Origin of the sequence: Allorhizobium sonneratiae (assembly GCF_023700755.1) — a bacterium.
Taxonomy (GTDB): Bacteria; Pseudomonadota; Alphaproteobacteria; order Rhizobiales; family Rhizobiaceae; genus Allorhizobium; species Allorhizobium sonneratiae.
Genome location: NZ_JAMKOJ010000009.1, coordinates 57427 through 172769 on the forward strand (window position 1 = coordinate 57427; position 115343 = coordinate 172769).

101 protein-coding genes and 2 pseudogenes (2 of these 103 only partly in view) are annotated in these 115343 nt (G+C 59.9%); 44 read left to right on the top strand and 59 right to left on the bottom strand.

Translation table 11 applies throughout. From position 1 onward, the window contains the following. Positions 1 to 298, bottom strand: partial view of a DoxX family protein gene (locus NAC44_RS16120; RefSeq protein ID WP_250942450.1) — the 5' portion only. Its footprint begins 149 nt before the window's first position; the window shows 298 of its 447 coding nt (coding positions 1-298); the start codon lies at positions 296 to 298; its stop codon lies off the left edge, out of view. Between the two features lie 361 nt (positions 299 to 659). On the opposite strand from NAC44_RS16120, the gene NAC44_RS16125 reads away from it, so the two are divergent. After that, positions 660 to 1304 (top strand): TetR/AcrR family transcriptional regulator, encoded by a 645-nt coding sequence (locus tag NAC44_RS16125; protein WP_250942452.1) that lies wholly within the window; start codon positions 660 to 662, stop codon positions 1302 to 1304. 53 nt (positions 1305 to 1357) lie between these two features. On the opposite strand, the gene NAC44_RS16130 is transcribed toward NAC44_RS16125, so the two are convergent. Then, complete coding sequence (locus NAC44_RS16130) at positions 1358 to 2311, bottom strand: LysR substrate-binding domain-containing protein (protein WP_250942454.1); 954 nt, start codon at positions 2309 to 2311, stop codon at positions 1358 to 1360. Positions 2312 to 2600: 289 nt separating this feature from the next. Between NAC44_RS16130 and NAC44_RS16135 the strand changes: the two genes are divergently transcribed. Beyond that, positions 2601 to 2882 carry a YjiS-like domain-containing protein gene (locus NAC44_RS16135; protein WP_250942456.1) on the top strand — a complete coding sequence of 94 codons (282 nt, stop codon included), beginning with the start codon at positions 2601 to 2603 and terminating at the stop codon, positions 2880 to 2882. Between the two features lie 224 nt (positions 2883 to 3106). Here the strand turns inward: NAC44_RS16135 and NAC44_RS16140 are convergent, their stop codons facing one another. The 11 genes from NAC44_RS16140 to guaB form a co-directional block, all read right to left on the bottom strand. Further along, on the bottom strand, positions 3107 to 4027 hold the full coding sequence (locus NAC44_RS16140) for a DUF937 domain-containing protein (RefSeq protein ID WP_250942458.1): 921 nt from the start codon (positions 4025 to 4027) through the stop codon (positions 3107 to 3109). A gap of 196 nt (positions 4028 to 4223) precedes the next feature. Beyond that, positions 4224 to 5597, bottom strand: a complete 1374-nt coding sequence (locus NAC44_RS16145) for a glutamate--cysteine ligase (protein WP_250942460.1) — start codon at positions 5595 to 5597, stop codon at positions 4224 to 4226. 308 nt (positions 5598 to 5905) lie between these two features. Beyond that, complete coding sequence (locus NAC44_RS16150; RefSeq protein ID WP_250942462.1) at positions 5906 to 6643, bottom strand: 16S rRNA (uracil(1498)-N(3))-methyltransferase; 738 nt, start codon at positions 6641 to 6643, stop codon at positions 5906 to 5908. A gap of 510 nt (positions 6644 to 7153) precedes the next feature. Beyond that, positions 7154 to 7669: an NUDIX hydrolase gene (locus NAC44_RS16155; protein WP_250942464.1), complete on the bottom strand. Its 516-nt coding sequence runs from the start codon at positions 7667 to 7669 to the stop codon at positions 7154 to 7156. A 501-nt stretch (positions 7670 to 8170) separates the two neighbouring features. After that, a complete protein-coding gene (locus tag NAC44_RS16160; RefSeq protein WP_250942466.1) occupies positions 8171 to 8806 on the bottom strand; it encodes a nucleoside/nucleotide kinase family protein in 636 nt (211 codons plus the stop codon). 216 nt (positions 8807 to 9022) lie between these two features. After that, positions 9023 to 9805: a 3-hydroxybutyrate dehydrogenase gene (locus NAC44_RS16165; RefSeq protein WP_250942468.1), complete on the bottom strand. Its 783-nt coding sequence runs from the start codon at positions 9803 to 9805 to the stop codon at positions 9023 to 9025. Between the two features lie 15 nt (positions 9806 to 9820). Beyond that, the gene (locus NAC44_RS16170; RefSeq protein ID WP_250942469.1) at positions 9821 to 10561 is read right to left on the bottom strand and encodes an acetoacetate decarboxylase; all 741 of its coding nucleotides are present in this window, start codon (positions 10559 to 10561) and stop codon (positions 9821 to 9823) included. Positions 10562 to 10563: 2 nt separating this feature from the next. Then, positions 10564 to 11688, bottom strand: a complete 1125-nt coding sequence (locus NAC44_RS16175; protein ID WP_250942470.1) for a patatin-like phospholipase family protein — start codon at positions 11686 to 11688, stop codon at positions 10564 to 10566. Positions 11689 to 12306: 618 nt separating this feature from the next. After that, positions 12307 to 13332, bottom strand: a complete 1026-nt coding sequence (adhP, locus tag NAC44_RS16180; RefSeq protein WP_250942471.1) for an alcohol dehydrogenase AdhP — start codon at positions 13330 to 13332, stop codon at positions 12307 to 12309. A gap of 172 nt (positions 13333 to 13504) precedes the next feature. Beyond that, positions 13505 to 14383, bottom strand: coding sequence for a dienelactone hydrolase family protein (locus tag NAC44_RS16185; protein ID WP_250942472.1), 879 nt, complete (start codon positions 14381 to 14383; stop codon positions 13505 to 13507). Positions 14384 to 14477: 94 nt separating this feature from the next. Beyond that, positions 14478 to 15968 (bottom strand): IMP dehydrogenase, encoded by a 1491-nt coding sequence (gene guaB / locus NAC44_RS16190; protein ID WP_250942473.1) that lies wholly within the window; start codon positions 15966 to 15968, stop codon positions 14478 to 14480. A gap of 248 nt (positions 15969 to 16216) precedes the next feature. On the opposite strand from guaB, the gene NAC44_RS16195 reads away from it, so the two are divergent. Beyond that, positions 16217 to 17254 (top strand): LacI family DNA-binding transcriptional regulator, encoded by a 1038-nt coding sequence (locus NAC44_RS16195; RefSeq protein WP_250942474.1) that lies wholly within the window; start codon positions 16217 to 16219, stop codon positions 17252 to 17254. Positions 17255 to 17312: 58 nt separating this feature from the next. On the opposite strand, the gene pglB is transcribed toward NAC44_RS16195, so the two are convergent. Further along, positions 17313 to 18635 carry a polygalacturonase PglB gene (pglB, locus tag NAC44_RS16200; RefSeq protein WP_250942475.1) on the bottom strand — a complete coding sequence of 441 codons (1323 nt, stop codon included), beginning with the start codon at positions 18633 to 18635 and terminating at the stop codon, positions 17313 to 17315. A gap of 46 nt (positions 18636 to 18681) precedes the next feature. Here pglB and NAC44_RS16205 point away from each other — a divergent pair, with 46 nt between their 5' ends. From NAC44_RS16205 to NAC44_RS16250, 10 genes are all read left to right on the top strand, one after another. After that, complete coding sequence (locus NAC44_RS16205) at positions 18682 to 18864, top strand: hypothetical protein (protein ID WP_250942476.1); 183 nt, start codon at positions 18682 to 18684, stop codon at positions 18862 to 18864. 186 nt (positions 18865 to 19050) lie between these two features. Next, positions 19051 to 20208 (top strand): alpha-hydroxy acid oxidase, encoded by a 1158-nt coding sequence (locus tag NAC44_RS16210; RefSeq protein WP_420839966.1) that lies wholly within the window; start codon positions 19051 to 19053, stop codon positions 20206 to 20208. A gap of 354 nt (positions 20209 to 20562) precedes the next feature. Then, the gene (locus tag NAC44_RS16215; protein WP_250942477.1) at positions 20563 to 21894 is read left to right on the top strand and encodes an MFS transporter; all 1332 of its coding nucleotides are present in this window, start codon (positions 20563 to 20565) and stop codon (positions 21892 to 21894) included. Between the two features lie 46 nt (positions 21895 to 21940). Then, on the top strand, positions 21941 to 22588 hold the full coding sequence (locus tag NAC44_RS16220; protein ID WP_250942653.1) for a GntR family transcriptional regulator: 648 nt from the start codon (positions 21941 to 21943) through the stop codon (positions 22586 to 22588). A gap of 255 nt (positions 22589 to 22843) precedes the next feature. After that, positions 22844 to 24400, top strand: coding sequence for a phosphoric/sulfuric ester hydrolase PehA (pehA, locus tag NAC44_RS16225; protein ID WP_250942479.1), 1557 nt, complete (start codon positions 22844 to 22846; stop codon positions 24398 to 24400). A 3-nt stretch (positions 24401 to 24403) separates the two neighbouring features. Next, the gene (locus tag NAC44_RS16230) at positions 24404 to 26026 is read left to right on the top strand and encodes an ABC transporter substrate-binding protein (protein WP_250942481.1); all 1623 of its coding nucleotides are present in this window, start codon (positions 24404 to 24406) and stop codon (positions 26024 to 26026) included. Between the two features lie 3 nt (positions 26027 to 26029). After that, positions 26030 to 27106, top strand: coding sequence for an ABC transporter ATP-binding protein (locus NAC44_RS16235; protein WP_250942483.1), 1077 nt, complete (start codon positions 26030 to 26032; stop codon positions 27104 to 27106). Then, on the top strand, positions 27093 to 28076 hold the full coding sequence (locus NAC44_RS16240) for an oligopeptide/dipeptide ABC transporter ATP-binding protein (RefSeq protein WP_250942485.1): 984 nt from the start codon (positions 27093 to 27095) through the stop codon (positions 28074 to 28076). Before NAC44_RS16235 ends, NAC44_RS16240 begins: the two co-directional genes overlap by 14 nt. Next, positions 28076 to 28999 (top strand): ABC transporter permease, encoded by a 924-nt coding sequence (locus tag NAC44_RS16245; protein ID WP_250942486.1) that lies wholly within the window; start codon positions 28076 to 28078, stop codon positions 28997 to 28999. Before NAC44_RS16240 ends, NAC44_RS16245 begins: the two co-directional genes overlap by 1 nt. 44 nt (positions 29000 to 29043) lie before the next feature. Next, entirely contained in the window at positions 29044 to 29874 is an 831-nt protein-coding gene (locus NAC44_RS16250) for an ABC transporter permease (RefSeq protein ID WP_250942488.1), read from the top strand. A gap of 66 nt (positions 29875 to 29940) precedes the next feature. Here the strand turns inward: NAC44_RS16250 and NAC44_RS16255 are convergent, their stop codons facing one another. Continuing rightward, entirely contained in the window at positions 29941 to 30729 is a 789-nt protein-coding gene (locus NAC44_RS16255; protein WP_250942489.1) for an IclR family transcriptional regulator, read from the bottom strand. A gap of 134 nt (positions 30730 to 30863) precedes the next feature. On the opposite strand from NAC44_RS16255, the gene atzD reads away from it, so the two are divergent. The 6 genes from atzD (at position 30864) to NAC44_RS16285 (ending at position 37984) form a co-directional block, all read left to right on the top strand. After that, complete coding sequence (gene atzD / locus NAC44_RS16260; RefSeq protein ID WP_250942491.1) at positions 30864 to 31952, top strand: cyanuric acid amidohydrolase; 1089 nt, start codon at positions 30864 to 30866, stop codon at positions 31950 to 31952. A 145-nt stretch (positions 31953 to 32097) separates the two neighbouring features. Continuing rightward, positions 32098 to 33099: a BMP family protein gene (locus NAC44_RS16265; RefSeq protein ID WP_250942493.1), complete on the top strand. Its 1002-nt coding sequence runs from the start codon at positions 32098 to 32100 to the stop codon at positions 33097 to 33099. Positions 33100 to 33161: 62 nt separating this feature from the next. Next, the gene (locus tag NAC44_RS16270; RefSeq protein ID WP_250942495.1) at positions 33162 to 34649 is read left to right on the top strand and encodes an ABC transporter ATP-binding protein; all 1488 of its coding nucleotides are present in this window, start codon (positions 33162 to 33164) and stop codon (positions 34647 to 34649) included. Further along, a complete protein-coding gene (locus tag NAC44_RS16275; RefSeq protein ID WP_250942497.1) occupies positions 34646 to 35701 on the top strand; it encodes an ABC transporter permease in 1056 nt (351 codons plus the stop codon). Before NAC44_RS16270 ends, NAC44_RS16275 begins: the two co-directional genes overlap by 4 nt. After that, a complete protein-coding gene (locus NAC44_RS16280) occupies positions 35698 to 36600 on the top strand; it encodes an ABC transporter permease (protein WP_250942499.1) in 903 nt (300 codons plus the stop codon). Before NAC44_RS16275 ends, NAC44_RS16280 begins: the two co-directional genes overlap by 4 nt. A 4-nt stretch (positions 36601 to 36604) precedes the next feature. After that, entirely contained in the window at positions 36605 to 37984 is a 1380-nt protein-coding gene (locus tag NAC44_RS16285) for an amidase (RefSeq protein WP_250942501.1), read from the top strand. Positions 37985 to 38092: 108 nt separating this feature from the next. On the opposite strand, the gene NAC44_RS16290 is transcribed toward NAC44_RS16285, so the two are convergent. From NAC44_RS16290 to NAC44_RS16300, 3 genes are read right to left on the bottom strand one after another with little or no spacing between them, the layout of a single operon-like run. Beyond that, the gene (locus tag NAC44_RS16290; RefSeq protein ID WP_250942503.1) at positions 38093 to 39049 is read right to left on the bottom strand and encodes an FAD:protein FMN transferase; all 957 of its coding nucleotides are present in this window, start codon (positions 39047 to 39049) and stop codon (positions 38093 to 38095) included. After that, a complete protein-coding gene (locus NAC44_RS16295) occupies positions 39039 to 41219 on the bottom strand; it encodes a PepSY domain-containing protein (protein WP_250942506.1) in 2181 nt (726 codons plus the stop codon). The genes NAC44_RS16290 and NAC44_RS16295 overlap by 11 nt, the downstream gene beginning before the upstream one ends. Positions 41220 to 41231: 12 nt before the next feature. Next, positions 41232 to 41705 (bottom strand): DUF2271 domain-containing protein, encoded by a 474-nt coding sequence (locus NAC44_RS16300; protein WP_250942508.1) that lies wholly within the window; start codon positions 41703 to 41705, stop codon positions 41232 to 41234. 479 nt (positions 41706 to 42184) lie between these two features. Between NAC44_RS16300 and NAC44_RS16305 the strand changes: the two genes are divergently transcribed. Then, the gene (locus tag NAC44_RS16305) at positions 42185 to 43465 is read left to right on the top strand and encodes a 4-aminobutyrate--2-oxoglutarate transaminase (protein ID WP_250942510.1); all 1281 of its coding nucleotides are present in this window, start codon (positions 42185 to 42187) and stop codon (positions 43463 to 43465) included. Between the two features lie 3 nt (positions 43466 to 43468). Beyond that, on the top strand, positions 43469 to 44947 hold the full coding sequence (locus NAC44_RS16310; RefSeq protein ID WP_250942512.1) for an NAD-dependent succinate-semialdehyde dehydrogenase: 1479 nt from the start codon (positions 43469 to 43471) through the stop codon (positions 44945 to 44947). A 133-nt stretch (positions 44948 to 45080) separates the two neighbouring features. Here NAC44_RS16310 and NAC44_RS16315 read toward each other — a convergent pair whose 3' ends face one another. The 5 genes from NAC44_RS16315 to NAC44_RS16335 form a co-directional block, all read right to left on the bottom strand. Further along, on the bottom strand, positions 45081 to 45638 hold the full coding sequence (locus NAC44_RS16315; protein ID WP_250942514.1) for a cytochrome b: 558 nt from the start codon (positions 45636 to 45638) through the stop codon (positions 45081 to 45083). Between the two features lie 180 nt (positions 45639 to 45818). Continuing rightward, positions 45819 to 46445: an isochorismatase family protein gene (locus NAC44_RS16320; RefSeq protein WP_250942515.1), complete on the bottom strand. Its 627-nt coding sequence runs from the start codon at positions 46443 to 46445 to the stop codon at positions 45819 to 45821. 46 nt (positions 46446 to 46491) lie between these two features. Further along, on the bottom strand, positions 46492 to 48045 hold the full coding sequence (locus tag NAC44_RS16325) for an amidase (RefSeq protein WP_250942516.1): 1554 nt from the start codon (positions 48043 to 48045) through the stop codon (positions 46492 to 46494). A gap of 16 nt (positions 48046 to 48061) precedes the next feature. After that, complete coding sequence (gene rutA / locus NAC44_RS16330) at positions 48062 to 49144, bottom strand: pyrimidine utilization protein A (protein ID WP_250942517.1); 1083 nt, start codon at positions 49142 to 49144, stop codon at positions 48062 to 48064. A gap of 344 nt (positions 49145 to 49488) precedes the next feature. Continuing rightward, positions 49489 to 50253, bottom strand: a complete 765-nt coding sequence (locus NAC44_RS16335) for a GntR family transcriptional regulator (RefSeq protein ID WP_250942518.1) — start codon at positions 50251 to 50253, stop codon at positions 49489 to 49491. A 327-nt stretch (positions 50254 to 50580) separates the two neighbouring features. Between NAC44_RS16335 and NAC44_RS16340 the strand changes: the two genes are divergently transcribed. The 10 genes from NAC44_RS16340 to NAC44_RS16385 all read left to right on the top strand — a co-directional run bounded on the left by NAC44_RS16340 (position 50581) and on the right by NAC44_RS16385 (position 61284). Next, positions 50581 to 51807 carry an MFS transporter gene (locus tag NAC44_RS16340; RefSeq protein ID WP_250942519.1) on the top strand — a complete coding sequence of 409 codons (1227 nt, stop codon included), beginning with the start codon at positions 50581 to 50583 and terminating at the stop codon, positions 51805 to 51807. A 237-nt stretch (positions 51808 to 52044) separates the two neighbouring features. Beyond that, positions 52045 to 53154 (top strand): sugar ABC transporter substrate-binding protein, encoded by a 1110-nt coding sequence (locus NAC44_RS16345; RefSeq protein WP_250942520.1) that lies wholly within the window; start codon positions 52045 to 52047, stop codon positions 53152 to 53154. A gap of 51 nt (positions 53155 to 53205) precedes the next feature. Continuing rightward, entirely contained in the window at positions 53206 to 54753 is a 1548-nt protein-coding gene (locus tag NAC44_RS16350) for a sugar ABC transporter ATP-binding protein (protein WP_250942521.1), read from the top strand. Beyond that, the gene (locus NAC44_RS16355; RefSeq protein WP_250942522.1) at positions 54750 to 55760 is read left to right on the top strand and encodes an ABC transporter permease; all 1011 of its coding nucleotides are present in this window, start codon (positions 54750 to 54752) and stop codon (positions 55758 to 55760) included. Before NAC44_RS16350 ends, NAC44_RS16355 begins: the two co-directional genes overlap by 4 nt. Beyond that, positions 55760 to 55960: a hypothetical protein gene (locus tag NAC44_RS16360; protein WP_250942524.1), complete on the top strand. Its 201-nt coding sequence runs from the start codon at positions 55760 to 55762 to the stop codon at positions 55958 to 55960. Before NAC44_RS16355 ends, NAC44_RS16360 begins: the two co-directional genes overlap by 1 nt. After that, on the top strand, positions 55957 to 57393 hold the full coding sequence (locus NAC44_RS16365; RefSeq protein ID WP_250942526.1) for an amidase: 1437 nt from the start codon (positions 55957 to 55959) through the stop codon (positions 57391 to 57393). The genes NAC44_RS16360 and NAC44_RS16365 overlap by 4 nt, the downstream gene beginning before the upstream one ends. A gap of 26 nt (positions 57394 to 57419) precedes the next feature. Beyond that, positions 57420 to 57941, top strand: coding sequence for a flavin reductase (locus NAC44_RS16370; protein WP_250942656.1), 522 nt, complete (start codon positions 57420 to 57422; stop codon positions 57939 to 57941). A 556-nt stretch (positions 57942 to 58497) separates the two neighbouring features. Continuing rightward, positions 58498 to 59295: an alpha/beta hydrolase gene (locus NAC44_RS16375; protein ID WP_250942528.1), complete on the top strand. Its 798-nt coding sequence runs from the start codon at positions 58498 to 58500 to the stop codon at positions 59293 to 59295. A gap of 27 nt (positions 59296 to 59322) precedes the next feature. Next, positions 59323 to 60330 (top strand): cupin domain-containing protein, encoded by a 1008-nt coding sequence (locus NAC44_RS16380; RefSeq protein ID WP_250942530.1) that lies wholly within the window; start codon positions 59323 to 59325, stop codon positions 60328 to 60330. Positions 60331 to 60627: 297 nt separating this feature from the next. Next, the gene (locus tag NAC44_RS16385; protein ID WP_250942658.1) at positions 60628 to 61284 is read left to right on the top strand and encodes a helix-turn-helix domain-containing protein; all 657 of its coding nucleotides are present in this window, start codon (positions 60628 to 60630) and stop codon (positions 61282 to 61284) included. Positions 61285 to 61342: 58 nt separating this feature from the next. On the opposite strand, the gene NAC44_RS16390 is transcribed toward NAC44_RS16385, so the two are convergent. The 3 genes from NAC44_RS16390 to NAC44_RS16400 all read right to left on the bottom strand — a co-directional run bounded on the left by NAC44_RS16390 (position 61343) and on the right by NAC44_RS16400 (position 64593). Beyond that, entirely contained in the window at positions 61343 to 62860 is a 1518-nt protein-coding gene (locus tag NAC44_RS16390) for a tripartite tricarboxylate transporter permease (RefSeq protein ID WP_250942532.1), read from the bottom strand. A 16-nt stretch (positions 62861 to 62876) separates the two neighbouring features. After that, positions 62877 to 63353 carry a tripartite tricarboxylate transporter TctB family protein gene (locus NAC44_RS16395; RefSeq protein ID WP_250942534.1) on the bottom strand — a complete coding sequence of 159 codons (477 nt, stop codon included), beginning with the start codon at positions 63351 to 63353 and terminating at the stop codon, positions 62877 to 62879. A gap of 277 nt (positions 63354 to 63630) precedes the next feature. Further along, entirely contained in the window at positions 63631 to 64593 is a 963-nt protein-coding gene (locus NAC44_RS16400; RefSeq protein WP_250942536.1) for a Bug family tripartite tricarboxylate transporter substrate binding protein, read from the bottom strand. Between the two features lie 378 nt (positions 64594 to 64971). On the opposite strand from NAC44_RS16400, the gene NAC44_RS16405 reads away from it, so the two are divergent. Genes NAC44_RS16405 through NAC44_RS16415 form a run of 3 tightly spaced genes read left to right on the top strand, consistent with a single transcriptional unit; the run spans position 64972 to position 68115 of the window. After that, a complete protein-coding gene (locus NAC44_RS16405; RefSeq protein ID WP_250942538.1) occupies positions 64972 to 65649 on the top strand; it encodes a response regulator transcription factor in 678 nt (225 codons plus the stop codon). Continuing rightward, complete coding sequence (locus NAC44_RS16410; protein WP_250942539.1) at positions 65612 to 67027, top strand: sensor histidine kinase; 1416 nt, start codon at positions 65612 to 65614, stop codon at positions 67025 to 67027. Before NAC44_RS16405 ends, NAC44_RS16410 begins: the two co-directional genes overlap by 38 nt. After that, the gene (locus NAC44_RS16415) at positions 67024 to 68115 is read left to right on the top strand and encodes an ABC transporter substrate-binding protein (protein WP_250942540.1); all 1092 of its coding nucleotides are present in this window, start codon (positions 67024 to 67026) and stop codon (positions 68113 to 68115) included. Before NAC44_RS16410 ends, NAC44_RS16415 begins: the two co-directional genes overlap by 4 nt. A 14-nt stretch (positions 68116 to 68129) precedes the next feature. Here the strand turns inward: NAC44_RS16415 and NAC44_RS16420 are convergent, their stop codons facing one another. The 5 genes from NAC44_RS16420 to NAC44_RS16440 all read right to left on the bottom strand — a co-directional run bounded on the left by NAC44_RS16420 (position 68130) and on the right by NAC44_RS16440 (position 74034). After that, positions 68130 to 68837, bottom strand: coding sequence for an SDR family NAD(P)-dependent oxidoreductase (locus tag NAC44_RS16420; RefSeq protein WP_250942542.1), 708 nt, complete (start codon positions 68835 to 68837; stop codon positions 68130 to 68132). Between the two features lie 74 nt (positions 68838 to 68911). After that, positions 68912 to 69703 carry a hypothetical protein gene (locus NAC44_RS16425; protein WP_250942544.1) on the bottom strand — a complete coding sequence of 264 codons (792 nt, stop codon included), beginning with the start codon at positions 69701 to 69703 and terminating at the stop codon, positions 68912 to 68914. Beyond that, positions 69700 to 70890 (bottom strand): sialidase family protein, encoded by a 1191-nt coding sequence (locus tag NAC44_RS16430; RefSeq protein ID WP_250942546.1) that lies wholly within the window; start codon positions 70888 to 70890, stop codon positions 69700 to 69702. The genes NAC44_RS16425 and NAC44_RS16430 overlap by 4 nt, the downstream gene beginning before the upstream one ends. A gap of 56 nt (positions 70891 to 70946) precedes the next feature. Further along, a complete protein-coding gene (locus NAC44_RS16435; RefSeq protein WP_250942548.1) occupies positions 70947 to 72908 on the bottom strand; it encodes a TRAP transporter permease in 1962 nt (653 codons plus the stop codon). Between the two features lie 121 nt (positions 72909 to 73029). Further along, the gene (locus NAC44_RS16440) at positions 73030 to 74034 is read right to left on the bottom strand and encodes a TAXI family TRAP transporter solute-binding subunit (protein ID WP_250942550.1); all 1005 of its coding nucleotides are present in this window, start codon (positions 74032 to 74034) and stop codon (positions 73030 to 73032) included. Between the two features lie 481 nt (positions 74035 to 74515). On the opposite strand from NAC44_RS16440, the gene NAC44_RS16445 reads away from it, so the two are divergent. Beyond that, positions 74516 to 75352, top strand: coding sequence for an IclR family transcriptional regulator (locus NAC44_RS16445; RefSeq protein ID WP_250942552.1), 837 nt, complete (start codon positions 74516 to 74518; stop codon positions 75350 to 75352). Positions 75353 to 75422: 70 nt separating this feature from the next. On the opposite strand, the gene NAC44_RS16450 is transcribed toward NAC44_RS16445, so the two are convergent. After that, positions 75423 to 76568 (bottom strand): ROK family protein, encoded by a 1146-nt coding sequence (locus NAC44_RS16450; RefSeq protein ID WP_250942554.1) that lies wholly within the window; start codon positions 76566 to 76568, stop codon positions 75423 to 75425. A 314-nt stretch (positions 76569 to 76882) separates the two neighbouring features. Here NAC44_RS16450 and NAC44_RS16455 point away from each other — a divergent pair, with 314 nt between their 5' ends. Both NAC44_RS16455 and NAC44_RS16460 read left to right on the top strand, forming a co-directional pair. After that, a complete protein-coding gene (locus NAC44_RS16455) occupies positions 76883 to 77761 on the top strand; it encodes a glycerophosphodiester phosphodiesterase family protein (RefSeq protein ID WP_250942556.1) in 879 nt (292 codons plus the stop codon). Position 77762: 1 nt separating this feature from the next. Next, positions 77763 to 78494, top strand: a complete 732-nt coding sequence (locus tag NAC44_RS16460; RefSeq protein ID WP_250942557.1) for an inositol monophosphatase family protein — start codon at positions 77763 to 77765, stop codon at positions 78492 to 78494. Between the two features lie 79 nt (positions 78495 to 78573). Here NAC44_RS16460 and NAC44_RS16465 read toward each other — a convergent pair whose 3' ends face one another. From NAC44_RS16465 to paaN, 10 genes and pseudogenes are all read right to left on the bottom strand, one after another. Beyond that, positions 78574 to 79674, bottom strand: coding sequence for an extracellular solute-binding protein (locus tag NAC44_RS16465; RefSeq protein ID WP_250942558.1), 1101 nt, complete (start codon positions 79672 to 79674; stop codon positions 78574 to 78576). A 47-nt stretch (positions 79675 to 79721) separates the two neighbouring features. Further along, entirely contained in the window at positions 79722 to 80543 is an 822-nt protein-coding gene (locus NAC44_RS16470) for an ABC transporter permease (protein ID WP_250942559.1), read from the bottom strand. Beyond that, positions 80540 to 81442, bottom strand: a complete 903-nt coding sequence (locus NAC44_RS16475) for an ABC transporter permease (RefSeq protein WP_250942560.1) — start codon at positions 81440 to 81442, stop codon at positions 80540 to 80542. The genes NAC44_RS16470 and NAC44_RS16475 overlap by 4 nt, the downstream gene beginning before the upstream one ends. After that, entirely contained in the window at positions 81435 to 82457 is a 1023-nt protein-coding gene (locus NAC44_RS16480; protein WP_250942561.1) for an ABC transporter ATP-binding protein, read from the bottom strand. Before NAC44_RS16480 ends, NAC44_RS16475 begins: the two co-directional genes overlap by 8 nt. A 240-nt stretch (positions 82458 to 82697) precedes the next feature. Continuing rightward, on the bottom strand, positions 82698 to 84101 hold the full coding sequence (locus NAC44_RS16485; protein WP_250942562.1) for an aldehyde dehydrogenase family protein: 1404 nt from the start codon (positions 84099 to 84101) through the stop codon (positions 82698 to 82700). Between the two features lie 109 nt (positions 84102 to 84210). Then, the gene (locus NAC44_RS16490; protein WP_250942563.1) at positions 84211 to 85134 is read right to left on the bottom strand and encodes a helix-turn-helix domain-containing protein; all 924 of its coding nucleotides are present in this window, start codon (positions 85132 to 85134) and stop codon (positions 84211 to 84213) included. Positions 85135 to 85184: 50 nt separating this feature from the next. Further along, on the bottom strand, positions 85185 to 87257 hold the full coding sequence (locus NAC44_RS16495; protein ID WP_250942564.1) for a 3-hydroxyacyl-CoA dehydrogenase NAD-binding domain-containing protein: 2073 nt from the start codon (positions 87255 to 87257) through the stop codon (positions 85185 to 85187). Between the two features lie 3 nt (positions 87258 to 87260). Further along, positions 87261 to 87404, bottom strand: a pseudogene (locus NAC44_RS16500) (ABC transporter ATP-binding protein); the annotation flags it as partial. A gap of 10 nt (positions 87405 to 87414) precedes the next feature. Further along, positions 87415 to 87579: pseudogene (locus tag NAC44_RS16505) on the bottom strand (ABC transporter permease subunit); the annotation flags it as partial. Between the two features lie 138 nt (positions 87580 to 87717). Beyond that, entirely contained in the window at positions 87718 to 89379 is a 1662-nt protein-coding gene (paaN, locus tag NAC44_RS16510) for a phenylacetic acid degradation protein PaaN (protein WP_250942567.1), read from the bottom strand. Between the two features lie 95 nt (positions 89380 to 89474). Between paaN and paaG the strand changes: the two genes are divergently transcribed. The 4 genes from paaG to NAC44_RS16530 all read left to right on the top strand — a co-directional run bounded on the left by paaG (position 89475) and on the right by NAC44_RS16530 (position 92735). Next, complete coding sequence (paaG, locus tag NAC44_RS16515) at positions 89475 to 90263, top strand: 2-(1,2-epoxy-1,2-dihydrophenyl)acetyl-CoA isomerase PaaG (protein WP_250942569.1); 789 nt, start codon at positions 89475 to 89477, stop codon at positions 90261 to 90263. After that, positions 90260 to 90700: a hydroxyphenylacetyl-CoA thioesterase PaaI gene (gene paaI, locus NAC44_RS16520; protein WP_250942570.1), complete on the top strand. Its 441-nt coding sequence runs from the start codon at positions 90260 to 90262 to the stop codon at positions 90698 to 90700. Before paaG ends, paaI begins: the two co-directional genes overlap by 4 nt. Before the next feature lie 39 nt (positions 90701 to 90739). Further along, positions 90740 to 92050, top strand: a complete 1311-nt coding sequence (gene paaK / locus NAC44_RS16525) for a phenylacetate--CoA ligase PaaK (RefSeq protein WP_250942571.1) — start codon at positions 90740 to 90742, stop codon at positions 92048 to 92050. 88 nt (positions 92051 to 92138) lie between these two features. After that, the gene (locus tag NAC44_RS16530; RefSeq protein WP_250942572.1) at positions 92139 to 92735 is read left to right on the top strand and encodes a TetR/AcrR family transcriptional regulator; all 597 of its coding nucleotides are present in this window, start codon (positions 92139 to 92141) and stop codon (positions 92733 to 92735) included. Positions 92736 to 92837: 102 nt separating this feature from the next. Here NAC44_RS16530 and paaZ read toward each other — a convergent pair whose 3' ends face one another. Genes paaZ through pcaF form a run of 8 tightly spaced genes read right to left on the bottom strand, consistent with a single transcriptional unit; the run spans position 92838 to position 100643 of the window. Then, entirely contained in the window at positions 92838 to 94913 is a 2076-nt protein-coding gene (paaZ, locus tag NAC44_RS16535; protein ID WP_250942573.1) for a phenylacetic acid degradation bifunctional protein PaaZ, read from the bottom strand. Between the two features lie 11 nt (positions 94914 to 94924). Continuing rightward, positions 94925 to 95680, bottom strand: a complete 756-nt coding sequence (locus NAC44_RS16540; protein WP_250942574.1) for a Phenylacetic acid catabolic protein — start codon at positions 95678 to 95680, stop codon at positions 94925 to 94927. 14 nt (positions 95681 to 95694) lie between these two features. Continuing rightward, positions 95695 to 96771 (bottom strand): 1,2-phenylacetyl-CoA epoxidase subunit PaaE, encoded by a 1077-nt coding sequence (paaE, locus tag NAC44_RS16545; RefSeq protein WP_250942575.1) that lies wholly within the window; start codon positions 96769 to 96771, stop codon positions 95695 to 95697. A gap of 20 nt (positions 96772 to 96791) precedes the next feature. After that, a complete protein-coding gene (gene paaD / locus NAC44_RS16550; RefSeq protein ID WP_250942576.1) occupies positions 96792 to 97316 on the bottom strand; it encodes a 1,2-phenylacetyl-CoA epoxidase subunit PaaD in 525 nt (174 codons plus the stop codon). Positions 97317 to 97325: 9 nt separating this feature from the next. Continuing rightward, positions 97326 to 98108 carry a 1,2-phenylacetyl-CoA epoxidase subunit PaaC gene (paaC, locus tag NAC44_RS16555; protein WP_250942577.1) on the bottom strand — a complete coding sequence of 261 codons (783 nt, stop codon included), beginning with the start codon at positions 98106 to 98108 and terminating at the stop codon, positions 97326 to 97328. Beyond that, positions 98108 to 98392 (bottom strand): 1,2-phenylacetyl-CoA epoxidase subunit PaaB, encoded by a 285-nt coding sequence (gene paaB, locus NAC44_RS16560; protein ID WP_250942579.1) that lies wholly within the window; start codon positions 98390 to 98392, stop codon positions 98108 to 98110. The genes paaC and paaB overlap by 1 nt, the downstream gene beginning before the upstream one ends. Before the next feature lie 17 nt (positions 98393 to 98409). After that, on the bottom strand, positions 98410 to 99414 hold the full coding sequence (gene paaA, locus NAC44_RS16565) for a 1,2-phenylacetyl-CoA epoxidase subunit PaaA (protein ID WP_250942580.1): 1005 nt from the start codon (positions 99412 to 99414) through the stop codon (positions 98410 to 98412). Between the two features lie 23 nt (positions 99415 to 99437). Further along, a complete protein-coding gene (gene pcaF / locus NAC44_RS16570; RefSeq protein ID WP_250942581.1) occupies positions 99438 to 100643 on the bottom strand; it encodes a 3-oxoadipyl-CoA thiolase in 1206 nt (401 codons plus the stop codon). A gap of 235 nt (positions 100644 to 100878) precedes the next feature. On the opposite strand from pcaF, the gene NAC44_RS16575 reads away from it, so the two are divergent. After that, positions 100879 to 101760 (top strand): PaaX family transcriptional regulator C-terminal domain-containing protein, encoded by an 882-nt coding sequence (locus NAC44_RS16575; RefSeq protein WP_250942660.1) that lies wholly within the window; start codon positions 100879 to 100881, stop codon positions 101758 to 101760. A gap of 52 nt (positions 101761 to 101812) precedes the next feature. Here the strand turns inward: NAC44_RS16575 and NAC44_RS16580 are convergent, their stop codons facing one another. The 3 genes from NAC44_RS16580 to NAC44_RS16590 all read right to left on the bottom strand — a co-directional run bounded on the left by NAC44_RS16580 (position 101813) and on the right by NAC44_RS16590 (position 105489). After that, complete coding sequence (locus tag NAC44_RS16580) at positions 101813 to 103801, bottom strand: primary-amine oxidase (protein WP_250942582.1); 1989 nt, start codon at positions 103799 to 103801, stop codon at positions 101813 to 101815. A 66-nt stretch (positions 103802 to 103867) separates the two neighbouring features. Beyond that, positions 103868 to 104047, bottom strand: a complete 180-nt coding sequence (locus NAC44_RS16585; protein WP_250942583.1) for a hypothetical protein — start codon at positions 104045 to 104047, stop codon at positions 103868 to 103870. Continuing rightward, a complete protein-coding gene (locus NAC44_RS16590; RefSeq protein ID WP_250942584.1) occupies positions 104044 to 105489 on the bottom strand; it encodes an APC family permease in 1446 nt (481 codons plus the stop codon). The genes NAC44_RS16585 and NAC44_RS16590 overlap by 4 nt, the downstream gene beginning before the upstream one ends. A gap of 126 nt (positions 105490 to 105615) precedes the next feature. On the opposite strand from NAC44_RS16590, the gene NAC44_RS16595 reads away from it, so the two are divergent. After that, a complete protein-coding gene (locus NAC44_RS16595) occupies positions 105616 to 106620 on the top strand; it encodes an AraC family transcriptional regulator (RefSeq protein ID WP_250942585.1) in 1005 nt (334 codons plus the stop codon). A 277-nt stretch (positions 106621 to 106897) separates the two neighbouring features. Next, a complete protein-coding gene (locus NAC44_RS16600; protein WP_250942586.1) occupies positions 106898 to 108439 on the top strand; it encodes a GMC family oxidoreductase in 1542 nt (513 codons plus the stop codon). 104 nt (positions 108440 to 108543) lie between these two features. On the opposite strand, the gene NAC44_RS16605 is transcribed toward NAC44_RS16600, so the two are convergent. From NAC44_RS16605 to NAC44_RS16630, 6 genes are all read right to left on the bottom strand, one after another. After that, on the bottom strand, positions 108544 to 109950 hold the full coding sequence (locus NAC44_RS16605; protein WP_250942587.1) for an aldehyde dehydrogenase family protein: 1407 nt from the start codon (positions 109948 to 109950) through the stop codon (positions 108544 to 108546). A 191-nt stretch (positions 109951 to 110141) separates the two neighbouring features. Then, positions 110142 to 111044 (bottom strand): bifunctional methylenetetrahydrofolate dehydrogenase/methenyltetrahydrofolate cyclohydrolase FolD, encoded by a 903-nt coding sequence (folD, locus tag NAC44_RS16610; RefSeq protein WP_250942589.1) that lies wholly within the window; start codon positions 111042 to 111044, stop codon positions 110142 to 110144. Between the two features lie 3 nt (positions 111045 to 111047). Further along, positions 111048 to 111932: a formyltetrahydrofolate deformylase gene (purU, locus tag NAC44_RS16615; protein WP_250942591.1), complete on the bottom strand. Its 885-nt coding sequence runs from the start codon at positions 111930 to 111932 to the stop codon at positions 111048 to 111050. Between the two features lie 47 nt (positions 111933 to 111979). Continuing rightward, entirely contained in the window at positions 111980 to 112912 is a 933-nt protein-coding gene (locus NAC44_RS16620) for an electron transfer flavoprotein subunit alpha/FixB family protein (RefSeq protein WP_250942594.1), read from the bottom strand. Between the two features lie 22 nt (positions 112913 to 112934). Further along, positions 112935 to 113684 (bottom strand): electron transfer flavoprotein subunit beta/FixA family protein, encoded by a 750-nt coding sequence (locus NAC44_RS16625; protein WP_250942596.1) that lies wholly within the window; start codon positions 113682 to 113684, stop codon positions 112935 to 112937. A gap of 72 nt (positions 113685 to 113756) precedes the next feature. Next, a protein-coding gene (locus NAC44_RS16630) for a GcvT family protein (protein WP_250942598.1) crosses the window boundary here: on the bottom strand, positions 113757 to 115343 show its 3' portion. It continues 864 nt past the right edge of the window; 1587 of the gene's 2451 nt are visible here — the last part of the coding sequence; its start codon lies beyond the right edge, outside the window; it ends in the stop codon at positions 113757 to 113759.

Here is a 115343-nt window from a genome sequence, read left to right on the forward strand (position 1 = left end):
CGGGAAAGCCCGGAACGGAAATCGGATGCGCATGAAAGATCGCGCCGGTGACAAGGCAGAAAAGCGCCAGCGCCCAGCCGACCAGCCGCGTCTGAAAACCGGTGAGAACGCAAAGCCCGCTCACAAGCTCGAAAATACCAGCCAGATAGGCAAGAACAGAGGCCATCGGCAAACCGGCCTGAGAAATCATACTGGCGGTGCCTGCCGGATCCGTCAGTTTGCCAAAGCCGGACAGAATGAAGATGGCGGAAAGAAGAATGCGCGCGACCAGAATGATCGCATTATTGGCACTGGACATGGTCAGCTCCTATGATCTGGGCAAATTCACTGGCGCCAGATTAATGCAGACCGATTGTCAATGAAATATAGCAATAAATGCACAAAACGTTCATTTATAATGAACGATGTAAATCGCTCTGCTAAATCCTCAAAAGAACACTCATCATTTTAAAAACACGGTGCTGGCAAACACAGATAAATGCGCCGCAACCGGATCGAAACGGAACAGTTTCAGCCGCCAGCAGATGGTTAAACAATCAAAATTCAGTGCAAATTAACTCCTTTTCATTAATCAATTTTGAACGGCCTTCCTCTAAGCGATTATTTCATGTTTCACATGATGTGAGCAGAATCCTCCAATACAAGGGGCAGGAGCGGCGATGTCTTTGCCGAAGGAAGGATCGCGGATAGATCCGCGAAAACAACCGAAACAACAACGCAGTATACAGCGTTTCAAAAAGATACTCATGACAGCCGAACAACTATTGGCTGAACATGGTTTTATTCATCTGAAGATGACAGATATCGCGACCAATGCTGGCATACCTGTGGGTTCGCTCTATCAATTCTTTCCAGAAAAAGCGGCAATCATGAAGGCTCTTATTGAGCATCACCTAAATTTAATGATTGAATATATTAAAATCAGGTTACAGGCGATTCGAAATGCTGATGAGGCGCATCGCGAAGTTGCGTCCCTTATTGTTCAAGGAGCCGTGTTGCATCGTCGCAATCCCGTCTACCGGGAATTATGGATCGCCGCCTCCAGCGACCCGGAATTGCGGCACATTCGCCAGGATTATCAGGAAAAAATAAGCCAGACGGCCTTCAAATTTCTAGAGCCTTTTCTCGTTCAGGAAGAGGACGCGGCCAAGCATCGGCGCCTATGTCTCGTCACCATGCTGACAGGGTCCGTTTTTCGCAGTGTCTCCGACGCGGAAGACGACAGCCGGCTGATCGAAGACTGGAAAATCATTGCCTGTGACATGCTGTTTCGCGCAAGCCCGGCCCCTATCGGCCAATCATGATGATCGCCGACCGGCCTGATCAAGCTTATGCTCTCTGTCTCATTCTGCAGCCGTCACCAGCCTGGAATGATATGCCCTGCCCGCAAGCGGGGATAATAGCGGGCATGTCCCTTGATTTCCGTTTCGATGTCATCCTCAACCGCAGCCGGTGAGATGTTGTCGAGACAGGCCGAAATATGGTCGGTAATGGCATTGCTGAGAGACGATGACAGTCCCGGCCGTTTCATGATGCCGATCTGCACCGGCGGCAGGGGCGGAAAACCTTCAGCGGACGTCAGGATTTTCATGCCCGTTCTGAGCGCCGATTCCGGCAGCACAGAAACGGCCATTCCTGCAAGAACGGCCGCAGCGACCACGGTTGAAGACCAGCTGGTGAACAGGATCTGATAGCCGCGACCATCCGCATCCAGCGCCGAGCAGGCAAGCTGGCGCCAGTTACAATCGCGACGGCCAACGGCAAGCGGTACCGGCGCATCTTCCGGCAAGGGATGATTGGCCGACGCCACCCAGCATAACGGTTCCGTGCGCACAACATGCGAGGATCGCGCTGCCGGATTATGCGTGACCAGCGCAATATCAAGCTCGCCCCGGGTCATTTTTTCCGCCAGACTGGCCGAAGGCTCACAGACGATATAAAGCTCGACATTCGGGTGTGTCTTGGCAAAACGACCAATGATTTCCGGCATATAACGGTCGGCATAATCATCCGGCGTGCCAATTTTCAAGCTTCCTTCCAGACGATTATCATCAAAGGCAGCAATCGCCTCGCTGTTGAGGCGAATGATTCGCCGGGCATAATTCAACAGCTTCTCACCCTCAGCCGTCAGCCGGTTGCCGCGCCCGTCCTTGACGAAGAGCTGTTTTCCCACGCGCTCCTCAAGCCGGCGCATCTGCATGGACACCGCCGATTGCGTCTTGAACACACGATCCGCCGCTTTGGTAAAACTGCCCGTATCCACGATGGCGACAAAAGTTTGCAACTGGTCAATGTCAAGCGCCGCTGTCATGGTGTCACCTATCAGATGGATTGATGCATATCATTAGAAACATTCGTTGGTATGATCAATCAAAATCACACATAGTCTCCCCATCAAATCAGTTGAAAATCTTTCACAGCGCAAGACCATCGATACACTGCCACACGTCACGCATCATCCTTTGAGAGGGCGCGCGACAAGAGGCGGCTTGCGCTCAAAAACAGACAATAGGACGGCATTCTGTGTGGGCTGGATAGACTGCACAGGGCCGCAAGGCTTCGTTAGCGAGGCTTTCTTCATGCCGTAAGAGGAGCAGAGCATGACAACGATTGAGCAGAGCCTTTATCATCGCAAGAACCCATCAAGGACCATCCTGCGGATGCAGCCCTGGCTTAAGGCCGTGTCGATCCTGCGCAGCTACCTCAATCGCCGCGACATTATCCGTCTGCGCGATCTGGATGACTCTCTTCTGAATGATCTGGGTCTGACACGCGCGGAGCTGGAACATGACCTCGCCTGTGGATTTCTGAGCGATCCGTCACACCGTCTGAGCCTGCGTGTCGAACAGAAAAGCAAGCATTCCTCTCTCAGCCTTGGATAGGAAAGCAACGGGCTTTGCAGTTCAAGCTGTTGTTTTTACATATTAATCTCGCAAATCCGTCTCATGGTTTGCGAGCCATGCCGAAATCCCCGCAGGGCTACAGCCAATCGGCCCTGCTTTTGCCCGGTAAAGCCATAGCTTTGCCGGGCCTTTTTATCATCGCTTGCCGCCTTCTTCCGTCATTTTGAATCTGGCGGTTTATGAGATCGGCGAAAGCAACAATCTCAGTCGGCAGAACCTTTACCATTGCCGCGGCGCGAACCGGCTGTGGCTTCATGGCCGGCAACCTCACCAGAGCTGGCTTCCGCCTGTGCCGGACCTTTCATATAGGTCTCGAAAATCTTTTCCATGCTGGACTGGTAGGATTTCTGCATTTCAAGACCGCTGTCGAAGAGACCGCTGACAGCATCCACCATGGCCTGACGCGCCTCGGCCTGCGGCGTTGGCTTGGGCTTTTCCGGCTGGCGCGGCTGGCCGAGAGAGATCTGCATCATCTCCTGCCAGGCCTTGGCAATGGGATTGTCGAGAAAGGGATTGGCGGGCTGCTGTTCGGGCTTGGCGGCTTCCACACCCATCATCTCCCGCCATGCCGTGAAAAATGGATTATCAAACGGCAGCGAAGAGGTTCGCTGCGGCTTTGGGGCAAACCCCGCCGACTCAAGCCATTGCTGGATCATCGGCCCCATTGGCAGGGTGGAAAACACGGTCTGGGCATCCTGCATCTGCCGGAGGCTCTGCTTGAACAACCCGCCCATCAGCGTATCGGCCATCACCGGCATCATCTGCTTGAGAATGTCCTGCCCGACACCGGTAACCTGCGCCGCCTGGGCGGCAATGGCGCGCGACATCTCCTTGCTACCGAACAATTGCTGCAACACATGATTGCCGTCGGCAATCCCCTGCGGGGTAAACACCCTGCCCAGATCCTCAAAATACTGTGCATAATTGCCTTTGGAGAGCGAGGAAAACAAACCGGCCAGATCGGCCGGATTGTCCGCGGCGCGCTTCAGGCCAAAGGAAAAAGCCGGTGTCAGCGCTGCAACCGCCTGCGTAACCTGCTCCTGCGCCAGGCCGAATTGCCGCGCCATCATATCCATGGCGGCCCCGTCCTGGGCTTTGAGCATCATGTCGAACAAAGGCATCATCGGCGTTGCTTTCCAGCGAGAGGGGCATCCTTGCCATTATGGCATTTAAACGCACTATAACTGGAAAGTTGCATCAGGAAACGGATTTTTTCACAACATTCACAAGGGGCTTGCGCCAAAACCGGGCAATTTGCCGATCCGGCTCACTGTGGGACGGATACAGCCATGACGTTTGCTGTGAGAGAAGCCGATACGATCAGTAGCGATAATCCGTGAAAACCGGCTCGATCCTGCCGCCCCAGTCTCCGGCATAACGGGAAAGCATCGTTTCCGCCACGCTGATGCCTGTCGCGGCAATGGCCTCGATCGGCTCAAGATAACAGCTTTCGTCACGGCCCTGCGCATCAAGGCGGCCCCGGGAGACAAGACCGCTTCGGGAAATGGCGAGCACGTCACGGGCAATCTCGGCGGCACTGCGGCCTGCTATGCGCGCTTTCAGCCCTTCCACCGGAACGGCACTTCTGAAGGCCGAGACGGCAGCATAATCCCAATCCGCCGTCAGCCGGTCAGCCGCTTCCAGCGCAGCATCATCGTAAAGCAGCCCGACCCAGAAGGCGGAAAGCGCGGTGATATGGCTGATTGGACCGCAATCGGCACCGCGCATTTCCAGAAACCGCTTCATCCGCACATCAGGGAAAAGCGTGCCGAGATGATTGGTCCAGTCGCCCATCGTCGGCTGCCAGGCCTCGATCTCACCCTTCAGCGCCCCCTGCATAAACTGCCGGAAGGTGATATGGGTGCAATCATGGTAACGGCCATTGCGCATGACGAAATACATCGGCACGTCGAGCGCCCAGTCGACATAATCGGCAAAACCGAATTTTTTCCCGAACACAAAGGGCAGAAGACCGGCTCGCTGATTGTCGGTATCGCGCCAGATTTCGCCGCGCCAGGACAACAATCCGTTTGGCCGTCCCTCGGTAAAGGGCGAGGCGGCAAACAATGCCGTTGCCAAAGCCTGCAACCGCATCGATACGCGCAATTTCCGGCACATATCCTCTTCGGAGGAAAAATCCAGATTTACCTGAATGGTCGATGTCCGATACATCATGTCGAGGCCGGATGTACCGACTTTCGGCATATAGCGCGTCATGATCGCATAACGGGATTTTGGCATCACCGGCGTTTCCGCCAGGCTCCACAGCGGGCTTGCCCCCATGCCGAGAAAGCCGATGCCCATGGGCTGCGTGATCTCCGCCACAAGTTCCAGATGATGGCGGGTTTCCTCGGCGGTGTCGTGCAGGCTGGCAAATGCGGCGCCTGAAAGTTCGAACTGGCCGCCGGGTTCGATGGAGATCGCCCCTTCGCCGCTGCCGCCGGCAAGGCCGATGATATGGCCACCATCGATGATCGGTTCCCAGCCGAGACGGGCCTGCATGGCGCTCAAAATACTGCCAATGCCGGTTTCGCCCTCATAAGGCACCGGCGTCAGATCGTGCCGGTAAAAGCCGAATTTTTCATGCTCGGTCCCGATACGGAAGCTTTCTTTCGGCTTGCATCCGCCGGCGATATAATCGACCAGTTCCTGATGGGACGTCAGCGGCGTATCGTCAGTGGTATCACGAGCCATGGAGAGAACCCTGTTGCTTGCCTGCGATCCGTTCTAAATTCTGCCCACGCGGCTTTGGGCAGACAATGCTGGATAAAACAACAGCGGAAGGCGCTTTCGCAAAAACCGTCCGCTGGTTGTCTATCCCTTCAGACAGACCGCTTGCGTGATAGGGCTGAAGGCGGTCAAGGCGCAAGCAAATTTTGCGAAAGACCCGTTCAATCCTGTTGAACGATGCAGAGAAAAATCGCTTCCGTTACAGCGTTGTGCGCCATATATGGCGCACAAAACGCGCTGCAGGGGAGAGAGACGACCGGCAGGCCCCCTGGCTATCTCCAGTCTCCAATCATGGCCTGCACAACCGCAAGCGCGGCAACGGCGGCCGTATCGGCGCGCAAAATACGGGGGCCAAGAGGGATGGGCGTGACGAAGTCCAGAGCCCGCAGCAAACCGCGCTCATCCTCGGAAAACCCGCCTTCTGGCCCGACGAGCAACGCGATCTTTGTATCTTTGATGGCTCGCAACGCATCAACCGGATTGTTGGTGGCGCTGTCCTCGTCACAAAAGAGGATGCGGCGCTGATGATCCCACACCTCCAGCAGGTCCTTCAGCCTGAGGGGCGCAGCCACCGTCGGAACGGCAAGAATACCGCATTGCTCAGCCGCCTCCACGGCATTGGCCTGCAAACGCTCCAGACTGGTGATCTTGCCCTGAACATGCTGGGTGATGACCGGCTGAAGCAATCCGGCCCCCATTTCCACCGCCTTCTGGATCAGATAATCCATGCGCCCGACTTTGAGCGGGGCAAAAAGAAACACCAGATCGGGCAAGGCCGGTTGCGGTCGCGTCTGTTCCTGCGGCGTCATGCTCAGGCGCTTGCGTGTGGGAAAATGCAGGCTCGCCTTCCACTCACCATCGCGGCCATTGAACAGAAGAACCTCATCTGCCTCACCAAGACGCAGCACATTGGCAAGATAGTTATATTGTTCGGCAGTTGCCTGAATGGGCTCCGACACGGCAAGATCCGCTTCGACGAAAAGCCGTTGCATCCGGTAATTTGCCCGCATACGCAGTATCCCTTCTGGCATGGCGCTTTAAAGCATTGTCCTCAGATAAGCATGAAACGGTTATCCTGGAACTGCTCTAAAGCATCGACCGAAAAGGGGAAACCGGTTTTCGGAAAAATCCGATGCGTAAACAAAAACTGAGAGCATGTCGCGTTTACGGCATCATTCCTGAAATCGGGTGAGATTGAAGGTGAAAATGATGCAGCAGACGACACGTGTTACAGCGAGTTTTGTGCGCCATATTGGGCGCACGGCGCTCTATTGTCCTCAATAAAACGATAACGTTCATGCGGCTGAAACAGTCAGGTGCAGCTGAGAATGAAGGTCGTTGGGGGAGTAAAACTGCCCAAAACGGCGCTAATAAGCCATGTGCAACGCTTTTTAGCACTTTTCAATCACGGCAAGTTTGAGCAAACAGAATGCATCATAGTGATCGCACGATGCTCTAACTCCTTGTTTTTACGCAATTCCGGACGGAAAACCGTTTCACACTTTTCTCGGGACACTGCTCTAATCATCGGCGGAAATTGGCAGCTTCGGCGGGCGAATTTTCGGTGGATTGGCTGAGAGGTGCAAAAACAGCCGCTTCAGGTCTGGCTCCTGCACACGACGGGCTGCCTCGTCGCATGTCACCCAGGCGAGGCTGCGTGCTCCCTTTTCCGGATAATCTCCCAGCATGTCGTGAACCTGCAACAGAAAGACCTGCACTTCGCAGACAACACTGCTGCCATCCTTCAGGCGCTTGTCATACACATAGCTGCCAGTGGATTTCTTGGAAACATGACCTTTCGCGCCTGCCTCCTCATAAGCTTCACGCTGTGCAACGGCATGGGATTTCTTGTTGCCCATCGGCCAGCCCTTGGGAATAACCCAGCGACCGGTATCGCGGCTGGTGATCAGCAAGACCTCGACACCGTCTTTCCCGGTATCGCACGCTTTCCCGGTATCGCACGATCTGTAGCAGATGGCGCCAAATTGCTGTTGCGCGGCCTCTCTCGACGCCGTCTGCAGGTCAGCCTTTATCATGCGTGCAGCAGGCACTGGCAATACTCCATATCCGTCTGTCTCTTTACAGGTTCTGACTGAACCAGCGAGATCGTTTTCTTCTTGTGGCTTTCTTGCCAATGGAATCGTTTCCAACACAATATGTCAAATTTAATCTACCCTGGCGAGCGATCCTGCACTCATCACAGGACTGTGTGTTTTTTATTGAACCAACAGTGCCGTTATCTCTAGAACATCGGATGTTTCCGAAAACAGGCTCCCCCTTTTCGGCCGATGCTCTAACAATCACAAATGCATGATCACCGGTCATGGATATGAAACAGGACCAGATGGCAAAAATTCAATCTTAAAACTATGAGTCGAATTTAATCAATAATGAGGAACTCAAGTAGCAAATGTCAATTGAGGAAAAATGCATGGCTCCCATGATCTCGAGCGAGGCTCATGGCGCCATGCCAGGGCCGGAAGACCGGCGCATGTGGTAAGACAAAACAGATAAAAGCGCTCGCGACCCTCTCTCCGTCACATCACCTTCAGCCTTATATCCGGCTCTGCACTGCCTTCCATCACCGATATTCCATTGGGCAGATCGTTGTGATCGAGTTTGTGCACAACTGCTTCCTCGTCAAGCCCATAACCTTCCCAGCGATGGCGCAACCGGCGACGCAACTCCTCTTGATCGACATCCACCAGCACGGTGAGATCGAAGATCGGCTTGATCCTGTCCCATGGCGGTTGACGCATCAGCAGATAATTTCCCTCACAGACGATGATGCCCGTGCCCTGAGGGATCAATCGCCCGCCGGCGCGGGCAATTTCAATTGCCCGGTCAAAAACCGGCACGGCAACAACATCCTCGCGATTGTCTTTCAATCGTTGCAGACAATGGCGCAAGCCATGAACATCGAAAGTATCGATGGCGCCTTTATAGGGCAGACGCCCCAGTTGTCTGAGCACCGCATCGTCAAAATGAAATCCGTCCATGGGAAAAACAGCAGCCAGTTCGGGCTGCCCGGCATTCAGCATGTCGACAACAGCCTCGGCAAGGGTAGACTTTCCAGAGCCCGGAGCCCCGGCAACACCCAGCATGATCCGCCGGCCCGCATAGAGATCACGCGCCCTGTTGGCGACAATAGTGGCCATGGTTTCAAGTTCCATCGATATGCCTTCTCTGCCTGTCGATCCCGATCCTGCATCCTGCATAAAAAACAACAGCCTGTCGCGGTTCATTGAGCACAATGAAGCGCGACAGGCTGCGAATGCGATATTTTGGCTCTCTCAGATCACGAGACCATTGATCGCCCGCCTTGTTTTTCAGCAGCCTGTGACGTGTTTGTCTCAAAGACTACCGTGATGGCAATACCGCGACATGGTTTAATTCATGAACCAGCCATGGCTGACGATGATTGACTGGCCCGTCAGCGCATTGGTCTCGAAGCCGGCGAGGAAGAGCGCCACTTCGGCGACATCCTGCACGGTGGTGAATTCACCATCGACCGTATCGCCGAGCATGACCTTTTTCACCACCTCTTCTTCGGAAATCCCAAGAGTTGCCGCCTGTTCAGGGATCTGCTTGTCGACCAGCGGCGTGCGCACGAAGCCCGGGCAAATCACATTGCTGCGAATGCCATGCTGGCCGCCTTCCTTGGCCACGACCCGGGCAAGACCGAGCAGGCCGTGCTTGGCCGTGACATAGGCGGATTTCAACTGCGAGGCTTCATGCGAATGCACCGACCCCATATAGATGATGGCGCCGCCGCCCTGTTTCTTCATATGCGGCACGCAGGCCTTGGTGGTCAAAAATGCGCCGTCGAGATGAATGGCGAGCATTTTCTTCCAGTCGGCATAGGGGTAGTCCTCGATCTTGTGAACGATCTGGATACCGGCATTGGATACCAGCACATCGACACGGCCCCAGGTTTCGACAACCTTGGCAATGCCGCTGTTGACCGCATCCTCGCTGGTCACATCCATGGCGATGCCGATGGCTTCGCCCGGTCCCATCGCGGTCAGTTCACGTGCCTTTTCGCTGGCAGCATCTTCCTTGAGATCGGCAATGACGACTCTTGCACCTTCCTCGACGTATCGCTTGGCGATCTCGGCGCCGATCCCGCTGGCAGCTCCTGTGACAACACAGACTTTACCTTTGATTTTCATAGGACATTCTCCTTTTTAGCGAGCCAGATAATCATGAACAACTTCGCCGAGACCCAAGGTCAGATCGGTCAGAAGATGCACGGCGGACTTGACCTCCAGCACCGGCAGGTCCGCCACCGGCGCCAGAGCATGAGCATGTAGCTGCAAGGCACCCGGCCCTTCCCAGGCGCCCTTGATCGTCAGATCCGTGAGATAATACCGGACAAGCTCACAAATTCTCGGCGTGCAATCGACATGCGGAATGATCTTCAGCATGAAATTAGGCTCCTTGAGCCCTTTTTCCACTGTCGCGAGATCAAGTGCGCGATGTTTATAGCCCATAGTGCCGGTCGCGACCCTGACACCGGTATAATCCAGCGTGCCGATCAGCGTATCCTTGACCACCGAAAGGCTGGGATCGGCCAGCTTCTTCGGAAAGCCCCAGATTTCCCGGCCGCCGGCAATGGGGGCATCGTCGTTCAGATACATGGAATGCACATAGCCGCCCTTGACGCCATTGAAGCGCACGGGAATGACCTGCCCGGTCTCGGTATAATCGCCAAAGCCGGTGGAATCGGGCATGCGGATGAATTCATATTTCACCAGCGGCTCATCGATTTCCAACGGTTCCGGCACGACGCGGCGCAGTTTTTCCATGTCAGTGCGGTAGGTGATCACCAGAAATTCACGATTGACAAAGCGATAGGGCCCGGGCGGATAGGACGGGCTGGTCAGCGGCATGGCAAAGGCATTTTTGACAACATCATCGATTTTCATCTTCAAAATCTCCTTTTCAATCTCTGTTCGGCAAGATCGAAAATCTGGATCCCGTTTTCCGGGCGCTTGCGGTTGATAAAGGCCGGGTTCTGCAGAGTTTCCATCACATCGTCATAGCCGGTCTTCCAGTGCTCCTCGACGGAGCGACGGGAAAATTCATAATCCTTGGAATGGGTGTCATAGGCCGCCTGCCGCTGGATCAGATGCACCAGTGTCACAGCCGAATCATTGCCGATGCGCGCCAAAAGCTTCGCATCCGGGTCATCCTTCATATCGGGCGGCAGTTTCTCCGTCAGCCGCTTGGCGGCCATGCGCACCTTCTGCATTTCCCGGAACTGATCGGTGTTAAGACGTGTGCGGCTGGAATAGCGAATTTCCTTTTCGCGTGATTCCACATCGAACAGGTCTCTCGGCATCCGGCCACGGGCGCTGAACAGATCGACCTGATAAATGCACAGGTCCGAATCCATCTTGCGATCGTAAAGCACCGCCTGAAGCGGCGTATTGGAAACGAGGCCGCCATCCCAGTAATAATTGCCGTCGATCTCGACCGGGGCAAAGCCCGGCGGCAGCGCGCCGGAGGCTGCAACATGCTCCGCCTTCAACGCAATGTCGAGATTGTCGAAATAGGCGAAATTGCCGCTGATCACATCGACAGCGCCGAGGCTGAGGCGGGTTTTGCCGGCATTGATCAAATCGAAATCGATCAGTTCGTTCAGGGTCTTTTTCAAGGGCGCCGTATCATAAAGGCTGATGCGCGCCATCGGATCGAGAAAGAGCGAAAGCGGCTTGGAAGCGCGCGGGGTGAAAAAGCCCGGAACCCCCATGATCGCACCGGTCATGGCCGCCATTTCATTGGAAATCTTGCGCAGATAATCTTCATTGGCGCCCAAATTGCCCTGCAGGCCTGAGGATACGGTCTCCCAGAAGCGGCGCAGATTTTCGACCCGTTTGTCTTCCGGACTGCCAACGATGATGGCAGAATTGATCGCGCCGATCGAAATTCCTGCCAGCCAGTCCGGCCTGATGCCTGCCTCATGCAGGGCTTCATAAGCGCCAGCCTGATAAGCGCCAAGTGCTCCTCCGCCCTGAAAAACCAAAACGACTTTTTCATGCTGTTTCGCCACAGAACTGTCCTTCCATCATCACCAACCCGACGGCCTCCTGCATTTCATCGAACGCATACCAGATGCCGTAACACGCAAAAATTGCAAATCTATATCAAAGCGCGGCACATCAATCCGTCACCGCCCTTTCAAACTGCCGGAGATCCGGCCTTACCCAGTCAAAGCCATCATCGTCATCATGGCCCAAGGCAATCGGGCTGGATTGCGCAGGGTCACGGTCAAGGACGTTGTCATCGCATGATGTCAAAACAAGATGACGCAATGCAATAAATCCATCATAAAAGAGTCCAGTTTTTTGCCAAAATCGCAAACATGACTAAAATTTCATATTCGTGTAGTTTTATAGATATTTAAAAACAAAACCTTAAATCGCAGTCATATTGGCGTGATCGTCAGAATCGACACAAAAAAAGTCGCCAGAAAAAACCTGGCGACCTTATCACAATCCAGTGAGATGATTTAAACTTCAAGCCTTTACGGCCGGTATTACCGTGTCACTCGGCAGAAGGTTCATCTCTACCACTTTGTTTTTACGCTCTCCTTCTGATCAATCGCGGTACAAAATGCGTGTGCGAGCGTCAGTCCGGTGCCATTGCAAAGAATGCTGCATCGCAACATTCACGAAAGATCGAGCACGATGCGACCGTCGATCTTGCCTTCCTCCATGCGGTGGAAAATATCATTGATGTTTTCGATCTTGTCCCAGGAGAAATGGGTGGCAACCTTGCCTTCTCCGGCAAAGCCCAGCGCCTCTTCCAGATCCTGACGGGTGCCGACAATCGATCCGCGCACGGTGATGCGCTTCAAAACGGTGTCGAAGACCGGCAGAGAGATGAAGCCCGGCGGCAGACCAACCAGCGCCATCGTGCCTTTGGAGCGCAAGAACCCATAGGCCTGCTCCATGGCTTTCGGCGATACCGCTGTCACCAGCGCGCCATGCACGCCGCCGGTTGCCTTCTGCACCTGTTCCACCGCATCGGCGGCACGGCCATTGACGGTCACGTCGGCGCCGAGCTTTTTCGCCAGATCGAGCTTTTCATCGAAAATATCGGCGGCCACCACATGCATGCCCATGGCCTTGGCATATTGCACGGCCATATGGCCAAGACCGCCAATGCCGGAGATCACCACCCATTCGCCGGGGCGCACCTCGGTTTCCTTCAAACCCTTGTAGACAGTCACACCGGCGCAGAGCACCGGCGCTGCGGGACCAAACTCGAGATGATCAGGCAGACGGCCAACGAAATCGGGATCGGCAAGACCATATTGGGCAAAGGTGCCGTTGACGGAATAGCCGGTATTCTGCTGCGAACCGCAGAGCGTTTCCCAGCCCGTGCGGCAGGGCGAGCAACAGCCGCAGGCCGTGTGCAGCCACGGCACGCCAACCCGGTCGCCTTCCTTGATGCGGGAAACACCGGAACCCAGTTTCGCTACGTAACCGACGCCTTCATGACCCGGAATGAAAGGGGGATTGGGCTTGACCGGCCAATCGCCGTTGGCCGCATGGAGATCGGTGTGGCAGACGCCGCTTGCTTCGTATTTCACCAGAATCTGACCCGGGCCGGGCTCCGGGATCGGCACATCCTCGATCACCAGCGGCTTGCCGAATTCCCGCACCACGGCGGCTTTCATTGTCGATGCCATTGTTTCCTCCATGAAAGCGATTGTTTGAACATCAAACGGAATGCACCAGCCCTCAGGACCGGTCATGGGGAAACATTAGGCGCAAAGACGGCAGCTTCATTTGATTGACGTCAATGCCGGTGGCGTTTCCGCCACCGGTTGCATCACAATTGCGACGGTTGCGAGCGTCATGTCATCCGTCAAGATGGGTTTTCAAAAAGGCAATCGTCCGCGACCAGGCAAGGTCGGCGGCCTTCTTGTCATAACGGGCTTCGGATGTGTCGTTGTTGAAGGCGTGGTTGACGCCGTCATAGATGAAGATCTCGAAGCTCTTGCCGTTTTCTTCCAGCGCCTTGCGATAGGCGGGAATGCCCGCATCGATGCGCTCGTCCAGCCCGGCATAATGCAGCATCAGCGGCGCCTTGATCTTCGCCACCTGATCGGCCTTCGGCTGCATGCCATAATAGGCGACACCGGCGCCAAGCGTCGGTGAGGCAACCGCAAGCTGGTTGACCAGCCCGCCGCCCCAGCAGAAGCCGACCGCCCCCACCTTGCCATTGCCGCCCTTGTGCCCGGCAAGCCAGGTCTGGGCGGCAACGGCGTTTTGCACCGTCTCTGCCATATCGAGCGTGGTAAACATCTGCCGCGCCTTGTCCTCATCCTGCGGCGTGCCGCCAAGAGGGCTCAAGAAATCCGGGGCAAGCGCCATGAAGCCTTCCAGCGCCAGACGCCGGGTCACATCCTGAATATGCGGATTGAGCCCGCGATTTTCATGGATGACGATGACGCCGGGCAGAGGTCCGGCAGGGTTTTTCGGCTGGGCGAGATAGGCCTTGATCTCGCCTTTCGGCGCGGAAAATGTGACGGCCTGCGTCTGAAGCCGCGCGTCATTGTCCTCAGTCAGCGCCGCGCGCGCCTGACTGGCCGCCAGCATCGGCGCAATTGCCGCAGCCGCTGCTCCCGATCCGGCAAGCTTTGTCAGCTTTTCCATGAAACCGCGGCGATCGAGCGTCAGATGGGTATATTCATCATAGGCATCGATCATCGCCTGGGTGATTACCGGCTTTTCCATCCACATCCTCCCTTGTTTGGATGGATATAAAGATAGAAAGCCCGGACCGTCCTCCAAGAACGATCCGGGCTTTTATCGCGGGAAAGGCCAAATATTATGCAGCGCCCGGATAATTCGGGCTTTCGCGGGTAATGGTCACGCCATGCGGATGGCTTTCACGCAGGCCAGCTCCGGAAATACGCACGAAGGTCGCCTTCTCCTGAAAGTCCCTGATGTCCTTGCCGCCGACATAACCCATGGCGGCCTTCAGGCCACCGGCCAGCTGATGCAGAACCGCCGAGACCGGCCCCTTATAGGGCACCTGACCTTCAATGCCTTCCGGCACCAGCTTCAGCGTATCGCGCACTTCAGCCTGGAAATAGCGGTCGGCGGAGCCGCGCGCCATCGCCCCGACGGAGCCCATGCCGCGATAGGCCTTGAACGAGCGGCCCTGATAGAGATAGACCTCGCCGGGGCTTTCATCGGTTCCGGCCAGAAGCGAACCGACCATGACGGCGGACGCACCGGCGGCAATCGCCTTGGCCAGATCGCCGGAGAACTTGATGCCGCCATCGGCAATCACCGGCACGCCATGCTTGGCCGCTTCCTCGACCGAGGCCATGACGGCGGCCAGTTGCGGCACGCCAACGCCAGCCACGACGCGGGTGGTGCAGATCGAGCCCGGGCCGATACCGACCTTGATGCAGTCGGCGCCCGCATCGATCAGCGCGCGCGTGCCTGCACCCGTGGCGACATTGCCGGCAATGATGCGCACCGAATTCGACATTTTCTTCACGGCTGCGACCGCATCCAGAACCTTCTGCGAATGGCCATGCGCCGTATCGACGACGATGATATCGACACCGGCATCGATCAGGCGCTCGGCCCGTTCCTGACCGTCATTGCCGGTGGAAATGGCGGCAGCGACCCTGAGACGCCCCTGGGCATCCTTGGCGGCATTGGGGTTGAGCTGGGACTTCTCGATGTCCTTGACGGTGATCAGACCGATGCAGCGGCGCTCGCTATCCACCACCAGCAGCTTTTCGATGCGATGGGAGTGCAGCAGGCGCTTGGCCTCCTGCTGGTCCACGCTTTCATTGACGGTGACCAGATTGTCGCGGGTCATCAGTTCATGAATTTTCTGCGAGGGATCGGAGGCAAAACGAACGTCGCGGTTGGTGAGAATGCCGACCAGACGGCCGGGACGGCCACCCTGCTCCACCACCGGAATACCGGAAATGCCATGCGCCTTCATCAGCGACAGCGCCTCGGCCAGCGTGGCATCGGGATGAATGGTGACCGGATTGACCACCATGCCGCTTTCAAATTTTTTCACCTGCCGCACTTCCTCGGCCTGTTCGATCGGCGTCAGATTGCGGTGAATGACGCCAAGACCACCGGCCTGGGCCATGGCAATCGCAAGACGGCTTTCCGTGACCGTGTCCATGGCGGAGGAGATGATGGGCAGCGAAAGATCGATGTCCCTGGCGATCCGGGTTGCGATATTGGTCTCGCCCGGCATGATTTCGGAATGTCCCGGCTGCAAAAGGACATCATCGAAAGTAAGCGCTTCCGCGCCGGTTGCCGACATTACGATGCGTGCCATGCCAATTTCCTTCGTTTTAAAAAAGCAAGAGTTACGGAAAGAGGATCGTTTCCGTTGAGCACTTGCATGAAATGGAAGTTGGCGAGGGCTGGTAACACGTTCATGACAGGAAGGAAAGCGCAAAAGCATCATCGTTTCGTCATGAAACACCTTGCATCCACGCATGGCTTGAACGACAAAACGCTAGGACTATCGCAGGCATATCGGGAGCAGTGCTTTGCGGTGCGTCGTTGGGGGAGGAAAAGACCATGAAAATCGGATTGAAGGATGTGGCGAAAGAGGCAGGCGTCTCACTCAGCACAGCCTCGCATGCGCTGAACGGAACCGCACCCCTGACGCGGGACGTGCGCGAACGGGTGATCGCTGCCGCACAACGGCTGGGCTATCTGGAAATGCGCCGCAACAAGGCCTCGATCACGGCGCTGCGCTCCATCGTTGTGGCCATCACCGAGGAGGCGGCACGGCAGGACGATCTCAATCTGGTCAACTGGACATTGATGGGTGGATTGCGTGAGGAATGCGAAAAACGCGCCGTGCGCATCGTGCCCTGCGTCAGCCCCGGCAAGCTGGTCGATCCAGCGAGGGTGAAGCGCGTCTGCCAGGAGGAAAGACCGCAGGCGGTGGTGGTCATTCATGACGACCGGCCCGATCTGATCCGTCAGTTGTTGCAGCTGCCTGTTCCGGTGGTGCTGGTCAATGGCGAAGACCCGTCGATGCGCATCGACACCATCACCGTGCAGAACCGTTTCGGGGCAAGGCTTGCCACCGAATACCTCATGTCGCTTGGTCATCGCCGCATCCTGCATATGACATGGGCAGGCCGCACCACGATTCGCCGCCGCCATGACGGTTTCATCGATGCCTTTCTTCTCGCGGGCCTTGCGCCCCCGACGGATTTCATCATTGAAGCCGCAAGCTATGAACCTTCCGCAGGCGAGGCGGCCATGCGCAGCTTTCTGGAAACCTATCCGGATCGAAAAGGCGCAACCGCCATTTTCTGCGCTGCCGACAATCTGGCGCTGGGCTGCCTGAAAGCGCTGGAGAGCGCCGGGGTAAAGGTGCCCGGGCAGTTTTCGGTGTTCGGCTGCGACGATCTTCTGCCAGCCACCTTCAGCTCGCCGCCGCTTTCGACCGTGCATCTGCCCGGCGCACGCCTTGGGGCCGCCGCGCTCGACATGATCGAACAGCGCCTTGTTTCCAATGATCCGCTGCGTCCGGCGCAAAGGCTGGAGCTGGGCTGCAAGCTGGTGCTGCGCGACAGCTCTGCGCCCCCGGCAAAATCATGAGACCCTGCCGCACCGAGCATTTGTTCCAGCACGAGATTGCAGGGCGTGTGACGCCTGTTCAGTGCACAAGGATCGCCTCACGATTGAATCCTTCCGGAAGAATGGCAGGCCGGTCGATCCCGACCGCGTCCAGCACCAGCCCGTCGACACCGCTGGCGAAGACACCAGGCATTCCGCCGGGATAATCGATCAGACCGACAATGCGGCCATCGGCCCCGCGCGTCCAGGCATTGGCCCGGCCTTCCGCCTCCGGTTGCGGCGCAAGATCGGCCTCTGTCGGGCGAAGGTCGTAGCGAAGACCGGTGCCAAGCGCGCCCGGCTGCTGGGTGAGAGCGATCCGGCTGAGGCGAACACCGTGAAGACCCGCCGCAGAGGTCGAAACCAGAACGATGGCACCCTCCATCCGGCCGGAAATATCCTCAACCGTGACATCGCTGACGCGACCGGCAAGCTTGCCGCTGACCCGGTCCACCACCGTCACCGTCAGCGCCTCGCCCGAGCCCCAGAAGCCATCGGGTGTTTCATGGCACGCCACCGAAATGCGGGAAAACCGCACCCTCGAAATATGACCGCCATCGCGCGAGAAAATGCCAAGGGCGCGATTGCTATCGACAACCGTGCAATCCTCAAACACCACATCGCTGACATCGCCATGGCTTTCCGTGCCGATCTTCAGGGCGCAGCTCTGGCTCGACACCGTCGCGCGGCGCACCACCACATCCTCGCAGCGCCCGATCGGCTTGCCATCCGCCCCGGCGCTGGTCTTCAGGCAGATGCCGTCATCGGCGGTTTCGATCCGGCAATCCTCGATCAGCACATGGCGGCAGGCATCCAGCACCATGCCGTCGGTATTGGGCAGGCGGCGATTGTTGGTGACCGTCACATGGCGAATGCTGACATGGTCGCAACGAACGAAATGCAGCGTCCACATCGGTGAATTGTCCACGCAAAGCGCCTCAAGGCGCACATGGCGGCAATCCTCCAGCACCATGACGCGCGGGCGAAACTCCGCCGGAATGAAGGTGCCGACGAGATCATCATTGCCGATGATGAAATGGTCGCCGCCCGCCTCGATCCGTCCCGGTCCGGTGATGGCGATATGGTCGGCGCCATGGGCCACGATCATGCCCCGGTCGGATTTCTCGGCGATCACCGAAACCCGATTGTCGGCATAGGCCTGATAATCCGGCACAAGCCGCAGCACCGCCCCTTCGGCAAGATGCAGCTCTACATGCGATTTCAGTCTGAGCGCCCCGCAAAGATGCAGACCCGATGGCAGAACAACGCGCCCGCCACCTGCCGCCGATAGCTGATCGATTGCCGCCTGAATGGCCGCTTCACCGAGATTTGCCCCGCCTTCAACCACAATCTCCGCTGTCATCGCTTCCCTTGTCCTTTTTTACGTTTCAGGCGTGAGCAGGCGCACCATGCCATTCGTTGCAACCAGACCTGAACGGCACTTTGCCGCAGACCCGGATGCAGGAGAAATATTTTCACGAAGCCGCGTGAGAAAACCTGTCGCCTGCCAGCCTATTCATGATTTAAATTTGCTTATCTCCGCCCATATCCAGAATGCAATCCTGACAGATGAAATTAAAATATTTTCATGAATGTTGCGCTACCTTCGCCACATCCACCGCGTCAATACCCTGTGATAACCACTTGGCGAAACCGGTGTCATCGCGCTAAAACCTTGGGATTGCCACCGGACCGGAAAAGCGGGCGGCGACAGGATGAACAGGATGCGGCGCATGGCATCAGGCACAGGCCGCATGCTTCCCAGATGAGGAAACCAGATGATGCGGACTGCCTTGACGATTGAGGATCTGAAGCGCCAGGCGCGCCGTCGCGTGCCGAAAATGTTTTTCGACTATGCCGATAGCGGCTCGTGGACGGAATCCACCTACAAGGCGAATGAAAGCGATTTTTCCCGCATCAAGCTGCGCCAGCGTGTGCTGGTGGATATGACGAACCGCTCGCTGGCCGGCACCATGATCGGCGAACAGGTGACGATGCCGGTGGCACTGTCGCCGACCGGGCTGACGGGCATGCAGCATGCCGATGGGGAAATCCTGGCGGCAGAAGCGGCGGAAGCCTTTGGCGTTCCCTTTACGCTTTCGACCATGAGCATCTGCTCGATCGAGGATATCGCGCTGCATACGCGCAAGCCCTTCTGGTTCCAGCTTTACGTGATGAAGGACAGGGATTTCATCGAAAGGCTGATCGAGCGCGCCCGCGCCGCGCATTGCTCGGCTCTGGTGCTGACGCTCGATCTGCAAATTCTTGGCCAGCGCCACAAGGATATCCGCAACGGCCTGTCCGCACCGCCGAAATTCAACCTCAACACCCTGTTTCAGCTGGCAACCCGGCCGCAATGGTGCCTTGGCATGCTGAACACCCAGCGCCGCAGCTTCGGCAACATTATCGGCCATACGAAAAGCGTCTCCGATCTCTCCTCCCTCGCCTCCTGGACCGCCGAACAGTTCGATCCGCAACTGTCGTGGAAGGATGTCGCATGGATCAAGGAAAAATGGGGCGGCAAGCTGATCCTCAAGGGCATACTGGATGAGGAAGACGCCCGCATGGCCGCCGACAGTGGCGCAGACGCGTTGATCGTCTCCAATCACGGTGGACGACAGCTCGACGGCGCGCCTTCGACAATCTCGATGCTGCCGAAGATCGTCAAGGCTGTCGGCGACAGGATCGAAATCCACCTCGACAGCGGCATCCGCAGCGGGCAGGATGTGCTCAAGGCCATAGCGCTCGGCGCAAAGGGCACCTTTATCGGCCGCCCCTTCCTTTATGGCCTTGGCGCAGGCGGACGCGAGGGTGTGACGCGGGCGCTGGAGATCATCCGCAGCGAACTCGACACGACTCTGGCATTGTGTGGCAAACGGGTGCTGAGCGACATCGACGACAGCATCCTGATGGACAATCCCTTCGCCGTCGACTGACTTTTTCAGCAGCCTGTTAAAGCACGTTGCGGCTTATCAGCCTCAGGCAACGTGCTTTCAGCCTTTGTTGTGTCGCATTCCCGGACGGAAAACGGGTTCACACTTTTCTCGGGACAATGTTCTCGCGGCAGAGCGCGCCTTTGCCTCCGTCACGTTACAGCGCCGTGCGTTTTATCAAATGCACAAAGGACGCTGTAACCTGTTAAATCTGCTGCATCATTCCTTAAATCTCACCCGATTTCAGGAATGATGCAGTAAAAACCGCCTGAACACTCAAAACCTGTTTTTGTTTTCTCCTTGCAATCACCGCCAGAATGGGCAACGACAGAAAGAAACGCTTGGCGGAGGGGCAAGATGGCCGCAGAATTTGCAGAAAACAGTCGGTCGGCGACACTGGGCCGGGATGATTTCAAAATCCTCGGTCTTTCGGCGCTGGGCGGCGCGCTGGAATTTTACGATTTCATCATTTTCGTGTTTTTCGCCACCGCCATCGGCAAGCTGTTCTTTCCGCCGGACCTGCCCGATTACATGGTGACGGTGCAGACCTTTGCCATCTTTGCGACGGGCTATCTGATCCGCCCGGTCGGCGGCATCGTCATTGCCCATTTCGGCGATATGTTCGGACGCAAGCGGGTCTTTGCCTTTTCCATCTTCCTGATGGCGCTCTCCACACTGGGCATTGCCGCCCTGCCACCCTATGCCAGCATCGGCATTGCCGCGCCGCTGCTGCTGCTGTTGCTCAGGCTCCTGCAGGGGGCCGCCGTCGGCGGTGAAGTGCCCGGCGCCTGGACCTTCGTGACCGAACATGTGCCCTCCCGCCATGTCGGCTTTGCCTGCGGCTTTCTCTGCTCGGGGCTGACGCTCGGCATTCTGCTCGGGGCGCTGATCGCCGCCCTGCTGAATACGTTGCTGACACCGCAACAGATGCTGGCCTATGGCTGGCGCATTCCCTTTGTCATCGGCGGTGTTTTCGGTCTTTGCGCCGTTTATCTGAGGCAATGGCTGCGCGAAACCCCTGTCTTCATCCGCATGAGCCGGGAACGCTCGGCTGAGGTGAAACTGCCGGTCGCCGATGTGCTGCGCCGCCATCCGGCTGCCGTCATCCTCTCCATGGCCCTGACCTGGGTTCTGGCCGCAAGCCTGATCGTCACCACGCTGATGACCGCGACATTGCTGGAAAAAATCTATCATTATTCCGCTGCAACCGCGCTGATGGGCACCAGTGTCGGCACCATCTTCCTGATCATCGGCACCACAGGCGCAGGCGCGCTGATCGACAGGATGAGTTCGGGAAAATTCTTCATGCTGACCAGCCCGTTCTATGCGGTGGCCACCTTCGCCTTCTATCATTTTGCCGGTCAGTCGGAGATGGTGATGTTCGTGCTCTACGCCATCATGGGCCTTTCCGTCGGCATGGTCAGCGGCGTGCCCTATGTCATGGTGCGGGCCTTTCCGCCGCGGGTACGCTTTTCCGGCCTGTCCTTTTCCTATAATCTGTCCTATGCGATTTTCGGTGGCATGACACCGATCGCGGTTGCCTCGATGCTGAAATGGTCTCCCATGGCGCCGGCCTATTATCTGCTGTTCATCGCCGCCATGGCTTTCCTTCTGGGACTTTACCTGATGGCGAAAGGCCACAGGATTGAGTCCACTGCAGGCGTCGAGGAAGCCATATCCAGCGTTTGAGAACAGGCCCGTGACAGAGCAGACGACACATTCAGGCAGCAGGGCGATGATCCGGGCGGGAACGACCGTGGAGCAACTGGTTCGTTCGATTGCCGATCTGATCGTCACCGGTGAATTCATTCCCGGCGACAAGCTGGATGAAGTCTCGCTTGCCGCACGTTACGAGGTGTCGCGCACGCCGGTGCGCGAAGCCCTGCGCGAATTATGCGCCATGGGCCTGGTGGAGCGGGAGCCCAACCGCCGCGCTGTCGTGACCACCATCAACGATGCCGAGCTTCGCGCCCTGTTTGAAACCATGGCCGAACTGGAGGCGATCTGTGCAAGGTTGAGCGCCGAACGCATGACGCCGGAAGAAAAGGCCGAGCTTGAAGCCGCCCATCGCCAGTCGCATGCGCTGGTCAAGAGCAATGATCATGACGGCTATGCGGCCTTCAACCAGGATTTCCACACCCTGCTCTATCGCGGCGCGCATAATCAGCCCCTGCTTGATCTGAACGCCCAGACCCGCGCCCGGCTTGCCCCCTTTCGCCGGGCGCAGTTTCGTTTTCATGAGCGGATGGAACCGTCCTTTCTGGAACACGGGCAGATCGTCGCTGCCATTCTGGCCGGAGATGGGCGAACCGCCGCCGCCGTCACCTATGATCACATCCTGATGGCGCGGCAGGGCAGTGCCCGGCTCACGGAACGGAACTGATCCGGGACATATCTGTGCGGCCTGTGCAACGCGCAGAAATGTTTCAAGTGTTTGTTTTTTATCATATACTTTATCGCCTTCTTGATGAAGCCGAAACGCGACATGCTGCAATTGCAATGCCCGGCAGCGTCTAAACCGTGTCAAGAGACGGACACAGAAACTTCACCTTCGTGACAAATCGCTGTCAACCGACTGTCACCCAGCCTGCTCTAAATGGCCGTCGAAAACGCGGGCCTTCCGGAAAAAGAGCAGATCATGAACCATCCCAACGTCCTTCTCATCGTCGTGGACCAGTGGCGCGGCGATATCCTGCCCGCCTTGGGAACAGAACATCTCAAGACACCCAATATCGATCGGCTGTGCCGCGAGGGCGTGACCTTTCGCAATCATGTGACGACCACAGTTCCCTGCGGACCGGCCCGGGCAAGCCTTCTGACAGGGCTTTACCAGATGAACCACCGGGCCGTTCAGAACACGATCCCTCTGGATGCCCGCCATACCAATCTGGCCCATGCGCTGCGCGCGATCGGCTACGATGCGGCAATGATCGGTTATGCAACGTCGGTTCCGGACCCGCGCCGAACCTCTGCAAATGATCCGCGCTTTGCTCTTCTTGGCGACATGATGGACGGTTTCCGGCCCGTGGGCGCCTTCGAGCCGGAAAAGGAAGGCTATTTCGGCTGGCTGGCACATCACGGCTACAAGGTGCCGGAAAACCGCGATGACGTCTGGCTGCCGGAAGGGGAAGATGCCGTGCCCGGCGCGACCGATCGCCCGGCCCGCGTGCCAGCGGAACTGTCGGACACGGCCTATTTCACCGATGCGGCACTGCGCTATCTGAAAGGCGTGGGCAAGCGTCCGTTTTTCCTGCATCTCGGCTATTGGCGTCCGCATCCGCCTTTCGTTGCGTCTGCGCCCTATCATGCCATGTACCGGCCTGAGGACATGACGGCGCCGGTGCGCGCTGCAACGCCGGAAATCGAAGCCGGGCAGCACCCCTTGCTCGACTTCTACCTGCGCAAGACCGCCAATAAGGGCTTTTTCCAGGGTGCCGAAGGCTTTGTCCGGGAATTGAGCGAAGCCGACATCAAGCAGATGCGCGCCACCTATTTCGGCATGATGACCGAGATCGACGATTGCCTCGGCAAAGTGTTTGCCGAACTCGACGAGACCGGCAAATGGGATGAGACGCTGATCATCTTTACCTCCGATCACGGCGAACAGCTCGGCGACCATCATCTGCTCGGCAAGGTCGGATATTTCGACGAGAGCTTCCGCGTTCCCCTGATCATCAAGGACCCGAGACGCAAGGAGAGCGCCGGGCGCATCGAAGACGCCTTTAGCGAGAGCATCGACGTCATGCCGACCATCCTCGACTGGCTTGGCGGCGACATTCCCAGAGCCTGCGACGGTCGTTCGCTTCTTCCTCTTCTCGGCGGCGAAAAACCTGCCGACTGGCGCACCGAACTTCATTATGAATTCGATTTCCGCGATGTCTATTATTCCGAACCCGAGAAGGAACTGGGCGTCGGCATGGACGAGGCGAGCCTCTGCGTCATTCAGGACGAGTTCTACAAATATGTTCACTTCGCGACCCTGCCGCCGCTTTTCTTTGATCTGAAGGCCGATCCGCATCAATTCATCAATCTGGCGGAGGATCCGGCCTTTGCCGGCATCGTCAAAACCTATGCACAAAAGGCCCTGTCCTGGCGTCTCATCCACGCCGACCGGACATTGACGGCTTATCGCAGCACGCCGCGCGGTCTCGAAAATCGCGTGTCCAAGTCTTCCTCTCAAACGCTGAAGGACTGATTCATGCTCACGACCTCCCGACGTGGCTTTATCCTGCTGACCGGCAGTGCGCTCGCCATGCCCAATCTGGCCTTTTCGCAATCGGCATCCCGCCCCGAAATCACCATTGCGGTGCAAAAGCTTGCAACGTCGAACACGCTCGATCCGTTGACCGAACAGTCCAATGTCGGCGTGCGCATCATGAATTCCTATCTGGAAAGCCTGATTGCCACCAATCTTCTCGGCAAGCTGGAGCCAATCCCGTGCCTGGCAACCCGCTGGAAGCGCATTGACGACAAGACCGTCGAGCTGGAACTGCGCAAGGGTGTGAAATTTCACAACGGCGATGAAATGACCGCAGACGATGTGGTTTTCACCTTCGGTTCCGCACGCATGATGGGCGACACCACGCCCGCAGGCTGGGACAAGACCATGATGGTCGATCAAAACAACATCGTCCGTCGCAGCAAGGAATTGCCGGCGCAGGTGCCCGCCATTGCCCGTCGCCTCTGGCCGTCTCTGGTCAAGGTCGAGGCGCGCGACAAATACACCGTACGCTTTGTCAACGCCACGCCGGACGTGACGCTGGAAGGCCGCATCATGGCTTTCGGCTCGCAGATCATCAGCCGACGCGCTTTCGAAGAGGCGCCGAGCTGGCTCGATTTCGCGCGCAAGCCGATTGGCACTGGCCCTTACAAGGTGGCGAAATTCACCCCCGATGTCGAACTTGTCCTCGTCAGCCATGACGAATACTGGGGCGGCCTGCCACCGCTCCGGCAGATCCGTTTCGCCCAGGTTCCTGAAGCGGCGCAGCGCGTCAACGGCGTTCGTGCCGGCCAGTACGACATGGCCTGCGACCTGACCCCGGACCAGTTCGCCTCCGTCACCAGCGATCCCAGTCTCGAAGTCGTTGGCGGCATCATCAACAATATCCGCGTCACCACCTTCAACAAGTTCGACCCCACCTTGAAGGATGCGCGTGTCCGCCAGGCGATGCTGCATGCCATCGATCGGCAGATGATCGTCGATCAGCTCTGGATGGGCAAGACGATCGTGCCGAAGGGCGATCAGTTCGAATGGTATGGCGACATGTATCTGAGCAACTGGAGCGCGCCGCAATACGACCCGAAAAAGGCCCGGCAATTGCTCAAGGATGCTGGCTACAAGGGTGACCCGATCCCCTACCGTCTGCTCAACGACTATTACACGCTGCAGGTCAACAATGCGCAGGTCATGGTTGAAATGTGGAAACAGGTCGGCCTCAACGTCGAGATCGAAATGAAGGAAAACTGGAGCCAGATCTGGGATCCCGCGGGCAAGCGCGGCATCCACGACTGGTCGAGCGGCGGCGGCTTCCCTGACCCGGTCGCCACGCAGCCCAATCAGTGGGGCCCGCAAGGTCAGCAGGTTCAGGCCGGTGAATACAAGAACGATGACGTCAACACGCTGTGTGGCGTGCTGCAGACATCGACCGATCGCGCCGCACGCAAGAAGGCGTTCCAGCGGATGCTGGAAATTCTCGAGCGCGAAGATCCTGCTTATGGCGTGATCAACCAGAATGCGACCTTCACCGCCAAGAAAAAATCGGCCAAGTGGCAGGTCTCGCCCTCCTTCGCCATGGATTTTGCTCCGGGCAATTGGGGCTGAGCGATGACCACTCGATCCGCATCGCCTGCAAAGGGTGAAACTCCGCTTTTGCAGCTTGAGGATTTCAAGGTCGATTTCCCGCGCGGCGCTGCCGTGCGGGGGATCGATCTGACGATCAGGCGCGGCGAGGCGCTGGGCATTGTCGGGGAGTCCGGTTCCGGCAAATCCGTGACCTGGCTTGCCGCCCTTGGCCTTCTCGGAGAAAAAGCAAAGGTTTCAGGCCGGGCGGCATTCGATGGGCAGGATCTGCTCCAGATGAACCAGAGGGCGCTGGCGCGCCTGCGCGGTGGACGCGTCGCGCTGATTTTTCAGGACCCGATGAGCGCTCTGAACCCGGTCAAGCGGGTCGGTCAGCAGGTGGCCGAGGTGTTGCGCGTGCATCGCGGTTTTTCCAAAGCCGATGCGCGGGCCGAAACGATCCGCCTGTTCGACAGGGTCGGGATACCCAATGCACAAGGGCGGGTTGACCTCTTTCCCCATGAGCTTTCGGGCGGACAAAACCAGAGGGTGATGATCGCCATGGCGCTGGCCGGAGAGCCCGAGCTTCTGATTGCCGACGAGCCGACCACGGCCCTCGACGTGACGATCCAGGCGCAGATCCTCGATCTTCTGCACACGCTCCGGCGCGATCTCGGCATGGCCCTCGTTCTGATCAGCCATGACCTGAGCGTGGTCGGCGAAACCTGCGAGCGCATTGCCGTGGTTTACGGTGGCCGGATCGTCGAGAGCGGCTCGGTCGCATCCATTCTGCGCGAGCCAGCCCATCCCTATACGCAAGGCCTGATCAATGCCGCCCCCTCACTGGAGCGGCTGGGACAACGCCTCAAAGCAATCCCCGGTCATGTGCCTGAACCCTGGAACATGCCCGCCGGCTGCGCCTTCGCGCCGCGCTGCATGTTCGCCATGGCCGAATGCCAGGACACCGTGCCGGAACTTGAAGCGTGTCCGGGACAAGCGGAAACCGGTTTTTCCGAAAAGCAAACCGTGAACGGCGCGCATCTGGCAGCCTGTCCATTGGCGCGCGAGGTGAAGGCCCCGCGTCATGTCGTCGAACGGGAGATCGCCGATGGCGTTGCTTGAATTGCGCGGGATCGGCCGGGATTATACCGGTCGCGCCAGATTGTTCGGCAAATCTCTGTCGCTGCGCGCCGTTCTTGACGTCTCGCTGGAGCTGGAACGGGGCCGCATTCTCGGTCTGGTCGGCGAAAGCGGCTGCGGAAAATCCACCACCGGCCGCATCGCGCTTGGCCTCGACGCCCCGACACGAGGCGCGGTCTTTTTCAACGGCCAGCCAATGCCGCAGGCAGGAACGCCAGCATGGAAGGCCTTGCGCCGGCAGATGCAATATATTTTTCAAGACCCGCTCGGCGCGCTCGACAAGCGGATGAAAATAATCGACCAGATTGTCGAACCACTGCATATCCACGGCATCGGCGCGCCGGAAAGCCGCAGGGAAGTTGCCGCGCAATGCATGCGCGATGTCGGTCTGCAATCCCATCTGGGCGAAGCCTATCCGCTGCAATTGTCCGGTGGCCAGCGGCAACGCGCCGTCATTGCCCGCGCGCTTGTCACACAGCCCGAACTTCTCGTCTGTGACGAACCGGTTTCGGCGCTGGATGTTTCGATCCAGGCGCAGGTGATCGGCGTTCTGACCCATCTGCAAAAGAAGCTCGATCTGGCCATGGTGTTTATCAGCCATGATCTGAAGCTTGTCGCCACCATCGCCGATGAGGTCGCCGTCATGTATCTCGGACAGATCGTCGAACGGGGCAGCCCGCAACAGGTGTTTTCTGCCCCGGCGCATCCCTATACGCGGGTGCTGCTCGACTCCATTCCGCAGCCGTTGCGCACCACCTCCCGGCCGATCCTGCAGGGCGAACCGCCGGACCCTTCACAGCGCCCTGAAGGCTGCGCCTTTCATCCGCGCTGTCCGCTGGCCGTGGATGCCTGTCGCAGCACGGTGCCCGTTTTGCAGCCTCTCACGGACAGGCATCAGGCGGCGTGCCATCTGGTGAGCTCCCCTTCCCCTGTGATGAGGCAGTCGGCCTGATGTTGATTTTCTTCCTGCGACGCCTCGCCCGGGCATTCCTGACGATCCTGATCGTCGTCGTCTGCGCCTTTGTCGTGCTCAGAACCACCAGCGATCCCGCCGTGGTCATTCTCGGCCCCGATGCGCCGCCGCAGGCCGTGGCGGCGTTTCGCGCCGCCTGGGGCCTCGACAAGCCGCTGATCCAGCAATTTGCCTATTATCTGTGGGGCATTGCCCACGGCAATTTCGGCATCTCCATGCTCGACGGCCAGAAGGTTCTGCCCATGGTGCTGTCGCGCGTCCTCGTCACATTGGAAATCATGCTTCCAGCGCTGCTTTTGGGTGTCGTGGCGGGGATTTCTGCGGGCATTTATGCCGCACTCAACCGGGGTAAAACGCAGGACCGTATCATCATGCTGGCGGCGGTGTCCGGTTTCGCCGTGCCCGGCTTTGTCCTCGGCCTCGTTCTGGTGCTGATCTTTGCCGTGCAATTGCACTGGCTGCCATCCGGCGGCAACCACGACTGGACCGGCGCCATCCTGCCCATCATCACACTGGCCACGGGCTGGGCTGCCATCCTTGCCCGCTTCACCCGCTCGGCCATGATCGAAGTGCTTGATCAACCCTATATTCTGACCGGTTCCGCCAAGGGCCTTGTCTGGGCCGCCGTGGTGATACGCCACGCCATGCCCAACGCCGCCATCCCGGTCGTGACAATGATCGGCTTCATGGTCGGCGGTCTTCTGGCTGGCGCCGTCGTTACCGAAAGCGTGTTCAGCTGGCCCGGTCTCGGACAGCTCATCGTCACCTCCGTCTCCTCGCGCGATGTTTCGGTGGTGCAATGCGTCCTCGTTCTGGTGGCAACGACGATGGTGATCTCAAACATGGTGGTCGATCTGCTCTATGGCTGGCTCGACCCGCGCATCAGGGGAGCCTCGACATGACGGCGCAAAGTCAAACCAGGGCAATACCCAAAGGATTGCAGGCTATGCGTTCCTGGCGGTGGCCGAAAGTGTCTCTTATCGTCGGCTGTGCTTTCGTCTGGGTCATGCTGATGGTCCTGATTGCCCTGTTCTCCGACCAGCTCCGCCCCTATACGATCACGGCAATGGATCTTGGCGCGCGCATGAAGCCTCCTGTCTTTCTGGGCGGTGATTTTCACCACATTCTCGGCACGGATCAGCTTGGCCGTGACGTCTTTTCACGGCTGATCGTCTCCATCCGGGTCAGCCTGACCATTGCTGTTTCCGCCACGATCCTCGGCGTTCTGTTCGGCGCCACGATGGGAATTGCCGCAGCGCATTTCGGTGGCCTCATCGAGCAGGCCGTTCTCATCCTCATCGATGTGCAGGCGGCCCTGCCCTTCATCATTCTTGCCCTGTCGGCGCTTGCCTTTTTCGGAAACTCCCAGATCCTGCTGATCTGCCTGCTCGGCCTCTATGGCTGGGAGCGCCATGCGCGCATTACGCGGGGCTTGGCGCTTGCTGCCAAGGAGCAGGGCTATATGCTGGCGGTCAGGCAACTGGGTGCAGGCTCGGGCCGGCTTTATCTGCGCCATCTTCTGCCCAACATCGCCGCGACCATGGTGGTGTCGGCAACACTGGCCTTCCCGGAGGTCATTCTCGCAGGCAGCGGGCTTTCCTTTCTGGGACTGGGCATTCAGCCGCCCGATACCGACCTTGGCAATATGGTCGGCTACGGTCGTAGCTATCTGGAACAGGCCCCATGGATCCCGCTGGCGCCCTCGCTGATCATCATGCTGACGACACTGTCGATCAGCACCATCGGCGACTGGTTGCGCGACAGGCTCGACCCATAAACCGGGTGCGGCAACTTTGGCAGTTGCCTGACAGGGTGTAAAACTCAGGATTTCGCCCTCGGGATTTTACTGTTTTGGCGATCCGCCGAATTCCGCGGTGATGCTTCTGGCGCAAATTTCCACCAGTTCGCCCATGGCCTGCGTGCGTGCCTCGGTGATGCGGGACGCCGGTCCGGCAATGGAAACAGCGGCGTGAACGCTCCCGGTCTCGTCGTAGACCGGCGCTGCGATACAGCGCAAACCCAGCGAGAACTCTTCGTTATCGACAGAAAAGCCGCGCTGGCGGATCGTTGAGAGCTCCGTGATCAGGGCATCCAGCGTGGTGATCGTATGATCCGTATAGCGTGCCATTCCCTTGCGCGTGATGATGGCCTGAACATCCTCGTCATTCATATGCGCCAAAATCATTTTACCAGCCGCAGACCTGTGCATTTCAGCCCCGCCACCGGGCCGTGAGATGGCCCGCACCATCTGCTGGCTTTGCACCTGTGCCATGCAGACCACTTCCGATCCGTCGAGCATGAAGAAGTTCACCGTCTCACCGCTGGCCAGCATCAGACGCCGCATAAAGGGAACCGCGAGCGTCACCATGTCACGCGATCTGGCAAAGGCATTGCCGACGTGAAACGCCTGGACACCGACACTCCAGCACATGGTTGCCGGATCGAAGCGAACGAAACGCTGACGTTGCAAGGTTGTGAGGATGCGATGCGCACTGGAGGGTGGCAGCGATACTTTGGCTGCGACCTCCTTCAGGCTCAGGCCTTCATCGGCCTCTGCGAGGCGCTCCAGTATGGTGAGAGCACGATGGATGGACTGAACACTGCCACTTTCTTTAATGACCTGTTTTTGCATGATATTTTTCAGATCTCCCAGGCTCTCGCACCGTCGCCGATCTGCGCATCATTCCACATCGTGAAATTTATTCCAATCAACTTGCACAGGATTTAGCCTCGCATAAGATATAGGCAGATAGCAAGGAGCCGCAGATGCGCGTTGGTGTTCACAAGATCAGGATGGACAATCCCGGCGATGTTTCGGATCTCAGGCGGCAGATCGAGGCGGGCAGTATAAACCCGCATGAGATCGTCGCCATGATCGGCAAGACGGAAGGCAATGGCGGCGCAAACGATTTCACCCGTGGCTTTGCAACGCAGTCGCTTTCCCTGCTTCTTGCCCCCTATCTCGATCTGTCGCCTGAGGCCGTGACCAGCCGCATCGCCTTTGTCTGGTCAGGTGGCACGGAAGGCGTGTTGAGCCCGCACACAACGGTTTTCACCCGATCTGAAGCCGAACCCGCAGGCGCAAAGCGCCTGGCGATCGGGATTGCGATGACACGGGATCTTCTGCCGGAAGAGGTCGGGACCATGGTTGAAGTTCGCGAAGTGGCAAAGGCGGTGCGCAGCGCGCTTGACGAGGCCGGGATCGATGATCCCGGTGATGTGCATTACGTGCAGGTCAAGGGGCCGCTCCTTACCCCGGCATCCGTGGCCGATGCGCAACGGCGCGGCGTCAAGCTCGTGACTACGGACCCGAACGGATCGAAACCCTATGCCCGCGGCGCAACGGCGCTTGGCGTTGCGGTCGCTCTTGGCGAAGTGGATGAAGCCCACCTAAGCGACGACGCCATCGCCAGGCGGATGGACCTTTACTCATCTGTGGCCAATACCTCCGCAGGCGGGGAATTGCGCAATTGTGAAATTCTTCTCTTCGGCAATTCGGCAAAGGCAGGCGGTGATCTGCGGATCGGCCATGCGGTGTTGCGCGATGTTGTCGATCGTGACGCGGTGCTGACGGCCATTGCCAATGCGGCGGGCGAGAACGCCGCCGCTGATGGCGCTCTTGAGCGGGTCAAGGCGATTTTTGCCAAGGCCGAAGCGCCGGTTGGCGGCATGCTGCGCGGTTGCCGCACCACCATGCTGTCCGATGCCGATATCCATTACGAGCGTCATGCACGGGCTGCACTGGGTGCCGTCATCACCTCCGTCACAGGAGACGCCAAAATCTTCGTATCCGGCGGAACGGAGCATCAGTGCAAGCCGGGCGAGGCGCCCATCGCGGCCATTGTTCAGGTTTGATGCCTCAACAGCGCTTCCGCCAACCGGCGGCGGAAGCGTCTATGCCGATGCCGGATGCATGCAAAAAACAAGAACCAACAGAGGGTTTATCGCCATGACCAGAATGCCTTCACGTCGTCGGTTGCCGACGGCGAGCGCTATATGCATGCTCTCTACAGCTTTTGCCTGTGCCTTGGTCGCTGCGCCAGCCACTGCCGCAGACAAGCCGCAAGACAAGCCTCAAGACAAGGCCGCCATCCTGCTTCCGGGCAGCATCAACGACCAGAGCTGGAATGCCCTTGGCTATTCCATTATCAAAAGTCTGGAACCGCACGGCTTCAAGACGGCCTATAGCGAAAACGTCGCCGATGCGGATGAAGCCGAAGCCGTTCGCGATTATGCCAGCCAAGGCTATACCATCGTTCTCGGCCATTCCGGCCGCTTTGTCTCGGCCATGGAAGAGGTGGCGCCGGACTTTCCCAAAACCCAGTTCATAGCCGTCAGCGGCAATGAAGGTGCTGAACCCAACGTCATGTCCATCGATTACAACAACGCCCAGTTCGGCTGCCAGTTGGGCCTTTTGGCTGCAAGGATGAGCAAGACGCACAAGGTTGGCGGCATCTACGGTTTGCAGGGCGTGCCGAACATCACCGCACAGGCCGGGGCGTTCAGGCTGTGTGCCACGAAAGCGGGAGCCAAGGTTACCATTCTCTATATCAAGGATATGGAAGATGCTGCCCAGGCGAAGGAAGCCGCCTTCTCGCTGATCTCCAACGGCGCAGATGTTCTGACCGGCAAGCTGAATGCCGCCGAAGCCGGTCTGGTTGAGGCCGCCAAGGAAAAGAAGGTCTATGTCACCGGGCGCGGTTTTGACCAGACCGCCATTGCTCCCGATCTCGTGCTCACCAATATCGTGGAAGACTGGCCGTCCATGATCGGCAGCACCGCCGATCAGGTGAAGGCCGGCAAGCTCTTCGGAACATTTGTGCAATATGGCTATGACAGCGGCAAGACCACCGGTGCATCGCTGAAATACAGCGCAGACAAGGCGTTTGGACCCGCCGTTCCTGAGGCGGTTGCCAAAGATGTCGAGGCTATGGCCGCCGATTTCGCTTCCGGCAAGCTGAAGATCACCCCCACGGAAAACGACGCCCGCAGCGGCAGTTGATCGCCGAATGGAGGCGCGACCTTATCGCGTCTCCCCCCTCCTTTACGCAACCGAGGACTTCGATGGCGGCTCTTCTGGAAATGCGCGGCATGGTCAAGGTCTATGGCACCCTGCGGGCCAATGACGGTATCGATCTCGATCTCTTCGCGGGCGAGATCCTTGGCCTGCTGGGTGAAAACGGCTCTGGCAAGAGCACGCTGATGAAGGTGCTGTTCGGCATGGTCAAGGCAGACGGCGGCGGCATTGTGTTCCGGGGCCGTGAACTGTCCGGCCATCATCCCGGTGAGGCGATGGCTCTTGGTATTGCGATGATCCACCAGCATTTCATGCTGGTTGAAGCCATGACGGTTCTCGAAAACATCATGCTCGGCTGGCCGCAGGCGGGCAGGCTTTTGAAACGGCAGATGATCGCTGAAAAGATCCGTGACACCAGCCGCCGACTGGGCCTTGACCTCGATCCGGATGCACGCGTGGCGGATCTTTCTTTGGGAAAAAGGCAGCGTGTCGAGATTTTGAAAGCGGTGTTGCGCGATGCCGAACTTCTCATTCTCGACGAACCGACCTCCAACCTCGCACCGGCAGAGATCCATGATCTGCTCGTCATTCTCAAACGCCTGCGCAGCGAGGGCAAAGGCATTATTTTCATCACCCACAAGATGCCGGAGGTGATCGATGTCTGTGACAAGGTCGTGGTTCTGAGAGCAGGCAAGGTCTCTGGCAAGGCCGTGGTCGCACAAACCGACAGGGCGCAACTGGCCGAAATGATGGTCGGTCGCGATGTGACGACGCCTTATGCGATAAAATCCCCGGAAAAAGGCCCCGTCCGCCTTGCCGTGCATCAATTGGCGGCAAAAGGGATCGGGCCGCTCGATTTCGATGTGAAGGGCGGCGAGATTCTGGCCATTGCCGGGGTGGACGGAAACGGGCAGTTGGAGCTGGCCGAAACCCTTGCGGGGCTGCGGCGGGCGGATGACGGCCAGATCAGTCTCGACGGTCACGACATTACAGATACGACCCCCTCCAGCCGGACCAGAAACGGTCTGGCCTATATGCCGGCGGATCGCGCGATGACGGCGCTGGTCAAAAGCATGACGATCATGGAAAACCTCATGCTGCGCGATGTCGCGCGCCCGCCCTACAGCGCCTATGGCCTGTTGAACAGGGGCCCGGCGCGTAAAAGAGCGGAAGCCCTGATGCAGCAATTCGATATCCGCGCACCTTCGCCGCTCACCAGAGCCGGCAGCCTCTCCGGAGGCAATCAGCAGAAGATCGTGATCGCGCGCGAGCTTGCCCGTCAACCGGCCGTGCTCATCGCCCACCAGCCGACCTGGGGGCTCGATCCCGGCGCGACCCGCTTCGTTCTGGAGCGCATCCTCGCCTTGCGCGATGCCGGTTCCGCCGTGATCTATATTTCCTGTGAACTGGAGGAAGTGCTGGCGATTGGAGATCGCGTGGCGGTTCTTGCGGGCGGGCGGCTGGCCGGTGTCGTTCAACGTGAGGCGGTCGATATGCCACAGATTGGCCTTTGGATGTCGGAGCGCGCCGCATGAACGACAGCGCATTGACACAAGCCGGCGCATCCGGGCGTTTTTCCCTGAGGCTGAGAAAAGAGGGCCTTCTGCCACGTGTTCTTCTGGCGCTTTGCCTCTCTCTTGCGGTCGCTGCTCTTCTTGTTCTTCTGGCGCAGAAGAACCCGCTGGACGCCTTCGCCGCCATGCTGGCTGGCGCCTTCGGCTCCCCACACCAGATCGGCGTCGCACTCAATCGCGCCTCACCCTATCTTTTTGCCGGTGCAGGGCTGGCGCTATGTTTTCGCGCCGGTGTGATCAACATGGGGTCTGATGGCCAGATCGCCATGGGTGGGGTGGGCGCGACAGCGACAATTCTTGCCTGGCCGGGCACGCCGGGCGCTGTTGCCGCAATCGCAGCCCTTGTTGCTGCGGGCTTGGCAGGGGGGCTATGGGCCGGACTTGCCACAGCCATTCATCTTTATCGCCGGGTGCATGAGGTTCTGGCGACGCTGCTCATGAATTTCGTGGCGCTGCTGCTGGTTCAATTTCTGCTGTCCAGTGCGCTTGGCCAGCCGGGCGCAGGCTTCCTGCAATCGCCGCTGATGCCCCGCGCCGTCTGGCTGCCACGCATTCCATCTTTCGATTTTCATATCGGCATCATTCTCGCGACACTCTCGGCGGTTCTCGCTTCTTTTCTGCTGTGGAAGACACCTTTCGGGTTTGGCGTGCGCGTCGCCGGTCGCTCTAGACCGGCCGCAGCCTATGCCGGTTTCTCGATTGCGGCCATCACCTGGAATGTCATGCTCGGCGCCGGAGCCATGGCCGGTGTTGGCGGTGGTGTGGAAATTCTCGGGCTGCAACATCGGCTGATCGAAGGGTTTTCCAGCGGTTTCGGCTTCAAAGCCGTCACTGTCGCGCTGCTGGGCGCAGTCGAACCGGCGCTCACCATTCCTGCCGCCCTCTTTGTCGGCTTCCTCGAAACGGGCGCGCTTGCCATGCAGAGGCAGATCGGCGTGTCCTCATCGCTCGTCACGGTCATCGAAGCTGCGACGATGCTTTTCATACTAGCCGCAACGGTGCGCCGAACATGATCGATTTTCTTGCTGCCGCCATCCGTATCGCCACGCCGCTGATCTTTGCCGCCCTTGGTGGCATTCTCTCAGAGCGTGCCGGTGTCTTTGCCGTCGGGCTGGAGGGCATGATGCTGACGGGCGCCTTTGCCGCCGTCATCGGCACCTGGCTGACCGGTTTTTCTGCGGCAGGCATGGTCTTCGCCGCCCTTGGTGGCGGATTGATCGCAACCCTCGTTGCTATCGTGACCGTGCGCCACCGTGCAGACAATATGGTGACCGGCCTGACATGCAACATTCTGGCGCTCGGCCTGACGACCTATATCCTGCACATTCTCTCCGGCAATGGACGCCCGCTTGCCATCCATCTGGACCCTTTGGCGCCCTGGGTGATCCCCGGCCTGTCGCGCATTCCGGTTGTCGGGCCGCTGCTCTTCATCCAGCCGCCTCTGACCTATCTGGCGCTGTTCTTCTGCGCGATCTTGTCCCTTCTTCTGTCCCGCACCCAGATGGGCCTCATGCTCTGTGCGACGGGGGAAAATCCTGAAGCCGTGTTTGCCGCCGGAAGCGACCCGCTGAAGATCCGCTTTCTGGCCGTCATCGGCTGCGGTGCAATTGCCGGTCTCGGCGGTGCGGTCCTGTCGCTTCAGCAGGTCGGAACCTTCACCGATGGCATGACGGGGGGACGTGGCTATCTGGCTCTCGCTTCCTTGATCGTCGGACGCTGGAACCCCTGGGGAGCGGCGGCGGCCTGTCTCGTCTTTGGCGCAACGGAAGCGCTCGAGCTTCGGATGCAATTCATGAGTGTTCCCGTCAGTTCCTATATCATGCAGATGGCGCCTTATGTCATCGCGCTCACTGTGCTCGCGGGACTTGGACGCTCCAGCACATTGCCCGCCTCCATCGGCAAGCCCCTCTGATCAGATGAAAGGAACCCCCATGCCGGAGGATATCGCCGGATTGGGCCAGGCCTTGCGAAGCGGGGCTTTAACGGCTCAGGACCTTCTGCACCGCTACCTTGAACGTATCGAAAGACGGGACGGCAGCCTCAACAGCTTCGTCGCCATCGATTACGCAGGCGCCGAGCGTGCTGCCCGCGAAAGCGATGAAAGGCTGGCGCATGGCAAAGCACGCTCGCTGCTGGACGGCATTCCGCTCTCGATCAAGGACAATCTGTTCATGAAAGGCGTTCCCGCCACCTGGGGCAGTCGCGCCTTGAAGGATTTTGTGCCCCAGCATGATGAATTGCCGGTTGCGCGGCTCCGGCAGGCGGGCGCCGTTCTCCTGGGCAAGACCAATGTTCCGGAACTGACGCTCGAAGGCTATACGGCCAATGATCTGTTCGGCGTCACCCGTAATCCAGTCGACACACGGCTGACGCCGGGTGGCTCCTCGGGCGGCGCGGTGGCTGGCGTTGCCGCGGGCCTGGTGCCGGCAGCCATCGGCACGGATGGCGGCGGCTCGATCCGCCGACCGGCATGTCATACCGGGCTTGTCGGCTGGAAACCATCGACAGGGCGTATTGCGCGGGCAGATGGCTTTCCTGCCATCCTGCATGATTTCGAGGTGATCGGCACTGCAACGCGCACGGTCGATGACGCCATCCTTCTCGATGGCGTGCTCAAGGGCGCGCATCCTGCCGACCGCCGGTCCTGGTTTCGGCAGGCTCCACCTCGCAGCATGGAAAAGCCACGCATTCTCTACATCCCGCAATTCGGCGAAAGCCCGGTCGATCCGGAGATCAGCCGGGCCATGGACATGTTCGCCGAGCGGCTCGCACGGCAGGGGGCAGACGTTGAACTCGGCAAAATCCCGTTCAATCTTGATCTCGCCAATCAGATCTGGTGCATCGTTTCCCGTTCTGGTGTCGCCTATCTCATGCGGCACTATCCTGATCTTGCCGCTCTCGGCGGCGCATCCGTTCAGGCCATGGCGCAGGACGGGCGCACAATCAGCGGCGCGGATTATACTGAAGCGCTCGAAGGTATTGCAGCCTTGCGTGCCGACATGGCACGCCTCTTCACCCATTATGATCTGATCGTCACACCCAGCGCCGCAGCCCTTCCCTGGCGCGCGGAAGACGCTTATCCCGATCTGATCGATGCAAAACCTGCCGGGCCAAGAGACCATGCCGTATTTACCGGATGGGTCAATATTGCAGGCCTGCCAGCCATCAGCCTTCCTGTCGCAACATCCCGTGCGGGATGTCCGATCGGGGCACAGCTCGTCGCAGGCTACGCAGAAGATGATATCCTCTTGACATTCTCGAAGCAGCAAGAGCTTCACAAGACAAGCTTTCAGTGAAACATGAGAGCACCATTCCGAGAAAAGTGCATGGTGGTTTGCGTCCGGAAATGCGAAAAAACAAAGAGTCAGAGCAGCATGACTGAGGCTGTTAAGCCGCAACGTGCTTTAAAACCCGGCATGCTGTGACGTGCCGGGTGAAGCTGCCTTATCGGCGTCTTCATCGAGATTGGTGATTGTGTGACCATTTCTGTCAATCAACAGATAACGAAGCTGCAATGCCCTTGCCAGTTCTTCCGCCAGCGGCTGGCCTGAAATCAGCAGGGCTGTGGCCAGTGCATCGGCCACCGCTGTCGTCGGAGCCATGACCGAGGCCGAAACGATGCCGGAGGTGGAGGGCGCGCCGGTTTTCGGATCGATGGTATGGTGCACCATGGCGTCACCGATCCTGCGGCAATGACGATAGGTGCCGGAGGTGGCGATGGCCGCATCGCTGAGTTCGATGACACTTTCTGCCCGGCGCATCGAAGGGTCTGGCGCTTCCACGCCGATGGCCCAGCCGAAGCCGTCGGGCCGGGAGCCGAGCGCCCGCACCTCGCCATCAATGCTGAACAGCCCCGCCTCCACCTCCATCTCTCTCGCGCTTTCCAGAAGCCGATCGACGCCAAAACCCTTGGCGATGCCGGAAAGATCGAGCGAGACTGCCATATATTTGCGAACGGACCGGTTGATGCTGTCGAATTCCAGCACCGGCAGATCAAACTGGCGCGCGATCTCAACCGTCTCACCCGGCTTCCCGGCCGAGGCTCCAAAGCCCCAGCGCGCCACCTGACGCCCGACCGTGATGTCAAAGGCGCCCCTGGTGATGGCGTTCATCTCGACCGACAGTCTCAAAAGATCGAAAAGCTGCGGCGGCACCTCGACCCAGACACCGACAGGGGCTGCATTCAGCCGGTTCAGATCGGACTGGGGTTTCCAGGTGGACATTTCCGCATCGACCTGATCGACGGCGGCCTGCAAGCGAGCCGTCAGCATGGTCTGCGGCAGAGCATGTGGCGCATGGACAATGGCCGACCAGCGGGTGCCCATGGTGGCGCCATTGAGGATGTGGCGTTCAATAGACATCTTCGACATATCTCCCGGTGGATTTCAGTTGCTCCGTCGTCATCCCCAGCGGATGCAGAATACGGTCCAGCGTTTTCGCCACGGCCTGGGCCATGTCACGCCCGCCGCAGACAACGATCTGCGCTCCATTGTGCAGGAGATGGCGCAGATGATCGCTATCGTCCTCAATCCGGTCCTGAACATAGGCGGCGCCTGTCTGAACCCGTGAGAAGGCGGTCCTCAGCGAGGCAAGACGACGTTCACGCATGTGGTGGATCAGTTCGTCGCGATAGGGAAAATCGTCATCCGGGCGGCGGCCACCCCAATAAAGATGCAGGGGCCGCCCCTCGACATTGGAGCGCACCAGACCGGCCAGCGCGGCAATGCCGGTGCCCGCACCGATAAGGATGACCGGGCTCTTGCCCTGCTGCGGCCGGAAGGCGGGATTGGGTCGCAGAAAAGCATCGATCCTGTCGCCGGGCTGAAGCGAATGGAGAAAGCCGGAGCAGAGGCCGTTCTCATGCAGCCGCACACAGATTTCGATGAAACCATGCGCCTTTTCCGTCGCAAGAGAATAAAAGCGCGGGGTAGTGGTGCCCGGCGGCAGGACGCCGATGAGATCGCCGGGACCAAAACGGTCAAGCGAGCCCTGCCAGAAACGCCCCGGTGCAGGCTTGAACCGCAGGACGGCGATGGGCGCGCCGGTCGCGGTCCCGCAGATATGGCGAGCGACCAGCTCGAATTCACGTGTCTTCGGCGCGCTTGCGACATGATCGAGCACGATATCGGCCTTGAGCAGCCGGCTCAGCGCCACACCCCATTGGGCAAAGGCCTGCGACGATTGCCGGTCGATGGTCGTCATCGGCATGATCATCGGCCAGTCAAGCTGGCGCAGCTTCTGTTCGACGGTCTCGGCAAAACCGCAGAAATGGCCGAAGGTCTTGTCGCCAAAGCCAAGGATGGCCACCGCCGGACGCCCGGACAGCCGTTCGATACGCGACAGAAAGGCGTTTGCCGAGGCTGGCGCCTGACCATCACCCGCCGTCGAGGTCAAAAGGAACAGAAGCTCTGCACCAAGATGGGCCTCTTTCACCTCATTCATCGCCGCCACGTGAACGCGCGCACCGGCAAGCGTCAGCGCCTTGTGCAGTGTGCGGGCAAAGCCCCAGGTGGTGTTGCCCTCGCTGCCGACGAGAATAACGATATGCGCCTTCTTCACCGCAACATTCTCGGCAATTTTGGGGCGCATTGCCCGTCGGCGAAACCAGATCAAGGCACCGGAGAGGGTGAAAACCGGCACACTCATCGCGGCAAGCCCGAGCAACAGGCCAAGAACAGCCAGTCCGCGGCCCGTATGGATCGCCATGATCACGTCGCCCACCCGCTCGACCCATGTGGCCTTGACCGAAGACAGCACCTTGCCGGTGACCGGGTCGATCATCGCTTCGCCGGATGTGGTTTTCAGATCATAGATATCGGTCGGATCGGTGGGGGCCGGAAAGGTGAGTTTTTTCAATTCGGTCAACGGGGTTTCATCCAGCACGGCAATGTCGGCAACACCCATGCGCGGACCCGGGCTTGCCTCTACAAAGGCCGGCATGGGCGGCTCAGGCAGAAAACCGAAAGAGCTGGCCGTCAGCCATAATCCCGTCAGGGACGACAGAACGAGGCCGAGAATGGCCATCTGCCCCAGCGTGCCATGCAGCACGGACATGCCGCTGCCGCGCACCGGCAGCAACACCCGCCGCCAGCCTCCGGCCCGCCGCTTGAGCAGCACCAGACCCGACAGGCAAAGCGCCAGCATCATTCCATCGGCAACAGCCGTGCCGATCCGCCCCCTGTCACCCATGAACAGGGCGCGATGGAGGCTGATGATCTTGCGCAGCAGCGGTGAGACGGTGAAAGGGCCGAGCACCTTGCCGCTTGCCGGATCGACACGAACCATGCCATAGCCGCTCTGGCCACTGTAACTTGCCGTCAGCGTGCCATCCGGGTGGCGGGTGATGTCGCTCAGACCGGGCAGGTCTGCCGACAGCTTTGCCGCAAGCTGGCCGATGGTTTCGTTCTGCGAGATCGAGGGCGCGGAAAAGCTCGCCAGCGCATTATCGATAGCAAGCCATGTGCCACTGAGCGCAATGACGCAGAGAACCAGCCCGGCGATCAGCCCGGCAAGCGAATGGAGCTTGTGCATGGGAACCTTGCCTTAGAAAGAGACGGTGAAACGACGGATGATGCCGCGTCCGGAAACCGGTTTACCGGCACCGGCGCTGTCAAGCGGCACGCTGACCTCGGCGGGCTGGGCGGGACCGCCCTCGACGGCGCTATCGACCTGAATGCGATAGCCGGCATTGATCAGCACATCGGAAAGATTGGCCTGAACGCGCAGGGTATTGCCTGAGCCGACACTGGCCCCGGTGACGCCATCAAGCGGCTGATTGCTGCGCATGGCCCCGCGATACCAGTCTCTGAGATGGCGATAATAGCTGGTGCGTTGCCCGGCAACCCAGAGGGTTTCCTGATAGGCACCGGCCTTATTGACGATATAAACGGCAAGGAAAGCGGGATAGCCGCCATAATCGGCCAATTGTGCGGTGATCGTGACGGGACGGGCATAAGCAACGCCAGATGAAACAGCGACAAGGGCGGCAGTGCCAGCAAGCGTAAGAGGAAGCTTCACGGATCGGATCTCCTGTTCTGAATGATCCCACCATGCGTTGTATGGCTGACAGCCGACTGAATTCTTCAATTCCCGCCTTGTCTCGTCAATCACTGCTGCGTGAGGGCTTCGGCATTGGCAGACGAAAGCACCTTGCATCTTATCAGCCTGATGCAAGGGCTTTCAGTTTTTGATGTGTCGCATGGACGGTATCGTTTCATGGAGAACAATGAAACACGACCTGTTCTCGTCTTGCGCATGCCTGAATGTTGCAACAAGGCGACGGGATTGACGCACACGCCTTGATGACTGGATGTTGAATAGCTGACCGGACCGCTTCCATCCATTCGCAATCCAGGGTAGATCATCTGCCCGAGCGTTTGTGTCGGCGGATATTTGCGTGACATCGCAGCAGACCGATATTGAACTCTTGCAGGAAATCATCTGAAATCGCCGCCAACAATCGGGCGCGCCGCCCGCACCGTGTGAGAGGACTGCACATGCTGAACCAGGAGATTGCCGAGCGCAGGCAAGACGCCATATCCCGTGGCGTGGGCGTTACCACGCAGATCTATGCGCAGCGGGCGGAAAACGCCGAGATCTGGGATGTCGAAGGCCGCCGCTATATCGATTTCGGCGCTGGCATTGCTGTCGTCAACACCGGTCACCGGCATCCCCGGGTGATTGCGGCGGTCAAGGACCAGCTCGACCATTTCACCCATACCTGCCATCAGGTCGTTCCTTATGAAAATTACGTACGCCTTGCCGAACGGCTGAACGATGCCGTTCCCGGCGCATTCAGGAAGAAGACAGTCTTCGTCACCACCGGTGCGGAAGCGGTTGAAAATGCGGTCAAGATAGCCCGCGCCGCCACCAACCGGTCAGCCGTTATTGCTTTTAGCGGCGCCTTCCACGGCCGCACCTTCATGGGCATGACGCTGACGGGAAAGGTTGTGCCCTACAAGACAGGTTTCGGGGCGATGATGCCGGATGTGTTCCACGTGCCCTTCCCCGTGGCGCTGCACGGCACCACGGTAGAGGATACGCTCGGTGTGCTCGATAAACTGTTCAAGGCCGATGTCGATCCCAACCGGGTCGCAGCCTTCATCATCGAGCCGGTGCAGGGCGAAGGCGGGTTTTACGAGGTGCCGAAGGCCTTCATGGTCAAGCTGCGCGAGATTGCCGATGCCCATGGCATTTTGCTGATTGCCGACGAGGTGCAGACCGGCTTTGCCCGCACCGGCAAGCTGTTCGCCATGGAACATTACGGCGTTGCCGCCGATATCACCACCATGGCCAAGGGGCTTGGCGGCGGTTTTCCCATTGCCGCCGTCACAGGACGGGCAGACATCATGGATGCGCCCGGCCCCGGCGGGCTTGGCGGCACCTATGGCGGCAATCCGCTGGGCATTGCCGCCGGCAATGCCGTTCTCGATGTCATTGAGGAGGAAGGGCTGTGCGCGCGGGCCGAACAGCTCGGCGCCCGGCTGAAACAGCGCCTGCAATCGCTCATCACCGCCGTGCCGCAGATTGCCGATATCCGCGGTCCGGGCTTCATGAATGCGGTGGAATTCAACCTTCCAGGAACCCGCAAGCCCGATGCGGACTTTACCAACAGGGTGCGGGCAAAGGCGCTGGAAAAGGGTCTCATCCTGCTGACCTGCGGTGTTTATGGTAATGTTATCCGTTTCCTGTCGCCGCTCACCATTCAGGATGAGGTCTTTGCCGAAGCCCTCGACATTCTGGAAGACACATTACGGGAATGCGCCAAGGAGGCCTGAGCCATGACGATTTCACAGACGCTGCTTGCAAAACTGAAAGATCAAAGCCTTGTCACAGACAAGGCCGTGATCGGGGGCGAATGGCTGGGGGCGTCAGAGGGGGGCAAAAGCTTCGATGTGATCAACCCCTCCACCGGTGATCATCTGGCCACTCTGCCCGATATGAATGACGCCGACACACGCCGCGCCATCAACGCCGCCCATAGCGCGCAGAAGGCATGGGCTGCCAGAACCGGCAAGGAGCGCGCCGCCGTTTTGCGCAAACTCTATGACCTGATGGTGGACAATGCCGACGACCTTGCCACCATCCTCACCATGGAAATGGGCAAGCCCTTTGCCGAGGCGCGCGGCGAAATTCTCTATGGCGCATCCTATGTCGAATGGTTCGGCGAGGAGGCCAAGCGCGTCTATGGCGACACCATTCCCGGCCATCAGCCGGACAAGCGGATCATCGTGATCAAGCAGCCTGTCGGCGTTGTCGCGGCCATCACACCGTGGAATTTTCCCAATGCCATGCTGGCGCGCAAGCTTGCTCCGGCACTGGCCGCCGGCTGCGCCATGGTGTCGAAACCCGCCGCCGAAACGCCGCTTTCAGCGCTGGCGCTCGCCATTCTTGCCGAGCGGGCCGGTCTGCCTGCCGGTTTGTTCAACATCATACTGTCGACCGATTCAGCAGCGATCGGCCAGGAAATGTGCGCCAATGACAAGGTGCGCAAACTGACCTTCACCGGATCGACCAATGTGGGCAAGATCCTGATGCGGCAAGGTGCCGATCAGGTGCTCAAGCTGGGGCTGGAGCTGGGCGGCAATGCGCCCTTCATCGTCTTCGACGATGCCGATCTCGATAAGGCGGTCGAGGGGGCGATGGTGTCGAAATATCGCAATAATGGCCAAACCTGTGTCTGCGCCAACCGGCTTTATGTGCAGGCCGGTGTCTATGATGCCTTTGCCGAAAAACTGGCGGCGAAAGTGGCCGACATCAAGGTGGGCGACGGGTTTGAAGCCGGTGTTTCAGCTGGACCGCTGATCTCGCAGAAAGCCTTGGCAAAAGTCGAAGACCACATCGAAGACGCCTTGTCCAAAGGGGCCAAAGTGGCGCTGGGCGGCAAGCCGCATGAAAAGGGCGGGCTGTTCTTTCAGCCGACCATCCTCACCGGCGTCACCACGGAGATGAAAGTCGCGCGCGAAGAAACCTTCGGTCCGGTCGCCCCTCTGTTTCGCTTCGAGACGGAAGAGGAGGTCATTGCCATGGCCAACAATACCGAATTCGGCCTTGCCTCCTATTTCTTCTCGCGCGATCTGTCGCGGGTCTTCCGCGTGGCCGAAGCGATGGAATATGGCATGGTCGGCATCAATACCGGCCTGATTTCCACCGAAGTCGCCCCCTTCGGCGGCATCAAGCAATCCGGTCAGGGCCGGGAGGGGTCCAAATACGGCATCGAGGACTACCTCGAGATCAAATATCTCTGCCTCAGCCTGTGAGACCAAGTGTCATTGCACATGACACCTGATATGCATTTTCGAATATCTCAAGTCATTGATAGAATTGAGATATTCGTTTTGCCGACACTGTTTTAGCCGAATAACCCATGATGAGACGCTGGCCTTGCGGCCCTCACAGCATTCTCGACAGAACCTCGTCCTTTTTCACCAGCCGGTGCCAGGCGACCGCGGCAAGATGCAGGCCGAGCACGGCGAAAAATGTATAAGCGCCGAAATGATGGATCATACCGGCAAGTCTGGACAGGTCACGATCCATCGGCAGGATATTCGGCCAGGTGAACAGGCCGAACCACGGCAGATCGTGACCGGATGCGCCCGAGGTGATATAGCCGGTGACCGGCATGAGGATCATCAGCACATAGAGCAGCATATGGGCGCCATGGGCGCCAGCGCGCACCAGAAGCGATGGCCGTTTCTGCCAGCTGGGTTCGCCATAGACCGCGCGGACGGGAAGCCTGAGCACGATCAGCACCAGCGCCGTCATGCCGAGAGACTTGTGAATATCCAGCAGAAACTCCCGGAGCGGCGTGCCGGGCGCAAGATAGGAACAGTAAAGTCCAAGCGCCAGCGCCGATATGATGATCAGCGCCATCGCCCAATGAATCGCACGCTGAAGGCCGCGATAGCGGTAGGAGGTTGGGGAGGAGGCAGCAATCGCCGCAGATGCCATGAAGGTTCTCCAGAAAAAGAGCGGTTTCACGCTGCTGCATCCAGATCGCCACCGGCGTGATGATGCGACACAATGCAGCAGTCGGTTGATGTTGCAGTGCACATTGTGCGTTTTGTAAGGCACAAATACCCGTGAGGTCATGACGAATTGGTGAAGAGAAAACGGCGGGAGAGCCGCCGCTCAGAGGCCGGACAGATAGGCGAGAATATCGGCTTCGCTGACCACATCGGCATATTTGGCGTTCATATCGAACAGATTGGCCTCATGCGGGGCGGCGTGGCGGTCGCCGCAGGCATCGCGCACCACCGTGGGGATGAAGCCATGCGACATGGCATCGACGCAGCTTGCCCGCACACAGCCGCTGGTGGTCAATCCGGTCAGGATCACGGTATCGACGCCAAGTGAGGTGAGAAGCGGTGCAAGCGAGGTGCCGAAAAATGCGCTGGGATATTGCTTGGTCACCACGAATTCATCGGCAAAGGGGTGAAGCCCTTCCGGCCAGCCACCCAGCGGATTGCCCGCAGTGAAACAGGCAAGCGGTTTGGCCTTCTGGAAAAATCGTCCGCCATCGAGACCGCTTGGATGCAGCAGCACACCGGTCAGAATGACCGGCACCCCCTTTTCACGCGCCAGAGCGCGAATGCGCAACGCACTGGCGAGCGCCGCCTCCACCCCGGCATAGAGGGGACTATCGGGCGCGAAATAGGCCTGAACGAAATCGATCAGCAACAGTGCCGGTTTCTGCCCGAAACCGATGCGGTTTTCATAAACTCCGGCATAATTGGCGGCCAGATCGTTCTGCTGCATCTGTCATTCCCTTATTGATCCATGAACCACCCCACGCCATTTTGCGTCAGGCAAGATGTTTCGGCATCAGCCGGTGCCAGTCCGTTATCGTCTGATAGGCCATGCCGAGACGAAGTGAGAGCGCATCGCGGCGCGGCTTGGCGACGATCTGAATGCCGGTCGGCAGACCGCTGCGGCCAAGACCGCTTGGCAGCATCAGCGCCGGAAAACCGATGAGATCGAAGATCATGGTGTTGCGCGAAATGACGCTCTGGAAGCCAAGATGCTGCCGGTCAATCTCGACGGTGAGATCGGCAAGCCTGCCCGCCTCGCCGCCAATGCCGGGCGTCACCACGGCGTCAACCGTCTCCATCGCCGCCAGCCATTGCTGCATCGCCTCTGCCCGGCTTTGCAGCGCCTGACCATAATCGGCAGCCGAAAAGCCAAGCCCGGCCTTCAGACGCCCCAGAAATCCCGGATCGAAGTCTTCCGCCCGATCGAGACGAGGAGAATAAAGGCTCGCCAGTTCGCTTTGCAGGATCACCCAGCCTGCCTGATGCCAGCGTTCGATATCAAGATGCGGCAGGGAAACGAGGCGGCATCCAAGCTCTTCAAACCGTTTCAAAGCCGCCTGCCAATTGTCCAGCACGGCGCGATCGGCGCAATCGGCAAACCAGTTGACGGGCACGCCGAGCCGCAAACCCTGAACGCCGGGCTGGCGCAGAATTGTCTCCACCTCTTTCAGCAGCTCTGCCTTGCCGCCATCGGCCAGAAAGGGCAGCACGCGGGCAATATCCTGCGCCGAGCGGGCCATCGGCCCGACATGGTCGAGTGTCCAGGACAGCGGCGACACACCCCGGCGCGACACCAGCTCCCGGCTGGGTTTGAGCCCGCTCGTGCCGCACCAGCAGGAGGGAACCCGGATCGAGCCGCCCGTATCGGTGCCAAGCGCCAGCGGCATCAGCCGTGCCGCAAGCGCTGCCCCCGATCCGGTCGAAGACCCGCCGGTCCAGCGGTCACGGTCATAGGGATTGGACACGGTGCCAAAGCGCGGATTGTGCGGAGACCCTGCGGCAAATTCCGTCGTCGCGGTCATGGCAAAGGCAATGGCGCCCGCCGCCCGCAATGCCGCAACCACGCAAGCATCCGCCGCAGCCACCCGATCTTCGGTCAGATGCGACCCGGATGTGACCATGGCACCTTCGACGTCAATGATATCCTTGATGCCGAAGGCAATGCCTTCGAGCGGCCTTGGCCGTCCCTGCCGATAGCGATGATCGCTCTCGCGTGCGGCCTCCTCAGCGCCCGGAACCAGACGCAGCACGGCCTCACGACCGCAGGCAGAAGCGGCAATGCGCTCCTTCAACTGCTCCAGAACCTCAGAAGGCCGCAAAACCTGATCGGCAAAAGCGCCAAGCAGTTGCGTCACACCGGCAAAAGCCGGATCCTCCGGCAGAGGCTGACGAAGAGGCGGCAGACAGGACGCCATCTCATTTGCAGACGGCGTATCGTCTGCTTGAGAGATCCCGTCGCGATAGATCCGGTCAACGATGAGCGGATCGGCAAGCCTTGGCGGATCGAAGCCTTCTCCCGCCTCAACAAGGCGGGAGGGGTCAGACATGGCAAGCGCCGTCACGTCATTCCGCCGCAATCTGGCTGGCCGCGCGCGAGGCCATCAGCGGCTGGATGCGCTGACCGAACTGGTCGAGGCCGACGAGGAAATCATCAAAGGTCAGCATGATGCCCTTCGTGCCGGGAACGCTTGCCGCCTCGTCCAGCATCTTCGCCACCTTGGCATAGGAACCGACCAACGTGCCCATGTTGAAATTGACCGCGCCCTCGGGAAGATTGATATGTTTTGCCGTGGAGTTGTCGGCGGCGCTGGCGTCCTTGCTGCCCTGATCCGCCATCCAGGCCAGCGCATCGACATCGGCGCCATCGCGGAATGTCTGCCATTTCGCCTCGGCCAGCGCGTCCGTTTCATCGGCGATCACCATGAACAGAACATAAGCCCCGACATCGCGACCGGTCTTGGCGGCGGCGTCGATCAGCTTCTGGTTGTTCGGCGCATAGGCCGTCGGCGTGTTGATACCGCTGGCCATGACGAAATTATAATCGGCATATTCAGCGGCAAATTCCATACCGCGCGGGCTCTGGCCGGCAGCAACGATCTCGATGCGGTTTTCCGGCATCGGCTTCATCATGCAGTCCTTCATGGTGAAGTGCTTGCCCTCGAAGGTGCAGCTTCCCGTCTGCCACAGCTCTTTCATGATGTGCACATATTCCGAGGAATAGTCATAGCGATAGCCGAAATAGGCATCGCCCGGCCACATGCCCATCTGGTCATATTCGGCCATCTGCCAGCCGGAAACGATGTTGACGCCGAAACGACCCGGCGCGACGCTATCAATGGTAGTGGCCATGCGCGCGACAATGGCCGGCGGCAGCGTCAGAACGGCGGTGGAGGCAAACAGCTTGATCCGCTCTGTCACGGCGGCAAGACTTGCCATCAGGGTGAAGCTTTCGAGGTTATAATCCCAGAATTCAGCCTTGCCGCCGAAACCTCTGAGTTTGATCATCGACAGGGCAAAATCCAGCCCGTATTTTTCCGCCTTCTGTACGATCTGCTTGTTCAGCTCGAAGCTGGGCTTGTATTGCGGCGAGGTCGTCGAGATCAGCCAGCCGTTGTTACCGATTGGAATGAAGACACCGATATCCATGTGGTTCCCCTTTGCGCATCATGCATGCAACCGGAATCGGCATGATGCTTCAAATTTTTGGTTCGCATCGGATGATCCGAAAACCGATTCCCACCTTTCGGTCCGATGCGTGAATATGTGACCGACACGCAAGCAGTATGTACGAACTAATGCAAAATTTTCACAGCCTGTCCAGTTAAAAATGCCCTAACTTTAGGCTTGCCTATTTTTGATGCAATCGCCATATTCGCGCGCAGAGGCTCCTGCCGCCAGACTGTTCAAACGGCTGAAGCATGGGCAATCCGTGGAGAAAACGGCGACACCTGCCGACCAGACAACGGAAACGGGCCGGGGTTGAGGCCTTATCAGCTTTCCGCGCGCAGGGTGGTGGTGAAGGTGAAGCGCTCGGCAGGCAGGACCTGGAAGGCATATTCGATCAGCCGCCGGCCCGAGCCGAAATAGCGGCGAGTGACCACGAGCGCAAGCGCGCCCGCCTTCACATCCAGCTTGGCGGCGGTCTCTTCATCCAGCATAATGGGACGAATATCCTGCTGGATTTCCTGGATTTTTTCGCCGGTATACTGTTCGATATAATGGAAGATCGCGCTGCGGGCCACGGTGATATCGCGCACTGCCCCGGCAAGCCGGGCATCGACATAGACCTCGTTCCAGGAAAAGGGCCGGCTGCGATTGCCGGGATAGCGAATGCCGGCCATATGAAAGAACTTGCGCCCCGGACGGCAGCCAAGCTCCACGGCAAGCTTGCCCTTGGCGGCAACTTCTTCCTTCACATCGATGACGAATTCGGTCTCGGCGGCAATCTCAAACAGCTCGGAGCGTGAATGGGCGATAAAGCGCTTTTTTTCCGGATCGAAACCCGCCTCAACCCGCGTGCCGACCCCTTTGCGCGCTGAAAGCCGCCCTTTGTTGCGCAACATGGCAATGGCCTGCCGCACCGTCTGACGGCTGACGCTGAGCGCTGCGGCAATCTCGTTTTCCGTCGGCAACAGCGAACCAACCGGAAATTCGCCGCCACTGATCCGCGCCTCCAGATGATGGGCAACCTGAAGGTAAAGCGGCGCGGTATCGACGTCCGGTTTCCAGTCCTTGCGCTTCTGATCCAAATTCACCACCGCTCCAGCTTGCATGATACAGACCTTAAAGCACGTCGCGGCTGATCAGCCTCATGCAACGCGTTTTCAGTCTTTCATTTGTCGCATGTCCGTTATCGCTTCATTGAAAACAACAAAACGCGACATGCCTTAGTGCATAATCCGACCGGAAAACCGTTTCACACTTTTCCTGGAACCGCTCTAAAGGCTGATTTTCAACTCTCTTTTAACAGGAAAAGCAAATGGAATTCGGCCATTCACGATCAGTTGCCCGGATTGCTTGCAGTCTTTCATCAAATTGAATAGTACGGACATAATCAGATTTTTAGCAGGACATCAGCACTCATGTCGGATCTTATCGCCGCCGAGGCGCAGCCCAGCCACCATACGTCTTCACTTGGCCAGACCCTTTTTGCGGCAACTCTTGTGCAGATCGTTGCCACGGCCAGCGTGCTGGCGCTGACGGCGATCGCGCCGATGGTGGCGGCCGATCTCAAGATCGGCGCCTACTGGATCGGCTATCAGATCAGCCTCATCTATTTTTCCGGCATGTTTTCCTCTGCTGTCGCCGGCACGCTGGTCAAGCGCTTCGGCCCGGTGCGCATCGAGCAGGCAGCCCTTTTATGCTGCGTCATCGGCTTTGCCGGGATTGCCAGCGCGAACATCCCGCTGATCATTATCGCTTCTCTGTTCATCGGCATTGGCTACGGGCTGAACAATCCCGCCGCCTCTGAACTCCTGAGCCGGGTCACGCCGCCGCATCGGCGCAATATCGTCTTTTCGCTGAAACAGTCAGGCGTGCCGCTGGGCGGCATATTGGCAAGCTTTGCCTTTCCGTTCCTAACCCATGCCTTCGACTGGCAGACCGCCCTCCTCATCGGCGCAGCCGCACCGCTCGTCATCATGGCGCTGATGGCCGCAACCCATGCAGGCCAGGCTGCAAGCCGCAGCCCCGCCCCCTCCGTCTTCAAGGGCATGATGGAGGAACAGACGCTCATCTGGCACAATCCGAGGCTACGCACGCTTTCAGCCCTTGGCTTTGCCTATTCCGCCATGCAGCTTTCAGCCTCGGCCTTCACAGTGGTCACCCTGGTGCATGACGCAGGCTGGCCGCTGCTGGCCGCCGGATCGGTCGCCGCGACCATGCAGCTTTCCGGCGCCTTCGGCCGTATCTTCTGGGGCGCGGTTGCCGATAGAATCGGCGGCGGTTTCAAGACGCTGTCGCTGCTGGGGCTTCTCGGCGGCGCAGGCTTTGCCGCACTGTTCTGGCTTTCAGACATGCCTGCCGCACTGCAGATTGTCCTTTTCATCCTGATCGGCGCCGTCACCATCGGCTGGAACGGCGTGCTTCTGGCCGAAGTGGCGCATAATGCGCCGGAAGGCCGCGTTGGCGCGCTGACCGGCGGCGTGCTGGTTTACACCTTTATCGGCGTCATCGTCGGCCCCTCCTCCTTCGCCAGCGTTTATGCGTTGACCGGCCATTATGGCGCAAGCTTCCTGCTGTTCTCCACCTTCGGCTTTCTCGGCATGATCGCCGCATGGCGCGTTCATCGCGCACCGAGACAGGAATGAACCTGTCTGGCTGACCAGAATTTGCGCGTGTCGGGCCAGTGGTGCGCAGCATCAGCCCATTTAATGTGCAATGCAAAAAAATAGGCAAAAGCCAGTTGACGACGTTCTGAATATGTCCGTACATTGTCAAGCGACGGTCGTTCAAGGCCGCACAGCAGGACACCGGGAAAACCCGGGTCACGGCAAGAGGCCCGAGTGAAAAGAAGGGCCAGAGTCATAACAAGGGGAACGTCAATCATGCGCTGCATTCTTGCCAGCTCTCTCCTGGCCGCTTTCACCATCATCGCCACCCTCTCCGACCCTCTTTCCGCGATGGCCGATCCCATGGACGAGGCCCGCGCCATCATAGAAAAACACCGCGCCATGCCGGTCTTCACACCGCCGGGCGAGGCCTTCGACGCCAAAAGCTGCATGGCGAAGAAAAAGGTCATGTCGATCCCGATCTCGATGACCATTCCCTTCGATGTGGAGCTGGAAAAGGCGATGGCGGCGGCGGCCAAAGAGGTGGGCTTCACCTACACCACCTGGGACAATCAATTGAAGATCGACCAATGGGTGCAGGGTATTTCCCAGGCGATGAGCCAGAAATATGACGCCATTGATCTGGCAGGCGGGCTGAACCCGGCCGTGCTCGGGCCTCAGCTTGGCGAAGCGCGCGCCGCCGGCCTCAAGATCAGCACCTCGCATTTCTACGACGTCACGCAGACCTCGGCCAAAAGCGTCGATTATTCCGGCAAGGTGGATTTCACCGATGCGGGCGAGCTTCTGGCCGCATGGGCTTATGTCCAGACCAAGGGCAAGCCGAACGTGCTGATCATCGGCTCTTCCGATGTGCTGCCCTCCATTCCCTTCGTCAAGTCGATCCAGCAGACGCTGACAAAGCTTTGCCCCACCTGCAAGCAGAAGCATCTTGACGTGCCGGTTTCGGAATGGGCCACCAAGATCCAGTCCGGCACCCAGTCGGCGCTGCTGTCCGATCCCTCGATCAACTATATCCTGCCGATTTACGATTCCATGTCGCAATTCGTGGTTCCGGCTTTGCGCATCACCGGCTCTGAAGGGGCGGTGAAGATTGCCAGCTTCAACGGCACCCCCTTTGTGCTCGACATGGTGCGCGAAGGTCAGGTCGATATGGATATCGGCGAAAGCCTCGGCTGGGCCGGTTATGCCGCCATCGACAACATCATGCGGATGGTTTGCGGCAAGCCGGAGGTGGCCAAGCTCAACGTGCCGCTTCTGGTGTTCGACAAATCCAACATCAAGACCGCAGGCGTGCCCGCCAATTTCACCGATGGCTATGGCAATGCCTATCAGGACGGCTTCCGCAAGCTGTGGATGCTGAAATAACGCTGTTTGTCCTTCACACGTCAGTGCAATGCAGACGATGGGAGCCTTCGCATGGATGACAATGCCGTTCTCAGCATGAACAAGATCCGCATGCGCTTCGGCAGCCATTATGCGCTGAAAGGTGTGACGCTTTCAGTGCGCCGCGGCGAGGTGTTCGGCCTGCTTGGCCAGAACGGATCGGGCAAATCCACCCTGATCAAGGTGCTGGCCGGCTTTCACCAGCCGGAAGAGGGAAGCGAAGTGGTGTTGTGGGGCCAGACCATGCCGCTGCCGCTCGACCCGATGGAGATCAAGACACGCGGCGTCGCTTTCGTGCACCAGCATCTGGCGCTGGTGCCCTCGCTCACCGTTGTCGAGAACATGCGGGTTACGGCAGCCGGGCAGAAAAGCCCATGGATGATCCGCTGGAAGGCCGAGGCGGCGGCGATCTCGGCTCTTTTCGGCGAATTCAGCCTGACGATCGATCCTTTCGCCACGGTTGCCAGCCTTTCGCCGGTAGAGCGCGCCTTTGTCGCCATTTTGCGGGCCTTTGCCGATCTGCGCGCCTCCGATGCCGGTCATGGCGGCGAAGGCATTCTGGTGCTGGACGAGCCGACGCCATTTTTACCGGCGCAGGATGTCGAGCGGCTGTTTGCCCTCATCCGCTCGATCGTGCGCACCGGCGCCTCGGTGATCATCGTCACCCATGACATCGACGAGGTGCGCGCCATCACCGACCGGGTCGCGGTGCTGCGCGATGGCGAACTGATCGACATTCTCGACACCCGCAACGCCGGACGCCAGTCGATCCTCGACACGATTGTCGGCACGCGCATCGATGCCTTTGCCAAACAGCGCCTGCCCACGCATGGCGGCACCCAGGCCGTCCGTGTTGACGGCCTGACCGACGGCAAGACCGCGCCTTTTGACTTTGACATCCGCGAAGGGGAAATCCTCGGCGTCACCGGGCTGATCGGCTCGGGCTTTGCCGCCCTGCCCTATCTGCTTTACGGCGCATTGCCGGCAAAAGGCGCGATCACGCTTGCGGGCCGCACGCTGCCACTGTCCGGGATCACACCGCTTGCAGCGCAGAAGGCGGGTATTGCGCTTTTGCCGGGCGACAGGCTGGGGGCGGCGGGCATTGCCAGCCTGTCGGTCACCGACAACATCACCCTGCCGGTACTCGACACGCTTTTGAAACCCTACGGTCTCGACCGCGCCGCCATGCGCCGCGAGGCAGGCCGCCTCGGTCAGCTTCACGATGTGCGCCCCGCCGATCCCGCCCTGCCGCTTGGCGCGCTCTCCGGCGGCAATCAACAGAAAGTGCTTCTGGCAAAATGGCTGCAGACCGAACCGAAACTCCTGCTTCTGGACGAACCGACACAGGGCGTGGATTTTGCCGCCCGCCAGCAGATTTTCAAGGCGCTCGACACGGCGGCCGCAGCCGGAACCGCGATTTTATGCGCCTCGACCGACAATGAGCAGCTCGAACAGATCTGCGACCGGATCATCGTCTTTTCCCGTGGCCGCCCGGTTGCGGAGCTGAAAGGCTCCGCCATCACCCGCAAGGCCATCACCGAAGCCTGTTTCCACAGCCATCATGCGGAGGCCGCCCAATGACGACCATCGATACGCCCGCCACCCAGATCAGCAAGGGCCGCAGAAACCGTTATTCCCTGAAAAGCGAAGGGGAACGCTTTGCCCTTGTCGGCGTCTGGCTGTTGCTCATCGTGATTTTCGGGGCGCTGATGCCGGATTCCTTTCTGAGCTGGCGCAGCTTTTCCACCATGTTCGGCTCTCAGGCCGTGCTTGTGGTGCTGACACTGGCCATCATCCTGCCGCTGACCTCCGGCGATTTCGATCTGTCGGCTGCATCGGTGCTGACCATGAGCTCGATGATGGTCGCCGTGCTCAATGTCAAGCTCGGCTGGCCGATCGTGCCCGTTCTGGTCGTGGCGCTGGCAAGCGGGGTGGCGATTGGCGCGCTCAATGCCTTTTTCGTGCTTTATTTCCGCATCCATTCGCTGATCGTCACGCTGGGCATCGGCACTTTCGTCAACGGGCTCATCCTGTGGATCAGCAGCAGCCAGACGATTTCCGGCGTATCGATGGGTCTGGTGCAATGGGTGATCATCAACCGCTTTCTCGGCATTCCGCTGGCCTTTTTCTACGCGCTGATTTTGTCTGCACTGATCTGGTATGGCCTGGAATACACGATTGCCGGGCGCAAGCTGCTCTTCGTCGGAAGGGGCCGCGATGTGGCGCGGCTGAACGGCATTCCCGTCGAGCGGGTCAGGGCTGCATCCTTCCTGCTTTCCGGCCTGATCTCGGCCTTTGGCGGCATTCTCTATGCCGGAATGACCGGCTCTGCCGATCCGCTTTCCGGCCTCAATCTGTTGCTGCCGGCCTTTGCCGCCGCCTTTCTCGGGGCAACGACCCTTGCGCCGGGCCGCTTCAATGCCTTTGGCGCGGTAATCAGCGTCTATTTCCTCGTCACCGGCATTACCGGCCTGACCATGCTGGGGGCCGACGCCTATGTGCAGAACCTGTTTTACGGCGGCGCGCTCGTCATCGCCGTTTCGCTGAGCCAGCTCGTGCGCAATCGCCAACCGCAGGATTTCAGCTGATGACACCGGAAGACATCGCCACCGCTCTCACCCGGATCTACTGGGGCCGTCCGGCCAATGCCGCCGAGCAGCGTGCCATGGCCGATGAAATGCAGCGCGACAGCACAGCAATCGCCCCTTGCGCCCATGGCACAAGCGGGGCTCTCTTCACCGTCGAGCCTGCCCATTTCACCCGGTTATTGATGGAGCGGGCAGAATGAGCAGCGAACCGGCCAATCTGCGTGAGGCCGCCGCCCTGATCCGGGCGCGCAAGGTCAGTTCCGTGGAACTGACGGAAGCCGCGCTCAACCGCGCCAAAGCCAGCAAGGCGCGGCTCAATGCCTTCATTGCCATTGAAGAGGAGGAGGCGCTTTTGGCCGCGCGCCAGGCCGATGCGGCACTGGCGCGCGATGCAGCCAATATCGGGCCGCTGCATGGCGTGCCGCTCGCCCACAAGGACATGTATGACCGTGAGGGGTTCATCACCGGCTGCGGCTCGAAAATCCGCGCCGGTCATCTGGCCACCGGCACCTCCACCGTCATGCACCGGCTTGTCGATGCCGGTGCGCTATCGATCGGCCGGCTCAATATGAGCGAATTCGCCATGGGTCCGACCGGCCATAACGCGCATCATGGCCGCGCACTGAACCCGATCGATCCGACGCGCATCACCGGTGGCTCCTCCTCCGGCAGTGCGGCAGCGGTTGGCGGCGGCATCGTTCTGGCCGCACTCGGCTCCGATACCGGCGGCTCCATCCGCCTTCCGGCGGCCTGCTGCGGCATTGTCGGCATCAAGCCGACGCAGGGCCGCGTCAGCCGTCACGGCGTCATGCCGCTGTCCTTTTCGCAGGATTGCGTCGGGCCGCTCGCGCGCACGGTGGAGGATGCCTATCTGATCCTGCAACTGATTGCCGGGGCTGACGGATACGACACGACCTGCGCAACGATCCCCCCACCGGCGGCGCTGGCCGATGATCTGTCCTGTCTGCGTATCGGCATTCTTGGCGGCTTTTTTGCCAAAGGGCTCGACGAGGTGGTGGCCGATGCCATCGCCATGACGGCTGGCCTGCTGCGGGGCGAGGTCAAGGCTATCGGGCCGGTGGACGGGCCGGATATGCCCGCCATTGCCGAGCTTGCCAATGTGGTGGCCATGGCCGAAGCCGGTGCCGTGCATTTCGACTGGATGCGCCAATGCCCTGAGGATTACGGTCCGCAGATCCGGATGCGGCTTTCCCAGTCGCTGGCCATCCCCGCACCGATCTATGTGCGGGCCTTGCAGATCCGCGCCATGATGCTGAAGGATTTTCTCGCCACCGCCTTTCAGGATGCCGATCTGCTGATTGCCCCCGTCATGCCCTTTCTTCCGCCGCGCTCGGATGCGGTCGATATCGGCGACAGCCCGCAGATGAACCGCATTGTGAGCGCCATGACCGCCTTTACCCGGCCGTTCAGCTTTCTCGGTCTGCCCGTCGTGACGCTGCCGGTCGCCGCTTCGCAAGACGGCCTGCCTATTGCCGTACAGATCATCGCAAAACCCTGGCGGGAAGATCTTGCCGCCAGTCTTGCCCGACGTCTGGAGGAAAAACTTGAACTTGCGCCCTTCCAGCCCATCGACGCCACAGGAAAAGGGCTAAATCCGCCATGCCTCTCATGACCCATCAGCCAGAAAGGATGACGACAATGAACAGCATTCCGACCTTCATGCCGCCGCTTGAAGTCGCCTCTCCCGTTTCAGGTCAGGACTTCCGCGACGCCATGGCAAAACTGGCCGCTGCCGTGACGATCGTCACCACCGATGGACCGGCGGGACGGGCAGGCTTTGCCGCAACCGCCGTCTGCAGCGTCTCGGATAGCCCCGCGACCCTGCTGGTCTGCCTCAACCGCTCGTCCTCGGTCTTCGACACGGTGATGGAAAACGGCGTCGCCTGCGTTAATGTGCTGAGCAGCGAGCATGAGACGCTCTCCAGCCTTTTCGGCGGCAAAACCCCCGTCTATCAACGCTTTGCCGCCGCAGAATGGCAGACCGGCGTCACCGGTTCCCCCATGCTTGCAAACGCCATGGTCTCCTTCGACTGCATGATTGCCTCCACCGTGGATGTCGGCAGCCATCGGGTGCTGTTCCTCACGGTTCAGGCACTCTCGCAAGATCCGGGTGAAGAGGCGCTGCTCTATTATCGCCGCAGCTACCGCCATCTGCGGTAAACCAGCGCTTGCAGCGCTTTTACGGGAAATGCTTGCGCCACCGGATTTGGCAGGCGCTAAATTATATATATTGACCCGCTTAATAGGTGGAATTTATAAATTCACCATTTACGACCTTCTGCCTGCCAATTAAAAAGACAATGACAAAGAATGTGAATTGCATCCGGTTTGCGGGAGGAGACGGCAGGCACGCGCATTCGCCAGACATCGCCATAAAGGCATGATGGCAAGGTTTCACATCATCATGCGTTGATAAAACGCAGAGCCTCATGGCTGTTCACCAAAACCGTCGCTCGGCTTTGCGATGTAGCAACCATGAAAAGGACGCTGTAGCACTTTGATTGCGGCATGATTTTCTCTTTGAATCCACCAGGGTTTAAAGAGTGATGCCGTCGGGTCTCACAGTCCGGAAAGCGCATGATGATATCATCTTGTTTCATCCTCACGGCGTCGCACTGTGCTGTGCCATCTGCTTTCCCATCGCAATATCGCGACTGAACCGCCATCGCGCCGGAACCTGCGATGAACGGGCTGTGACAGGCAAAGGGAGGAGCACATGCAAACAGTAAGCTACAAGGACAGCGCAGGCGCGCTTTTGCAGGCCGACCTCTTCCTGCCAGAAGGCGCGGGTCCCTTTCCACTGATCATCGGCGTCTCGGGCGGTGGCTGGGTGCGCGGCAATCGTGCAGCCCTGAAGGACTGGGGGAGATTTCTCGCCGCAGCCGGATTTGCCTTTGCCAGCATCGATTACCGGCGTGCGCTCAAGGGCCAACCCGCCTTTCCCGGCAATGTCGAGGATGTCGCTTCCGGGCTGCAATATTTTCACGAGCATGGCGCAGAGCATGGCATCAATCCGGAGCGGATTGCCATTCTCGGGGTTTCGGCGGGTGCCCATCTCGGCGCACTGGCCAGTCTTTCTGCAGAATGGACGGCAAAACCGCCCCGCGCTTTCGCCGGGATTTATGGTGTCTATGATCTGATGGCGCATTGGCAGGCAGATCTGGCCGTCAACAGCGTCACCGATCCGGACAAGACAGAATGGGTGCTGGGGGCAGATCCTTTCGACAATCCTCTTCTCTATCATCAGGCCTCACCCTTGCGGCAGATCACCTATGCGCGGACCATGCCGGTTTTCCTCTGCTGGGGACATCTCGACCGGGATGTCTCGCCGCAGCAATCGGCCGGATTTGCAACCGCGCTCAGACAGGCGGGCTATCCGGTGAGCCTGCAGGAATTGCCGGATGCGGGCCATCTCTGGTTTTCGCAAGAAGGCCCGCAAGACCCCGGCAGTCATTCCGCGCGTGTCGCACCAGCACTGCTGCGCTTTTTCAGGCAGAGCCTTCTTACGGCATAATCCCAGGCTTTTTCAGGAGTTCATTGCATGACACAGCCGCAAACATCCTCTGCCAGCAAGGCAGCCGCCTATATTCTGCGTCAGGGCGAAGGCGAGACCTATAATGTCGCGGGCCAGATCATCCGCGTTCTGGCCGGATGTGACGAGACCAATGGCGGCTATGGGGCGGTGGTCTGCGAGGCGACGCTCGACCGTCAGCCGATTCCCCTGCATTTTCATGAGCGTGAACACGATACCTGGTTTTGCACACGCGGGCGTCTGCGCATCTGGGCCAACGGCCTGTCCCGCATTCTGACCGAGGGCGATTTTGCCTATGTGCGACCCTATGACGTGCATTCCTATCAATCGGTTGCGCCGCGCACGCAATTTTTCGGCATCGTTGCGCCCGGCGGCTGGGAAGGTTTCTTCGAAAGCGCCGGCAGCCCATGGACAGAGCCGGGACTGCCGCCGCAAAATCATCCCTTCGATTTTGCCCGCATGGGCATGAGCATGGAGCGTTACCGGATCATGCGCGTGCCCGAACAGGTCTATGCCGAGGCAAGCTCCGGCGACGGTATCGATTGCGTGCTGCCGGACACGCCGTGCTCTTATGTGCTGCAGGCGGGTCACGGCAAGCGGCGGCGTCTGGCCGGTCATCTCTCCACACAGATCCTTGCACCCGCCCTGTGCGACGGGCAGGTCGACATGCGCACGATCGAAGCCGGACGTGGCGCAACCCAGCCCGCGCTCATGCATGAAACGACCCATGTTACGCTTTATGTTCTCGAGGGTCAGCTATCGCTCTCGCTGAACGGCAGAACGGAAACCCTGCAAACCGGCGATTTTGCCAATATTCCAGCCGGCACGGTCTACGCGACCAGCGTCATCAGCGGCACGGCGCGCTGGCTGCTTTCAGCGGCCAACGGCAATGGGCTGGCATTCTGGGATGAGCTTGGAACGCCGACGGAAGAATTCACCTTCAGTCCAGCCGATGGCGAAGACCTTGCGCAACGCATGCGCACCGATCTTGCAGCAGACGTCAAACGCGCCGACTGACGCTGACAAGCTACAAGGTGCCGGAAAGCATCCGACAGAAAATCGCAACCGTTCCGATGCTCACCGGTTTGTGTGAGCATCGGATTGTTCGCCAAACCGTTCCCACTTTCCGCTACGATCCACCTGCATGATTTAAAATGCGACAGCGTCCTTTGTGCGTTTTATAAAACGCAACCGCGCTGTAGAAAGTCTTATTGCCAATTTTTTTACGGTTTATACAAGGCTGAAACATGCTGTAGACTGCCGTAAAAAGGATGCGCAATGGACGCCGAAACAGACGACAAGACACCGAGCGAAATGCATAATGGAACGCAGAGCAGCGCAAGGGCATTGTCACAGAACCCGCACGCCGTGCGTGAGCCAAAGCAAAACAATCTTGAAATGGCCATTGGCCATGAGGTGCGCGCCTATCGCAAGAAGCTCGGCATCACCGTGACGGACCTTGCCGCAGCCACCGGCATTTCGCTCGGCATGTTGTCGAAAATCGAAAACGGCAATATCTCGCCATCGCTGACGACCCTGCAATCGCTGTCGCGTGCGCTCGGCGTGCCTTTGACGGCGTTTTTCCGCGCCTATGAAGAGCCGCGCAATGCCGTTTTCGTCAAGGCCGGTGAGGGTATCGAGCTGGAGCGGCGCGGCACGCGGGCGGGTCACCAGTATAATCTGCTCGGCCATATCGACAACAATTCGAGCGGTGTCGTCGTCGAACCCTATCTCATCACGCTGACGGCGGATTCCGACATCTTCCCCACCTTTCAGCATGAGGGCATGGAGTTTCTCTATATGCTCGAAGGCGAAGTCGTCTATCGCCATAACGACCAGCTCTTCCCGATGCAGCCGGGCGACAGCCTGTTTTTCGACGCCGATGCGCCGCATGGGCCGGAACAGCTCGTCAAGCTGCCGGCGAAATATCTCTCGATCATCAGCTATCCGCAGCGCGGCAAGGTCGATTGAAACAGCCGTGAGGGCATTGTGCGTGTTATCAGACGCACAATGCCCTCACGCTTTGCAATCACATCTGCCCCATGGCGGAGGCTGCTGCTTTGAGCCTGCGGGCACGCCTGGCCAGAAAGATCGGCAGGATGACCACCGCCACCGCCATGGCCCACAGCACAAGGGAAATGGTGCTTTCAAACAGGATCGAGAGATCGCCGCCGCTGATTGCCAGCGCATTGCGCAGATTGACCTCCATGACCCGGCCAAGAACGAAACCGAGAATGATCGGCGCCATGTCGAAGCCTGCTTTGCGCAACAGCCAGCCCGCCACTCCGATGGCCAGCATCAGATAGATCGACAGGATCGAGGCATGGGTGGAATAGACGCCGACAATGGACAGCACCAGAATGCCCGGCACCAGCAGCCAGTTCGGCACGGTCAGCACGCGGGCGAAAATATTCACCAGCGGCAGGTTGAGCAGCAGCAGAATGACATTGCCGACGAAGAGCGAGGCGACAAGACCGCCAACGATTTCCGGCCGCTCGACCAGAAGCATCGGGCCGGGCTGGATATTGTAGAGCATCAGCGCGCCGAGCATGACGGCGGTCGTGCCGGAACCGGGCACGCCAAGCGTCAGCATCGGCACGAAAGCGCCGCAGGCGGTGGCGTTGTTGGCGGCTTCCGGTGCGGCCAGCCCGCGCACATCGCCCTTGCCGAACGTGCCTTCGGTATCGGAAATACGCTTGGCGGTCGTATAGGAAATGGCGCTGGAGACGGACGCGCCCGTGCCCGGCAAGACTCCGACGACGAAACCGATCACGGCGCTGCGCAGCGTCGTGCCCGTGCATTTGACGATATCGGCCCAGCGCGCCGTGGTGCGGCCAAGCTCGCGGATCACGGTGAAGCCGCGGCCCTGATGTTCAAGAATGATCATTGCCTCGGAGACCGAGAACAGCCCGATCACCAGCACGACGAATTCGATACCGTCACCCAGTTCCGGCTCGTTGAAGGTAAAGCGATAGGCCCCGGATGTGGCATCCAGACCGACAGTTGCCAGCATCAGGCCGAGCGTGCAGCCGATCAGCGTCTTGACCGGCTGACTGCCGACCATCGAGCCGAGCGTGGCAAAAGCAAAGACCATCAGCACGAAATATTCCGCCGGACCGAAGCCAATGCTGAGGCTGGCGAGAAGCGGCGCAAACAGCGCCAGCCCAACCGCGCCGATCATGCCGCCGACAAAGGAGGAGAGGCCCGACAGCGCCAGCGCTTCCCCCGCCCGGCCCTGCCGTGCCATGGGATAGCCGTCCATGGCTGTCATCACCGCGCCGGCATCACCCGGCACATTCAAGAGAATGGAGGAAATGCGCCCGCCATATTCCGCCCCGCAGTAGACGGCGGCCAGCAGGATCATGGTGCTTTCCGCCGGAAGGCCCATCGTATAGGCAATCGGCAACAGGAGCGCGATGCCGTTGATCGGCCCGATGGCCGGAAGAGCGCCGACCATGGTGCCGATAAAGCAGCCGAGGAAGCCGATCAGCAGGTTCTGACCTGTCAGCGCCACGGCAAAACCATGCAAAAGATAGTCGAAATTCATGGCTTGACCCTTTCCGTCAATGTGCGCCGAACAGCGCACCGGCTGGCAGATAGACATCCAGCAGATAGGCGAAGACAAACCACCAGAGGCCAGCATGGCCTGCCGCACCGATGGCCGACTTCACCAGTGGCGCGCCAAAGAGCAGCGCCGTGCCGAAAGTGAGCACGAAGACCGAAACGGCAAAACCGCCCGGCTCGAACAGCAGCGCCGCGACAATCAGCAGGGCCGGAATGGCGAGCACCCGCAACAGCAGGCTGCCTGCCGGAAACCCCTCGGCACTGCCCGGTGAATAAAGATAAAACAGGCAGAACAGCCCGAGCAGCACCGCAAGACCGATCGGCACGACCCGCGGCCCGAGCGGATCGGAAGCAAAAGCATATTCGATTGCGGCGCCGCCGATGCCATAGGCGATGGCCAGCACAAGAAGGACAAGACCGGCAGCGCGGCCGGTGAGCCTGATCGCGCGGCTGGAAGGATGATGGACGTCTGACATGCGGGTCTCTCGGTGATCCTGTGTCCTTCCTTGGCGCTCTGGCCCCGGCACTCTGACTTCGGCACTCTGGCCAGGCACTCTGGCCCAAGCACTCTGGTACAGGCGCACAGGCATGTTTGCCTGAGAAGGACGATCGATGGGTGATGATTGCCATGGACAGGCGGCGGCCTGCTGCAGGTTTCCTTCAATCGGGTGCGATTGAAGGAGAAAATGATGCAGCAAATTTAAAGTGCTGAAGCGCGGATGCGTTTTATAAAACGCATCCGCGCTGCACGCGTTACATGCTGGATTCCTTGGCGAGGATCTTGTAGCGGGCAACATCGGCCTTGACGCGATCTTCAAAATCCTTGCCGATCAGGGTGAATTCGAAAAGGCCGCGCGCTTCGCGCTCCTTGGCAAATTCAGGCGTGGCGGAGACTTTGCGGAATGCATCGGTCCACCACTTGTAATCCTCTTCGGACACGTCCTTGCCGACATAATAGCCACGCCAGACCGGCCAGTCGATGTCGTAACCCTGTTCCTTCGCCGTCGGCACATTGGCAAGCTCGCCCGGCAGGCGCTCCGGCGCCATGACTGCGAGAATGCGGATCTTGCCAGCCATGTGATGCTTGACCATCTCTGCCGCATCGCCGGAGCCGACCTTGACATGGCCGCCTTCCAGCGCGGTCAGCACGGCGCCACCGCCTTCCAGCGCGACATAGCGCATCTTTTTCGGGTCCTGCCCGGCAGCCTTGGCCAGCAGCGAGCCCTTCATCCAGTCCTGCGAGCCGACAGCGCCGCCACCGGCAATCGGAAAGGAATTGGGTTCGGCCTTGTAGGCGGCAACGAGATCGCCAAGCGTCTTGTAAGGAGAATTGGCAGCCACCACCAGCACGCCGTAATCGGCGCCGAGCGCGCCGAGCCAGCGCACTGCCGTTTCGTCATACTGGCCAAACTTGCCCTGCGCGATCAACAGTGCCGAGCCGGACGAGGCGGCGGTGATGAGATTGCCATCCTTGCTGCGCTTGCTGATCACATGATTATAGGCCACCGCGCCAACGCCGCCTTCCATATAGGTCACAGCCATGGGCTTGCTGATTTCCTTGCCTTCCAGCAGCGCATTGGCCGCCAGACGGCAGGTCAGATCGAAGCCGCCGCCGGGTTTTGCGCCTGCCAGGCATTCCGGCTTGGCCGGTTCGGCCACGGCCACAAGCGTCATGGACAGCGTCATCAGGCATGCGCCCGCGAGCGTCTTCGTCATGTTACGGATCATTCTTCTCTCCCGTTATACCCTTACAGCGCCGTGCGCCATATATGGCGCACAAAGGACACAGTAACGCTTTAAATTTGCTGCATAATTTTCTCCTTAAGCCGATTCCGGTTTAAGGAATTATGCAGTCGCGACCTGATCGGACATCCCTTTATCCCGCGACAGCTCATCGCCGCTTCAAGCGGTTGAGCAAATGGGGCGTGACGAAACGGGCTTCCTCCGAGGTCGACCGACTCTCTCCCTTGACGTCGGCACCTGTGAAACTAAGGCGCTTTCCTGTCATGATCCTGTCAAAATCATGGCCATCGCCGTTTGTAAGCGCTGCCAGCCATCTTGATTCTTCCCCCCCAGCCATGCGAAGAAAAAGAGGTGAGGATATTTCTGGTTGAAGACACGCAGGATGTGGGCGAGGCAATCTGCCGCCGTTTCCAGCAGACGGGTCATACCGTCGACTGGGTGGCGGATGGCGTCTCTGCGTCCGAAATCCTCTCCTTTACCGATTACGATCTCATTATTCTCGATGTCATGCTGCCGGGCATGGACGGGTTCGCCGTGCTGAAAGCGCTGCGTCAGGCGGGCAGCGGCGTGCCGGTTCTGGTGCTGACAGCGCGCTCGGAAATCGACGACCGGGTGAGCGCGCTCGATCTCGGTGCCGACGATTATCTGGTCAAACCCTTCGATTTCCGTGAGCTGGAGGCGCGCGCCCGGGTGCTGTTGCGCAGGCGCAGCGGCGGCGAAGCCACCAATCTTCTCGTCTGTGGCGATGTCAGCCTCGATCGCACCAATCGCAGCGTCCGCGTCGGCAAGCGCGAGGTGCAGCTGAAGCGCCGGGAAATGACCCTGCTGGAAGTGCTGGCCTCACGACCGGGAAAAGTGTTCAGCAAGGAAGAACTGCTCGACCGGCTGTTCGGTTTTGACGAAGCCGCAGGCGCCAATGCCATCGAGCTTTATGTCGGCCGGCTGCGCAAGAAACTGGAGGGCGCCCAAACCCGAATCGTCACGCTGCGCGGTGTCGGCTATCAGTTGGTTTCCGATGCTGGCGCATAAAAGCTCGCTCTTTTCCCGGCTGATGCGCCGCGTGGGGCTGGTGATGGCCATCGGCGCTGCGGCCATGATCACCGCCGCCTGGTATTATGCCCGCGCCGCCGCCGATGATGCCTATGACCGGCTTCTTTTGGGTGCGGCCCTGCAGATGAGCGAGGGCCTTGTCGTGGTCAATGGTCTGCTCGACGTACAGCTGCCGCCTTCGGCCTTTGAGCTTTTGGGGCTCGCCCAGCGCGACCGCATCTTCTACCGGGTACTCGACACCCATGGCCAGACCCTGACGGGCTATGACGATCTTGGCCGCGATATCGATGTCACGCAAAGCCGCGCCGCACCGCTGGTGGACAATGCCGTCTATCGGGGCGCCGATGTGCGCATCGTCACGCTGTCGCATCCCGTCTCCATCGACGGAGAAACCGAATGGGCCAGCCTGATGGTGGCGCAGACCACCGAAGCGCGCGGCGCGCTGGTGAAAGAACTGGTCAGCCGCGCCGTCCTTCTGGTGGCGCTGATGTGCCTGCTGGCCCTTGTCGGCACGGCCTTTGCCATCCGCTATTCGCTGAAACCCGTGGCCGATCTCGGCGATGTGCTGGCACGCCGCGATCCGCAGGATCTGACACCGCTCAGCGTGGCCGTGCCCGGCGAATTATGGCCCTTCGTCGCTTCGATCAACCATTTCATCCGCCGTCTGGACGAGCGTGTGCGGCTGATGCAGCGCTATGTCGCCGATAGCGCCCATCAGATCCGCACGCCGCTGACGGCGCTGTCGGCCCAGGTCAGCCTGATCGACGACGCGCGCCTTGCCCCGGAAGACCGGCGGCATCTGGAGCGGGTGCGCAATCGCACGGCGGAACTGGCGCGTTTCACCAATCAGTTGCTGAACCATGCCATGGTCATCCACCGGGTCGATTCCGCCCAGCTTGGACCGCTTTCACTGAATGATGTGGCGCGTGCGGCCTTTCGACAGGCGATTCCGATCACTGTCGATCCCGATCTGGTCGTGTCTTTCGAAGCCTCGGAGGACAATCCGATGGTGATGGGCGACATGCTGAGCCTGCGCGAAGCCGTGGTCAACATCATCGACAATGCCTTGCGCCATGGGGTTGAAAACCGGCTCGACGTGCGCGTCGAGAGGGGCGAAGGCTGCGGCCGCATTGTCGTGGAGGATGACGGTCCGGGCATCCCCCCCGCCGACTGGGAAAGCGTGACGCAACGCTTCTTTTCCACCCGCAGTCAGGGCCCCGCCTCCGGGCTGGGCTTTGCCATTGCCTCGGAAGTGGCGCGCGCGCTTGGCGGAACGCTTGGATTTCGCCAACGCTCCGCCACCACACCCTTTGCCGTCTGCCTCGAACTGCCATTGATCCGGGAGGCGACAGCATGAGCAGGATTTTATCGGCCATCGTCGTTTTCCTTTTCACCGCTCTTGCCGCAGGAGCGCAAGCGGCAGAAGGCGATCGGGAGATTTTTCCCGCGCTTGGCGCACCGCAAAGCGCACGTCTCGTCATTCATGCCGCGACCGATCTTGAGGCCATGCGCCCGCTGGTGCGCGATTTTCAGGAAACGGCACCCGGCATTGCGGTGGAGCTGCGCGATTTCGTCACCAACGACCTGTTCGCCGATGTGGCGAATGCCTGCGCCACGGGCCGGGACAGCGCCGATATCATCCTCTCCTCCTCCGTCGATCAGCTTGTGCGGCTGGCCAATGACGGCTGTGCCGTGCCGCATCGCTCGGCAGAGACGGCGCGCGTGCCCGAATGGGCCAACTGGCGCGATGAAGTCTATGGTTTCACTTTCGAGCCGGTGGTCTTCGTCTATGACAAACGGACCGTGCCGCCGCAGGACCGCCCGATGAGCCATGAGGCGCTGGTCGATCTTTTGCGCCGCAAGCCTGCCGACTATCGCGGCCGCATCGGCACCTATGACATCAGCGCCTCCGGCATTGGCTATCTTCTTGCCTTTTACGATTCGCGTCAGGCCTCGACAACCTATGGCCGCCTGATCGAAAGCGTCAGCCGCGTCGAACCCGTGATCCGCTGCTGCAATGGCGAGGTGCTCGACGCCCTGGCCTCTGGCCGCATCCGTATCGCCTATAACGTGCTCGGCTCCTATGCCTATGCCGCCATGCGCGCCAATCCTAATCTCGGCATCATCGTTCCGAGAGACTATGCCCTCATCCTCTCACGCGGCGCGATGATCCCGTCCACTGCGCGCAACAGCGATCTGGGGCGGCGGTTTCTCGACTATCTGCTCTCACCGCGCAGCCGCGCGCTGGCCTTGCGTAGCTCTTTCTTCTTCTCCGAAGATGCCAGCCTGCCAAAGGGCGTGGAAGGCCCTGAGGATCTGATGGAGTCGGGCATTGGCCGGCCAATCCGCATCGGCCCTGCCCTGCTGGCCGCTCAGGATCAGCTTCAGCGGCGCAATTTCATCCATGACTGGCGGCGCCTGATCGACATCGAACCGGCGCCGTGATGGCGCTCACGCCATCACAAGGATGCGCCCGCGCAGAGGGTGATTTGCTGGCCTGTCAGGCTGGGCACCGCATCCGAAAGCAGAAATTCGATCAGCCGGGCAACTTCCATGGGATCGACGAACCGTCCCATGGGCGGCAGTTTCGGCGCAAGTCCTGCCCGTTCGGGCGAAGACAGCATCGGCGTATCCGTCGCGCCCGGCGCGACCACATTGACGCAGATCCGGTCTTCCACCAGTTCCGCCGCCCAGGAGCGCGCCAGCGCCAGCAAGGCTGCCTTGCTGGCCGCATATTGACTGCGACCGGCAGAGCCTGACGCCGTGCGGCTTCCGATCAGCACGATGCGACCGCCGAAGGGCAGATCCGGCATCATCCGGGCGACGATCTGGGTGGCGGCATCGACGTGCAAACGCCACATCTGCGCGCCCTCCGCACGATCCAGCGTTGACAGCGTGCCGGGCCGCAGGATTCCGGCAGCATGCACGATGGCATCAACCGGGCCGACCCCGTCAAGCACGCGCGACAGCGCATCGGCATCGGCAATGTCAACGCCGTGCCATGAGAGCCTTGCATGTGACAGACGGGGTGCGCGACGGCTCAGGCCGACAACATCCCATCCTTTGTCCAGCAAAAGCCCGGCAGCAGCCTCACCGATGCCGGAACTGACACCGCTCAAAAGCACCCTTCCGGGCAGGCTGGCGGGACGGCGCGTCGTTTCAACCATGATATGTTTTTCCTTAACAGGCTGCCGAAAAAATGCAGAGCGGTTTTCCGTCCGAAATACGTAAAAACAAAGATTTAGAGCTTTTCAGGTTCAGACTGGAGCTGAAAGCCGATCAGGCCGAGGCCGTCGATGGCAGCCTCGATCCGCTCTCCCGGCCCAGCAGGATGGGCGCCGCCGAAAGCGCCGGTGATGATGCGCGCACCGGCCCGCAGGCCCACACCGGCCTGCGCCAGCCGGCTTGCCAGCCAGACCAATGGTTCCAGCGGATCGGCACCCGAAGGATGAGGTAGCCGGCCCTTGACCAGAACTGTAGGTCCGACTGTCAAACGCACCGGATAGAGGCGAGGTTGCACGAAATTGTCGACATCGACCTCTTCTTCCGCATAAACGAGGCCATGATTGGCCAGCCTGTCCCCCTGTTGCAGATAGGAAGACAGGCCTGGTGATTTGACGATCCGGCCCGCCACAAGCTCGACCGCAAGAAAGGCGCCGGACAGCGCCTCCAGCACCTCGGAGCGCGAAAATGCACCATCTGCCGGCAGGCGGGTCAGATCGCGGGCAAGGTGAAAGCCGATCTCAACTTCGACCCGCATTGGCCGGTCTACGGAAATGGCGACCGGAGCCTTATAGGTATCGCGGGCAAAGATTGCGCCCCAGCGCCCTTCTGCCGGGCCTTGCTTTGCCACTTTATAGGCTGAAACCGGCCCGCGCACTGCCGCCTGCAACCATTGAACCTGCTCGGCTTCGGCCTGATCGCGTGGCCAGAGCGCTTCAGGGACATCAATGGGCAATGCGCCGCGCTCAGATGCCGCCAGCAGCAGGTCTGCCAATTGTTCTGACTGTTCGCTCCTTCTGCTGACGATCATTGCGGGCTCGTTTGCGGGCTCGGCAGGCTGACATGTTTGATGGCCCGGCGAAACCAGGTATAGGCAATGTGCAGACGGCCATCGTCCGCCTCGATGATCGAGGGATAGGACAATTCGCGGTTCAGCGCTTCCTTTGAATTGTTGGACAGGCAATATCCGTCGCCGTCCTCGAGATCGAGGCGGATCGGCCAGCTCTGCCCGCCATCTGCCGAGATCGACAGGGTCATCGGCGCGCGTGGTGCGCCCCAGAAAGCGGTTGGGCGGTCGGTGATCGTCGTCGGATCGACCGATATCCCGGCACCGTCGTCCTCGATTTCATCGTAGAGGGACAGACGACGCTCCCGCGCATTGTCACGGCTCGACCAGTTATGCACCATGGCCAGACGGCCATCAGCCAGCGCCGTCACCTGAATGGAGGAATTGTTGTTGGGCAGGGGCAAATCCTTGACCGGCGACCAGCTGTCGCCATCATCCTGAGAGGAAGAGATGCGCACATGATCGGCAAAGCGTGAGCGGAAAAAGGCGACATGACGTCCGCCGCCCAGAGGCACGATATTCATATGCACCGCGCCGAGACTGTCCGGCACCTCCACATGCCGCCAGCTCCTGCCCTGATCATGGCTGATTTTGACCGCCGCGCTATCGTCATTGCCCACCCAGGCAATGCCCGGCTCGGTGCGGCACAAAAACACCGGCAGCATCCAGCCGCCGTCCTGCCGCACGACAAGCGGCTGACGGACAAATGTGCCCGGCTCATCGATCAATGTGCCGATCGGACCCCAGCTCATCCCGTTGTCTTTGGAAATCCGGTAACGCACGAAGGCAGTATCCTGACGTCCGCTGATCTGGGCCGTCCAGATCAGCCAGAGCGAGGCATCGGGTGCGGTGAAAAGAATGGGGTTTTGCTCCGAACGTGTCGGATCGTCAGACAGTTTCTCGGGTTTGCTCCACTGGTTAGCGCCCTGTTCCAGGCGCGAAAACCAGATGGAAATATCGGCAATGCCTTCCTGGGTGCCTCCGAACCAGACACAAGCGATATCGCCATTGGCCAGCAGATGCAGATTGGCGGCATGGTTTTGCACGCAATCGGACGGCAACAGCGCCACGGTGGCATTCTGAATGAACGGATGGGGACGAAGGACGCCGTCGATTGCCGGGTTTTCGTCGGTATGGGTCGGTTCGGTCATGTCTTGATCCAGTGTTTCAAGGCAGGCGGTGGCAGGGCCGCGCTGGCCCTTGCTTTTCATTCCGCATGAAGGGCGAGGGTTTGGCGCTGGGCCATGAGTTCATCGACATCCATATGCGCGGTTGCTGCCCGCCGCTTTGCCATGGAATTGTCGCCGAAGATTTTCTGGCGGGCGATGAAGCACCAGATCATCATCACCCAGAAAGCCGCCAGCAGCACCCACCAGATGGGCGACAGGCTCTTGTAAAGCACGATGCCGATGCAAAGCCCGAGGAAGACCAGCCGTTCGATGAGCGACAGGTTCTGATGCATGAAGCCTTGAATGGCCGCGGCCCAGGCCGCCGTTGCGCACATGGTGCCGAAAAAGGCGAGGAGAATATTGACAATCGGGCCGTTCCACAAAATCACCGGGTCCTGAACGAAACCGAAGGGAATGAGGAAGCTGACCGCCCCCATGCCTGTGGCAAGCATGGCCGTCTTCATCGTATTGGCCTGCGCCACCCCGGCGGCGGCAAAGGAGGCAAGCGCCACCGGCGGTGTCACCATCGACAGCACGCAGAAGAACATGACGAAGAAATTCGCCGCCAGCCTGTCGATGCCCATATTCACGAGTGCCGGAACGAACATCACCGAACCGATGATATAGGCCGCGACCGTGGGCAGGCCCATGCCCATGATGAGGCAGCCGATGACGATGAGAATAAGCGACAGATAAAGATTGCCGCCGCCGAGAACGGCAAGGCCCGAAACGAATTTCAGCGCCAGATTGGACTGGGTGGCCGAGGCCATGATGATGCCGATGGCGCAGAGCGGAACCGACAGCAGCGCCATCTGCCGCGGCACATCCACGGCAATCTCGAACAGGGAAGAAAAACTGTAACGGGTTGCCGCGCGCAGCAAGGGGGCCAGCAAGGCGGCAACCGAGGCATAAAAGGCTGCGAATGGCGCAGAATAGCCGGCAAACAGCATGACGAGCAAGAGAACCGGGCCGATGAGAAGATGAATGCGCGGCATGATCGGCGCGATCAGCTTGCGGGTATCGATGCTGACTGAGCCGGCACCGGTCTTGCGCGCCCTGAGATCGACGATCAGAAACAATGCGCCGTAAAAGGCCAGCGCCGGAATAATGCCCGCCAGCGCAATACGCGTATAGGGAATGCCCATGAGATCAGCCATGACGAAAGCGGCAATTCCCATCACCGGCGGCATCAGCTGGCCGCCCGTTGAGCCGATGGCCTCGGTCGCGGCGGCTTCTTCACCGGTATAACCGGCGCGGCGCATCAGCGGGATCGTCAAGACCCCGACGGCTGCGACATTGGACACCGCCGAACCGGAAATCGTGCCGAACAGGGCAGAGCCAATCAGGGCGGCCTTCGCCGCGCCGCCCGTCAAGCGTCCAGCCGCCATCATGGCAATGTCGATGAACAGCTGGCCACCGCCGGTTGCTGCGAAGATCGCCCCGAACATGATGAAATAAAAGACAAAATTGATCGCTGTCGACGAGGTGACGCCAAACAGGCCATCCGTGTTCATCGTCATGATATCGGTCAGTTCCGACAGGTTAAACCCGGAAAAGCCTAAAGGACCGGGCACCAGATAGCCGAAAGCGGCATAGGCCAGGAACACCGCGATCATGGCCAGCAGGCTCCAGCCGACCGTGCGGCGCACCGCCTCAAACAGGATCAGAACACCGACCACGAAGACCAGTTTATCGACGCCGAAAACCTCATCGATATAAGGCAGTCTGGTCTCCAGACGGTTGAGATCCAGCACGAAGTGAACCGCAATCAGCAGGCAGACGGCAACCATGGCGATTTCGAGCGCCCGCCCGGGCAGTTTCACCCTGCCGGACCAATTGACTGCCGTCACCAGAATGGTCAGGGCAAGCGCCAGAAAGACATGAACAGGCACAGCCAGCATCGGCGCATCCGGCCAGAAGAACTGCTTCAGCAGAAAGGCCAGATAGAAAAGAGAGAGCGCAATCACAAGCAGGCGATGAAACTTGGAATAGGTGATCATGGTCGAATTCTTCGAGCGATGAGGGGATATGGTGAAGGCGGCAAGGCCATGACGCCTTCACCATCGGTCTTTCACAGGCGCCATGACAGATGAGGCATGGGTCTGATGAGAGCGGCGGGCTTCAGTTTGCCGCGCCAAGTTCCTTGCAAAGGCGTGCAGCGCCCGGATGCAGCGGCGGCGATCCTGCATCGACATGGCAACCGGCAACCGGATCCCATTCCTTGAGGGGCGCATGGGTCTTGGCAATATAATCGCGATTGTCGACGAGCGTTTTGAGGAAGTTGTAAACATCCTTGTCGGAGACGGACTTGCCGGCGATCAGCATCGTATAGCTGACGGGGTTCACGTAAACACTGTCCTGCCCGCGAAAACTGCCTGCGGGCATGGCGCCCTTGGGCAGACCGGCAGCCGCCAGAGCGTCCATGTCCTTTTGCGTGAAGGGCACGAAGACCATGTCATTGGTCAGCGTCATTTCGGTAACCGTTGCCTGACCGGCCGGTGCACTTTCGATATAAACATCAAGCCGGCCGTCTGTGAGCATGGAGGTCAACTGACCCGAGGAGGCCTGCGTGATTTCACCGGCCTTGCGCAGTTTTTCCAGGCTGGTTCCCTCGGCCTTGAACAGGAAATCGGCAATGATCGGCACCTGACTTCCTGCCGGTTTAAGGCCGATCCGCGTGTTGACACCCGGCTTGAACAGGTCGGCGACCGTCTTGATATGATGCTCATCGACAAAGGCTTTGCGTGCGATAACCATCGTATAGGCCGTCTGCATGCCGCTGGTCACCTGACGGATGTTCTCCGCCTTCTTGCCCTTGTAAACATCCTCCAGCCCTTCCTTTGCCCAGACGGCGGTATTCGATGTGGTAAAGCCGAAATCGGCCATGCCACGATCAACCGCTGTCGGATTGCCGAAAGCGCCACCACGCGGAATGATGTCAACCTGCATGTCGGCGGTTTTGCTGTCGTCAATCAATTTGGCAAAGGTGGCGGCATAGGTGTAAAAACTGCCGCCCGGTTCCTGCGCGCCCAGCTTCACCATGTCCTTCGCGAATGTCGCGCCGGTGCCCAGAAGCAGGCCAATGCCGGATACGGCGGCCAGCAGGCCAAACGTCTTGCGTGTCATGTTTTCTCCTCCTCAAACAGGCCCTCCCGGCCTGACACAATTGCGATGACCGGCATTGCGCATGCGCCGGTCGCAGCCAAACAGAGTAAACTGCGCCTGGATTGAAGCATCACACCCTTCCCCGTCGCGGTGGCAACGGAGACTTCTCCCGATGTGAGCTGGCCAGACCATGTCAAATGTTCGGAATGCGAACGTTTGATCTCTATTTACAATAAAATAGGCATGACCGATTTGCGCTGTCAAGCGCCGCGCTGAACATGCTGCAAAGACCGACTTCTCTTCACCGATGAGGGTCTCTCAGCAGACCGCAAAAAATTACACAGACTATCTCATTGATAAAATTACTATTTCTTGAATTTTTCATCGGCATGCCCGCCATCGCCTATGCCGATATGTTGCAAATATTGTCCTGTGCAGCTTGCAATCTGCCAAAAATTTTCGATGATATGTTCGCAATACGAACATTTCAGAGTCCACCGCCTTGACCACCGAGACCGCCAAACCTGCTGCAAAAGACAATCCGAAAAATTCCGTTCAATCGGTGGTGAAAGCCTTCAGTGTCATGCGCAGCTTTACGCCTGAGCATTTCGAACTGTCGATTTCGGATGTCGCCAAACGCACCGGCCTTGACCGTGGCACGGCCTACAGGCTTTTGCACACCTTGCAGGAGGAGGGCTATGTGGCTGCCGTGCCAAGGACCAGACGGTTCAGGCTGACGCTGAAATGTCTCGAACTTGGCTACACCACATTGACGCATTTTTCCCTACGCGAACTGTCCCGCCCCTTGCTGAGCGGCTTGCTGGACGATGTTGCAGACGCGGCCTCTCTCGGCATGATCGACGGACCGGATGTCGTGTATATGGAACGAATCCAGGGCGATATGGGCGGACGGCAACTGGAGAGACGGGTTGGCGTGCGCGTCAGGATCTATGCGGCCGCCCTTGGTCAGGCGATCCTTGCCTATGAGCCACAGGAGGTTCAGCGGCGTGTGCTTGAGATGAGCCCGCGCATCAAGCTCTCGGAAAGCACGATCACCGATCTCGATGCCTTGCTGGACAGGCTTGCCATTGTCCGCCAGCGCGGCTGGGCCTTTTCTGACGGGGAAAATGCCTACGGGTTGCGCACGGTTGCAGCCCCTGTTTTCGATGCGCGTGGCAACGCCATTGCCGCCATCTCGGCCACAGTCACGGCGGAACGCTGGCAAAATCGCGATCAATTCATTGAAAAGGCAGTGCCGAGAGTGCTGGCCGTCACACAGGAATTGTCCGAGGCAATCCGCATTTCAGGCGGCGCCATCAACATTGGCCGCAACCTTTGAGACGATACTCTTCCGTCTACGCAGAAGACAGTCCTTGCGATGCTGTTGATTGCGTCACGGCACCACTTTTTCAGTCGAAAAAGGCTTCGCGCAGGATCAGCATGGCGGCACCGCTGGAGGCGGCATCGCCTGCGACCTCGGACAGCAGCAGTTCAGGCCGGCTGGGACCGATATCGTAACGGTGAGTGGTCCAGAATTCAGCCCGCGCCATCAGCATTCGGGCCAGTTCCGGCGGGATCTGGCCGCCGAAAACGATGGCCTGCGGATCGAGAATGGCTGCAAGCGCATTGACCATGCGCCGCATCGGCGGTGACACCCGCTCCACCCATTCGGCCACGCCCGGCCAGTTCAGGTCAAACCGCAGGCTGAGATCTTCGATCGAATCGACGCTGACGCCCCGTGAACGCACTTCATCCAGAAGATAGCGCAAGGCCGGGCGGTTTTCTCCTTCTTCCGGCGTGTAGATACCGCCGATTTCTCCGGCATTGCCGTTTTTGCCGAGAAGCAGCCGGCCATCAATGACGATGCCGCCGCCGAAGCCGTAATTGAACGACAGATAGGCGAAGCTGTCACATCTGCGCCCCACGCCGCGCAGCAATTCCGCGACGGAGGCTGTCGTCGCATTGTTCTCGATGCGCACAGGCAGCGAAAATGCATCCTCAAAAATCGGCGCAAGATCGATCAGCGACCAGTCCCGCAGCGGTTCCGGCGCGTTGACCTGTCGCCGGTCGGCAATGAAAAAACCCGATATGCCGACCCCCAGCCCGACCACTTTGTCAAAGGACACGCCATTGCGCTCCAACATTCGGTGGAGGATGTCCTTCATCTCGGCCAGCGTCTGGCTGCGGCTCATCGGGCGTACGCGCATGCGCACCTCTTCGCGGATATGGCAGGCCATATCCAGCAGGGTAAGGCTGGCGGAATCGGTGTTGATCGAAATGCCGAGCGCAAAGGCGGCCTCACGGTTCAGCATCATCCGGGGGCTGGGCTGGCCGCGCAGACCCTTTTCCGGCTGACCGGCCTGCAGCAACCCCTCCTGCATCAGGTCTTCGACAATGCGGTGTACCGATTGCTGTGTCAGATTGGTGTGCCCGGTAATGGCCGAACGCTGCACCGGATCGAGGCGGCGCACGATTTCCAGAATCATCTTTTCGTTGCGGCTGCGAGCTGCGCAGCGAAGAGGCGTCTTGGTATCCATAGGGGCTTTGCGATCCATGTCTGCTCAGCTTTGCCGCAGCAGGCGACAATGCAAAATCACAGGAAGAGTTCATATACAGCCTAAAATTTCAACCGGGAAGATTGAGGCAGACGGAAAAAGCTTTTGTTCCAATATGCTGCCGCCTGTTTCTGCTTTCTGTCTCCAAGGGCAGACAAGCGCCTGTTTCCGGCTTTTCCGACTTCGTCATTGAATAATTACAATTCAAGTGTAATAATTTGAAGACGCGCTTCGCCACGGCATGTGCGTGGCCGACAGCCCGAATCTCCACCTGTAACCCGCACCGCTTCTGCGGCGCGCCTTGAAAGCTGACCATGACCAGACTGTCCGCCTCTGCGGCCTTTGCCGCTGCCAAACCTTGTCTTTATTCGCGCATCCACGACACCGTCTTGACGGTGGCCCATCGCGGCGTGTGGGATCACGCTCCGGAAAACTCCATCGCCGCGCTTGAGGCGGCGATCAAGGCCGGGATCGAGATTGTCGAGATCGACACCCAGTCGACGGACGATGGCGTGCTCGTCGTCATGCATGACGAGACCATTGACCGCACGACCACCGGACAGGGCGATGTGTCCGCACTGGAAAGCGGCTATATCCGCAGCCAGTTCCTGAAAAATGCTGCCGGGGGACCACAGGCTGGCGTCAGCGGCGAACGGGTGCCATTGCTGCAGGACGTGCTGGAGGCGGCACGCGGCCGGGTATTGATCAATATCGACACCAAATATGAACGCGATCTTGCCGCCGTTGCCCGACTGGTCATGGACATGAACATGGCCGAAGGCGTGATCATGAAAACCGTGGTCGACCCGGATGCCGACATCCATCTGGCCGAAACGCTCGGCCTGATCGGCACCATTCCGCATATGCCGATCATGCACGCCCGTCCCGGCCGTTTTGCCGAGGATCTGCGCCGGATCGAGCGGCTGAATGCGCCGATGATCGAGACGAAATTCACCCATCTCGATGACCTGATCGCCGCGCGCAGCGAGCTGGAGCGACAGGACATCCGGCTCTGGATCAACACGCTGGACGTCTCTTTCAACATGGACCTGAACGATAGCCGTGCGATGGGTGATCCGGATGCCGTGTGGGGCACGCTGATTGATGCAGGAGCCGGGGCCATCCAGACCGATTGCGGCCCGCTTTTCCGGCACTGGCTCAACAGAAGCCGTACCGGATCAGAAAGTGATTGAAATGCCTCACAGCCCGGCTTCTCGCCTGCAACAGGCCACGATCATCGTTCGCGAGGCAGCAGGGCTGGCCAAATATTATTTCGAACGACGCGGCACGCTTGAGACCGAGACAAAAAGCGGGCCGCAGGATTTCGTCTCCGAGGCGGACAAGGCTGTCGAAACCCTTATACGCCAGCGGCTTGCCGAGGCTTTTCCCGGTGAAATGGTGCTTGGCGAGGAATTCGGCGGCACGGCGACCCGCCATTGCTGGATCATCGATCCGATTGACGGCACCAGCAATTTCCTGCGCGGCCTGCCGCTCTGGGGCATTTCCCTCGGATATATTGCCGAGGGTGAGCCGGTGCTGGGGGTCATCGCCCTGCCGGTGCTGGGCGACTATCTGGCCGGTGAAGTGGGTGCAGGCGTTTATCTCAACGATATGCCGTTCAGCCGCCCCGATCATCTCGTAGATATCAGGCTGATCTCGCTCGGCGACAGCGTCAACGACGATCTCGATCAGGTCGCAGAGGAACATCTTTTCTGGCGGCGGCGCGGCTGGACGGTGGAATGTTATCACTCCACCTCCGTGGCGCTTGCCTTTGCCGCGCAGGGCAGGCTTGATGGTCACATCCAGCTTGTCACCACGTTGTGGGACATTGCCGGGGGCGCTGCCATATGCCGGGCCGCCGGAATGAGGGTTGAAATCGGCGAAGCGCCCATATCCATCCGCGCTCTCGCCAGCCATCTGTCATAAAGGCCCTTTTCAACAGAAACCCCGCCGAACCTGTTCGGCGGGGTTTGTCATTGCTTTTCATAAGGCGAGAAACCCTGCCTTATTTCTGCACGACATTGGCAATGAAGCCGGGCGTGATGTCGTGGTCGCTCAGGGGCGCATTCCAGTTGCGGCTGTTGACGCGCTCTGCCGCCGGCACCAGCGCCTTGGAGCTGTCGGCTGCCGTATTGGCCGGGGCCGAGCCGAAATCCTGGTTGAAGGTGGTCTGGGTCTTTGCCGAGGTGAGCCAGGAGATGAACAACAGGGCGGCGGCCTTATGCGGCGCGTTTGCCGGAATGGCCACGACATTGCCGCCGCCATTCATGCCGAATTTCGGAATGTAGAATTTGATGTTGTCGCCGATCTCGTGATTTCTCTGCAGCGTCGTCAGCAGGTCTTCCCAGGAGGGAACCAGCAGAAACTCGCCGGAATTGAGCCTCACGAGACTGTCATTGTTCGAGGCAGTGATGACATACTGGTCCTTGCGGGTGTTGAACCAGTCATAGACCGGCTTCAGATCCGGCACTTTCGTCACCTTGTCATCGGGCTTGAGGCCCAGAACATTGCGCGCCACATTTTCGATGAAGGACGGGCCGGAGCCACCATTTTCATAGTTGAAACCCAGTTGCTGCGGATTGGCGGCCATCCATTTCGACAGATCGTCAAGGCTTTGCGGCAAATCCGCTTGTTTCACCCGGTTGCTGTCATAAGCAAGGCCTGTCTGGTTGCCCCAGAACTTGATGCCATAGCCTTTCCAGTCGGTGCCTTCGGCCTGATCGGTCAGGTTTTTCGCCTCCGGCATGAGCGGCAGGATCGGGCCGTAAAACAGTTTGGCCATGTCGAGCTGGCTACCCGATTGTCCGCCCATGGCGATCACATCGATATCGCCGGTCATGCGGCCGTTTTCAGCCATCACCTTGTTCAGCGCATCGTTGGCATTGGACAGCGAGGGCAGATTGACCCTGATGCCGTATTGCGTCTCGAACGCCTTGACCTCCTTGCGGAATTCCGGCTGATGATACCAGACATACCAGGTCAGTTCTCCCTCGGCCCTGGCCTGATCCACCACCTTGCTCCAGGGCATGGTGACGAGATCGGCGGCAAACGCCGGACCGGTGAGGAAAAGACCGGTAACGGCTGTAACAAGCAATTTGCGCAGCATGATGCATTTCTCCGTTGAACACAGGGGACGGTGTGATCGGGAAGCGGTCAGCCTTTTCCCGAGACATGCGCCGGATTGGCCGATTGCAGCAGTCGTTCGACAATCAGCATCAACACGACATTGGGAACGACAAGGATCAGCGAGACAGCCGCCGCATTGGGACGGATGAAATTGAACCCCAGAAACGAATAGAGAATGGTTGGAATGGTGATGAAACCCGGCGAGCCGACAACGAAGGCAAGCGCAAATTCCTCCATCGACAAAATGAAGACGATGAGAAAAGCCGCCATCAGCCCCGGCGTCAAAACCGGCAGATAGGCCACGCGAAATACCGACAAAGGTGATGCACCAAGGTCGCGCGCGGCATGGATGACATCCTTGCGCACCTGGGCAAAGGAGACGGTCAACAGTCGCACGGCATAGGGCATGAACATCACCATATGACCGAGCAGAATGGCCGGATAAGGCGCGAAAAACCCCATGGAAATCAAAAGCGAGGCAAAGAAGACCGCCGTGACGAAACTCGGCATCACCAAGGGCAGCAGCACCAGCGCCTGAGCCAGAGACTTGCCCGGAAACTCATACCGACCGAAGACATAAGCCGTCGGAGCGGCACAGATCAGCGTGGCAAGCCCCACGACCGGCGCGAGCGAATAGGAATGCAGCATGGCCAGCGGCAGCGCGGTGGTCTGCCAGATATCGCTCCAGCGCTGGAAAGACAGTTTCGGCGGCAGGATATGCGGATAGCTCCAGGCCTGACCCGGATCGACCAGCGACCACAAAAGCGCCATGCCAAAGGGAATGGCCAACCATAAAACCATCATCGCGATGAGAAGGCCGCTCAGAATGTTTTCAAACGTTCGGCTCATGCCAGCCTCCGGGACAGGCGCCCTGCAAGGCGGACGATGAGGGTTAAAACCACCACGCCGCCCAGCGAGAGCACCATCAGCATGACGGCGACGACGGCGGCGCCATTCCAGTCGCCATTGTTCATCCGGATACTATCCATATAGGTGGCAAGGGAGTTGACCGAGGGCGGACCGGCCACGGACTGAAAGCTGTAATCCCCCGCCGCACCGATGAAGACCAGCGCTAAAGCCGCCTGCATCGCCTGAACGGACAAGGGCAGCACCACCTTGAAAAAGCGGGCCATCCGGCCTGCACCCATATCGCGCGCCGCCAGAAGAACCGGATCGGGAATGGCCTGAACCGAACCGGCGAGCAGAAGATAGGCGAGCGGCAACTGCTTCCACACCTGCAGACCGATGATCGCATAGCCATGGCTGTCATTCTGCATTCTGAGCGGGCGCGACCAAAGCCCGGTCCAGACCATGAATTCATTGACGAAGCCATGAAAGGAAATCACATTGATCAGCAGAAAGGCCGCCACCAGCCCCGGCACCAGATAAGGCGCTTTCAACAGCGCCGAGAGATAAAGCGAGCCCGGAAACGGCCGCCGCAGCCACAGCGCAAAGGGATAGGCCAGCGCCACCGCGAGAAAAGCCGACCAGGCCGCCATATCCGCCGACCAGAAGAAAGCACGCCAGAAACGCGGCTCATGCCATTGCTGCTGCCAATAGGTCAGGCTGAAACGGCTGACGGTCGCACCGAAATCATTATAGCCCAGCGACATGATGACGACGCGGGAGAGAACCAGCACCATGAAAACGGTAACGAGACCAGCGCCGGGAAGCAGCAGCAGAATAAGCACCCACCCCTTCGGTCGCGAAAGTGCAGCATGGTTTTTTTGCGCAACAGTGTCAGCCATGATCGCTCTCCTCCAGCAGCACCACGTCCTCAGGCGCAATGGCGAAGGAAACCGCCGCGCCCGGCACGATCCGGTTGCGACCGGGAAGCTGGAGACGCACGGTCTCCTTCTCCGCCGTGACAAACACATCGCTATAGGCCCCCTGAAAGGCGCTTTCTGCCGCTCTGCCGCTGAGTGGCCCGCCAAGGCGCACGACTTCCGGCCGCCAGCAGACAAGGGCATGGTCCTTGTCGGCTGCATTGACCTGCAAAGGGCCGAACGGCGTCATCATCACGCCATCGACAATCGGCCCTGAATGCAGATTGGCCGCCCCGATGAAATCGGCGACAAAGCGGGTTTTCGGCTGAAAATAGATCTGGCGCGGCGAGCCTGCCTGCTCGATCACCCCCTGATTGAGCAGATAGACCGTATCGGACAAGGCCAGCGCTTCGGCCTGATCATGGGTGACATAAAGGGCGGTGAAACCGAGATCCCGCTGCAAAGCCCGGATTTCGTGGCGCACCTGATCGCGCAGCTTGGCATCGAGATTGGAAAGCGGCTCATCGAACAGCACCAGTCCGGGCGCAACCGCCAGTGCCCGCGCCAGCGCAACACGCTGCTGCTGGCCGCCGGACAGCGCATTGGGCAGCTTTTCCGCATGGGCTTCAAGCTCGAATGTCTTGAGAAGGCTTGCAACCCGGCGGGCCGTTTCCATCTGCGCCAGCTTTTTCTGGCGTGGGCCGAAGGCGATATTCCGGGCAACGCTCAGATGCGGAAACAGCGCATAGGACTGAAAACACATCGCCGTATCGCGCCGCTCCGGCGATAGTGCCGTGACGTTGCGGCCATCGATGAAAATCTGGCCGCTCAGCGGCTGAACAAATCCCGCAATGACATTGAGCAGCGTGGTCTTGCCGCAACCGGATGGCCCAAGCAACGTGACGAATGCCCCCTCTTCAACGCTGAAACTCACGCGCTTCAACGCATCATAGGTGCCAAAGCGAACGGCAATCTCTTCCAGCACCAGTTTTGGCATTCCGGCCACTCCCGTCCTTTTCACTGTGATCCTGTGTTATGCAGAACCTATTACTACACATACATTGTAGTATTTGTGACAGACAGAGCGTTTCAAGACCACGCAGCGATTGCGCATGACCTTTCTCAGGTGGCGCCGGAAGAGAAGCTGATGGGGTGCTACAGCGCCGTGCTTTTCAGCGTTTCACAGAAACAGTGAGCGGAAACCGACAGCCGTGGTTCGGATAAGTTTATCCGCCCATCAGCTGAAGATCACCTGAATATCCGTGTATTCAACCAGACCTTCCTCGCCAAATTCCACGCCGAGACCTGAGGACTTCACGCCACCGAAAGGTGCATTGGGCTGAATCGCGCCGTGCTTGTTGATCCAGACGGACCCGGTCGTGATGCGGCTCGCCACCGTCTTTGCTGCCTCGATATCGGACGACCAGACCGAGCCGCCGAGACCGTTCGGGCTATCATTGGCGAAGCGAATAGCTTCTTCCACATCCGAATAGCGGATGATGGGCAGCGCCGGACCGAACTGCTCTTCATCGACCAGCGGGTCGCCGTTCTTAAGCCCGGCAACGATCGTCGGCGGGAAGAACAGCCCCTCGCCCGGCTCGCCGCCCAGCAGCACCTTGCCGTTACGCTTGGCATCGGCGACGAGCCGCGAAACCTTGTCGAACTGCGCGCGGTTCTGGATGGGACCGAGGATGCTCGTTTCCTCCATGCCATTGCCGACCGGGATGTTCTTTGCATAGGCGACCAGTTCGTCGCAGACGGCATCATGGATGGACTCGTGAACATAGAGCCGCTTCAGCGCGGCGCAGGTCTGGCCGTTATTGATGAAGGCACCCCAGAAGAGGCCTTCCGCAATGGCCTTCGGATCGGCATCCGGAAGCACGATGCCGGCGTCGTTGCCGCCCATTTCCAGGGTCAGGCGCTTCATCGTGTTTGCCGCGGAGCGCATGATCTTTTGGCCGGTGGCGCAGGAGCCTGTGAAGACGATCTTGCGGATGCCGGGATGATCGGACATGGCCGCGCCGAGATTGACGCCCTTGTCGCTGCCGGTAACGACATTGACGACACCTGCCGGCAGAACTTCGTTGATGATCTCGACCAGTCTGAGCGTCGAGAGCGGCGTGAAAGGCGATGGCTTGATGACCACCGTGTTGCCAGTGCGCAGCGCCGGCATGATGTGCCAGATGGCGATCATCACCGGGAAATTCCACGGCGTGATCGAGCCGACGACACCGAGCGGCTTGCGGTGGAGTTCGACGCGGCCCTGTTCATTGTCCTGCAGCACCTTCACAGGGAGCGAAAGAGCGGTCGTGTAGCCGGCCCAGGCGTGCGCGCCGCCCATTTCCCAGCGAGAGCCGAGTCCGTTCATCGGCTTGCCCTGTTCCAGCGTGATGATTTCCGCAAGCTCCGCCTGGTGTTCTTCAATCTTGGCCGTCACCGCCGCACAAGCCGCCTGAAGCGCTTCGTCGCTCTGGGCCGACCATGACATGAAGGCCTCGTTGGCCGCCGCGACGGCAGCGTCCAGATCGGCAAGGCCTAGATCGGGCGCGCGCCCGGCTTCAGCACCCGTTGCCGGGTTGATGACTGAAAAATGCGCCTGCGCCTGCACCGGCTTTCCGCCGATCGTTGCTTTGTAATCCATGTTTTCCTCCTCAAACAGACCGCCTTTCAGGCGCTCATCAGAGGCGAATGATCATGCCGGACGGATCGCTGGACTTGGACTGAAGCGACGCATGTATTGGACGGCAGCGTCAGGACAGCCGCGCCGCGGCACCCGGCGTGGTTCCGTATTTCTTTCGAAATTCCCGATAGAAATAGGATAAATCGTTGAAGCCGCAATCGAATGCAATCGCTGTCACGCTCTCCGGCGTGCGCACATGGCCTGCGGTGAGGCGGTCATGGGCGAGCGCAAGACGGCGGTGGAGAATGCGGTGGCTCGGGGTTTCGCCGAGTTGCCGGAAATGGCGCTGCAGCATTCTTTCCGAGACGTTCAGGTGAGACGCCAGACTCTGCGGCCCGAATGCGGGATCGGCGCGGTGGCGGTCTATCACCGCCAAGGCGCGCGACAGAAGCGTCTCGGCCGCATTTGTCCCGCCATGTCCGCGAACCGACAGAATATAGGCCCCGATGAGGGAAAGCAGTGCTTCGCCAAGCTGCATCTGCGCCGCCCCGTCTTCGAGCATCTTGGCGATAACCGCCCGGATCGCAATCCAAAGCGGATCGTGCCGCGAAACGGCAAGACCGCCCGTGCAAACCTTGCCGAACCGATGAACCGCATCGCTGCGCGGAATATGCAGCGAGATTTGGGTCGAGTTGTCGCTCTGATAGGTAAATGTCGAGGGCTTTACGGAATCGACCAGAAACATGTCGCCGGGTTTAAGCCAGACGGCTTCATCACCCTGCGTCACCTGGCAGTGTCCAACGTCCTGCACCAGAAGGAACATGTATTCGCCGGGATCCTGCCGGATACAGCGTGCGTGGCGGGCGATTTTCGACGCTTCGAGCGAGACCACCGCGCTATCGAAAGGACCGAACCGTCTGGCGCTCACATGGCCGTTGACCAAGCCGCTACGGCGCATGGGTTCGAAATCGAAGGCACCGCAGACCTTGCGGATTTCGGCTTCGAGTATCTCTCCCTGTACCGGCTTGAAGACCGGCGTGACCAGCGACCGCATCTCCACCTCCCACGTTCCCGTTAATCCGGATCAGGCCGGTCAGGCCCTTTTCACGTGGCCCTCTCCTCGACCAGCACTGCAAATCCTCCGGCCGCTGCAGCCCTGCGCAGCCCATCGCAAGGTAGATCGACAAGCCCTTCCGTGGCAAGTCGTTCCAGAACGTGGACCACCTCGCGAAGTCCGCGCGCCTCGGCATAGTGCATCGGCCCGCCGCGCCAGCGCGGGAAACCATAGCCATGTATCTTGACCAGATCGATGTCCGCCGACCTGAGGGCCACACGCTCTTCCAGAATGCGGGCTGCCTCGTTTACCATCGGCAGCACGATGGCGTCGGCAATTTCGGCTTGCGTGAATGTGCGCTGGCTTATGCCGGCGGCAGCCTGCGCAATGACGGCCGCGACCGTTTCCGATGGACGCGGCGTTCTGTCGCCCGCCTGATAATCATACCAGCCGCCGCCCGACTTCTGACCCAAGCGTTCGAGGCCGCAGAGACGATCGGCGACAGGCGCGAAGGGCGTTTCGCCGCGTTCGCGAGCCGCCTTGCGCTGGAAGGCTGCAATATCGAGGCCGCCGAGATCCTGCGCCTCGAAGGGGCCCATGGGCATCCCGAAGGCCCGCATGGCAGCATCCACCGCCGAGGGTGTCGCACCCGACAGCAGCAGCCGCTCTGCCTGCGCACGCGTCACCTTGAGGATGCGATTTCCGATGAATCCGTCGCAAATTCCGGCGCGCACCGGGATCTTGGCGAGCTTTGCGGCAAGCGAAAAGCCGGTCGAAAGAACATCGGGCGCCGTGCTTTTCGTTGGGACGATTTCCAGCAGCTTCATGACGTGGGCGGGACTAAAGAAGTGCAGCCCGAGAAAACGCTCTGGATGGGCCAGCCCCTCGCTGATCGCTTCCGGATCGAGATAGGAGGTGTTGGTCGCCAGAATCGCATCAGGACGGCAGACCTCGGAAAGTCGGGCGAAAACCGCGCGCTTGACCGACAAGTCCTCGAATACCGCTTCAATCACAAGATCCGTGTCGGCCAACCGGGCATAGTCGTCGCTGCCCGTCACGCCCGCCATCCGCGCCTTGGCGATATCCGCCGCCATACGCCCACGCTTGACCGAGCCTTCAAAGATCGCGCGCACATTCGTCAGGCCGCGCTCCACGGCGGCCTGATCCCTCTCGATCAGAACCACAGGCAGACCAGCATCGCGCAGCGCCGCCACGATCCCGGCACCCATGGTGCCGCCACCGATGACGGCTGCGGATGCAATGGACCGCGGCGTAACACCGGCAAGTTCCGGCGGTCGTGCGGCAGCCCGCTCACTGAAGAAGACGTGGCGCAGGGCCGCAGCCTCAGCCGACTGCCGCAGGGCCAGGAACGTTTCCCGCTCATGGGCCATGGCGTCGGCAAAATCCGCCTCGGTGGTCTTGCGGATGCAGGAAAGCGCGCGGAGCGGAGCAGCCTCCCCCTTCGCTTTCGATGCAACACCCTTCTCGACACTGGGCCAGAAATCGGCGGCGACCGCCGGAACGGGGCGCGCCGAGATCGGCATGGGTCTTGGTTTTGCCAGGGCTTCCCTTGCAAAGGCGATGGCCTGCGAACGCAGATCGCCTTCTACAATGGCATCGACAAGACCGAGCTCTTCTGCCTTGGCCGCCCTGACCGGATTGCCGCTTGTGATCATGTCGACAGCGGCCTCGACGCCGATCAGGCGCGGCAGGCGCGCGGTGCCGCCGGCACCGGGAACCAGCCCCAGCTTGACCTCGGGCAGGCCAAGGCTGGCGGATGGGACGGCGACACGCCACGCGCAGCCAAGGGCGATTTCGAGCCCGCCACCGAGGGCCGAGCCGTGAATGGCGGCAATCCACGGTGTCCTCGCTGCCTCGATGGCGGCGACCACATCGGGCAGATGCGGCGGCTCCGGCGCCTTGCCAAACTCGCTGACGTCAGCGCCCGCGATGAAGGTACGTCCGGCGCAGAGAAGAACCACCGCTTCCGTGCCGGGGTCGGCGTCGAGGTGCGCAACCGTCTCGACAAGCGCCTGACGCAGCGGCTGCGACAGGGCGTTGACGGGCGGGTTATCAACAGTGACGACGGCAATGTTGCCTTCGCGGGCGATAGTCAGTGTCATGTGTCAGATTCCTAGACAGGCTGCGCGGATGTTTTCATCCGCAATGGGTTCGGCGGCGGGGCCGGACATGGTGATGCGCCCCGTTTCCATGACGTAGCCACGGTCTGCGATGGAGAGGGCTGCAAACGCATTCTGTTCGACGAGAAGAGCAGCAGCACGCCAGCCGCATGAGCGAGGCGATCATTCCGCCAAGCATCACGAATTCGCCCTGGGCGAAGTTCACCACGTCTGAGGCGTTGTCAATGATGGCAAACCCCAGCGCGACAAGTGCATAAACCGCGCCAACGGTGAGGCCGGAATGGCAGAACGCCGCCACCGGCATTGATCTCGTCGATCAGCATCTTCAGCATCTTGGCTGCCGGATCGCCCGGAAATCAGGCGGGGCCGGTCTCCGACGGAGTCGATGGATCGTTTCATGTCTTTTTCCTCCCCATAAAATAAAGTGTATTTCAGGGTCCTCTCATGCCGCCAGAGGGCGGCGCCACATCACCACGCGAAAGCGGCTCGCGACATAAGCCGCATCCGTCAGGCTGGCATTGCCTGCCGGATTGGCACCGGTTACGTGGAAATCACTGAAAGCGGCGCTCTGATTGACATAGATGCCACCGGTCAGATTGACCGAAAGATTGACGCCAGCTGTCGCGAAACGATCCGCGGCAGCAAGGATGCGCGCTTCATCGGTCTCATAGAGCGCAGCGGTAATCGCGCCCTTCTCCTCGGCAAGCCGGGCAGCGAGATCCACCCCGTGGGCAGCATTGTCAACCGCAACAATAAAGGCGATGGGCCCGAAACGCTCTTCGGCATAGGCCTCGCGATCGCGCGCATCGACACCAATGACAAGCGGCGTTGCCGTGCGCGCGCCTTCAAGGCCCGGCACGGGCGCACAATCGCGCAGGATACGGCCCAGCTTCCGCGCCTCATCTATCCGTCCAAGCGTCGCCGGATTGGCGACGGCCCCGCAAATTCCGGCGGCGCGGCCTGGATCGGACAGCAAACGATCGATCGCGCCGGCAATGCCCGAGGCGACCTCATCGAAGCTCTTGAACCCGTCATTCGTCTCAATGCCGTTGCGCGGGACAAAGACGTTCTGCGGCGACGTGCACATCTGCCCGGAATAGAGCGAGAGCGAAAACGCGATGTTGTCGCACATGCCGGCAAAATTGTCGGTCGCACCGATGACGATGGAATTGACGCCCGCCTCTTCGGTGTAGACGTCGGCCTTGCCGGCATTCGCCCGCACCCAATTCCCGAAGCTGCTCGATCCGGTATAGTCGATGATGGAAACCGAGGGATGGCGGACCAGATCGGTGGTGATTTCATGACCCGCCGCATCGGCGGCCAGCAGCACTATGTTGGGTGAAAATCCCTCTTCCGCGAGGACCTGACGCGCGATCTCGACCGTGATGGCGAGCGGCAGGATGGCGGCCGGATGCGGCTTGACGATGACGGTGTTGCCGGTCGCGAGACTTGCGAAAAGTCCCGGATAGCTGTTCCAGGTCGGAAACGTGTTGCAGCCGATGACGAGAGCGATACCGCGCGGAACGATCCGCCAGTGCTTCTCCATCACGATCGGCTCGCCCTTGCCCTGTGGCTTCGTCCAGACGGCCTCGACAGGTGTTCGCGTCATTTCGGCATAGGCATAGGCAACGGCTTCGAGCGCCCGGTCCTGCGCATGCGGACCACCAGCCTGAAACGCCATGGCAAAGGCCTGTCCGGTCGTGTGCATGACACTGTTTGCCATTTCGAAACTGCGCGCATTCAGCCGGGCGATGATTTCGAGGCAGATGCCGACGCGAACCTGCGGATCGGCTGCCGCCCATTGTGCCGCCGCTGCCTGCGAGGCGGACATCAGCGTTTCGATGGAGGCCGCTGGATAGGTGACGCCGAGGGACAACCCATAGGGAGAAACCTCGTCTCCCACAGCGCGCTCAGACGGATGACCGGGAATGTCGAAATGCTTGCCGAGCCGGGCTTCGAAGGCGACAAGACCGTCATCGCGCGCTGTTTCACCATAAATCTTGCCGCTGGGCACTTCGGAATAGGCTGACCAGTAGTCGCGCCTCGCCGCTGCCTCCAGCGCCTGTTGAAGCACTTGATCGTATCGTGCAAAAAGTCTGCTCATCACCACTCCTCCAGCAATGTTTTTATAATTGACTGACCGGTCGGTTTATGCAAGAGATTTTTTAGTCGAGGTGAGGAAAGCGACAGGGAGGCCCAATGTCCAGTTCTGAAACCATTCTTGTGTCGCTTGATGGGGGCGTTCTGACGCTGACCCTCAATCGGCCGGAAAAGCTCAACTCTTTCAATGAGGAAATGCATATCGCCCTGCGCGCCGCCTTCGAGCGTGCGCATGCGGAAGATGACATTCGTGCAATTCTGCTGACCGGTGCCGGGCGCGGCTTCTGTGCGGGCCAGGATCTTGGCGATCGCGATCCAAGCCTGGGCGTTCCCGATCTCGGCCATACGATCGAGACCTTCTACAATCCGCTTCTGCGGCTGATCCGCAGCCTCGAAAAACCGGTCATCTGCGCCGTCAACGGCGTCGCCGCCGGCGCGGGCGCCAATATCGCCTTTGCCTGCGACATCACGCTTGCGGCGCGCTCGGCCCGATTTATTCAGGCCTTCTCGAAGATCGGCCTGGTGCCGGATTCCGGCGGCACATGGAGCCTGCCGCGGCTGATTGGCGAACAGCGCGCCAAGGCGCTGACGCTCACAGCTGAACCGCTTAACGCCGAAATGGCAGCAGACTGGGGTCTGATCTGGCGTGCGGTTGACGACGATAAGCTCATGGACGAAGCCACCGGCCTTGCACGGCGCCTTGCAGAGGGGCCGACCAGGGGCCTCGGGATGACGAAGCGCGCCATCCAGGCGGCTTCGACGAACTCGCTCGATGAACAGCTTGATCTGGAGCGCGATTTGCAGCGGCAAGCTGGCCGCAGCGCCGACTATGCCGAAGGCGTGGCCGCGTTTCTTGCCAAACGCAAACCGGAGTTCAAGGGCAAATGACCGCCTCTGGTCTATCGGCACAAGCGCTCGCCGAGGCCTGCGCCAAATCCATGTGGGACGACGATCTCGCCACGCGCCATCTCGGCATGGAGCTTGTCTCCGTCGCGCCGGGTCAGGCGGTGATTGTGATGACGGTCGCCGAGACCATGGCGAACGGGCATGGCACGTGCCATGGTGGCTATATGTTCACACTGGCGGATTCGGCCTTCGCCTTTGCCTGCAATACCTACAATGCGCGCGCCGTCGCCCAGCATTGCTCGATCACCTATATCGCCCCGGCCCTCGTGGGAGACAGGCTGACGGCGACGGCCACGGAAGTGTCACGGAAGGGCCGAAGCGGCATCTACGACATACGAATCACCAATCAGGCCGGCGAGCCGATCGCCGAGTTTCGTGGCCACTCACGCACGATCAAAGGCACCCACCTGCCCGAGTGAAGGGGCTCGCGGTGACCTGAAATATTTGGAGGAGAAACAATGGAAGATCTGGCCCCCCGCCCCGGAGACCTTGAGGCGATCGAAACCGCATCGCGTGACGAGATGTCCGCGCTGCAACTTGAGCGGATGAAATGGTCGCTGACCCATGCCTATGAGAACTCGGCATTTTACCGGCAGAGGTTCGATGAGGCTGGCGTTCACCCCTCCGACCTGAAAACGCTGTCGGATCTGGCGAAATTCCCCTTCACCACCAAGAAGGACCTGCGCGACACCTATCCCTTTGGCATGTTCGCCGTGCCGCGCGAAAAGCTGGCGCGCATTCACGCCTCCTCCGGAACGACCGGCAAGCCGACGGTGGTTGGCTATACGCAGAAGGACATCGACACCTGGGCAACCTTGGTCGCCCGCTCGATCCGCGCGTCCGGTGGACGTCCGGGTGACATTGCCCATATCGCTTACGGTTACGGGCTTTTCACCGGCGGTCTCGGAGCACATTACGGCGCAGAGAAGCTCGGCTGCACGGTCGTGCCGATTTCCGGCGGCATGACGGAGCGGCAGGTGACGCTGATCCAGGATTTCAAGCCGCGCATTATCATGGTGACGCCGTCCTACATGCTCTCGATCCTCGACGAATTCCGTCGGCAGGGCGTCGATCCCCGCACAAGTTCGCTGGCCGTCGGCATTTTCGGGGCGGAGCCCTGGACCAACGCCATGCGGCAGGAGATCGAGCAGGCTTTTGACATGCACGCAGTCGACATCTACGGCCTCTCAGAAGTCATGGGGCCCGGCGTTGCCAATGAATGCGTGGAAACCAAGGACGGCCTGCACATCTGGGAAGATCACTTCTATCCCGAGATTATCGACCCGAACACCGGCGACGTTCTGCCCGACGGCGAGCTGGGCGAGCTCGTCTTCACCACGCTCACCAAGGAAGGTCTGCCGATCATCCGTTACCGGACGCGCGACCTGACCCGTCTTCTGCCCGGCACGGCCCGCGCCATGCGGCGCATGGAGAAAATCACCGGCCGTTCCGACGACATGATCATCCTGCGCGGCGTCAACGTGTTCCCGACGCAGATCGAGGAGCAGATTCTGAAATGCCGCGGCCTTGCGCCCCACTTCCAGATCGAATTGTCTCGCGCCGGACGCATGGACAACATGACCGTGCATGTCGAATGTACGGTAGAATTCGCAGACGACGCAGCGCGCAGCCACTCGGCGCATGAATTGACGCACCATATCAAGAGCGTCGTTGGCGTTTCCACGCGCGTGAATGTTCATGCACCCGGAGAGGTCGTGCGCTCGGAAGGCAAGGCAAAACGGGTCGTGGACAACCGACCCAAGGAATGAACAACCGGTATGGCCCGGTGACCGGCAGGCGGTATATAGGAAAGAACCTTTCCTTATGCCTCCAGTCGCAAAAGCAGAGCAAGAGACCATGGCACGAACACGTGCAGTCGACTTTGAAGACAAGCAGCGCAGCATTCTCGCGAGTGCTGCGGCTGTCTTTGCCGAAATGGGCATGGAGAAGGCCTCCATGTCCATGATCGCTTCGCATTCGAAAGTCTCGAAGGCGCTTCTCTATCACTACTATCCCGGCAAGGATGCGCTGATTTTCGATATCGTGCGGACGCATCTGAGCGAACTTGATGAAGCGATCGCGGATGCGGACAATCCGAGCCTGCCGCCGGCGGACCGGTTGCGCCTGCTCGTGAAAGCCGTGCTGAAGAATTACGAAGGTCGCGACAACGAGCACAAGGTCCAGCTCAACGGCACCAGCGCGCTCTCCGCCGAGCAGCTTGGCGAACTTCAGGCGATCGAACGGCGGATCGTCAAACGTTTCTCGACGGTCATTCGCGATATCAATCCCGATCTCAACAAGAACCGGCCGCTTCTCATGCCCGTTACCATGTCGCTCTTCGGCATGATGAACTGGGTCTATATGTGGTTCCGCCCGGACGGCCCGGTCACGCGCGACGATTATGCCGACATCGCGACCACGCTGATGCTGGAAGGTCTCAAGGCCGTCTGCTGACGCGCCTGCGCCAACCTGTGTTCAGCTGCGGTCTTCATCGGACAGCCTGCGGACCGTCACGTCCGCAGGTTTTTTCTTTTGTATACCTTGCGGATGCGCCGATCAGGCGGCGCTCTCCAACCAGGAATTGGTCTTCGCAACCATCGTCAGGACATCATACTGGGCGACAACCGCGCCGTTCTGGTTCGTGACCTGGCAATCCCAGCGCACTTCGCCGTGCTCGGCGTTCTCGCGCGGGTTGATATCCTTGCAGGTCAATTGAACCTGAAGCGTATCGCCGGGATTGACCGGGGTGAGGAAGCGGAGATTGTCGACACCGTAATTGGCAAGAACCGGACCCGGCGCCGGATCAACGAAGAGACCGGCTGCAAAAGAAACGATCAGATAGCCATGCGCCACGCGACCGTCGAAGAACGGGTTTGCCTTGGCCGCTGCCTCGTCCATATGGGCGTAGAACGTGTCGCCGGTGAAATGCGCGAAGTGCTCGATATCCTCCAGCGTCACCATGCGTGTTGCAGTCACGAGTTGATCGCCGATTTTCAGCTCCGCCAGAGACTTGCGGAAAGGATGAACGCTATCATTGCGAATGTCAGCGCCGGGCATCCAACGCCCTGCCACCGCCGACAGAAGTGCCGGTGCGCCCTGGATTGCCGTCCGCTGCATGTAATGCTTGACGCTGCGGATGCCACCCAGTTCCTCGCCTCCGCCAGCGCGGCCGGGGCCGCCGTGGACCAGCATCGGTAGCGGTGAACCATGACCCGTCGAGCTTTTGGCGCTCACCCGGTTGCCGATCATAACGCGGCCGTGGAACGGTGCGAGACCGAGCACGAGTTCTTCGGCGAAAACCTTGTCATTGGTGAAGACGGAGGCCACCAGGCTGCCCTTGCCGCGCCGTGCAAGCGCGACCGCCTCTTCCGCCGTCTCGTAAGGCACGATGGTGCTGACAGGCCCGAAGGCCTCGACATCGTGCACAGCTTTCGCGGCCATCGGCCTGTCGCAATAGAGCAGGACCGGATTGAGGAACGCCCCCGCCTGTGCGTCGCCGGAGGCGATTCTGGGATTGTCGGGATCTCCGGCAACGATCTCGGCATCCTGCGCCAGATCACGGATCCGCGCCCGGACCTCCTCGCGCTGCGCGAGGCTTGCCAGTGGTCCCATGCGGGTCGCTTCCTCGGAGGCATTGCCGACGATCGTGCGCTCCAGACGGTCCCGAAGGCTCTTTACGAGATCCTCGGAGAACTGGCGGGGTGCGATGACGCGCCGGATGGCAGTGCATTTCTGGCCCGCCTTGACGGTCATTTCGCGGGCAACTTCCTTGACGAAGAGCTCGAACTCCTCGGTGCCGGGCGCTGCGTCGAGACCGAGCACAGCAGCATTGAGGCTGTCTGCCTCCATGGTGAAACGAACCGAATTTTCGATAATGGCCTTGTGCGTCTTCAGCTTCTGGCCGGTCGCGGCCGAACCGGTGAATGTCACGACATCCTGACCATCGACATGATCGAGCAGATCACCAACGGAGCCGCTGACAAGCTGGAGCACACCTTCCGGCAGGATGCCGGTCTCGATGATGCGGCGGACCATGAGTTCGGTCAGATATGCCGTCTGGCTGGCGGGCTTCACGATCGCAGGCACGCCCGCAAGCAGTGTTGGCGCCAGTTTTTCCAACATCCCCCAGCAGGGAAAGTTGAAGGCATTGATATGCACGGCCACGCCCTGCAAGGGGGTCAGGATATGCTGAGCCGAAAAGGAACTGTCCTTGGACAGATGTTCGAGATCGCCGTCGAGCAGGAGACGCGTATTGGGAAGCTCGCGCCGGCCCTTGGAGGCATAGGAGAGGAGCGTGCCAATGCCGCCCTCGATATCCACCCAGCTATCGGCGCGCGTGGCGCCGGTTGCCGTCGAAAGCGCATAGAATTCCTCCTTGCGCTCCATCAAGGCCTGACCGAGAGCCTTGAGCATGGCGGCCCGCTCGTGGAAGGAAAGACGGCGAAGCGCAGGACCACCCCTGTCACGGCCATAGGCCAGGATCGCCTTGAAATCGATGCCGCTGGAATCGATGAAGGCCACGGGCGCGCCCGTCGATGCGTCCAGCAGGGGCACGCCCTCCCGCGCACCGGCGACCCATTGCCCGCAAACATAGCTCTCAAGCCGACGTGGCTGTTTTGCCAAGACGTTCATGGTTTTTCCTTTCAATTCAGACGGAGCGCGGAAAGCTGCGCATCGACCTCATCTTGCCATTTCGCCAGAAGGGTCTCGTTTGGTGTGTGACGGATGCGCAAGCGCGCAAGCGTCTCGAAACGCCCGGAACTCGATTGTCCGAAGCTCGCTGCAACGCGCGGATACCAGTATTGAACCGAGGCTTTGGCTCGGATCAAGGCTTCGGATTCTTCAAGAACCTGAACCAGACCTTTGAGGCCCAGTTCGGCATGCCGCCTCTCCCGAGGCAGGATGGCGCGAAAGACCTCTGCAAGCGGCTGATAGGAAACGCGGGCAAGCTCTTCGATCTGAATGACGCTCGCCCGTCCCATGAGGACGTTCATGACCACGGCATCAACCCATCCGTCGAGCGGATAGTGAAAGATGGAAAGGCGCATATCGCCGGACTGCCGCGCCAGACCAATATCGGCGTCACGCGCAACGCGGGAAGCCCATGGGTGATGCGCTGCGTAACGTCCGCCATCGGCGCCGAAGGTCTCCATGACCTTCAGCACCCGCGACGCGTGATCCGCCTTTTCGAGAACGATGCGGGCGGCGGAAATGCGCTCCTGGATGCCGGGCGCATCGTTGATCGTATCGGCAAAGCCGGCCGAACCGGCCAGTTCACTGTCGACGAAACTCGCCATGACCCGCAGAAGCTCACCGCGATAACGGGGCGGAACATTGGCGGGAGAGGAAAGCACGCCGCCCTGCGCAAGATAGTCCTCGATTGCGATCTTGTCTGTCACGCCGCCCGCTCCCCTTACTGGTCGTAGCTGACGACGATGCGATCACTCAGCGGGAAGCACTGACAGGTCAGCACATAGCCCTGGCGTACTTCGTAGTCTTCCAGCGCGTGGTTGACCTCCATCTCCACCTCGCCTTCGGTGACCTTGGCGCGACAGGTGGAGCAGACCCCAGCCTTGCAGGCAAAGGGCACGTCCATGGCATTTTCGATGGCGGCGTCGAGGAGGCTGACGCCCTGCTTCGGGAAGTTGAACGTGCGCGTGGCACCATCCAGCGTCACCGTTGCCTGACACATCGCGCCATGATCGGCGCCTGCAACAGTTTCGACGCGACGGCGCGCGCGGCCGGGCTGGGAAGAGGCGAAAAGTTCGAACTTGATCTGATCGTCCCGCAGGCCATGGTCGCGGAGCGAAGCGGCAATTGCCAGCATCATCGGCTCGGGACCGCAGATGAAGGCGGTCGTTATGGATTTGATGTCGATCCAGTGCCTGAACAGCGCCGTGCACTTTTCCGCATCGATGCGACCGGTGAAGAGATCGATGTCCTGGGCTTCGCTCTTCAGCACATGCAGCACGGAGAACCGGCCGAGATAGAGGTTCTTCAGATCCTCCAGCTCTTCGCGGAACATGATCGAACTGATCTGCCGGTTGGCATAGACGAGTGTGAAGCGCGAATGAGGCTCCCTTGCCAGAACCGTCTTGATGATCGAGAGAACAGGCGTGATACCGCTGCCACCCGCAAAGCCGAGGTAATGGCGGCTGGCGGCGGGGTCGAGCGGCGTGTGAAAGGTCCCCATCGGGGGCATGGCTTCCAGGGTCTCGCCGACCTTCAGGTTTTCGTTCGCCCAGGTGGAAAAACATCCGCCCTCGACGCGCTTGATGCCCACCTTGAGCACGCCTTCATCCTTGCCGGCGCAAATGGAATAGGAACGGCGCAGTTCCTCGTCATCGAACTTGCGGCGGAAGGTCAGGTACTGGCCTTGCGTGAAATCGAAAGCGGCACGATCCTCTTCGGATGGCCGCAGCGTGACGACAACCGCATCGCGCGTTTCGCGACGAATATCGGTAACCGTCAGGGAATGGAAACGTGCCATGGACAACCCCTCCCGATGGGTCAGATGCACTTGAAATAGTCGAATGGCTCCAGACAATCGCGGCAGCGATAGCTCGCCTTGCAGGGCGTCGAACCGAACTGGCTGATCTTTTCGGTATCGGCGGATCCGCAACGCGGACACGCCACTGTCAGGTTTGATCGGCCAGAGAGGCGATCGATCCGTTTCATCAGGATGCCGTCGGAGGCAGTCCCGTCGATCGGCGGGGCAATGCCGTATTCACGCAGCTTCTCGCGGCCCTCGGCGCTGATCCAGTCGGTCGTCCAGGCGGGCGATAGCTGCCGCTTGAGTTGAACCTTCTCGATACCCTTTGCGGTGAGTGCCGCCTCGATATCCAGATTGATCACCGAGGTTGCCGGACAGCCCGAATAGGTCGGCGTCACCGTCACCACCAGCGTATCGTCCCGCCATGCGACATCGCGGATGATGCCGAGATCGGTCAGCGAAATGACCGGGATTTCCGGATCCGGCACTTCCGCCAGCCAGTTCCAGACATCCACGATCGATGGACGATGTGCCGTGGTCACTGCCGTCACCTACCAGGTTGCGCCGGGATAGGCGCGCTGAAGGAACTGTAGCTCGGATAGGATGAAGCCAAGATGCTCGGTATGGACACCGCGACGTCCGCCCTTGTGCATGTAGCCGTCCGCCGGCTTGCGCAAGGTGCCCTCGCTCAGGGCCTCTTCCACAATCTCATCCCATCCGGCCTTCAGGCTCTGCGGGGCCGGAATGGTCCCTGCCTCCACGAGTTCGGCGTCCACCGCATCGCTTGCGAACATTTCGCCGGTATAGGGCCAGAGATCGTCGAGCGCATCCTGCATCCGGCGATGGCTTTCCTGCGTGCCGTCACCGAGCCGGATGATGAGATCACGGCTGCGGTCGAGATGGTAGGACACTTCCTTGAAGGACTTTTCGGCGATCTCGGCAATCCTTCGGTCTGACGAGTTGCGCAGTGCCTTCAGCATGAGATAATTCCAGGCATCGAAGAGGAACTGCCGCATCAGCGTCTTGCCGAAATCGCCGTTTGGCCGCTCGACCAGGAGGATGTTGCGGAATTCATAGCCGTCGCGCAGATAGGCGAGATTGTCCGCCGAGCGCCCCTTGCCCTCTACTTCGCCCGCAAGACCGAGCCAGAGTTGCGTCTGGCCGATCAGATCAAGCGCCGTGTTGGAGAGCGCAATATCTTCTTCCAGCGCCGGCGAATGACCGCACCATTCGGAAACCCGATGGCCAAGGATCAGCGTATTGTCGCCCATGCGCAGCAGGAATTCGAGGAGGGACGCCTGCCGGGTTGACGATTCGAGTGCCGCCGTCGCCATCACATATGCCCCACTTCATCCGGAATTTCGAAGAAAGTCGGGTGCCGGTAGACCTTGGAATTGGACGGCTCGAACAGCGCGCCCTTTTCAGAGGGTGAACTGGCGACGATATCAGCCGATTTCACCACCCAGATGCTGATCCCTTCGTTGCGACGCGTATAAACGTCGCGGGCATTGTTGATCGCCATTTCCGCGTCGGGTGCATGAAGGCTGCCGACATGGCGATGGTTGAGGCCGTGCTGGCCCCGAATGAAGACTTCCCAAAGTGGCCATTCGCTGGACATTTTCTCTCTCCCCGGACTTATTCGGCAGCAATTTTCGAGGCGGCGCGGCGTGCGGCAACCTTTTCGCTATGGGCCATGAGGCCGTCGCGGAACCAGGCGCCCTCTTCCCAGGCGCGCTTGCGCGCATTCAGGCGTTCGGCGTTGCAGGGGCCCTTGCCGGCGATGACGTTGAAAAACTCTTCCCAGTCCGGCTCACCGAAGTCATAGCCGCCCTTTGCCTCGTTCCACTTGAGGTCGGGGTCAGGGATCGTCAGGCCCAGATATTCGGCCTGCGGCACGGTCTGGTCGACGAATTTCTGGCGCAGCTCGTCATTGGAATTCTGCTTGATCTTCCAGGCCATGGACTGGGCGGAATGAATGGAAGCGTCGTCCGACGGGCCGAACATCATGAGCGAGGGCCACCACCAGCGGTTCAGAGCGTCCTGAACCATGGCCTTCTGCGCCGGCGTCCCCTTCACCATCTTCATCAGGACATCGAAACCCTGCCGCTGATGGAAGCTCTCTTCCTTGCAGATGCGGATCATGGCCCGCGAATAGGGGCCGTAGGAACAGCGCTGCAACGGCACCTGGTTCATGATGGCGGCGCCATCAACCAGCCAGCCGATCGCACCGATATCCGCCCATGTCAGCGTCGGATAGTTGAAGATCGAGGAATACTTGGCCTTGCCGGAATGCAGCTGTTCATACATTTCGTCACGGCTGACGCCCAGCGTTTCGGCGGCACAATAAAGGTAGAGGCCGTGGCCTGCCTCGTCCTGCACCTTGGCCAGCAGGATCGCCTTGCGCTCCAGCGTCGGCGCGCGGGTGATCCAGTTGCCTTCGGGCAATTGACCGACGATTTCGGAATGGGCGTGCTGGCTGATCTGGCGGACCAGCGTCTTGCGGTAGCCTTCCGGCATCCACTCCTTCGGCTCGATCTTCTGGCCTGCATCGACGCGCTCCTGAAAGGCGCGTTCGCGAGGATCCATTTCATCGAGAGACCGGACGCGCGCTGCGTCCGTCGTCACCATTTGTGCATACATGCTCTTGCCTCCTGCCTGACGTGTCACACGCGTTCGAGAATGAGGGCGATGCCCTGGCCGACACCGATGCACATGGTGCAAAGGGCATAGCGCCCGCCCTGTCGATGAAGCTGATAGGTCGCCGTCGTCACCAGCCGTGCGCCGCTCATGCCGAGCGGATGACCGATTGCGATCGCGCCACCATTGGGGTTCACATGCGGCGCATCATCCGGCAGGCCGAGATCGCGCAGAACGGCGAGACCTTGCGAGGCGAAGGCTTCGTTGAGTTCGATCACGTCCATCTGGCCGATGGTGAGACCGGTCCGCTCCAGCACGCGGCGCGCCGCCGGGGCAGGCCCGATGCCCATGATGCGCGGCTCAACGCCAGCGGCCGCCATGGCCACGATGCGTGCCTTCGGGGTCAGCCCGTGCGCCTTTGCGGACACCTCGCTGGCCACCAGCAAAGCAGCCGCACCATCGTTGACGCCCGAGGCGTTACCGGCTGTCACGGTAAGGTCTGGGCCGTTGACGCCCTTCAACTTCGCAAGCTGCGCCACGCCCGTCTCGGGACGTGGATGTTCGTCGCGATCGACGACCAGCGGATCACCCTTCTTTTGCGGGACGTGGACCGGAACGATCTCATCGGCGAAGACACCGGCCGCATGGGCGGCTGCCCAGCGCGCCTGGCTACGGGCGGCAAAAGCGTCCTGATCCTCGCGGCTGATGCCGAAATCGGCAGCGACGTTATCGGCGGTTTCCGGCATGGAATCGATGCCGAACATCTTCTTCATTTTCGGGTTGACAAAGCGCCAGCCGATCGTCGTGTCATAGACCGCATTGGCGCGGGAAAAGGCGCTTTCGGCCTTCGGCATGACGAAGGGCGCACGGCTCATGCTCTCGACGCCGCCTGCGATCACAAAGTCGCAATCGCCAGCGCGGATGGCGCGCGCCGCCATGCCAACGGCATCCATGCCCGAGCCGCAAAGCCTGTTGACAGTCGTGGCCGGCACCGAAACGGGAAGCCCGGACAGCAGGGCCGCCATGCGGCCGACATTGCGATTGTCTTCGCCAGCCTGGTTCGCGCAGCCATAGATCAGGTCATCGACCTTGGACCAATCGGCATTGGGGTTTCGCGCGATCAGACCCGCAAGCGGAACGGCAGCAAGATCGTCCGCCCGGACCGTGGACAAAGCCCCACCATAACGGCCGATCGGCGTCCTGACAGCATCGCACACAAAAGCTTCCGGCATGAAAATCCTCCTGGGGGTGGCGTTCTTCCTCATTCGCCAACCGATCGGTCAATGTATAGCAGCGAAACATCACACATGGAAGACATTTTTTTATATTTGTGTGATGTTTTGAACAGGCGCCGCTCCGGGCGTCGCTTTTCAGCTTGGTCATACTGACGTCCGGCTTGCGTTTTCAGGTCGATGGGCGTTCAAGGATCGCTGCTCCACGGATGAAAGAGGTGATTTCTTGACGGTTATGGAAGACAAGGCGGGCTTTCGCGCATCTCTTCTCGATGGTCTGACGCTGACGGCGCCAGCCATGATCGTCACCATCTACGGCGACATCGTCGTTCCGCGCGGTGACGTCCTTTGGATGGGAAGCCTTATCGGGATATGCGCGCAGTTCGGGATTACCGAGACGCAGGTTCGCACCGCCGTCTCACGTCTCGTCAATGCGGGCCGCCTTGTCGGTATTCGCGACGGGCGTCGCAGTTACTATCAGCTGGCGGACTCAGCCCGAGACGAGTTTGACCTCGCAGCGCGCCTGCTGTTTGAACCCATCCCGCCAGCGGATGGCTGGACGATCCTCCATGCCCGGGAAACCGCCCCCGAAACGCTGCGACGTGCGCATTTTGCGGCCCTCGGCAACGGCGTCTTCATCAGGCCGAACCACGCCCATCTGGGAGCGGTTCCGCCAGGGATCGTTTTTAGCGCGGCCCTGTCAGAGGGCGCGACAGACATGCTGGAGCTTGCCCATTCCCTCTGGCCGCTCGCCGACTATGCGGCGGAGTACCTGTCCTTTATCGACCGCTTCTCGCCTTTGATCGAGGCGCTGCGCCGCGGCGACTACCCAGCCGGCCAGGACGCGGTCTTCATGCGCCTGCTGCTCGTCCATCTCTACCGCCATGTGCTGTTGGCGGACCCCATGCTGCCGGCGGAGGTCCTGCCGTGCGAATGGCCGGGAACGGAGGCCCGAGAACTTTTCGCAAGCGCCTACCTTGCGCTCTCCGAACAAACCGATACCGAGATCGGACGTCTGTTCGAGGGCCGCAATGCGCCGCTGCCCACCGTGACGGAAGCAACGGCGCGCCGACTTCAGGGCGTTCGAGTCATGGCGGGACTGCCGATACAGACCTGATATGCGGCGGGCAATCGACCCAGGCCGCTCATAGCATCGCGCGACCCTTGCCTCATGCGTGGCAGCAGGACCCGCCATGGGACTTTCCGCCTTCGCCGGGCTCACGATTGTCCCTGCTGTGTGCGTTCTTCTCGGCTGGAAGGTCCATCGAGACATTGCTGGCGAAGAATCCATTCGGCTTCAGCGTGAAGCCGGCATATTCCACGGGCATGATCGGGAAGTCCTCCGGTTTACAAACATGCGTATGACCGAAAGAGTGCCAGAGCACGACATCGGCATTTTCGATATTGCGGTTCTGCTGAACATATTTTGGAAGACCGTCGCCGCCCGCGTGCACGTTCGGATAGTCGCCGGAGGCATATTTTTCCTTCGGGTCATAGGCCGTCACCCAGATATGCTTTCTGGCGAAGCCGCCGCGCTGGGCAACCGTCGCCCCCTCCTGAGCCAGCATGAGCGGGCTCGGCATCACGACCATCTTGTAACCGGGCGCCTTGCCGACGGAGTTCTTCACATTGGGGTTCTGCACCTTCCAGTAACGGCCGGTCTCGCCATTGGCGATGGCCGGACTATCGAGTTCCCGCTTCAGCATGCGGGTTCGCGTGTCGAAGACGTTGCCGTAGGGATTGTTCTCGCCCCAGGGACGCGGAACGAACTCGTGCTCGCTGACGGTATTGCCGCCGCCATCGACATCCATGTGAAGGCGCGCATTGAAGAAGTGCTGGTGCGTCGGGCCGCCCAGATTGTCATCCACCATGCCGCCCCATTCATAGGTTTCGCCAGAGGCAACCGCCGCCGTCTGGATGATGCCGGTCAGCTTGGCTTCGAGCTGGATCGTGCCGTCCTGATAGAGATACCAGTAGAAGCCGTAATCGTAATTGCCCACCGTGGCGAAGAAGGAAATGACCAGCCGGCGCGAGCGGCGCACTTCGAAGATGCCGTTGCGGAATTCGTAATGCTTCCAGAGGATGCCGTAATCCTCTTCATGCATGCAGATCGCGTTTTTCATGACCATGGGCTGGCCGAAATCATCCGCCGACGGCACGTCGAAATAGTGGATATGGCCCAGGCAGTCGCAGCCAAGTTCAAGGCAGTTTGCGAGCCGACCGAGGCCATACTCGCCTGCATCGAAGGCGCTCTTCCAATAGTGGTTGGCGGTCGGATCGGCGTAGGGCACGACCATTTCCGTCACCGATGCGCGAAAGATGACCGGGCGGACCTTGCCGCCATCCTTGATGCCCAGTTCGTGCAGGACCAGGCCTTCGCGCGGCGTGAAGCCGACGCGGAAGCTCCAGTTCTGCCACTCGACCTTCCAGCCATCGACCTTAAAGCTGGGGCCTTCCGGCTGGACGATATCAAGCGGCTTGATGTCCTTGCGCGTTTCCGGGAAGGCCTCCTGCCCGTAATTACGCTTCTTGCGCGGCACCGGAATCACCTTCTCGTCATCGACGAGATCCACGACCGCCTGTTTTACGAGATCGACAACGGCAACGACGCCTTCTATCGGATGGGCATAGCCGTTATCGCGGATGTCTTCACGCCAATAGGAAACCGCACGGACAATGCGCTGCCCCTTTTCGAATTCATGTCCGAAATAACCGGAAGAAAACGGATCGATCTGGACCAGCGGAATGTCTTCATCGGTAATGCCGCGCTTCTTGACGGCGGCAATCCAGCGCGGATCGGCCTTGACGATCCCTTCAACGGTTTCAAACTCGCAGAGCATGACCGGAGGCTGACCATAGGGGGTCGTTTCGAGCGGCAGCCGCACATGCTCCGTGACTGTGCCACTGGACAGATCGATGATCGACTCGTGCGTCTCGCCGGTCGAGATATCCAAGGAAAGGATGAAGGCGCGGCGCGGCAATGGTGCGCCTTCGCGGAAGGCGGCAAGGGCCGCCTTGTCGGGCTCTTCGAGCCGGATGATCGGAAACCGAACGGTGTCGGCCAGCGACTTGTCGGTCTTGAGAATGGAGACTGCGGTGGCGATCTCTTCGAGGCTCAGGAGATCGAGCGGATATGTGTGTTTGACGGTCGCGTCCATGGAAATATCTCTTTTGGCTGGACATAGAGAGGGACGGCAATCGTCCCTCTCTATGTCATGGTTGTCTCAATGGGAAATCCGGCTGGAGCAGATGTCGCCGGCAAAGGCCATCTGATCGCCGTGGATGCAGTAGAGCCAGCAGAAGGCATGGGCCTCGGCGGCAGCGAAGAGAGCCATCGCGACCACGGCTGCATAGGCGGCCTGCGTGAGCCGGCCCGACGGGTTCAGTTCGAGAAGCACGCTCATTCTTCAAACACCTTTCCAAGAGCTGCATAACGTTCCGGGCTGGACCGCTTGATCGAAAGCGCGAAGACCACCCCGCCGAGACCCGCGATCACCACGAGATAGGGAAGCGAGCTCACGACGATATTCGACGTTCCTGCCAGGAGATCGAGATTGGAGATCACGAGGATAAGCGCACCGATCAGTCCAAGGCCGGACAGAACAGGCGCAATTTTTATGGTCCAGACGCCATGCCCCTTGCTGTCTTTCTGGAAGAACATGATCACGGCAATGCAGACCAGCACCTGCACGGAGATGATGCCGATGACAGCCAGCGCCGACATATAGGAGAAGACCACCGCATAGGGGTCCTGCTGGGCCAGAATGAAGGCGAGGAGAATGACGCCAGCCGAAGCAGACTGCAAAATGCCGGCGACATAAGGCGAACCATGCACGACATGAACCTTGCCGAGCACGCTAAAGGCAAGCCCCTCGCGGCCCAATGCGAAGAAGTAGCGATTGAGCGTGTTATGGAAGGACAGGATGCAGGCGAACAGGCTCGTGATCAGCAGAATATTCATGACGTCGGCAGACCAGGCGCCGATGACCTTGGAGGAGGCGTCGAAATAGAAGGTCTGCAAGGCCGCATTGGCAGCCGCCTGAACATGCGACGGACCGTAATATTGCGCGATCGCCCAGGTCGAGAAAGCGTAGAACGAGGCGATCAGCAGAACCGAGATATAGGTGGCGCGCGGAATGGTGATTTCCGGTCGATGGGCTTCCTCGCTGAAAATCGCGGTCGCCTCGAAGCCGATGAACGACCCCACGACAAAGACCAGCGCCACGCCCAGCCCCGGTGCGAAAACCGTTGCCGGCGCGAAGGACGACGCTGTCATTCCTTCCGGTCCGCCGCCGCTAAAGACAATGCCGAGATCAAGCAGCAGCAGGATGGCGATTTCCGCCAGCATGCAGATGCCCAGAATGGTTCCCGAGAAGGCAATGTTGCGCTGTCCGCAGAAATGCACGATCAGCAGGAAGGCGAAGGACCAGACCCACCAGGGTGCATTGAGCCCGAGATTGGCAAAGGCACTCTGGGAGAAGACGCCGATCAGGCCGTAGATCGCGACCTGAACCGCAGTGTAGGTCAGGAGCGCCATGAACGCGCCGGCAACACCTGCGGGCTTGCCGATCCCGTGCGTGATGTAGGAGTAGAAGGCGCCCGCCCCGCCGATATGGCGGCTCATGGCGGTGAAGCCGACGGAAAAGACGAGATACAGCAACCCGGCGAGCACAAAGGCACCGGGAACGCCGTCGCCATTGCCGAATGCGAAGGCCGGCGGTGTGGCGCCGACCACAGCCGTCAGCGGCGCTGCCGCCGCAACGACGAAGAACACGATATGGGCTATGCCAACAGAATTCTTGGCCAGCCTGGCAGTAGACGCAGTTGTACTGTCAGCGATTGTCATGTTGGACCCCTTTTATTTTTTGCGCATTTTCAAAAAGGCTAAGCTTGACATCGGTCAAAGAAAATTGCTTTCTGCGCAAGAAATTCGATAAATTGCGCCACTCAAACGCAGCGTGGGCCGAGATCGATGGCGAGCGAAGAGAACGATCTGTCGGGCGCAGCAACGATCAGAGCCTCCGTGCTCATTCCCATCATCGATCGGCTTGAGAAGACGGGCATGCGGACAGAGCCCCTGCTGGCGCGCCACGGTATCGCTCGCGGCCAGATCTCAGACCCCTACGCCATGGTTCCAATCTCGCGATACATCGGGTTCTTTGAGGAGGCAGCGAAAACGAGCGGCTCGCCCCTGCTGGGCGCATTGATGGGCACCGGCATCACGCCCGGTGATCTCGGCCCGACAGGCGTGCTGTTTTCGATTTCACCCAATATCAGGGAGGCCATTCATCGCCTGACGCGCTATGTGTCGGCGATCCAGGGCGCAACCTCCACGGGCTTGCAGGAGTTCGACGGGGATTACGTCTGGAGCTACCAGATTTCATCTCCCTCGCTTTGGCCGAGGCGGCAGGACAGCGAGTTTACCCTGTCGGTGTGCTGCCAGCTCATCCGGCTGTGCTTCTCGCGACACTGGCGTCCGCTGGAGGTGCAGTTCGAACATCCGGAGCCGCCTGACACGGCAGGGCTTACCAAGATCTTTCGTGCCCCGCTGAAATTCGGCCAGTCCAGCAACCGCCTTGTCATTTCGAGGACAGACGCGCAGAAAATATACCGCTCGGAAGACCCGGCACTGGTCGCCGTTCTGGAGCATCACATTACAGAGCTTGCGGCACTCAGCAGCGCGCCGCAGTCTCTGCCGGAGCGGGTGCGCGCCCTGATCGGAGCCAATCTCGGCTACAGGAAAATCCGGATCGCCGACGTCGCCAAGGATCTGGGCCTGGCACCGAGAACATTGCAGCGCCGGCTGATGCTGGAGGGCACCTCGCTGCGGGAGATCGTGGAGGATTATCGCCGCGAGCTTGCCGAGAAGCAGGTCCGGGCCAGGCTCAGCAAGAGGAAGATCGCTGACACACTCGGATACGCGGATTCGACCGTGTTCTGGAGAGCGCGGCGGCGGTGGCACGAGAAGGACGGCTGAAGTACGTCCCGCCTCGGCCGATCATGTTCCGTTTCGCGAGGAACCTGCAATATCGCGTGACGGTCAGGTCCAATCGGCTGTCGGCTTTGTCCAAGACGCGCATCCGGGGTCGGACCTATCACAGGTCCTGCTGTTGACGCGTCTGAAGCGAAGCCCCCGGGCCTGAGCTGATGTGTCGGGGCATTGGTGGGAGGAATATCTGGAAACCCGATGTGAGGAGCGCTCCGGTTTCTGACACAGACTCTCCTCCCCGTTGAAAAGCACCAGGGAGGAACCTATGACGGAACAGACTTCGTACGACTATATCATCTGCGGTGCCGGCTCGGCAGGATGTGTGCTGGCCAATCGTTTGTCGGAAGACGGATCATCCGTTCTCCTGCTCGAGGCTGGCGGTCCCGACGATCACGATGCCATCCACACGCCCATGCGCATTCTCGAACTGTTCATGTCGGAACACGACTGGGCCTATATGACCGCCCCGCAAAAACACGCCAAGGGCCGGTCTCTCTATTGGCCGCGCGGCAAGACGCTGGGCGGGTCTTCGGCCACAAATGGGATGATTTACGTCCGCGGTTCTGCCAGCGACTACGATCACTGGGCACAGGAACTCGGCTGCACCGGCTGGGACTACAAATCCGTCCTCCCCTATTTCAAGAAATCGGAAGACTTCGATCGCGGGGAAAGCGAATTCCACGGAAAGGGAGGACCGCTCCATGTGACCTCCGATTTCGAACCCCATCCGCTGCACAAGGCCATGCTCAATGCGGCTGTCGAGGCCGGTCATCCCTATAACGACGACACGAATGGTGCCTCGCCACTCGGCGTCGCCTATGTCGACCTCACCGTGAAGGACGGCAAGCGGCACTCCACGGCGCAGGCCTATCTCGCGCCGGTCAGGGCGCGGCCAAACCTGATGGTAAAGACGGGTGCCTGGGTGTTGAAGATCGTGATCGAGGACGGGCGCGCGGTTGGCGTCGAGTACGGCACGAAGGACGGTTCCGGCACCGTAAAGGCCAACCGTGAGGTTCTTGTGAGCCTTGGCACGCTGGAATCTCCCCGTCTCCTCATGCTCTCGGGAATCGGGCCGAAAGCGCATCTGGAAGAGTTCGGCATAGAGGTCAAGCGGGATCTCCCCGGTGTCGGTCAGAACCTGCACGACCACAACCTGCTGCCGGTCATTTATGAGGCGGCAAAGGAGATCCCGGCGACGACAGACATGGGGCTTACGCCGCTGCATGTCCATCTCTTCGCCAAGACGGATCCCGCGCTGCCAGGTCCCGACATGCAGCCGCTGTTCTTCAATCTCCCCTATTATACGCCCGAAATGGAGCAGCCGACCGGAAATGCCTTCACGCTGGCCGCTGCGGGCGTTCGTCCGACGTCACGCGGCGAAATCAGGCTGACCAGCGCCGATCCCCGCGCGCCGCTGCATCTCGATCCGAATGTGCTGGCGACCGATTACGACGTGCAGACGCTCGTGACGTCGATCAAGCAAGTCCGCGAGATCGCCAGACAGCCGGCGCTGGCTGAATGGAAAGGCCGCGAAATTTATCCGGGCGAGGACAAACAGTCAGACGCGGAACTGGTGGATTATGCGCGCCAGGCCGTGTCCTCGTACCATCACCAATGCGGCACCTGCAAAATGGGCATCGACGACATGGCGGTGGTGGATCCGACCCTCAAGGTGCGTGGCATCAGCGGCCTGCGCGTCGTCGACGCCTCCATCTTCCCCTTCGTCATGGCTGGGAACACCAACGCGCCGACGATCATGGTCGCGGAAAAGGCCGCCGACCTGATCAGGCAGGATGCGCGGGAATAGGACGAAGATAGAAAGGTCGCAGGCAGGGGACCGCAAACTCCCTGCCTGCGACGCACGTGACTGAATCAGGGTTCGTCTCCAGATCGAACACCTCGATCCTGACCTCAGACGAAGACAACCTGAATGTCGGTATATTCCGCCAGACCCTCTTCGGAGAACTCGACCCCGATGCCGGATGCCTTGACGCCGCCGAAGGGTGCATTGGGCTGAATGGCGCCATGCTTGTTGATCCAGACCGAGCCGCATTCCAGCCGTGCCGCAACCGAACGCGCCTTCGCCTTGTCCGACGACCAGACGGAGCCGCCGAGTCCGTTCGGGCTGTCATTGGCCATACGGATCGCTTCGTCCAGGTCGGAGTAGCGAATGATCGGCAGGACCGGGCCGAACTGTTCCTCGTCCACAAGCGCGTCACCGTTACGCAGGCCAGAGACGAGCGTCGGCGGGAAGAACAGTCCCTCGCCGGGCTTGCCGCCCAGAAGAACCTTTCCTTTGCCCTTGGCATCCGCCACCAGCCGGGACACCTTGTCGAACTGCATCCGGTTCTGGATGGGACCGAGCATGCTTGCCTCATCCAGACCGTTGCCGACCGGAATATTCTTCGCATAGGCCACGAGTGCATCGCAGACAGCATCGTGGATGCTGTCGTGGACGTAGAGGCGCTTCATGGCGGCGCAGGTCTGGCCATTGTTGAGAAACGCGCCCCAGAACAGGCCTTCGGCGATCTTTTCGGGATCGGCATCGGGAAGCACGATGCCGGCATCGTTGCCGCCAAGCTCCAGTGTCAGACGCTTCATCGTTTCGGCAGCCGACTGCATGACCTTCTGACCGGTCGCGCAGGACCCGGTAAAGACGATCTTGCGGATATCGGGATGCGCAGACATGGCACCGCCGAGATTGACGTTCTGGTCGTCACCCGTCACCACATTGACCACGCCAGCCGGAAGGACCCGGTTCATGATCTCGATGAGGCGCAGCGTGGAGAGCGGCGTGTAGGGCGATGGCTTGATGACAACGGTATTGCCAGTGCGCAGCGCCGGCATGATATGCCAGATGGCGATCATCACCGGAAAATTCCACGGCGTGATCGAGCCGACGACACCGAGGGGCTTGCGATGCAACTCCACCCTGCCCTGCTCATTGTCCTGCAGGATCTTCTTCGGCATCGACAGCCCGGACGTGTAGCCGGCCCATGCGACGGCACCCCCCATTTCCCATCGCGAGCCCAGCCCGTTCAGCGGCTTGCCCTGTTCGAGCGTGATGAGTTCGGCAAGCTCTGCCGAATGCGCCCCGATCTCGGCCGTGACAGCCGCACAGGCGGCCTGGAGAGCCGCGTCGCTCTGTGACGACCACGACGCAAACGCGGCCTTCGCAGCAGAGACGGCCACATCCAGTTCCGCCGAACTCATGTTGGGCGCACGTCCAATTTCTTCACCTGTCGCGGGGTTGAAAACCGGAAAATCCGAGCCAACCCGCAGAGGCTTGCCGTTAACGATCGCTGCATAGTGCTTCATGACACTCTTCCTTCGACTGGATTTCATCTCTCTCCCCTCAGTCTCGATGCACCTGTTACAACGGGTCTTCTCAAACCGGTCTCAGCCGAACTCGGCCAATGTCGCAGAAGCCGCCTCGATTTCGACGACCGATCTCACTGAGAACACGCAATCAACACATGGCCGACGAAGAGGTCTTCGCAGAGCAGGCCTCAAAACGTCGGAGCAACACGACCGTTTGCGCGATAGGCCGCGATCACGGTGTTCGCCATCAGCATCGCGATCGTCATCGGGCCGACACCGCCCGGAACGGGCGTGATCACTCCGGCGACTTCCGCCACATCCGCAAAGGCGACATCGCCCACGAGACGGGACTTGCCCTCACCCTTATCCGGTGCCGACACACGGTTGATGCCGACATCGATGACCGTGGCACCGGGCTTGACCCAATCGGCCTTGACCATCTGCGGACGGCCGACGGCCGCCACGAGGATATCGGCGTTGCGGCAGACGGACGGCAGGTCCTTCGTCCGCGAATGGGCCGTGGTCACCGTTGCATTCGCAGCCAGCAGCAGAGCCGACATCGGCTTGCCGAACAGATTGGACCGACCGATGACAACCGCGTTCAGGCCGGACAGGTCCTCACCATGGGTGCGCCGGACGAAAACCATCGCGCCCGCCGGGGTACACGAGATGAGCCCGCCATTGAGATCGCCCGTCGCCACCTTGCCGGCATTGACGACATGCAGCCCATCCACGTCCTTCTCGGGCAGGATGGACTGAATGATGGGGTCGGCATCGAGGTGTTTCGGCAGCGGCAACTGTACGAGAATACCGTGAATGGAGGTGTTGGTATTCAAGGAGCGGATAAGGCTTGCCAGCTCCTCCTGCGTCGTCTCCTGCGGCAAGCTGTGCTGCACGGAGTTGAAACCGCACTCTTTTGCCATCCTGCTCTTTGCGCCGACATAGGTGTGGCTGGCAGGGTCGTCACCGACGATGACGACCGCAATGCCGGGCTTGACGCCGGCATCGGCCTCAAGGCTGGCCGCGGCGGACTTGACTGCCTCGATAACGGAGGCCGCGACGAGCTTCCCGTCTATGATGTTCGCGGTCATGTCTTAGCCCATTCGCTCGGATTTGTAGGAGCCGGGGCTCGGCGGGAACACGATGGTCTTGTTGCCGTTGAGGAAGGTGCGGTGATGAATGTGGGCATGCACAGCGCGCGCAAGAACCTGGCTCTCCACGTCGCGACCGATCGAAACGTAATCGTCCGCCGATTGCGCATGGGTGATCCGCGCCACATCCTGTTCGATGATCGGACCTTCATCAAGTTCGGCGGTCACGTAATGCGCCGTCGCACCGATCAGCTTCACACCACGCTGGTAAGCCTGCTTGTAGGGATTGGCGCCCTTGAAGCTCGGCAGGAACGAGTGATGGATGTTGATGATCTTGCCGGACATCTTCTGGCACATCTGATCCGACAGGATCTGCATGTAGCGCGCAAGAACGACAAGTTCGGTCCCCGTCTGCTCGACGACCTCCATGATCCGCGCCTCGGCCTCCGGCTTGTTCGCCTTGGTAACGGGAATATGGTGGAAGGGAATGTCATGATTGACCACGACCTTCTGGTAGTCGAAGTGATTGGAGATCACGGCGACGATATCGATCGGCAGGGCGCCGATCTTCCAGCGATAGAGCAGGTCGTTGAGGCAATGGCCGAAGCGCGAGACCATGAGCAGGACCTTCATCCGCTCGTCGCTATCGTGGAAACGATAGGTCATGTCGAATGGCTTGGCCACAGGGGCAAACCCCTCAATGATGTCTTTGCCGGCGACCCCTTCCTGCGAAAGGAAGGTCAGCCGCATGAAAAAGAGGCCCGTCTCAAGATCGTCGAACTGCGACGAGTCGACGATGTTGCACCCGAGTTCGGCCAGATAGGTCGTGATCGCCGCGACGATTCCGCGCTGCGACTTGCATGTGATGGTCAGGACATGGGATTTCATTGCGTGTCTCTCGATTGAAGCTGCGGGGAACTTGCGCGGCCTGATGATCACAACGCCTTCTCGAGATCGGGCAATGCTTCAAAAAGATCAGCCACGAGGCCGTAATCCGCCACCTGGAAGATCGGCGCATCCTCGTCCTTGTTGATGGCAACGATGACCTTCGAGTCCTTCATGCCCGCCAGATGCTGGATAGCTCCGGAAATCCCGCATGCGATGTAGAGCTGTGGCGCAACCACCTTGCCTGTCTGACCGACCTGCCATTCGTTGGGGGCATAGCCGGCATCGACGGCTGCACGCGAAGCGCCCACGGCAGCACCAAGCTTGTCGGCAACGGGAAGGATGACCTCCTGAAACTTTTCCGACGAACCGAGCGCCCGACCGCCGGAAATGACGATCCTGGCGGAGGTAAGATCCGGACGTTCGTTGGAGGAAAGCGCCTCGGAAACAAAGGTCGAGATCGAGGAAGGAAAGGCTGCCGTCGAGACAGGCTCGACGACAGCAGCAGCGCCTTGGGAGGCAGGAGAAAATGCCGCCGTGCGGACGGTGATGACCTTCCTGGCGTCCGTGGACTGGACCGTCTGGATGGCATTACCGGCATAGATGGGACGCTTGAACGTATCGGGGGAAACGACTTCAATGATTTCCGATACCTGTGCGACGTCGAGCATGGCGGCCACGCGCGGCATCACATTCTTGCCGACCGAAGTGGCGGCCGACACAATCGCGTCATAGGACCCGGCCAGTGAGACGACGAGGTCTGCCAGCGACTCGGCCAGGCTACCGGTGAAACAAGCGTCGTCGGCGAGCAACACCTTCGAGACGCCGGAGAGCCGGGCTGCCTGGTCGGCGGCGGCCCTTGCGCCCACGCCTGCAACGAGGACGTGAACATCCGAGCCGACCTGCAGGGCTGCGGTCAAAGCCTTGGCGGTCTGGTCGGACACGGTTTCGTTATCGTGATCTGCCAAAAGAAGAATGGCCATGTCTTAATCTCCTCGAACTTCCTTACAGAACGCCGGCTTCGGTCTTCAGCTTTTCGACCAGCTCGGCGACGCTCTTGACCTTGATGCCAGCCTTGCGGCCACCCGGCTCTTCCGTTTTCAGGACTTTGAGGCGTGGGGTGAGGTCAACGTTGAAGTCCGACTGGGATTTCTTCTCCAGCGGCTTCTTCTTGGCTTTCATGATATTCGGCAGCGAGGCATAACGCGGCTCGTTGAGACGCAGATCGGTGGTGACGACGGCGGGAAGCTTGACCTCGATCGACTGAAGGCCGCCATCCACTTCACGGCTAACCTTCAGAATATCCCCGTCGAGCTCGATTTTCGAGGCGAAGGTCGCCTGCGCGGCGCCCATCAGAGCGGCCAGCATCTGGCCTGTCTGGTTCGAGTCGTCGTCGATGGCCTGTTTCCCGACGATAACAAGACCGGGCTTCTCGATGTCGGCCACAGCCTTGAGCATCTTCGCCACTGCGAGCGGCTCAACGACCCCGTCTGTCTCGATGAGAATGGCGCGGTCCGCCCCCATGGCGAGAGCCGTGCGGAGCGTCTCCTCGGCCTTTGCAGGCCCGATGGACACGACGATGATCTCTTCAGCCTTTCCGGCTTCCTTCAGGCGAACGGCCGCTTCGACGGAGATTTCGTCGAAGGGGTTCATCGACATCTGCACGTTCGCAAGATCGACACCAGAACCGTCGGCATTCACGCGGATCTTCACGTTGTAATCAACGACGCGCTTTACAGGCACAAGAATTTTCAATGGAGCATCCTTCCAAGATATCGGATCGCAGGGGTCACGGCGCACTCGCGAGCGCCGTGACACTCTTGAGGTTTACGACAGCATCTTCTTGTTTTCCGGGTCGTAGAAGCCGCGCTTGCTCACGGTCGCGCTGACTGCCTTGCCCTCGACAAGAACCTGGAATTCGGTTTCGTTGACATAAGCGTTGTCGATCGGCCCGTTCTGGAAATCGAGCAGGCCAAGAGCCGTTGCCTTGCCAAATTCGTAGCTGAAAGAGGCGCTGGTGATCTGGCCGACAACCTTGCCGTTATGGAGCACCGGCTCCCGCCCGAACAGCAGCGGCTCCGGATCATGAAGCATGATCGCGTAGAGATACGGGCCCTTCGCTTCAGCCTTGCGCGCGATGTAGGCGTCGCGGCCGATGAAGGGGATTTCCTTCTTGGTCTTGCAGAGGAAATCCACTCCGAGCTGATGGGGTGATTCCATGTAAGCCATATCCGTGCCCCAATGAAGATAGCCCTTGTCGATGCGAAGGGCGTTCAGAGCCTCTGTGCCCAGCAGCTTGATGCCGTATTTCGACTGAAGCGTCATGATCGTCTCGAACACATGCTCGGCGACATCCGGCGACATGTAGATTTCGTAGCCGAGCTCGCCGCTGTACGAGAGGCGCTGGATCCACATTTGCGCATATCCGATGCGGATCGTCTTGCCCGAGTTGAAGGGGAAGGCCTCGTTGGAGAGATCCGCACCCGACAGTTCCGACAGCAGCGCCCGGGACTTGGGACCCATGATCGACAGCGCGGCCGACGCCGTGGTCACATCGCGTACGCGCACATCCTCGCCCGGACGGATATGGCTCTGCATCCGGTTGAGGTCGCGACGGCGACGGCCGGTCGAGCTGGTGACGATGAAGCGCTCAGCCGACATGCGCGCAACGGTCATGTCGCTTTCCACCCCACCCTGCTCGTTCAGCATGAGGGTATAGATGAGCCTGCCCGGCGCGATGGCCATGTTGTTCGTGCACAGACGTTGAAGGAATGCTTCGGCATCCTTGCCTTCGACCTCGGTCTTGCCCATGGGCGAATAGTCGATGATGGCGACAGCCTCGCGCGCAGCCTTCTGCTCGGCGAGCGAATATTCGAGGTTCTTCGTCTTTCCGAACGAGTGTTCCGGCACCGGCTCGGAACCCGCCGGTCCGTACCATGCCGGACGTTCCCAGCCGAGTGCCTCGCCGAAATAGGCACCCTGCGCCTTGAGCGCGTGATGCAGCGGCGTTCGGCGGATGTTTCTGGCGGTATGCCGCTGCTGGCCGGGATAATGCAGGGCGTAGGAAAGCGCCAGAGTTTCCGGCGCCCGCTGCTGCAGGTAGAGATCGCCGGACTGGAAAGCCTCCATGCGGGCTGGATCGACAGCGCTCAGATCGCGCATCGGATGGCCGTTGATGATCCATTCGGCAAGCGCGCGGCCTGCACCTGCGCCGCACTGAATCCCTGTGGAGTTCACACCCGCCAGAATGAAGTAGCCCTTGATATGCGGCGCTTCGCCGATGGTTGCGCGGCCGTCATGCGTGAAGCTTTCCGGACCGTTGAAGAAGGTGCGGATACCGACCGTCTGCAGCACCGGCACGCGCTCCAGCGCTTCTTCCATCACGTCCATGACGTGTTCTTCCACGAAGGGGAG

What these genes read in the sequence shown, in the direction of transcription:
- NAC44_RS16125 (WP_250942452.1), top strand. Translation starts at nt 660, where the DNA reads ATGTCTTTGCCGAAGGAAGGATCGCGGATAGATCCGCGAAAACAACCG.
- NAC44_RS16130 (WP_250942454.1), bottom strand. Translation starts at nt 2,311, where the DNA reads ATGACAGCGGCGCTTGACATTGACCAGTTGCAAACTTTTGTCGCCATC.
- NAC44_RS16135 (WP_250942456.1), top strand. Translation starts at nt 2,601, where the DNA reads ATGACAACGATTGAGCAGAGCCTTTATCATCGCAAGAACCCATCAAGG.
- NAC44_RS16140 (WP_250942458.1), bottom strand. Translation starts at nt 4,027, where the DNA reads ATGATGCCTTTGTTCGACATGATGCTCAAAGCCCAGGACGGGGCCGCC.
- NAC44_RS16145 (WP_250942460.1), bottom strand. Translation starts at nt 5,597, where the DNA reads ATGGCTCGTGATACCACTGACGATACGCCGCTGACGTCCCATCAGGAA.
- NAC44_RS16150 (WP_250942462.1), bottom strand. Translation starts at nt 6,643, where the DNA reads ATGCGGGCAAATTACCGGATGCAACGGCTTTTCGTCGAAGCGGATCTT.
- NAC44_RS16155 (WP_250942464.1), bottom strand. Translation starts at nt 7,669, where the DNA reads ATGATAAAGGCTGACCTGCAGACGGCGTCGAGAGAGGCCGCGCAACAG.
- NAC44_RS16160 (WP_250942466.1), bottom strand. Translation starts at nt 8,806, where the DNA reads ATGGAACTTGAAACCATGGCCACTATTGTCGCCAACAGGGCGCGTGAT.
- NAC44_RS16165 (WP_250942468.1), bottom strand. Translation starts at nt 9,805, where the DNA reads ATGAAAATCAAAGGTAAAGTCTGTGTTGTCACAGGAGCTGCCAGCGGG.
- NAC44_RS16170 (WP_250942469.1), bottom strand. Translation starts at nt 10,561, where the DNA reads ATGAAAATCGATGATGTTGTCAAAAATGCCTTTGCCATGCCGCTGACC.
- adhP (WP_250942471.1), bottom strand. Translation starts at nt 13,332, where the DNA reads ATGGCATCGACAATGAAAGCCGCCGTGGTGCGGGAATTCGGCAAGCCG.
- NAC44_RS16185 (WP_250942472.1), bottom strand. Translation starts at nt 14,383, where the DNA reads ATGGAAAAGCCGGTAATCACCCAGGCGATGATCGATGCCTATGATGAA.
- guaB (WP_250942473.1), bottom strand. Translation starts at nt 15,968, where the DNA reads ATGGCACGCATCGTAATGTCGGCAACCGGCGCGGAAGCGCTTACTTTC.
- NAC44_RS16195 (WP_250942474.1), top strand. Translation starts at nt 16,217, where the DNA reads ATGAAAATCGGATTGAAGGATGTGGCGAAAGAGGCAGGCGTCTCACTC.
- pglB (WP_250942475.1), bottom strand. Translation starts at nt 18,635, where the DNA reads ATGACAGCGGAGATTGTGGTTGAAGGCGGGGCAAATCTCGGTGAAGCG.
- NAC44_RS16205 (WP_250942476.1), top strand. Translation starts at nt 18,682, where the DNA reads ATGCCATTCGTTGCAACCAGACCTGAACGGCACTTTGCCGCAGACCCG.
- NAC44_RS16210 (WP_420839966.1), top strand. Translation starts at nt 19,051, where the DNA reads ATGATGCGGACTGCCTTGACGATTGAGGATCTGAAGCGCCAGGCGCGC.
- NAC44_RS16215 (WP_250942477.1), top strand. Translation starts at nt 20,563, where the DNA reads ATGGCCGCAGAATTTGCAGAAAACAGTCGGTCGGCGACACTGGGCCGG.
- NAC44_RS16220 (WP_250942653.1), top strand. Translation starts at nt 21,941, where the DNA reads ATGATCCGGGCGGGAACGACCGTGGAGCAACTGGTTCGTTCGATTGCC.
- pehA (WP_250942479.1), top strand. Translation starts at nt 22,844, where the DNA reads ATGAACCATCCCAACGTCCTTCTCATCGTCGTGGACCAGTGGCGCGGC.
- NAC44_RS16230 (WP_250942481.1), top strand. Translation starts at nt 24,404, where the DNA reads ATGCTCACGACCTCCCGACGTGGCTTTATCCTGCTGACCGGCAGTGCG.
- NAC44_RS16235 (WP_250942483.1), top strand. Translation starts at nt 26,030, where the DNA reads ATGACCACTCGATCCGCATCGCCTGCAAAGGGTGAAACTCCGCTTTTG.
- NAC44_RS16240 (WP_250942485.1), top strand. Translation starts at nt 27,093, where the DNA reads ATGGCGTTGCTTGAATTGCGCGGGATCGGCCGGGATTATACCGGTCGC.
- NAC44_RS16245 (WP_250942486.1), top strand. Translation starts at nt 28,076, where the DNA reads ATGTTGATTTTCTTCCTGCGACGCCTCGCCCGGGCATTCCTGACGATC.
- NAC44_RS16250 (WP_250942488.1), top strand. Translation starts at nt 29,044, where the DNA reads ATGCGTTCCTGGCGGTGGCCGAAAGTGTCTCTTATCGTCGGCTGTGCT.
- NAC44_RS16255 (WP_250942489.1), bottom strand. Translation starts at nt 30,729, where the DNA reads ATGCAAAAACAGGTCATTAAAGAAAGTGGCAGTGTTCAGTCCATCCAT.
- atzD (WP_250942491.1), top strand. Translation starts at nt 30,864, where the DNA reads ATGCGCGTTGGTGTTCACAAGATCAGGATGGACAATCCCGGCGATGTT.
- NAC44_RS16265 (WP_250942493.1), top strand. Translation starts at nt 32,098, where the DNA reads ATGCTCTCTACAGCTTTTGCCTGTGCCTTGGTCGCTGCGCCAGCCACT.
- NAC44_RS16270 (WP_250942495.1), top strand. Translation starts at nt 33,162, where the DNA reads ATGGCGGCTCTTCTGGAAATGCGCGGCATGGTCAAGGTCTATGGCACC.
- NAC44_RS16275 (WP_250942497.1), top strand. Translation starts at nt 34,646, where the DNA reads ATGAACGACAGCGCATTGACACAAGCCGGCGCATCCGGGCGTTTTTCC.
- NAC44_RS16280 (WP_250942499.1), top strand. Translation starts at nt 35,698, where the DNA reads ATGATCGATTTTCTTGCTGCCGCCATCCGTATCGCCACGCCGCTGATC.
- NAC44_RS16285 (WP_250942501.1), top strand. Translation starts at nt 36,605, where the DNA reads ATGAAAGGAACCCCCATGCCGGAGGATATCGCCGGATTGGGCCAGGCC.
- NAC44_RS16290 (WP_250942503.1), bottom strand. Translation starts at nt 39,049, where the DNA reads ATGTCTATTGAACGCCACATCCTCAATGGCGCCACCATGGGCACCCGC.
- NAC44_RS16295 (WP_250942506.1), bottom strand. Translation starts at nt 41,219, where the DNA reads ATGCACAAGCTCCATTCGCTTGCCGGGCTGATCGCCGGGCTGGTTCTC.
- NAC44_RS16305 (WP_250942510.1), top strand. Translation starts at nt 42,185, where the DNA reads ATGCTGAACCAGGAGATTGCCGAGCGCAGGCAAGACGCCATATCCCGT.
- NAC44_RS16310 (WP_250942512.1), top strand. Translation starts at nt 43,469, where the DNA reads ATGACGATTTCACAGACGCTGCTTGCAAAACTGAAAGATCAAAGCCTT.
- NAC44_RS16315 (WP_250942514.1), bottom strand. Translation starts at nt 45,638, where the DNA reads ATGGCATCTGCGGCGATTGCTGCCTCCTCCCCAACCTCCTACCGCTAT.
- NAC44_RS16320 (WP_250942515.1), bottom strand. Translation starts at nt 46,445, where the DNA reads ATGCAGCAGAACGATCTGGCCGCCAATTATGCCGGAGTTTATGAAAAC.
- NAC44_RS16325 (WP_250942516.1), bottom strand. Translation starts at nt 48,045, where the DNA reads ATGTCTGACCCCTCCCGCCTTGTTGAGGCGGGAGAAGGCTTCGATCCG.
- rutA (WP_250942517.1), bottom strand. Translation starts at nt 49,144, where the DNA reads ATGGATATCGGTGTCTTCATTCCAATCGGTAACAACGGCTGGCTGATC.
- NAC44_RS16340 (WP_250942519.1), top strand. Translation starts at nt 50,581, where the DNA reads ATGTCGGATCTTATCGCCGCCGAGGCGCAGCCCAGCCACCATACGTCT.
- NAC44_RS16345 (WP_250942520.1), top strand. Translation starts at nt 52,045, where the DNA reads ATGCGCTGCATTCTTGCCAGCTCTCTCCTGGCCGCTTTCACCATCATC.
- NAC44_RS16350 (WP_250942521.1), top strand. Translation starts at nt 53,206, where the DNA reads ATGGATGACAATGCCGTTCTCAGCATGAACAAGATCCGCATGCGCTTC.
- NAC44_RS16355 (WP_250942522.1), top strand. Translation starts at nt 54,750, where the DNA reads ATGACGACCATCGATACGCCCGCCACCCAGATCAGCAAGGGCCGCAGA.
- NAC44_RS16360 (WP_250942524.1), top strand. Translation starts at nt 55,760, where the DNA reads ATGACACCGGAAGACATCGCCACCGCTCTCACCCGGATCTACTGGGGC.
- NAC44_RS16365 (WP_250942526.1), top strand. Translation starts at nt 55,957, where the DNA reads ATGAGCAGCGAACCGGCCAATCTGCGTGAGGCCGCCGCCCTGATCCGG.
- NAC44_RS16370 (WP_250942656.1), top strand. Translation starts at nt 57,420, where the DNA reads ATGAACAGCATTCCGACCTTCATGCCGCCGCTTGAAGTCGCCTCTCCC.
- NAC44_RS16375 (WP_250942528.1), top strand. Translation starts at nt 58,498, where the DNA reads ATGCAAACAGTAAGCTACAAGGACAGCGCAGGCGCGCTTTTGCAGGCC.
- NAC44_RS16380 (WP_250942530.1), top strand. Translation starts at nt 59,323, where the DNA reads ATGACACAGCCGCAAACATCCTCTGCCAGCAAGGCAGCCGCCTATATT.
- NAC44_RS16385 (WP_250942658.1), top strand. Translation starts at nt 60,628, where the DNA reads ATGCATAATGGAACGCAGAGCAGCGCAAGGGCATTGTCACAGAACCCG.
- NAC44_RS16390 (WP_250942532.1), bottom strand. Translation starts at nt 62,860, where the DNA reads ATGAATTTCGACTATCTTTTGCATGGTTTTGCCGTGGCGCTGACAGGT.
- NAC44_RS16395 (WP_250942534.1), bottom strand. Translation starts at nt 63,353, where the DNA reads ATGTCAGACGTCCATCATCCTTCCAGCCGCGCGATCAGGCTCACCGGC.
- NAC44_RS16400 (WP_250942536.1), bottom strand. Translation starts at nt 64,593, where the DNA reads ATGACGAAGACGCTCGCGGGCGCATGCCTGATGACGCTGTCCATGACG.
- NAC44_RS16415 (WP_250942540.1), top strand. Translation starts at nt 67,024, where the DNA reads ATGAGCAGGATTTTATCGGCCATCGTCGTTTTCCTTTTCACCGCTCTT.
- NAC44_RS16420 (WP_250942542.1), bottom strand. Translation starts at nt 68,837, where the DNA reads ATGGTTGAAACGACGCGCCGTCCCGCCAGCCTGCCCGGAAGGGTGCTT.
- NAC44_RS16425 (WP_250942544.1), bottom strand. Translation starts at nt 69,703, where the DNA reads ATGATCGTCAGCAGAAGGAGCGAACAGTCAGAACAATTGGCAGACCTG.
- NAC44_RS16430 (WP_250942546.1), bottom strand. Translation starts at nt 70,890, where the DNA reads ATGACCGAACCGACCCATACCGACGAAAACCCGGCAATCGACGGCGTC.
- NAC44_RS16435 (WP_250942548.1), bottom strand. Translation starts at nt 72,908, where the DNA reads ATGATCACCTATTCCAAGTTTCATCGCCTGCTTGTGATTGCGCTCTCT.
- NAC44_RS16440 (WP_250942550.1), bottom strand. Translation starts at nt 74,034, where the DNA reads ATGACACGCAAGACGTTTGGCCTGCTGGCCGCCGTATCCGGCATTGGC.
- NAC44_RS16450 (WP_250942554.1), bottom strand. Translation starts at nt 76,568, where the DNA reads ATGGATCGCAAAGCCCCTATGGATACCAAGACGCCTCTTCGCTGCGCA.
- NAC44_RS16455 (WP_250942556.1), top strand. Translation starts at nt 76,883, where the DNA reads ATGACCAGACTGTCCGCCTCTGCGGCCTTTGCCGCTGCCAAACCTTGT.
- NAC44_RS16460 (WP_250942557.1), top strand. Translation starts at nt 77,763, where the DNA reads ATGCCTCACAGCCCGGCTTCTCGCCTGCAACAGGCCACGATCATCGTT.
- NAC44_RS16465 (WP_250942558.1), bottom strand. Translation starts at nt 79,674, where the DNA reads ATGCTGCGCAAATTGCTTGTTACAGCCGTTACCGGTCTTTTCCTCACC.
- NAC44_RS16470 (WP_250942559.1), bottom strand. Translation starts at nt 80,543, where the DNA reads ATGAGCCGAACGTTTGAAAACATTCTGAGCGGCCTTCTCATCGCGATG.
- NAC44_RS16475 (WP_250942560.1), bottom strand. Translation starts at nt 81,442, where the DNA reads ATGGCTGACACTGTTGCGCAAAAAAACCATGCTGCACTTTCGCGACCG.
- NAC44_RS16480 (WP_250942561.1), bottom strand. Translation starts at nt 82,457, where the DNA reads ATGCCAAAACTGGTGCTGGAAGAGATTGCCGTTCGCTTTGGCACCTAT.
- NAC44_RS16485 (WP_250942562.1), bottom strand. Translation starts at nt 84,101, where the DNA reads ATGGATTACAAAGCAACGATCGGCGGAAAGCCGGTGCAGGCGCAGGCG.
- NAC44_RS16490 (WP_250942563.1), bottom strand. Translation starts at nt 85,134, where the DNA reads ATGCGGTCGCTGGTCACGCCGGTCTTCAAGCCGGTACAGGGAGAGATA.
- NAC44_RS16495 (WP_250942564.1), bottom strand. Translation starts at nt 87,257, where the DNA reads ATGACACTGACTATCGCCCGCGAAGGCAACATTGCCGTCGTCACTGTT.
- paaN (WP_250942567.1), bottom strand. Translation starts at nt 89,379, where the DNA reads ATGAGCAGACTTTTTGCACGATACGATCAAGTGCTTCAACAGGCGCTG.
- paaG (WP_250942569.1), top strand. Translation starts at nt 89,475, where the DNA reads ATGTCCAGTTCTGAAACCATTCTTGTGTCGCTTGATGGGGGCGTTCTG.
- paaI (WP_250942570.1), top strand. Translation starts at nt 90,260, where the DNA reads ATGACCGCCTCTGGTCTATCGGCACAAGCGCTCGCCGAGGCCTGCGCC.
- paaK (WP_250942571.1), top strand. Translation starts at nt 90,740, where the DNA reads ATGGAAGATCTGGCCCCCCGCCCCGGAGACCTTGAGGCGATCGAAACC.
- NAC44_RS16530 (WP_250942572.1), top strand. Translation starts at nt 92,139, where the DNA reads ATGGCACGAACACGTGCAGTCGACTTTGAAGACAAGCAGCGCAGCATT.
- paaZ (WP_250942573.1), bottom strand. Translation starts at nt 94,913, where the DNA reads ATGAACGTCTTGGCAAAACAGCCACGTCGGCTTGAGAGCTATGTTTGC.
- paaE (WP_250942575.1), bottom strand. Translation starts at nt 96,771, where the DNA reads ATGGCACGTTTCCATTCCCTGACGGTTACCGATATTCGTCGCGAAACG.
- paaC (WP_250942577.1), bottom strand. Translation starts at nt 98,108, where the DNA reads ATGGCGACGGCGGCACTCGAATCGTCAACCCGGCAGGCGTCCCTCCTC.
- paaB (WP_250942579.1), bottom strand. Translation starts at nt 98,392, where the DNA reads ATGTCCAGCGAATGGCCACTTTGGGAAGTCTTCATTCGGGGCCAGCAC.
- paaA (WP_250942580.1), bottom strand. Translation starts at nt 99,414, where the DNA reads ATGTATGCACAAATGGTGACGACGGACGCAGCGCGCGTCCGGTCTCTC.
- pcaF (WP_250942581.1), bottom strand. Translation starts at nt 100,643, where the DNA reads ATGCCGGAAGCTTTTGTGTGCGATGCTGTCAGGACGCCGATCGGCCGT.
- NAC44_RS16575 (WP_250942660.1), top strand. Translation starts at nt 100,879, where the DNA reads ATGGAAGACAAGGCGGGCTTTCGCGCATCTCTTCTCGATGGTCTGACG.
- NAC44_RS16580 (WP_250942582.1), bottom strand. Translation starts at nt 103,801, where the DNA reads ATGGACGCGACCGTCAAACACACATATCCGCTCGATCTCCTGAGCCTC.
- NAC44_RS16585 (WP_250942583.1), bottom strand. Translation starts at nt 104,047, where the DNA reads ATGAGCGTGCTTCTCGAACTGAACCCGTCGGGCCGGCTCACGCAGGCC.
- NAC44_RS16590 (WP_250942584.1), bottom strand. Translation starts at nt 105,489, where the DNA reads ATGACAATCGCTGACAGTACAACTGCGTCTACTGCCAGGCTGGCCAAG.
- NAC44_RS16595 (WP_250942585.1), top strand. Translation starts at nt 105,616, where the DNA reads ATGGCGAGCGAAGAGAACGATCTGTCGGGCGCAGCAACGATCAGAGCC.
- NAC44_RS16600 (WP_250942586.1), top strand. Translation starts at nt 106,898, where the DNA reads ATGACGGAACAGACTTCGTACGACTATATCATCTGCGGTGCCGGCTCG.
- NAC44_RS16605 (WP_250942587.1), bottom strand. Translation starts at nt 109,950, where the DNA reads ATGAAGCACTATGCAGCGATCGTTAACGGCAAGCCTCTGCGGGTTGGC.
- folD (WP_250942589.1), bottom strand. Translation starts at nt 111,044, where the DNA reads ATGACCGCGAACATCATAGACGGGAAGCTCGTCGCGGCCTCCGTTATC.
- purU (WP_250942591.1), bottom strand. Translation starts at nt 111,932, where the DNA reads ATGAAATCCCATGTCCTGACCATCACATGCAAGTCGCAGCGCGGAATC.
- NAC44_RS16620 (WP_250942594.1), bottom strand. Translation starts at nt 112,912, where the DNA reads ATGGCCATTCTTCTTTTGGCAGATCACGATAACGAAACCGTGTCCGAC.